Source organism: Halobacillus seohaensis, assembly GCF_042663045.1.
In the GTDB taxonomy this organism is placed as follows: Bacteria; Bacillota; Bacilli; order Bacillales; family Halobacillaceae; genus Halobacillus_A; species Halobacillus_A seohaensis.
Genome location: NZ_JBHSZV010000062.1, coordinates 112,082 through 216,557 on the forward strand (window position 1 = coordinate 112,082; position 104,476 = coordinate 216,557).

A 104,476-nucleotide genomic window follows, 5' to 3' on the forward strand; every position below is an offset into this window, starting at 1 on the left:
AACTTCCTTATATGGTACAATAGTAAGAAGCCTGGTCCAAACTTGGGCCAGGCTTCTTCACCTATATTATTAACCAACAGGTTCATAACCTTGAGCTTCAATTGCTTCCTTCATCATATCTTTTGAAACGTAAGCCTCATCATAAGTGACATCTACTTTACCACTTGCTAAATCCACCTCGACACCATGGACGCCTTCTAATGTATTCAAGGAATCCTTTACTGATTTCTCACAATGACCACAAGTCATTCCGTTTACTTCTAAAGTTAATTGCATGCTTTTTCATCCTTTCCATCGTAATTTCATTCTTTTTAATCTTAATGAGTTTACTGAACTAAAGGCCATGGCTGGCTACCCAAGGGGCTAGTAATCCTATAGAATCTATAGGTGTTTTAGCTATATTATAGGCATTTCGACGGTTATTCTTCATTTTTTCACTTAATAACTTTTTCTTCAGGCAACACTTCTGCTATGATTTTGTCAATTCCTGCTTCATTCGCAATATGGCGAGCAGTTCTTTTATTATCTCCCATTAACATCACAAGTTCGATACCTTCTTACTTCAATTGTGCTAAGGCTTGTTTAGCTGTTTGCTTTATGATATCCATAACAGCAACAATTCCTCGTGTCTGACCATTAATTCCTATAAGCATCACTGTTTTCCTTGGTTCTCTAATTCAGTCATTTTGGCCTCATATGTTTTGTATTCCACATTATGATCTTCAAATAACTTCCTTGTTCCAAATAATATAGAATTCCCTTGAACTTTTGCGGTTATTCCATGTCCTAACACTTGCTGTAAAGTTCTAGCATCAAATGTTGATAATTTTTTTCAGCACTACCTACTAATCCTAATGGTTCTTGAGCTGTAAAGTCAGTTGCTTCAGGGGGCATCTTTTGTAATTGTTCCTGTTTCATCGAATACAATCGTATTGATTACCTCATGACTTTAATTAACTCATCCATTGCTTCGGCTTCGCTTCCATTTCCTAAACGTACAGCATCACTACGCAATGTTTAGTGATCTCTTCATTAAAGAATAACCCACGTTTTTCATGGCAGAATCGATAGCAGAAATTCGGACGAGAATATCTACACAGTATCGACCATTTTCAACCATATTTTGAACCCCTCTCACTTGTCCTTCAATTGGTTTGAAACGATTAATAACTTGTTGTGACCGCTTGAAAGAGTTGACACAGTTTTTGCTTATTAAAATACAACACTTTTTTCCAGTTAAGGACTGCCCTTATATTTGTAAGAGTATGTATGATCGTCTTAACAATCATACAACCATTGTTACTCTTATCAATATCGATGCTCACGAAAAGTGTATACATACGAATAGTTATGCACATTGACCGAAGTTGTGCTTGTTGCGCTAACTTAGCAGGATTGTTGAAGACTCGATTCCGAGATGATTGTGTGGAGAAATCGTGCCGTCCTACCGTCCCTGTTAAAGCATGAGATATCTGATATAACACCAATTGAAGCCTGATACAGATCAGGGGATATGGCCACATCCACAGATGATAAGTTAAAAATCGGGTGTGATAGCGTGTTTATATGAAGGGTAGGAGATTACCTGTTGTGTATGCCTGCCCTTCCCCCATGCTCCGATGAAAAGCAACGGAACCACGATTCTTTTATTGAATAATCCGAAGCTTTAAGCGATATGCAAGAAGGCACCTTCCAGCACAATTCTCACTCGTAAGGAAGGCTTTTCACTTGAAGCACCACATCTGATACTTCCGTTCTCCTCACGAAAGCAAGGAGGTCCGGGAAATTGCGAGACTCCACCTTTAAAAGCGGAGGCGCCTTGGTCAGCGGCGTATGGACTGGACTGAGCTGTCGGAGATAAAGGAAACACGAAGAACATCGTGATTCGATGTTGACTTATCGTACAGAAGCGAGGGAAGTCTCACTAGCCGCTAGGCGCTGGAGCTGGATAACGCCGATGTGATTGATGAACTAGATTTAGCCTTCGTCCTTATAAAACGTAAGAGCTGGGATGAACATGATTGGTGAGATCCCGCAAGGCGTAGCCTGAGTAAGCTCACCACATGCCCACGGAAAGCGAGTGATTTCCCGGACCTTCTAAACGCCATCCTTTGTAACGGAAACCACCGTATTCTTCATAGGTACGTTTATTAACAGGTTCTTTCCCACTATTTTTGGTAGTGAATTATCCATGGTTACCACTCCTATCTTTTATTAATCACAATACGCTATACCTCTGTTAGGTAAACAATATAATTACTCAAGATAAAAAGGGGGGGAGTCGGTATTATTAAGTAGTCCACCATTGATATATAAAGGGAAAATAAGAGACCAAATCATATGCGATTTGGTCTGCTAATTAGTATGCTATTTCATATGTTTCTTCATCTAAGCCTTTACAACATCTTTAATAACGTGGTGTTCTTCATGATCCAATAAGTTTTTGTTAACAAAATCATCGACTGGCTTATTCATATTATCTTCCAAGTCCTTCAGTTCCTCTTTATCACCAACCATATAAATGCGCTCCCATTCATATTCCTTAGCAAGCTTATCAAGTTTAGGAGCTACACTCTTATACCATCGGTATCGATTTGCTTCAAAACGCTCTTGAAATTCGTCTTGCTTGGAGCTTTTTGCCCCACCTTTACCCATAGATGCATCAGCCTGATGAGGACCTTGATGTTGTCTCCAATCTTCTGTGTTTAAATCCAATTCAAAAAGCTGAGTGTCATTTACCATTCCTAGATTTGCATCTATACACTTAATTTGATTTTTTTGTGTAAGAATAAGACCTGTTTTTGGAAAATCCTCACGCATTTCTTTTAATTGATCTAATACCGGAGACTCTTCCCAAAAGAATTCACTTTTAACCGGCATTTGGAACCGCTCAGCAAACCATACCGTGTCGTCTCCTGAAGCAATCACGACAACACTTTTTGCAAACTGTTGTTCATTGTTCTCGATGAATCTTTCGACTTTATCTTTGACGGCCCAGAAATTACGTTTTTCATCTGAATCCCCACCTTCTTTTAGATAGGATTCAAAATTATTCAAACCATTTTTCAGGTGAATCTTCCATTCTCGACCTTGCTGTTCTGGATCAGAAGGGTCTGTATTTAAATACATCGTAAAAATGCGCTGTGGCTTCTCTAAATGTACATTTTCTAATTTATTAATTTCTTTATTTAAATCCATAGAATTCATCTACTCCTTTATCAGAATAATGTTTATCCTAGTAAGTATGTTTCCGAGAGATTTACTTATTAAACTATCAATCATAAATAACTAAAAATTTCCTAGAATAAATCTACTATTAAATTCAGATTTTAGGTACATACAACTTACAAGCAGTGATGTTTGTCAGGATGGGGAACGATGAGACTTCTATGGAAAAACGGACAAGGGACTCTTGATTCTGTACCTAAGACTTTCAATCCACCTCAAAAATTTTGGAGTACAAAAACCAACTTGTACCTTTAACTGAACTACTTTTTCATATGAATTTACGGCTCTATTCTAATGTGGGGTATCCTCAGTCATATCAATGTGTCAAAGCAGAAAAAATACACTCATTCCCCTCTCTTTTGTTAACCTAAAATTGTCGAGACAAAAGGTCAAGGTAGAGGGAAAAAGTGAAAAGTAACTTAGGACTAAAGACAAACATGTAGATGCTTGGGATATGAGTAGTATCGAATAAACCAGTGGAAATTTGTTTAAGAAAGAGTTATCAAAGAATATGTGCAAGTTCTATTCAAACGACTATATTAACTTATACAACTGGTAGGTTCTTTTATTACTGCTACAACAGTTAACAGGTATGAGTTTTAGTCGTTTATAGTACATACATATTTAATCAACGTAAAAGATACCAAAAAGGTTCTTTCGCGTACGATTGTGACCGTCATTTAAAATGAAACAGTTTCTGCTAAAATAACTGACACACTTTACTGGAAATTATCATCCCCATTTCATAGTGAATTGCAGCCTCTCATAACAAAACATTTGTTAATCATTGTCCTGATTTATACGGTGGTTTCCGTTACAAAGGATGGCGTTAGAAGGTTTGGTGCTTCAAGTGAAAAGCATTCCTTACGAGTGAGAATCGCGCTGGAAGGTGCCTTCTTGCATATCGCTTAAAGCTTCGGATTATTCAATAAAAGAATCGTGGTTCCGTTGCTTTTCATCGGAACATGGGGATGGGAACCCTTTTTATGAAAATCTGGGGTTCTGTGTGCATAATGATCTACTTATGCCTTGAAATTGATCCACATCTGCCATTAATAGATCCTGTACTATTGATCTGTACTATAAATTCAGAAACGGTTTTCACAAGGAGAGATAGTGATGGTGGGTATACATACCGGGTAAGCCCCTACCCTTCATATAAACACGCTATCACACCCGATTTTTAACTTATCTAATGGCTCAATCTGTGATGGCCATATCACCTGATCTGTATCAGGCTACAATTGGCGTTATATCAGATATCTCATGCTTTAACAGGGACGGTAGAACGGCACGATTTCGATAGAAACATACGGAAAGGGGCGACTCCTTCCCCACCGCCCCTTTCTCCACACAATCATCTCGGAATCGAGTCTTCAACAATCCTGCTAAGTTAGCGCAACAAGCACAACTTCGTCAATGTGCATAACTAGTAGTATGTATACACTTTTCGTGAGCATCGATATTGATAAGAGTAACAATGGTTGTATGATTGTTAAGACGATCATACAACCATTGTTACAAATAAAAGGGCAGTCCTTAACTGGAAAAAAGTGTTGTATTTTAATAAGCAAAAACTGTGTCAACTCTTTCAAGCGGTCACAACGATAGTTATTGAAGCATTTCACGGTGAAGACATGTAAACGTTGGAAGCAGTAGATTTTGCAGTCATTTATCTACCCGTTCAATAACAGAGGTTAGAAAGGCTTTAGTTTAAATAAATTGAGGATAGATTATGATCAGAGGAAATATGCGAGACTCTTGCAGAAAAATGTGATCCGACACCCACAGCCAGTTTTGAGTCCGCTTAAAAATCTTCACACATAAAAAACACAAGGAGACCACACCTACTATTTATCGGTGATCCCCTTGTGTTTTTCTATATATTGATTGATTTAATTCTTGTTCTCTTATATTATCAGTTTTTCAGTTGCCCTCCCATTTTTGCGAGGAATTCGGCGGTCGTCCGCAGAAAGTGGGGATATTTCCAGTCTATGCATAATCACTATTTTATACAAAAGAGTTGGTGTAGTGGAAAATACATCAACTCTTTTGACAGAGAACCGAATCTACTGAAATTTTAATGTATCAGAAACTGTGTGAAGCAAAGGGAATTTGACATATTTATAAAATTTTTCAACTGTGAAACTACTTAATACTTGACAGCGGTTTGCTATTTCTATCTTTTATTGGATCCACTCATCGACAACATCCTGATTTTCGTCTACCCAGGCTTGGGCTCCTTCTTCTTCAGTGTCAGCTTCATTAATAGAAGACATTAAATTACCAAGTTGTTGATCATTTAACTTAAATTTATCAAACATCTCCACTACTTCTGGACTATCCTCTTCTAATCCTAAACGCGCAGCGTAAGAGATGTCTTCTGATTCTCCATAAACACCTTTAGTGTCTTCTAAGAATTTAAGATCCATTTCTGAAAATGCCCAATGTGGAGTCCATAGAGTAACAACAATAGGTTCTTCATCCTCAATTGCGCCCTTTAATTCAGTCATCATTGATCCTTCAGAAGAAGCAGCTAGAGAAAAGTCTAGGTCATATTCAGAAATTGCATCTTCTGTTAAAGACATAATACTAGCTCCTGAATCAATCCCGAAAATTTGATTATCTTCAAACTGATCAGCGTTTTTATTTAAATCTTCTATAGTATTAATATCTTCCATGTATGATGGTACGACAAGTCCGAGTTCCGTGCCTTCATACCATGTCTCACGCCAGTCAATTTCTTCCTCATATTGGTCATAGAAGGAACCATCAGTATTTGGCAACCAAATTTCCATACCAATATCTATATCGCCTCCTGCAAGAGCCTCATACAATACACCTTTTTCTACATTCTTAAGTTCCACATCATAACCTTCTTCTTCAAGAATAACTTTCCACATATTGGATACTGCTATGTTTTCAGCCCAGTTATTCATTCCGATACTAACCTCTTTGGTAGCAGTTTCAGAGTCGTCTCCACCTTCATCGCCCGAAGAATCAGATTCTGAATCTGAATTGCCACCACAAGCAGCTAATAAAAGTAAAGAACTTAAGAAAACAGCGGGAAACCAACTACGCAAACTTTTCATACTTATTCCTCCTAATAGTTATAATTGATTACAAATTTTTCTTATGACACTTAATTGCAAACTTTATCACAAAATGTCACATTTTAAAACATTTTAAACTGTACAGAAAATAAATACAGAACAAAAATTCAAAAGACACCTAAGTGCATCCTCAAGGAATTACACTTAGGTGGTTTAATAAGTTATCTCTTTCTTTTATTCTCATTATTTGCTCTTCGATCTGCTGCTTCACTTCTTTTTATAGCTTCAAAATCGTCGTGGTCCGCCATATCTTGAGAGAACTCAACATCTATACCATCAAATTTTTCGTGTTCGGGTGTTTGGGATAATCTTCGTTTCTTCTTTGCATTTGAATTGTTATTGTGTTCATCTCTTCCCATTTTTGTTCCTCCTTTAGATAAGGTTAACTATAGGGTTTGCTACAATTTTGTTCTTATTCTATACTGATTGTAATTTCATACATTGTTTTCTAGGGTTCTGCGTATTGATCGGTCTGGTCCAAGAGAAAACTCATAGTACCAATTGACATTGCTATGTCACGGAAGGACAAAAACTTGGGGAGATATCTTAATCTAAAGAAGTGTTAAATGTTGTTGTTGATTTTTTTAGTTATTCGTTAAATACCCATTATCTGGAATAAGGGTTTCGCTGCTTTTTGTTTAGGTGAATGGGGGATGAGAAACGACTGAAACCACTAAAAAAGTCTTTACAAGATCCCCTTCCTTTATTTTGCTCTATTTTTATTGATTTGGTTCTTATTCTCTTAAATTGTCAGTACTTCAGTGGCCTCAAACGATTCGCTTTCTGCGGGGAAGATGGCAACCCTCGTCGATCTGAAGTTCAGTGGTGTCTTCTCGCCAGTCTTTTCTTTCCCGCTATAGTCTCATTATTTCCCATCCCTCATTAAGATCATAAGAAGAACGAAACCTCCATTGAAATACTCAGAACGAATAGAATGGGTTGATAATAGGAACGCAAAAATAAAATATGTGATCACTTCCATCAGCAAACGGTGATATATATTACTTTTTATTCAATCATACAGCTCGATGGTTAAATAAACTTCTCCTCAACTCGGGCAAGATTAACATAACCTAGGGATATCTCTTAATTAATGAGGAGGAAAACAGATGAATAAAGAATGGTTAAAATTAATAATTGCTGCTTTTTTTGAAGTGTGCTGGGTTATTGGTTTAAAGCATGCTGGAACTTTCGTGGAATGGGGAGCCACAGCGTTATCTATCTACATAAGTTTCTACTTACTCATTGATTCAAGTAGGAATTTACCAGTAGGCACGGCGTATGCAGTATTTACTGGCTTAGGAACAGTGGGAACCGTTTTATCAGAAATGTTATTATTTGGCGTACTATTTCAATGGACAAAAATACTCCTCATCCTTCTTTTACTAAGTGGAGTGATCGGTTTAAAGGTGCTCACTCATACGAATGTTGACGAGGTGACAAGCTCATGAGTTGGGTTTTCTTAATTATAGCTGGGTTATTCGAAATGTCAGGTGTACTAATGATTAATGTCTATCACCATACTCGAACTTTTATATCCTTATCAATACTTATAATAGCGTTCGCCCTAAGTTTTCTTTTCCTTTCGTTATCAATGAATGAACTCCCAATGGGTATAGCATACGCAGTATGGACAGGAACAGGGGCATCTGGGGGAGCGATATTAGGGATGATATTTTTTAAAGAATCCGCAGAGTGGCGTAGGTTATTTTGCATTTTTTTGATTATAGTAGCAGCAACAGGCTTAAAATTGATTTAATAAAGAGGATGAAAGCGTCACAATACGAAAAATTCAAGCTAATCAATTATCATTTCTAACCAGAAGCTATGTTAAATCTTGCTGTTGATATTATGAAAGTGTTAATGAACTCGCGAAGTGTTTGACTTGACTGTTCACTAGCCGAATCGAATCGTTCCGCTGATCCCTTTCTCTGTTTCTAACGACGGAACCATAATTCTGTTCTTAATGGAAATCTAACCCAAAAAAGCATCGCCACCTTATGAGGTCAGCGATGCTTTTTTTAGTTTCTAATAAACAATTCAAAAATGTGCCCGAAATCTTTTATGTGATATTGATCTTTTGTTTCTAATAACCAATGGAAAGCCGCTTCATTAATGTCTCTAAACTCATGAGATAAACGCATTTCATTCGTCCGGCTATGCTGCAGAGTAGAAGAAGCTGTATGCAGACTTTGGTTAGCATAATCTGTAAAAACTTTATTTTCTTCTGTTATTTCGGAAATTTTTAACAAGGACTTATATAGATCCTTTATTTCCTCCATGAATTTCTTATGAACATCAATGTCAAACTCTTCATTTCCTAATTGAAACTTAATTTCTACATCTAAGTCGATTGTACCTGCCGTTTCTAATTCTATATTAGAAAATGAATATTTATGGTAAGAATAACGGCGAAGGGTACGCTTTTTACTCGTCGCACTTGTTCCATCTACGTGGATCAAAGCTTTGTTCGTAAAGCAGTATTCATCAGCCTTTGACTTAATGAGAAAGTAAATTTTTTCATTATCTTCATGCATTACATAATCATCGGCATCTACCTTATCATAATCTTCTGGTTGAATAACGCTTCCTATATCACTTAAGCCTAAGGCATCTGTAGCCATTTTTTTGAACATGTACAACCTCCTCTTATTTGTGATGATCCCTTCTATTTTATCATTTAAGAGGAGTTCAAGCTATTTTACATATTAATACTTTACTATGAGGATGGCACAGTATTTTTCAGACCTGTGACCCTCCGACTCCTAGTAATAGAGAAGTAAGCAGATCCTAAGGCTAATAATACGAATATTCCACCAACCGAAGCATTGTGTATGACAGAAGATTGTTCAATAACAAAAGCTCCAACAGTAGAGCCTAAAGCAATGCCAAAATGCAAGGCTGAATTGTTGAGGCTTTGTTGTATATCAGATGATTCAGGTGCTGACTTTATCAAGTAACTTTGTTGAGCTGGTGTAATGGCCCAGCTTAACATGCTCCAAACTACCATTACGATTAAGAAAACAGGTAACGAGAAGGTTACAAATGGAATAAGGAAAATAGCAACGGCAAAGGAACCAATGATCGCGATAATACTTCGTTCCGTGCCCCATTTATCCGATAGGAATCCCCCAAGTCCTCCTCCTAACACAGCAGCAAGTCCGAAAATAAAATAGACAACACTTACCAATGTCCCATTCAACCCCATCGCACTTTTTAAAAATGGTGTCAAATAAGCATATAGCGTTAAATGACCTGTAAGAAATAAAAAGGAAGTCAATTGAGCAGATAAGATTTTATTATTTTTTAGTGTACGTAACTGTTCTTTGATTGGCAGTACAGGTTTTGGCTCGATTTTTTCTAAGAAAAAGGTTACTCCTATCATAGAAATAAGTGTAAGAATCGCAATCAATAAAAAAGGAGCACGCCAACCAAATGCATTTCCTAGTGTTAGTCCAATTGGAACTCCGAGTACTAAAGAAGCACTGATACCCATGTAAATTATACCAATCGCCCGGGCTTGAAACTCCTTTTTTACAATAGTTGAGGCAATAGTAATCCCTAAGACAACAAGCAAAGATCCACTAGCTGCGGAAATAATCCTCGCTATTAAAATTATTGTGTAATTGGGACTCCAGAAAGCTAACATATTTCCTAAGAAAAAGATTGATAAAGAAACTAATGTTAGACTTTTTCTTTCATATTTTGCCGTTGCCGTTAATAATACCGGTGATGCGATGGCAAATACTAAAGAAAAAATTGTAATCAATAATCCCGCTTGTCCTAATGTTACTTCTAAATCCGCTGCAATTAAATCAAGTGTGCCGCCTATAATTAATTCCACAGTTCCAACAACAAATGAAACAATCGCAAGCATATATACTTTTTTATTCATGAAAACGACTCCTTTAATTATGGTTACCACTGTAATGGTAACCATAATTAAAGGAGATTACAAGAAGTTTTACGAATGAGTAAGTTACGTGTATTCTAAAATCACAAACTACGTGAGAGAGGACGTATATTAAATGTTACAAAAATTTGGATTCACCCAATATGAAAGTCAGGTTTTTGAAGTACTTACAAGTAGTAGTGACGCCTTAGATGCTACATCTATTGTAAAGTACTCTCATGTTCCTAAATCAAAAGTATATGAAGTTCTTAACCGTCTTGTCACCAAAGGGTTGTTACTTACATCTTTTCAGGAACGAAAAAAACTTTACTACGCTCTTCCTTTAGAAACGACCATAGAAAGACTTACCAGTGAATTTAAAGCAAATATTCAAGAGTTAAAAGAACAAGATTACTCTCTAACTCCTGTAGATGATCGAGTATGGACTATACAAAATAAACAAAGCATAAATTCACTTCTAACCAATAAAATTCAAACCGCTCAAAATTCAATATACATTTCTGGATGGAATGAAGATATTGAATCGGTTCTTCCCTTATTAGAAAACCAAAAGGATAAAGGAATCGAAGTTGAAATTTTATCCGTTGGGGTTGTGGAAACTATAATGGAGAATCTTCATATCCTTCTCCCTGATGAAAAGCACGAAGCGTTAGAACAACATCAACTCGTGATCATTGATGAAAAGGACATACTTTTTGCGGGGGTAGAACAACAAATATGGCAAGGAATCACTACAAAGTCCCGCCCACTCGTAAAGTTTTTCACAGAATTTTTCCATCATGATGTTGCCTTAACTGAAATCACAAAAAAATATGAAACTACACTCATGCAGGATGAAGACATTAAGGAAATTCTCATGAAATTAAGGTACTAAAATAAAAATTCCACTTTAATAGTAGTAAAGTGGAGTTTTCATTAAAAATCAGGCTTCTTTTTTAATTTTTCATAGGTAATAAATGTCTACGATATAAGAGAATAATTAGTTCAATAAATAACGGAGTATACCTCTTCGGGAAATATTTCTTTTGATAATAGGAATAGTAAGCTTTCTTTAGATCTGACCAATGAGGACCAAAAAACAGTTGGTTTGGTTACTTCCACTATGTAATTCAATTTTTCTAACGATTCCCCAAATCTTCTATCCTTTATTAATTAAAATTGCTTTATTTTATAAATAAAGCCGCCAAGAAATCTTAGCGGCTAAACATTTATCACCCCACGTTATTGATTTGTAAGAACACTGTCCCAAACGTAGTGAACGTTTCGTTTATAGATCATGGGAAGTTTTTTGCTTTTGTCTACTGTGGTTAGCTGTTTTTACTTTATGCGATCCACTTAACTTTTCACCATATCCTTGCTTAGGACTGAGTGGTAAATTGGGTTGGTCATTTTGTTTCGGTCCTTTTTTTCTGGGCATATTTATCGCCTCCTTTAATAGCTCTTGAAATTCTTAATTAACCATCTTCCGCTTATTTATCCTAAAAGATAACAAAGAACGCTCCCTCATTTAAGGTTGCGCTCCTTAGTCTTTCCAAATAATCGTGAGAACTTCACCAGATACCGCATGAATTTGAACTTCCGCTTCAATATTGCTTTTCCCTAATCCAACATCATCAATTTCTCCATTAATTCCTGCAGTTCTCTTCCAGCAGACTAACCGATTTTGATCAGTTATTGTGGATTTATGAAACAGAATAAAAGTCACAATGCCAATTGACAATGGGGTACTCGTTTTATTTACGCATTTCCTTTTTGGTGATTTCCTCTCCATCGTGACTAATTAAGTTTCCATCTTTATCTACTTTATCAATTTTCGCGTCATAAGTTCCTTCAGTAAGTGTATCAGAAACTTGTTCATGTGTAGTAGCCAACCCTTCGGATGTGTCATCATTCCGATTATAGTCAGCTGGGCTATACTGACGATCTCCAATGGTTTTGTCTTTGTTTTTGCTCATAATACTAACCTCCTTATATAGTTTTATCATTTACAAATCAATGATGAATAAACATGATCGTTAAAGAAAACAATACGTTCATGTTTCGATTATAGGAGGCGCATAATGAGAGCAGTTACTTACCAAGGAATTAAGGATGTACAAGTTAAAGAAGTACCAAATGCGTCATTAAAAGAAAAAGATGATATCTTAGTAAGGATTACAAGTACGGCCATTTGTGGTTCTGATCTACATTTAGTTCACGGAATGATCCCCAACCTCGAAGAAGATTATATTATAGGCCACGAACCAATGGGAATTGTTGAAGAAATCGGTCCAGACGTAACACGTGTTAAGAAAGGAGACCGAGTCATTGTCCCCTTTAATATTGCCTGCGGAGAATGTATGTATTGCAAAATGGAGTTGGAAAGTCAATGTGATAATTCGAATGCGAATGGCCAAGCTGGTGCTTATTTTGGATATACCGATACCTTTGGAGGGTATCCAGGAGGACAAGCAGAATTACTTCGAGTACCTTATGGCAACTTTACACCGTTCGTCGTTCCTGAAGATTGTGAACTAGAGGATGAGAAAATTCTATTTCTTTCTGATATCATCCCAACTGCTTACTGGGGTATTGAACAAGCAGAAGTAAAAGATGGAGATACCGTTATTATACTAGGTTGTGGACCTGTTGGATTGTTAGCCCAAAAGTTTGCATGGATGAAGGGCGCAAAACGTGTAATTGCCGTTGATTACATTCAGTATCGCTTAGAACACGCGAAAAGAGTAAACAATGTGGAAGTTTTTGATTTCACCAAATTTGACGACCTTGGCACACACCTAAAAGAAATAACAGGTGGTGGGGCAGACTCTGTTGTTGATTGTGTAGGCATGGACGGAAAAAAGAATATTGTTGAGGAAATTGAGTCAGCCGTAAAGCTGCAAGGGGGCACGTTAAGTGCTATTCAAATTGCCAGTCAATCGGTTAGAAAAGGTGGAATTGTAAGTATTGTTGGCGTATACGGTACACGTTATAATGCTTTCCCGCTAGGAGATTTCTTTGCACGAAACATCACACTAAAAATGGGACAAGCTCCTGTCATTCATTATATCCCTGAACTATATAAAAAAATTGTCAACGAAGAATTTGACCCTACTGACATGATTACTCACCGACTACCGCTAGATCAAGCACAACACGCATATTGAATATTTGACGAAAAAAAAGATGATTGCATAAAGGTTATATTAAAACCTTAATAATTTTTTTAGGTCTCCTAAGAATTGTGAAGTTAACCTGACGGAGATCTTGCTAACTTATACCTAAAATGTTCAAAGTCAAAAAGACAATTGTCGTTCCCGAATAAGCAGGGCACCAAGAAAGCCATACTACGAAAAGGAGGTGAAGTTAGTGAGTAAGAAGAGCAATTCAGATAAAAGTAAAAACCCTAAAACAGTTAACCCTCAAGGTCTTACCGAAGATATTCCCGATCAACAACCAGATTCACAATTAGAACAGCGTTCAAAAAAGACAAACAGGAAATAAGCTGACTATTCACGTCAGCTTATTTTTTTCAATCATCTCATTAACAAATGCCACAGGTTGATCCAAATCATAAGACTGATAAATAATTTGAGATAATCTTACAGGATCACCAAAAAAGAAGCGTTCGTATAATGTTTGCCTTGATCCGAACCCACTCATGCAGAGATCGAAAGCAAGACTAAAAAGCTGGACTCGATCCCTTCCATTCATTTCAAACCCCTGTAAATAATGCTCTAGTTGTTGACCTATCGCTGATGTAAATTGCTCTTCCTCAGGAAGCAATACCATTCCACTAGCTCCGAGGATTTGAATAATCTCGGTAAACCTTGGATAAGCTTCTTGAAATTGATTAACTGCGACATATAATGGTGTGCGATCAGGAACCATGACCCCTTGGTCATTTTGTTCAGCCTGAATTTCTGAGACCAAAAGTAATGCTTTGGACGTTTCTAGTCCTTTTATAATTTCTGTTACTTTGCTTTGCACATGTTGATACTCTCTTATATTTATCGTGTCTACAATCAATTCTGCTATTCCCAAAATAAATTCAAGTTTAACTACTTGCCTTGAAACAATCTGATGGAGAGCAAAAGGAACAAAATTTCCATCTTTATAAAATTCATTAGCCGTTTTGACGTTATCATAGAAAAACACTCGATCCCAGGGTATGAGAACATCATCAAAAATCACAATCGAATCCATTTCTTCAAACCTTGAGCTTAAAGGAGAATTATACTTTGAATCATCTTGAATAAACGATTTTCTACAAACAAATTTTAACCCTTCTGTATTACTAGGAATGGAAAAAGCAAATGCATGAGAAGGATCTTGTATCCCCGGAGCAGAAAAGACGATGATTTCGTCAGTTATACCACCTTGCGTAGCTAACAGCTTCGCTCCCTTAATAACAATTCCTTCTTCAATTCTCTTGACCACTCGTGCATTGGTTGAATTTTCTTCAATAAAAGCTAAGAGGGAACGGTTATTTTGAGGATTTATAAATGTATGAGTAAACGATAAATCGTGAGCTATCGCATATTCATAGAAATTTTTCAGATTATCAGGAAAGCAGTTAGGCTGATCCGTTAAGATAGTTGTTGAGCTTGCAAAAGCAGCCAGAGCTGTATTCATATAGTCCGGGCTTCTCCCCATGAGCCCCGCTGTGTGGCGTGCCCACACTTGAATCATCTTCCTCCTGTCCCTAAGCTCAGCCCGTGATTTGGGTATTAAATAAGACATTCCAACCTTCTCACCAGTAGGTAAATCATCATAAAACATCTTATCTTTTAAGTTTATCTCATGCTGCAAATCATAAAGTTCGGCCTGGCTTTTCATGACTCCTTTAAAGACGGGATGTTCAGAAATAGGACCTTTAACTCTCTCACCACCTACCCAAACTTCAGACTCTAGTCTATTAATTCTGTCTAAGTATTCCGATCCAGTAACCATGACCATCAGGAACACTCCTATTCTGTAAAAATAATTTAATATTATAGTTTATGGTTAGTCAGCTAATAGGTGTCTAAAGAGATCCAAAATAAAAAGCCCGCCATTTTGGCGAGCTTTCCACTTTAAGATTTCACGGTTTCACTGTTAAATTGATCGGTTTCAGTTGATCCTTTAAGTGCAGTTGTAGAGGAATTACCTCCTGAAACAACTTGAGCCACTTCGTCAAAATATCCTGTACCCACTTCACGCTGGTGTCGAGTAGCCGAATATCCATACCGCTCACTTTCAAACTCATCTTGTTGAAGCTCCGAGTAAGCTTCCATCCCTCGTTCTTTATACTGCCGAGCTAGCTCAAACATTCCGTGGTTTAGTGAATGGAACCCAGCTAATGTAACAAATTGGAATTTGTACCCCATCTCCCCTAGCTTTTGCTGGAAATGTGCGATCGTTTCGTTATTTAGCTTACTCTTCCAATTAAATGAAGGGGAACAATTATATGCTAACAATTTCCCAGGAAATTCTTCATGAATCGCGTCAGCAAACTTTTGAGCTTCCTCTAAATTCGGCTCAGATGTCTCACACCAAACTAGGTCGGCGTACGGTGCATAAGCGAGTCCACGGGCAATCGCTTGATCGATCCCAGCATTTGTCTTATAAAAACCTTCAGTTGTTCTTTCTCCTGTAATAAATTCATGGTCTGCTGGATCTACATCACTTGTTATCAAACTTGCAGCATTAGCGTCTGTACGTGCTATGATTATCGTAGGAACTCCCATTGTATCTGCTGCGAACCTTGCAGATATTAAATTCCCTACGGCTGTTTGGGTAGGTAGTAATACTTTTCCTCCTAAGTGACCACATTTTTTCTCAGAAGACAACTGATCTTCGAAATGTACGGCTGCAGCCCCTGACTCAATCATTCCCTTCATTAATTCGAAAACGTTCAACTGTCCGCCAAAACCGGCTTCAGCATCAGCTACAATCGGAGCAAACCAATCCGTCCCATCATCTCCTTCCATATGATGAATTTGATCCGCTCTTTGTAAAGCCTGATTAATCCTTTTCACTACTTGCGGCACACTATTTGCTGGGTATAAACTTTGATCAGGATACATGTGTCCGGAAAGGTTAGCATCAGCAGCTACTTGCCAACCACTCAAATAAATAGCCTTGAGTCCTGCTTTCACTTGTTGCATAGCCTGGTTTCCAGTAAGTGCTCCTAACGCGTGTACGTAATCCTCCTTATGTAGAAGGTCCCAAAGCTTTTCTGCACCTTTTTCAGCCAATGTATACTGAATATCTATTGAGCCTCGAAGTCTAATAACCTCCTCCGCTTCATAAGGTCGAGTAACCCCTCCCCATCTTTCACTATCTTCCCACTGCTGACGTAGTGTTTCTACACGTTCATTTTTCAATTTTATTCCCCCTTAAAGATATTTATAAGCTTTTAGTGTTAGAAAATCAGCAAACTCATCTTCTTCTATTAATTCTGTGAAAATTTCGGCTGCCTGTTCGTAATGACCTCCTTCATAATTCGCTTCTCCAAGTTGTCGTTTCAATATTTCCAACTCTTCTTCTAGAAAGTGATGAACAAGTTCTATCGTAATATCACGGTTTCCTATTTTCCCTTTGGGATGACGAATCCACTGCCAAACCTGTGCACGAGAAATTTCAGCAGTAGCAGCATCTTCCATTAAATTGTGGATGGGTGCTGCTCCCTTCCCACTAAGCCAAGATGCAGTATACAAAATTCCGACATTGATATTCGTCCTTAAACCCTTTTCAGTAATGTCCCCTTCTGGTACTTCTACTAAGTCTGAGGCGGAAACACGAACATCTTCTCGCTTATTGCCAATTTGATTTGGTTCAGGCATGCCTGCATTAAAAACCTCCATCGCGGTGCCAACCATGCCAGGGTGGGCGACCCATGTCCCGTCGTGGCCATTTTTAACCTCACGATATTTATCAGCCATTACTTTTTCAAAAGCTGCTTCATTCTTAGCAGGATCATTTTTCACTGGAATTTGAGCGGCCATGCCACCTATGGCGTGAATGTTACGTTTATGACAAGTTCTAATAACCAACTGGGAGTAAGCATACATGAATGGAACTTCCATCGTCACTTGCGCCCTGTCCGGAAGTATGACGTTTGGGTCTTGATGAAATTTTTTTAAGTAACTGAAAATGTAATCCCAACGTCCACAATTTAATCCTGCTGAATGATCTTTTAATTCATACAAAATCTCATCCATTTCAAAAGCAGCTGTTATCGTCTCAAGTAATACAGTTGCTTTGATCGTTCCGTTTGGTATGTTCATATAATGCTGGGCTTCAACAAAAACTTCATTCCACAATTTAGCTTCCTCATGGTGCTCTAATTTTGGTAAATAAAAGTAAGGACCAGACCCATTTTGAATAAGATTTTTAGCATTATGATAAAGATAAAGCCCAAAATCAACGAGACTAGCTGAAATCGGTTCACCATTTGAAGTCAAATACTTTTCATCTAAATGCCAACCTCGGGGACGAACTTTAAGTACTGCTGTTTCATTGTTTAATTGATACAGTTTACCGTTAGCATTTTTAAATTGTATGGTTTTATTTATGGCATCCCTTAAGTTAACTTGACCGTTAATATTATTCTCCCAACTTGGAGAATTGGCGTCTTCAAAGTCTGCCATAAAGACTTTCGCTCCTGAATTTAAACCATTGATGACCATTTTCCGATCAACCGGTCCAGTAATTTCTACTCTTCGATCCTTTAAATCATCAGGAATTGGTGATACCGTCCATTCACTTTCTCGTATATGCTTCGTCTCTTTAATAAAATCAAGCTTTTTTCCATTGTTTAATTGCTCCTGGAACTTCTGACGACTTGAAAGAAGCTCTTTTCTTTGTGTATCAAATTTTGTATGAAGATGCTCTATAAAAGCTAGAGCATCTTCCGTCAAAATTGTTTCAAATTCCTTATTTCTAGAGTTTTCAACATGAATTCCTTTTGCTTTTGTTCTCATTCAGAAATCACCTCGTTGTTATATGATAGAAAAAATAAAAACCAATGTTATATAACAGTAACAGCAAAACTATTCATCCTTTTTCGCAAGACAGCGATTACATTCCATCATATACGTATAATAACTACCTTCCACCTCAGTTCCGCACTGTGGACAAGAAACATTTCTTGTTGGTTTTGTTTTCATTTGTATTCCTCCTTTGATATAACAGATCATATTTTGTTTATCTGTTATAAAACAGTCTACGATTATTAACTTGGAAATGCAACCATTATTTTGGAATTTTCTAAATTTTTTAACGGCATGACCGTACAGAGAGGCTTGGAACCCCGCTAAATTCATAAACCTTTAAAATTAAAACTATATTTTGATCCTTCTATTTCCTTAAAATGTTTTAACAGGATTGTGATTGACTGTATGAATCATTCATTTTAGTACACTTCTGTGCTAATACAGGTGAAGTTATTTTAAAAGGGAGGTGTTCTTTTATTCCTCGTATCACTTCTACTAGCAAACCCTTTCTTAACCAACAAAAATTCCTCCACAAATAAATGATAATGGGTTTGTAGCGAGAAATCTTGACCGTTCATCCGCGGAAAGCGAATCGTTCCACTGAGCTTCTTTTCTATCGAGGAACCATTTATTCTAGATAACTGCGTTAAGTATAATCGTTTAATATCTCTCTATATTTAGTTTATATAAATTTGCTGAACATTCTATTATAACTTGATATAACAATAAAAATACACACGCTAATTTTAATGTAAAATAACGTGTGCATGGATATGTTATTTGATTGTTTTGCATGCACCTCAGAAGTAAACCCATTAATAAAATTGATGAACTTCTAACTAAAAAGTATCATCGCACATGTCCGATATCGTTAAACGAATCAATTTTCCACCGACCATCTTCATAACTAAGTATGGTTAATGATGTATTAGCTAATGTTCCATCAACCTTTTCATCAGGCAAGATTTCGGTTATGAGTTGTTTAAGAAATGCCCCGTGGCTAACAACTAAAACATTATTATTAGCAGCAGTATGAGTTTCAATTATGTCATTTAAGAAGCCGAGCGCTCTAGTTATAACAAATTCACGTTTTTCGATACCTAGTTCTAATTCTCGCCAACCCATTCCCCATTTAGTTACTCGTTCCTCTTCTGTTGTTCCTTCAATCTGACCTCCGCCAACTTCACGTAAGCGAGCGTCAATTTCCAAACCGACGGAACATGCCTTATTAACAATGATTTCTGCGGTTTCACGCGCTCTTTTTAAATCGCTACTATAAATATGTGACCAACCCTTACCAACTAATCTTTTAGCAAGAGCTAATGCATCATTATTCCCTCTTTCATCTAGAGGAATATCGGAACTTCCCTGAGCCCTCCCTTCTAAATTCCAAGCTGTTGTTCCATGTCGAATGAAACCAATTTTCATAACTTTGCTCCTCTCTATTGTTTATCCGTCTCTAAAAGAAAATCTATAAGTGAAAGTCTCGAGATTAAAAGATAAGAGATGTATCGTCATAATAATGATTGATTAGATAGAATTTTTCTAGACCCATATCTTTCGAAAATTGTTCATGGAGGCAAGATTTGTCTTCTTTTATCAGGGATGGTGCGCTGATTGGTTGGATCATCCACTTTAATACTTGATGGTAACTTATATATCTTCAAGACCATTTTTTCGATGAAGTGAACCCCAACATTTTTGTTTAACATAGCCAAAAGAAAAAGACCACCGAAGTGGCCTTCCTTAATAATTAATCTAAATCATAATCTGTAACTGCACCCCTAGCTGATGATGAAACAAGACGAGCATATTTCGCTAACATGCCTCGCTTATGCCTTGGTTCAGGCTGCACCCATTCCTTTTTGCGGCGTTCAATTTCATTTTCGGTCACATCAAAGTTAATTTGTTGTGTTTCACTATCGATCGTAATGGTATCGTCTTCTTGAAGCAATCCAATTGGTCCACCGACAAAAGCTTCCGGCGCCACGTGACCAATGACAAAACCATGCGAACCGCCAGAAAAACGTCCATCCGTAATGAGGGCAACTTTCCCACCTAATCCTTTACCTACGATCATCGCCGTAATGGAAAGCATTTCAGGCATACCTGGCCCGCCTTTTGGACCTAAGTTACGAAGAACAACTACGTCGCCTTCTTTTACTTTGTCATTAACGATTGCAGTGGTTGCTTCCGCTTCACTATCAAACACGCGAGCTGGTCCTTCAAAACGACTTGATTTTTGGCCAGACATTTTTGCTACGGCTCCCTCTGGTGCCAAGTTTCCACGAAGTAATACAAGTGGACCATTCGGCTTGATGGGCTCATCAAATGGCACAATAACTTTCTGACCTTCTTGTAACGGATCTGCTTCTTCAAGATTTTCCGCTATCGTTTTTCCTGTAACTGTTAAGCAGTCACCATGAAGCAGGCCTTGTTCATGTAAAAGTTTCATTACAGCAGGAACACCACCGATTTCATATAGATCCTGCATAACGTATTTACCACTTGGTTTCATATTAGCGATATGAGGAACATTAAGTCTAACGCGTTCGAAATCATCCAGTGATAAGTCGACATCAGCGGAGTGGGCCATCGCAGTTAAGTGTAAGAAAGCATTTGTAGACCCACCTAAGGCCATAACAACGGTGATTGCATTTTCAAATGCTTTTTTCGTCATAATGTCACGTGGGTAGATACCTTTTTCTAACAGATCTACAACCATTTCCCCTGCCTGTTGACACTCTTGCTCTTTATAATCATTAATAGCTGGAGTAGAAGAAGAACCTGGAATGCTCATACCGAGTGCTTCAACAGCAGATGCCATAGTATTTGCGGTATACATACCACCACAAGCTCCAGCCCCCGGACAAGCATTACACTCAACCTGATGCAACTCTTCATCGTTTATATTTCCTTCATGATACTGTCCAACAGCTTCAAAAGAGGAAACGATATCAATATCTTTTCCATTAAGTTTTCCAGGTTGGATCGTACCTCCGTAAACATAAACTGAAGGTACATTCAAACGACCGATCGCCATTATACAACCTGGAGTCGTCTTATCACAGCCTCCGATTGCCACAACACCATCTAAACGTTCAGCATTGGTTACAGTTTCGATGGAATCAGCAATAACTTCACGACTTGGCAGTGAGTAGTGCATCCCTTCATGCCCCATTGCAATGCCATCAGCAACAGTTATTGTATTGAAAATCATTGGTGAGCCACCGTTGTTCTTAGCTCCTGATTTCGCCTCTTTTGCCAATTCATCAATATGTACATTACACGGTGTGACCTCACTCCACGTACTTGCAATACCAATCATCGGCTTTTTAAAATCTTCGTCTTCAAAACCGATAGCGCGCAGCATTGAACGATTCGGCACTCGATTTACTCCCTCACTAATTACCTTACTTCTAATTCTTAAGTCTTTTTTCTCGTCCACTTGTCTCATCCTTTCCTATATCACAATCAATTACATTAATTAAATAAAAAATTCTACCTAACATGATAATACAGATTCCCGACAGAATTCGCAATAAATATTCAGAATATAGGAAACTTTCCTTAAATAAATCCCTATAAGCTTATGGGTGTTACTTTTTTAAGGAAACCCATATAATAAAGAGAATAACTGTTAGCACACTTTTTTAGTGTCACAAATTTTGTGAAATTGCTTTGAATTGATAAATTTTTGTTATACACTTCAATAATGACGATAACTATAAATTAGGAATGGTGTTTCATGGACAATAAACAATACATTCATGATAAATTGCTGGATCTTGTTAAAAAGGATAATGTGAAAGTAGATGAAGTTTTAAAAAATCACTTGTACACAAAGCTTGGAGGAAAAGCAGATTTTTTCGTTACCCCTACTACTTTTGAAGAAATCCAAAATGTCGTAACGTTCTCCAACGAAGAAAGTATTCCCTTTACACTACTAGGAAACGGTTCCAATTTAATTATTAAGGATGGGGGGATTAGGGGAATTGTCATTAACCTTAAACGGTTGGATGATATTTCAACTGACGGTAATACGATTGTTGCTCAAAGTGGAGCAAGAATTATTGATGCCTCCCGACATGCCTTAAAGGAACACTTATCAGGACTAGAATTTGCATGCGGAATTCCTGGCACTGTTGGTGGTGCTTTATATATGAACGCAGGCGCTTATGGTGGTGAAATTAAAGATGTTCTTGATTATGCCTATGTCATTGATCGACATGGTAAATTAGTCAAACGCTCAGCTTCTGACTTAGAATTGGATTATAGAACGAGTAACATTGACAAAAACAAGGATATCGTCATTGAAGCTACTTTCAGTTTAAAATCGGGAAAATTTGAAGATATCAAAGAAGTAATGGATGATCTCACTTATAAAAGAGAATCAAAACAGCCTCTAGAATACCCATCGTGCGGCAGCGTCTTTAAAAGACCACCAGGATACTTTGCAGGGAAGCTCATCCAAGACAGTCATTTACAAGGAACAAATATTGGTGGTGCTGAAGTCTCTACCAAACATGCTGGTTTCATAATTAATAAAGATAATGCGACAACCACCGACTATATTTCACTTATCGAACACGTTCAAAAAACTGTTAAAGAAAAATTTGGAGTGAAATTAGAAAGGGAAGTCCGTATTATTGGTGACGACTTATCATAGCAGAAAGACTGCACATTTCTAAAACCCTTAGTGATGTGCAGTCTTTTTTATAGTTTTTTTCATTAAGGCGAATACCCACCCCATCCACAAATGCTTACATAAGATAGCTAATAAAAGTGAAAAGGGGGTTTTCCTATGTCAGCTTATGATAATTATAAAAAGATTTATGAATTAGAAGATGAAATAAGAGAACTCAAAGATAAGCTAAAGAACAGAGGTTCAACCACCGAACAAGATGAAGAAGAAAGAGAGAATGACGACTTTCTGTTCCTAATCGTTCTATTTTGTATGTTAGAGTTTGATGTTAGTACAGTTACTAATATGTTTAAAAATCGAGAGTTTTTAAGTCCAGCTATAGACATTTTGAAAGGATTTAAAAAAACGGAGTAAACCAATTCTTTCATAATCTTCTCATTGAATTTATTCTTCCTATGTAAAAAAGAGTAGCCAAGAGCTACTCTTTTCTACTTTATTTAAATTCGCGCGTAGCATGTACAGCCTTTTTCCAACCATTGTATAGCTTTTCCTGATCCTTTTGTTCCATGTCGTTCGTAAATGTCTTTTCATTCTTCCACTGTTTAGCTATTTCTTGTTTATCTTTCCAGTAGCCAACAGCTAACCCAGCTAAGTATGCAGCCCCAAGTGCTGTTGTCTCTTGAACAACAGGACGCTCAACAGGAACGCCTAGAATATCACTCTGGAACTGCATGAGGAAGTTATTTTTCACAGCACCACCATCAACCCTCAGAGTTTTTAAGTCAATCTCTGAATCTACAATCATTGCGTCTAACACATCTTTCGTTTGATAGGCTAACGATTCAAGAGTAGCACGGATGACGTGGTCCTTTGATGTACCCCTCGTTAATCCAAACATCGCTCCCCGGGCATCACTATCCCAATAAGGTGTACCTAACCCCACGAAAGCTGGCACAAGATAGACACCATCTGTTGACTCGACATTTAAAGCATGCTGTTCACTATCGGGAGCACTTTCAATCAACTTTAGACCATCTCTTAACCATTGAATCGCTGAACCTGCTACAAAAATACTACCTTCGAGTGCATATTCTACTTTTCCATCTACCCCCCAAGCGAGTGTGGTTAAGAGGCCATGTTCTGATTTAATACCTTCATCACCTGTATTCATTAACATGAAACAGCCTGTACCATAAGTATTTTTCGCCATTCCCTTCTCAAAGCAGGCTTGTCCAAATAAGGCGGCTTGTTGATCACCTGCAATACCTGCAATCGGTACTTCATGTCCGAAGAAATGATAATCTACTGTATTTGCATAAACTTCAGAAGACTGTTTGACTTCTGGTAGCATACTCTTAGGAACGGTCAAGATGTCAAGTAACTCATCATCCCATTTTAAATCATAGATATTAAACATTAAGGTGCGAGATGCGTTTGAATAATCCGTAATATGCGCTTGCCCACCAGACAACTTATAAACAATCCAACTATCGATCGTCCCAAAAAGCAGTTCACCATTATCCGCTTTTTCACGAGCTCCTTCTACATAATCAAGAATCCATTTAACTTTTGTACCAGAAAAATAAGGATCAAGAAGTAGTCCAGTTTTTTCGTTGAATAGATTGTTGTAACCTTTCGCTCTTAGATCCTTGCAAATATCTTCTGTCTGCCGAGATTGCCAAACAATTGCTTTATATATTGGCTTGCCCGTTTTTTTATCCCATACGACAGCTGTTTCCCTTTGGTTGGTAATTCCAATTCCTTCAATTTGATTAGGTTCAATATTTGCTTTTCTTAAAACATCAGCAATACAAGCAAGGACAGATGTCCATATTTCATTCGCATCATGTTCTACCCAACCTGGTTTAGGGAAAAACTGTTCAAACTCTTTTTGCCCCGTTTCCACGATTTCACCAGCTTGATTGAATAGAATAGCTCTTGAACTAGTGGTTCCTTGGTCTAAAGATAGAATAAATTTTTCACTCATAATTAATCTCCTCCTAATGTATAATTATACTGCTTTTTCTTCGATTTGATCAGCTGTTGTTTCACCTTTTCTAAGTTCAGAAGAAGTAGCGCCTATTAAAATTACAGCCATTAAAGCACTTAAAAACCAAAATAACACGGTCAATTCTCCTAAGAATAAGCCTTTATAAAATACAGCACCATAAATTCCGCCTAGAATTGGACCCACTATCGGTATCCAAGCATATCCCCAGTCCGAACTTCCTTTCAGGGGAATTGGTAATAAAGCATGGGCAATTCGAGGTCCTAAATCTCGAGCTGGGTTAATCGCGTATCCCGTAGTTCCGCCTAAAGACATGCCAATAGCTACAATCAGTGCCCCAACAATTAGTGGATTCAAACCATCAGTAAAATCATTGGCCCCAATGAACATAAGTCCCATTAATAAAACGAAAGTACCGACCATCTCACTAACTAAGTTAGAAAATGGACTTCTTACTGCAGGATCCGTTGAAAACACAGCAAGTTTAGCTCCTTGGTCTTTCGTTTTTTTCCAATGAGGTAAGTAATTCAAGAATACAATGACACCACCTATAAATGCTCCAATAAGCTGGGCAGAAATATACAACGGTACTTTTGCCCATTCAAACTCTCCAACAACCGCGAAACCTAGAGTTACCGCTGGATTGACATGAGCACCTGAAAAATTCCCAACTGCATAGACAGCCATTGCAACTGCTAGCCCCCAACCAATCGTAACGACAACCCATCCAGCACCTTCAGCTTTAGAGTCTTTTAAAACAACACCAGCGACGACGCCCCCACCAAAAATAATGAGAACCATTGTTCCAATCAGTTCTGCAGCAAATTCTGACATAATTATCCTCCCTTTTCCAATAACTAAAAATGTACGAAAAAGAGACCCACACAAAATCCACAGTACTCTGCTCGTAAGCAGTACTAGATCTCGTGTGAGTCTCCAAATCTCCGTCACATAGTTAACTTGTTGTTAACAACTTAACCTATAGTGAAAACGCTGTCAACTATTAATCTTTATTTTTAGCATTCATTTTCTCTATGAATTTCCCCAGACATGCTTGGAAGAGGATAGGAGAGGGGCTCTCATGCACTTTCCTGTGAAATGATCTGGTTATGCTAAGAAAAGCATAAATAAATGATTCATGCTTTTCTTAGATAGGGCACTTCTATGATTAAGAGTTGTTATTTTAAAAGCTTCATCATATTTGTATATTGCTCTCGGACTTCTTTCATTTGTTTTTTCAATTCTTGTACCTGGTTATTTAACTTATACATTTCTTGGAATAATTCTCCGGAATTTATCGGTTCAACTTCACTCAGACTAAGGTCCCCTAATATATCTGTTAATGATGTTTCCGATTCTTCTGAGGATTCTTTATTTAAACTTCCTAATACATCTGAAATTTGATTATTCTTCATAAGATTGGATGCCATCTTCATAATTCCGTCCAAATCTAAACTTTCCTGCTTATTCTCATTCTTTTCTTGTTCCATATCAATATTCACCTCTTTTTAGATTATGAGACATCTTTTTTAATGAAAGGACCCTTTGAAGTCCTTTGAAAAACTTCTTTAGGGTCCTTTAGAGGATACTTAGCAAGTTTTATGATTGTTGCCGATTGTATCAAGAATTCTTTGAATACAATCGATGATAATTTGCTTTTGTCGTTTATTTCCAAACAATACAGCAACAAGCAGAGCAAGTAAAAATAGCAACACAATAACAATCGCTGCTAGAAAAGTTAAAACCATATTTCTCTTCCTCCTCCACTATTAAAGAATATATGAGACGTCTCTTAATTACATTATGCGGAAGGCTTTAAGATGCATGGCCAAATGCCCTGAGTGCTTTAAAATAGGCAATCTACTATATATATATCTTTATGTAAGTACACTTTTTCATACAAAAAGGGGCCTTTCTAATAGAAAGGCCCTTTTTCGTTGTTCATTCATCTTCTTGTATGGGTTCAAATCCACTGTCCCGAATGGCTTGCATAAAGTCTACTAATGACCCTGCTTCTTCATTGTATGAGAATGTAACTTTATTAAATTTAGAACTTATATCAGCTTCCCTAATGCCCCAAACATCATACAAAGCTTCGTTCACCTTCTCTACATCAGATGAACTGGTCATTCCATTGATCTGTATAGTAACTTCCTTCAAGGAACCTCACCTTCTTCTATTTTGTTTTTATTCCTTGTCCCATGCCTTGTAAGAAATGAACCATGGTAGTGATGGATCGATTTACATCGGGGTCACGTATAGATTTTGCAAGTCCCCACAATCCTAATTTCTCATCTTTTTGGCTTTGTTCAGATGAATTCTTAAGACCTTCACTTGCCCCATTTAATAAGGTATTTAGTTGGTCAGGATCAACCTTAGTAAAGAAATTAAAAGTACTAATTCCACTTCTAACTAAATCGTGCACTGTAGGTTTGTCCAACTCCTCCATGGCTAAAATACCAAGTTCATGTCGTGTTCTTAACATGCCTTTTGTAATATCAAGAATCCCGAACTTATGAAGTTCCTCAATAATCTCTAAAAGGATCAGAAGGGACTCTTTATTTGCAGTTAATTGCTCTAGTATTTCATTTAGATCGGCTGCTTGCTGTTGATCAGGAGTAAGAATGGATTCATCAATTTGCTTGATCGCTTTCGCCATGTTCAACTCCCTTTCTCTTAATAAATTCCGGAATCGGTGTAAAGTTTTCCCGTTCCCATTTCCTTTCAACCTCAACGCCCTCTTGTGGTTGAGGATTACCGAATCGGTGGTTTATTTCAGGTATAGGTGATGGACCGCTTGGCTCAATCACTTCCATTTTGACATCCATTTCTTTGTAGTTAGGAGTATGAGTGTCTTTGTCATGATAGCTACTCGTCAGATTGTTTACTGCACTTTTTTCCTCCATCGAATGCATAGGAAAGTACAATTGTTTACCCTTCACTTGTTCTGTTACCCAAACTCGAATTTCAGTTTCCCCGTACGGAGATTTCAATCTCACAAGGGCACCTGTTTTTATTCCACGTTTACTTGCTAATTCAGGTGATACTTCAAGCCACGGCTCAGGTACTTTATGACTGATTCCTTCTGAACGATACGTCATATTCCCTTCATGGAAATGTTCCAAAATCCGCCCATTATTCAAGTGTAAGTCATACTCCTCGCCTGGTTCATATGGAGGAGTCCATTCAACAGGGAATAAGCGAGCTTTTCCATCTTCGAAACCAAACTCTTCCTCATAAAGCAGAGGAGTATCTGTACCATCTTTATTCACAGGCCATAACTGACTGTCCCATCCTTCTAGCCTACTATAACTGACTCCTGCAAAAATTGGAGATAGTTTTGCAACCTCATCCATGATTTCTCCTGGATGTTCGTACTTCCAGTTTGCACCTAGTTTATTAGCAAAATCCTGAAAAATTCTCCAATCAGGTTTGGAGTCACCTAGAGGTTCAAGTGCTTTGTGGAAACGTTGAATTCTTCTTTCTGTATTTGTAAATGTTCCATCCTTCTCTAGGCTTGGTGCTGCAGGCAAAACGACATCTGCAAACTGAGCAGTCTTAGAAAAGAAGATATCCTGTACAACGAAGAAATCAAGCTTTTCAAAAGCTGTATGAACATAATTAATATTAGAATCAACAAGACCCATTTCTTCTCCAAATAGATACATTGCTTTTACTTTTCCATCTTGGATGGCTTCAACAACCTCGTGGTTATTGTAACCAGGTTCCTTAGGTAAAGTAGTTCCCCATGCTTCCTCATACTTAGCACGAATTTTATCATCCTCGATCGACTCATATCCTGGTAACCACTCTGGCATTGTGCCAAAATCACTTGCTCCTTGAACGTTGTTATGTCCGCGTAACGGATAACCTCCCGTACCAGGCTTACCATAATTTCCTGTAACGAGAAGTAAGTTTGAGATAGCCGTACTCGTATCCGTCCCGCCCATATGTTGTGTAACGCCCATAGCCCACAGTGCACACATACTTTTTGCTTCATGAATGATGGTAGCTACTTTAATTAAAAGTTCTTTGCTTAAACCAGTTTTTTCTTCCGCATAATCCAAAGTATACGTATCCAAAGAGTCTACGAAATCCTGAAAGTTATTTACACGCTTTTCAATAAAGTCAGCATCATGCCAATCTTGTTCGATAATATATTTGGCGATGGCATTTAACCAAACCAAGTCTGTTCCAGGTTTTGGACTAATAAATAAGTCGGCTCTCTGGGCAAGTTCATTCTCTCGCAAATCGAAAACAATTAACTTTTGATTAAATAATTTATTCGCTCGTTTCACTCTAGTTGCCAATACCGGATGAGATTCTGCAGGATTGGCTCCCACAACTAGCACAAGTTCTGAACTTTCGATGTCTTCAATTGTTCCTGCGTCACCACCGATTCCTACGGTTCTCATTAAACCAGTAGATGCAGGGGTTTGACAGTATCGTGAACAATTATCTATATTATTTGTTCCAAACACACTACGCGCCAACTTTTGAAATAAATAATTTTCCTCATTCGAACATTTTGATGATGCGATGAATCCGATAGAATCGTTACCATGAGTTTCTTTAATATCCGTCATTTTTGAAGCCATTAAAGAAAGAGCTTCTTCCCAAGTAGCTTCAACGAATCTTTCACCTTTACGTATTAATGGTGTAGTTAATCGATCCTCACTGTTCACAAAGTCCCATCCAAATTTACCTTTAACACAAGTTGAAATTCCATTAGCAGGAGCTGCTGGATCTGGTTGTATTTTTAAAATTTCACGGTCTTTTGTCCACACTTCAAAGCTACATCCAACACCACAATAAGTACATACCGTTTTCGTTCGTTCGATACGATCTTTACGCATCGTTGCTTCTACATTTGAAATCGTTAATATTTCTCGATATCCCGGCTCGACTTCTTTAGTTAGATTAATCATTGGTTCTAGTACATCATTTGGTATACCTGTCATGTATCCCGCTTCTCCGAGCATAGACTTTTCCATCAGTGCGTTACAAGGACAAACTGACACACAATGACCACAAGAAACACAGGATGATTCATCAATTGGAACATCATTATCCCAAATTACTCGAGGGGCGTTTCGCTCCCAATCAATGGTTAACACTTCACTAACTTGGAGATCCTGACATGCCTCTACACAAAGTCCACACAATATACACTGGTCCGGTTCATAGCGATAAAAAGGATGAGAATTATCAGCAGGGTATGGTTTAGCTTTAAATGCATACTCCTGATGTTCAACCTCTAAATATTCCGCCGCATTATGAACCTCGCAATTTCCATTATTATTATCGCAAACAGTACAATAAAGTTCATGGTTCTCCAGTATTCGCGACATAGCCTCGTGTTGAGCTTCTTTTACATTGTTGGACTGGGTTTTAATATCCATTCCATCTTCAACTTTAGTGGCACATGCCCGTTTCAGTTCTCCATTAATTTCTATAAAACATGTATCACATGTCTGTATAACACCAATTCCGAGGTCGGGTTGCGTCGAGCAGATACCTGGTACGTAAACTTCTTGATTTCTAACGGCTTCAAACACTGTTTCACCATTATTAACAGAATACTGCTCTTCATTAATTGTAATGTTCAGTTGCTTTTCTGCTGCCACTTAAAGTCACCTACCTAATAGAATTCCTTTATGCCTAAGTGTTTACCATTATTGGTAGATCTATACAACTCATGTTGGATTTGGCTCAGCTTCTGCTTTGCTCTTACGATAACGAACAATTAGGATCTTCATAGCAATAGCTGTAAGAAAAGCTGTAGCAATTAAGATACCAAAGATTATAAAGGTGGCATCATAACTATTAGTCGTCTCGCGAATATAAGATACAACCATTGGTCCTACTACTCCAGCAGCTGCCCATGCAGTAAGCAAATATCCATGTATGGCACTTAGTTGTTTTGTACCAAATAAATCTCCAATAAACGCTGGTAAATTAGAGAACCCTCCACCGTAGATCGAAACAATGAGAAACATAGACGCTTGAAAAAGTAGAGAGTCTGTTATGTTTATGAGAGAGAAAAACAGCACGAGCTGAATTGTGAAAAAGATGATATACGTGTAGGCTCTCGTAATATAATCTGACAGAAAAGCCCAAACCAACCGTCCTCCACCATTGAATAAACCCATAATCCCAACCATCGTTGCCGCAGCTGCTTCGGTCATCCCTGCTTTTTCTTGGGCCATCGGGGAAGCAACAGAAATTAACATAATCCCTGCGGAAATATTGATAAACATCATCCACCACAACATCCAAAAGCGAGCAGTTTTGACTGCTTCTCCACGAGTCATCTGGTCTAAATCACCGGTATTCTTGTCATCCTCCTCATCAGGATTATATCCCTCAGGTTTCCAGTCTTTAGGTGGAGGAGTGATGTAGGAAGCACCTAGAGCCATTAAAACTAAATAGCACGCCCCTAGAATATAAAAAGACCAATGAATACCTAACGTATTATTTAGAAATTCAGCAGTAGGTCCAGCAATTAAAGCCCCTGCCCCAAAACCAAAAACCGCCATCCCTGTAGCTAAACCGCGACGATCCGGAAACCATTTAACTAGCGTGGATACAGGAGCAATATAACCAATTCCTAATCCGATCCCACCAATAACCCCGTATGTGATATAAAATCCCCAAAGCCATTCAAATTGAACCATTAATCCTGTTAGTAACATACCACCACTAAATAATACGGCTGCGATCAATCCAGATGTACGCGGGCCTCGTTTTTCTACAAACTTCCCCATGAAAGCTGCCGTTAGCCCCAAAAAGAAAATTGCAATGGTAAAGGCAAGAGCAACATCTGTTCCACTCCAACCTAACTCCTCAGTCATCGGTGTTTTGTAAACACTATAGGCATAGACCGATCCAATTGATAAGTGCATAGCAACAGCAGATAAGGCAATCAGCCATCTATTCTTTTTTGTTTCCACAATGATTCTCCTTTCCAATTTATTGTTTTATTGTGTCCTTTATGTGAAATATCACTCAAAAAACCCGCACACTTTTTAATAAGTGCACGGGTTCCTTGTTATGTTCTATATGCTATTGAACTGATTTGGTTTTTAATAGCCGAAATTTAATAAATTAATTAGTATTTATCGGTCACTTGAGTAGGTTTATCGACAAATCAACATTTAAATTTGCCCATAAAAAAACCACCAATTATGTATTGGTGGAGACGGTGGGAGTCGAACCCACGTCCGGAGATATCGGCACTCGGGCTTCTACAAGCTTAGTTGATATATTATATTTCGCTTACTCTTCAGCCTATCAACAGGCTTCCGAGTAGCTAACCTGATTAGTCTCTTCGTCCTTCCTCAGGTGGTGGAAGAACGCGTAGCTCGCTTCAGTTTGAGACCCTTCGATCTAGCACACGAGCGATGCCAGGAAGGATCAGCTATAGACTACTTACGCAGCTACAGCTAGGTTATCGTTAGATTCGCCAGTTATTTTAGGCAAATGACGTTTACGAGCCGTCGCCTCGACCTGCAACCCGAGCTCGACCTATCCCCGTCGAATCCGTAACGTCCCCGTTAGGATTAGGAATAGAGCATTGAGCTCATTCATATGTCACTTGTTAGCGACATAATTCATTATATCACAAACATAACAAAATTCAACCCGTCATTACTTGAAACTTTCTTTAATCGCACGATCGATTTCCCGATTGACTTGCTTACGTTTTAGGTCTTCGCGTTTATCATATTTCTTTTTACCGCGCCCTAATCCGATCAAAAGCTTAGCTACTCCATTTTTAATATACATTTTCAAAGGAACAAGTGCATATCCTTTTTGTTGAGTTGCTCCAATTAGTTGGTTAATTTGTTTTCTGTGAAGCAGCAACTTCCGGCTTCTCGTTGGATCATGGTTATAGATGTTCCCCTGTTCATAATGGGAAATGTGCATGTTGTGAATAAAAACTTCAGCGTTACTTATACGTGCAAAGCTTTCTTTTAAGTTTACTCTACCCGCACGAATTGCTTTAATTTCAGTTCCCTGCAAAACAATACCTGCTTCGAAGGTTTCTTCAATAAAATAATCATGACCAGCTTTTCTATTTTGTGCTATAGATTTCCCGTGTCCTCTTGGCATTACGTTATCCTCCTATTTTAGCTCCTATTAATTGTACCAAAAACATAGATTTAATCCAATTTTGAAGGAATCGATATAATGGACAATTTTACAAACAATGTGAGAATATATTTTTGGTATAGAATTTTAAAAAGGAGCTCAATTACATGGAACAGCAACTACTTCAAGTTCGCCCATTAACCATAGATGATTTACCTGCTCTAGAGCAAATGGATACTGGAATTGAAGATGATTATGTCGTTCAAATTTTTGACCGATTAATAGATTCAAAAACACAAGAACTCTTTGGTTTATTTCAAAACAATCAACTTCTCTCCATTGCTGGTTATAGCTTGTTTGGGCAAAACCGTTTTGCAATGATCGGCCGATTGAGAAGTGATCGTCGTTATCGAGCAAAAGGTTACGCAACTGAACTTCTTAAGCCTGTGATTGAACAATTGAAAGAAAAACCTGAAATCAAATGGATAGGTGCAAATACACATGTTCATAATCTTTCAGCCCGTCGATTACTAGAAAAAACCGGCCTTCACAGTGGTGCAGTTTCTCACTATCTGACCCTTAACGCTCCCGACAAGTTAAGAGGTTACACTCCAGGAGAAAGATGGTCAGAAGTACATACTATAAGCGATAAACGTGATTTACTTCTGAACAATAAGGATAATGAGTTGGGCTTATTTCCATATGAGTGTTATTATCCTCTCCCATATGATGAAGCTTTTTTTACTGATGATTACCTAATAGACTCTAATCTATATATTAATTCTGATAATTCTCGATTTGTTCTGATTAAAAATGACCAAAAAAAATACGACTATGCTCATGTTAAATATTTTTGGAACGATCATTATCGTCAGCCCGGTTTTTTCGAAACATTACTTTACCACTGGAATGAGAATCCACAAAACGTTGGTTGTTGGATCGATTTTTCCGAAAAAGGTTTTGACAAAATCCCAGATCCTTCTCCCTATGACGTCCAAGATCCTTGGATTTTATACGGGTTATGGACATAAGGAAACGCGCTGAGATCAATTCAGCGCGTTTTTTCACTTCAACGATCGAAATATTCGTTTACTTTTTATTCTTTTTCCCTTTTTTTGCGACGCCTTTATTTTTATAAAAAGGTTTGTTTCCTTTTTGCTTATTCTTTTTCTTCTTATCAGGCGTTTTGGCGTCGATTTGCTTTGGTTGTACCGGACGCTCTCTTTTTTTCCTTGGCTTCATACCAACGATTTCAAAATCGACTACGCGTTCATCTAAATTCACGTTGGAAACCCGTATCGTAGTTTCGTCACCAATGCGATAAACATTCCCTGTTCGCTCACCAATCATAGCGAATTGTTTTTCTTGGAAATTGTAGTAATCATCAGTTAATGTGCTTACATGAACAAGACCTTCTACTGTATTCGGTAACTCCACAAATAATCCAAAGCTTGTTACAGAGCTAATCACACCATCGTACTCTTCACCAATCTTATCTTGCATGAATTCAGCTTTTTTCAAATCATCGGTTTCTCGTTCTGCTTCGACAGCTGCTCGCTCCATCTCTGAGGAGTGCTTAGCAATTTCAGGTAGCTGATCCTTCCAATGTTTACGTGTTTTATAATCTAGCTGATCGTTGACCAGATAAGTGCGAATCAGACGGTGTACGATCAAGTCAGGGTAACGTCGGATAGGTGATGTGAAATGCGTGTAGAACTCCGTTGACAACCCAAAGTGACCTACACTCTGTGGATCATATTTTGCCTGTTGCATAGAACGAAGCATCAATTTAGAAATAATCATTTCTTCCTGCGTATCCTTCACCGTTTCTAAAATTCTTTGTAAGGCTTGAGGGTGAACGTTGTCTGCAGTTCCTTTAACGGAATACCCAAGACTACCAACAAACTCAAAGAAATTGAATAGTTTTGATTCATCCGGATCTTCGTGGATGCGGTGGATAAACGGCACGTCCATCCAATGGAAATGTTCGGCTATCGTTTCGTTCGCTGCTAACATGAACTCTTCAATTAATCGCTCAGCTACGGAACGTTCACGTATCTTCACATCTACCGCTTTTCCTTCATCGTCAACAATAACTCCCGCTTCCTTGAAATCAAAGTCGATCGCTCCTCGACCAAAGCGCTTACCTCTAAGGGTAGCAGCCAATCCCTCCATCTCACGGAACATCGGAACTAACTCTTTATATTTTTCAATCAATTCTTCATCATTATTTTCCAGAATGGCATTTACATCGCTATAAGTCATTCGCTCATTGGTTTTTATTACACTTTGGAATATTTCATGCCCTACAACCGCTCCGTGAGAATCAATTTCCATTTCACACGACAAGGTTAAGCGATCCACCTGAGGATTCAATGAACAAATGCCATTAGACAATCGGTGAGGAATCATAGGTATTACTCGATCCACTAAGTACACACTTGTCGCTCGTTCTCTAGCTTCTTTATCAATTGGAGAGTTCTCTTGAACGTAATACGTGACATCAGCGATATGAACACCTAGTTTATAGTTTCCATTATCTAATTTTTTAACGGTGACGGCATCATCCAAATCTTTGGCATCTGCCCCATCAATCGTTACAATGGTTTCGTCACGTAAGTCTCGTCGATTCTCTATTTCACTTTCCGAAATCTCATCAGGTGTGTCTCCCGCTTGGTCTAACACCTCTTGTGGAAATTCTGTTTTTATTCCATTTTTATGAATAATGGAAATAATATCAATTCCGGGGTCATTTTTGTGACCTAAAATTTCTACAATTTCTCCTTCTGCACTCATACGATCTTCTGGGAATTTGGTGATTTCCACGATAACTTTGTGTCCATCAGTTGCCCCATTCACCTGAGCCTTAGGGATGAAAATGTCATGAGGAATTCGTTTGTCATCAGCCACAACAAAACCAAAGTTTCGACTTGATTCATACGTACCTACCACTCTGTTGGTTGCTCTTTCCAAAATACGTATAACTGTTCCTTCTGGTCGTTGTCCTTGATCATCGCGCTTTTCAATACGAACGAGGACTTTATCGTTATTCATTGCAGAATTGAGATCGGAATGGTGCAAATACACATCATCCTTATCTTCCTCATCGGGAATTAAAAAAGCGAATCCTTTCGCGTGCATTTGGATTTTGCCTCGAAGTAGGTTCATTTTCTCTGGTAGACCGAATCTGTTTTTCCTTGTCCGAACTAACTCTCCCTCTTCTTCCAACGCATTTAAAACTTTCATTAAATCTTGAACTTCTTCAGAACCTTCTAATTTAAGTGCTTCTTCTACCTCTTGTACAGATAAAGGCTTAGAAGCTGATTCTTTAAAGTATTGTAAAATTTGCTGCTTAAATTCTGTATCCATTACTTTTCCTCCTTATAATAAGGAACAACACTCTCACCGTTTACGACCAATCTAAAGATTCAAGAAAATTAAGTACATCTTCATGGAGCTGTTCCTTTTCTTTATCCATTGTGATCACGTGGCCAGAGTTTTTGTACCATTTGATATCTTTTTGATCCGTTTCAACATTCTCATAAATATAATTTGCGCTTTCCTTGTTAATCATTTCATCTTGCTCAGCTTGTACGACAAAAGCAGGTGTATAAATTTGGTCTACTTCGTCATGAACACTCGTGATGAAATCACCAAGTTGTTTGAACATGTTTTTAGATGCGTTCATTAATTCTTCAACTTCTACATTAATTGATTCTTGATCTTTTCCTTCAAGTTGCTTATATTGTTTTGCTTTAAACCGAAAGCCCTGGGTTAACTGTTCTTCATTGTCGAAAAACATAGGTGAACACATCGTGACAATACCCTTAATTGGTTCTGAATATGCAATTTTTAATCCAAGAACTCCACCCAATGAAAGTCCTGCAACGGCAATTTTTTGATATCCAAGTTCACGCAAATGGTTTAAAGCTTCTACTACATCCTCCCACCACTGTTCAGGAGTAGCATCTACAAGAGCTTCTGGTTCTCTTCCATGACCCCGATAAATTGGAGCATGAGAAGTATAACCATTTTTTTGTAGGAATCGGCCAAGCATTCTTACATCAGCAGAATGTCCTGTGAATCCGTGTAATAATAGAACAGCTCGTTCTCCTTCTTCAAATGTGAAAGGTTCTGGTTGTTTTATATTCATGTCGAAATCTCGCTCCTTACTTCATCTATTTCCATATTTAGAAATTTCATTCCTTTTTTACAATGTTTCTATTTTACCAAAAACTAGTCAATTAAACACAATTTAAGCATAAGAAAAACCGTGCTCGATAAAAAGCACGGTTTTAACCAGTTTGAGGTTATCCTAAAATATAAGCTGACAAGAAGGCAAGAACAAAAAATAAAACTCCGGTTACAACCGTAGCACGGTGTAAAACTGCGTCAATTCCGCGAGCTTTTTGCTTGCCGAACATTTGTTCAGCTCCCCCAGATATAGCTCCTGAAAGCCCCGCACTCTTTCCTGATTGCAGTAGCACAAGAACAATTAATGTAATGGTATCAATAGTTAGTAAAGTAATCGCAAGTGTTTCCATGATGTGCCAACACCTCCTAAGACGCACAATTAACTATTTTAAATGTAGCATAAAAATACCTAATCATCAATAGGATTTGTATCCAGAGCTCATTTCCACTAATTGTGAATGATTTCGACACATTTGTCGAACGTTTTTGATAGATTATGATTGTTTGTGATTGATTTTTGTAAGGGCTTACTTTACAATAGCGTTAAAGGATCAAAAAGGAGGATCTTAATTGTTAACTCCAGAGCGGCACAGAAGCATTTTAGAGTTACTCCACCTCCATCACACGATAAAGTTAAAAGATCTTGTACACCACACCGGAGCATCAGATTCTACAATTCGTCGTGATCTGGATCAACTTGAACAATTAGGAAAGCTCCAAAGAGTACATGGGGGGGCTTCACTCAGACATCCTGCCAGCGAAGAGCCTAGTATGGGTGAAAAATCATCAATGTTTCAATCTGAGAAATTAAACATTGCACAAACAGCAGCTAATTTAGTTCAGAATGGGGAGTCTGTATTTATTGATGCAGGTACGACAACCTATGAAATGATTCCCTATTTATCAGGAAAGGATATAACAGTAGTGACCAATGGTCTTCATCATTTAGACGCACTTACTAATCATCATATCCAAACTTATGTACTAGGTGGTTTTGTTAAAGAGAGAACGAGAGCTGTCGTCGGTACGAGTGCTCTTGACAGTTTAAATCAATATCGCTTTGATCAGTGTTTTATAGGAACGAATGGTATTAGTCTAGAAGATGGTTACACTACTCCTGACCCTGAAGAGGCGGCTATTAAGCGAACAACCCTTACTCTTTCACAAAAAAGATATGTAGTTGCGGATGAATCTAAGTTTAATGAAGTTACCTTTTCTCAAATATCTCCAATTGAGGAAGCCAATATTATTACCAATTATAATGGTCCACTTCTAGATCAATTTAAAGGAAAAACTAACATAAAGGTTGTGTCAACATGATTTACACTTGTACACTTAATCCTTCTATCGATTACATCATGCATCTTGAGGACTTTCAGATCGGCGCCCTCAATCGGGCAAATCAAACGATGTATTATCCTGGGGGAAAAGGAATTAATGTTTCTAGAGTTATGGAACGACTAGGCGTCTCCACAACAGCATTGGGGTATGTTGGGGATTTTACGGGACAATTTATTACGAACTTCCTTGATAAAGAGGGAATTAAGCATAGCTTTATTGATACGAAAGATTACACGCGTATTAATGTGAAGCTAAAAGGAACACAGGAATCAGAAATAAATGGTCCCGGTCCAACGGTTACTGAAGAACAGCTGAAAAGGTTATTAGAACAAATACGTTCTTTGCAACCGCAAGACATTTTGATTCTAGCCGGTAGCGTTCCTTCCTCATTACCAAAGGATTTCTACACGCAAATCGCTAATATTTGTACAGAAAAACAAGTATTACTTGTTGCTGATACATCAGGCGATGCTCTTAAACAGCTTATTGGAAAACCTGTTTTCTTCTTAAAACCAAATGATCATGAACTCGGTGAACTGTTTGAAACAACTATAGAAACAAAAGAAGACGCTGCCCATTACGCAAGTAAACTTGTAGATCAAGGTACTCAACACGTAATCGTTTCTATGGGGGGAAAAGGAGCTGTGTATGTAAACAACACTCAGAAATTGTTTGCCACTGTCCCTAAAGGGGAAGTGAAGAATTCAGTGGGAGCTGGTGATTCTGTTGTCTCTGGATTTATCTCAGCGCTAAGTCAAGGTCTAGAGATAGAAGACGCTTTTAGAAATGGAGTGGCAACAGGAAGTGCTACTGCCTTTCAGGATGACTTATGCCATAAGGAAGATGCCGATCAACTCAAAGATGAAATTAAAATTTCAACTATCAATTAGGGAGGGAAAATAATGAAAATTACAGATTTATTAACAAAAGATACGATGTTGTTAAATATGACTGCTGCTTCTAAGCCTGAAGCCATTGACGAACTGATTGGAAAACTTGATCAAGCTGGAAAGCTTAATGATCGTGATGACTTCAAAAATGCCATTGAAGAACGAGAACAGCAGAGCACAACAGGAATTGGTGAAGGAATTGCTATTCCTCACGCAAAATCAGCTTCCGTTAAAGAACCCGCAATTGCATTTGGCCGTTCTCAAGAAGGATTGGATTACGAGTCCCTTGATGGAGAGCCAACTAACCTATTTTTCATGATTGCTGCCTCAGAAGGAGCTAATCAAACACACTTAGAAACACTTTCCCGCTTGTCTTCTTTTCTAATGGACAAAAATTTCCGCCATCAGTTAGAGACAGCGAAGACAGAAGAAGACGTTTTCGAGGCAATTAATGCAAAAGAAGCTGAAGAAGACGAAGATGAGGTAGAAGAAACGACTTCTCAAGGTAAACTTTTAGCTGTAACTGCTTGTCCTACAGGAATTGCCCACACGTTTATGGCTGCCGACAAGTTAAAAGAAACGGCTAAGGAAATGGGCATTGAGATTAAAGTTCAAACAAACGGTTCCGGTGGTGTTAAAAATAAATTAACAGCTGAAGATATTGAACAGGCAACGGCAATTATCGTTGCAGCCGATACGAAAGTTGATATGAGCGTTTTCGACGGAAAACATGTTGTCGAAGTGCCAGTTGCGAAAGCTATTCACGAACCTAAAAACTTAATTAATAAAGCAACGAACCAGGATGCTCCTGTTTATAGACACGAAGGCGGATCCGATGATTCATCAGAAAACAGCGGCAATAATCGAGTTGGAATTTATAAACACTTAATGAATGGTGTTTCCAACATGCTTCCTTTTGTTGTCGGGGGCGGAATTTTAATTGCTTTTTCATTTTTCTTTGGAATCAATGCAGCAAACCCAGATAGTGACCAATACAACCGATTTGCTGAAATGCTTAGTACGATCGGCGGTGGCAATGCATTCTTCTTACTAGTACCTGTATTAGCTGGTTTCATCGCTTCTAGTATCGCGGATCGTCCAGGCTTTGCTCCAGGTATGGTTGGTGGTTTGATTGCAACAACTTCAGGAGTCGCAGGCGCTGATGGCGGTTCAGGTTTCCTTGGAGGACTCATCGCTGGTTTTCTAGCCGGTTATTTAACTTTAGCTATTAAAAAAGGATTAGAGGGATTACCTCAAGTTCTAGACGGATTAAAAACTGTTTTATTCTATCCAGTACTTGCGATTTTCGGTACAGGAATGATCATGTTACTAATTAACCCTCCATTGACTAGCATTTATACTGGACTGTTAAGCTGGTTGGAAGGATTAAGCGGAGCGAACGTTGCCCTGCTCGGAATTATAATTGGTGGAATGATGGCTGTAGACATGGGTGGACCTATCAACAAAGCTGCCTATACTTTCGGTATTGCAACACTTGACGCTGGAAACTATTCGATTATTGCTGCCGCTATGGCAGGAGGAATGGTACCACCACTAGCGATGGCATTTTCAACAACGATCTTTAAAAATAAATATTCCAAACAAGAACGTGAATCTGGAAAAACAGCCTATGCCCTTGGTGCATTCTTTATTACAGAAGGAGCCATTCCATTTGCTGCAGCCGATCCTGGTAGGGTTATCCCATCCATGGTTGTAGGTTCAGCCTTAACAGGGGCTCTCACGATGATGTTTAGTATTGGATTAACGGCTCCACACGGTGGTATCGTTGTAATCGGACTTGTAGAAGGTGGATTTTTACAAGCTATCCTTTATATCCTTGCCATCCTAATTGGTTCAATAGTTGCTGCAATTATGGTAGGATTCTTGAAAAAGGACCTAAGAAAAGCTTAAAATGAGAGAGTTAGGGTATTCTTTTTTAGAGACCTATTTTTGAGGAGGAATTAATGTGGTAGAAAAAACCTTTAAGATCACGTCATCAGACGGTGTACATGCTCGTCCGGCAACAGTACTTGTACAAAATGCAGGGAAGTACGCGTCTGATAGTAACCTTCATTACAAAGAGAAGGCTGTAAATCTAAAATCCATTATGGGAATTATGAGTTTAGGAATTCCTTCAGGTGCTGAAGTAAAGATCACTGCTGAAGGAAGCGATGAGCAAGAAGCGATTGAACATCTTGCAACAACTATGAAGAACGAAGGGTTGGGGGAATAACTTCATGACACATCTTCAAGGAATTGCAGCTTCCAGTGGTATAGCTATTGCTAAAGTATACCGTCTGGAAGCTCCAGACCTTTCTTACAACAAGACAGACGTTGAACAACCGGAACAAGAAGTCAAAAGACTACACGATGCTCTAAATGTCTCAAAAAGCGAGTTAGAAAAAATTAAAGAGCATACAAAAAAATCACTAGGTGACGAACATGCTGAAATTTTTTCTGCCCACCTACTCGTTCTTAGTGACCCTGAACTCATTCAGCCGATTGAGGACAAAATTAAAACAGATAACGTGAATGCTGAAGCGGCGTTAGATGAAACAGCGAATATGTTCATTGACATGTTTAAAGGAATGGATAATGAATATATGCGTGAACGCGCAGCTGATATACAAGATGTTACAAAGCGTGTTATGGCACACTTACTTAACGTAACGTTTCCTGATCCTGCGCTTATTAATGAAGAGGTTGTAATCGTTGCAGATGATTTAACACCTTCAGATACAGCACAGCTTAACAAACAATATGTAAGAGGCTTCACAACAGACATCGGCGGACGTACATCACATTCTGCAATCATGGCTCGCTCTCTTGAGATTCCAGCTGTCGTTGGTACAAAAGACATCACTAGCCGTGCAAAAAAGGATATTATGATTATTGTCGATGGCATTGATGGTAATGTAATTGTTGATCCTACACCTGAACAAATCAGTGAATATGAACAGAAACAAGTTGAATTTGAGAAGAAGAAAAAAGAATGGGCTAAGCTTAAAGATGAACCTACAAAAACTTCAGAAGGTGAACATGTTGAACTCGCAGCAAACATCGGAACTCCTGAAGACGTTGAAGGTGTACTTAATAACGGCGGAGAAGGTGTAGGACTTTACCGTACAGAATTCCTATACATGGGTAAAACACAGCTCCCTACAGAAGAAGAACAATATGACGCATACTCTTCTGTACTAAAACAAATGGGAGACAAGCCGGTTGTCGTTCGTACATTAGATATTGGTGGAGATAAAGAGCTTAGCTATTTAGATCTACCAGAAGAAATGAACCCATTTTTAGGTTATCGCGCGATCCGCTTATGCCTAGAGCGTGACGATATCTTCCGTGTTCAACTTCGTGCACTATTACGTGCAAGTATTCACGGAAACTTAAAAATTATGTTCCCAATGATTGCAACTCTTGATGAGTTTCGTCAGGCAAAAGCTATCTTAAATGAAGAGCAACAAAAGCTTATCGATGAAGGACAAGATGTTGTGGATTCATTGGAAGTCGGCATGATGGTCGAGATTCCGGCGACAGCTGTCATTGCTAAGCAATTTGCTAAGGAAGTTGATTTCTTTAGTATTGGAACTAATGACTTAATTCAATATACTATGGCGGCAGACCGTATGAACGAACGTGTATCTTACCTGTATCAGCCTTATAACCCCGCTATTTTAAATTTAGTCAGCAATGTAATTGATGCTGCTCATGCAGAAGGTAAATGGGCAGGGATGTGTGGCGAAATGGCTGGAGATGAAATTGCCATTCCAATTCTACTTGGCTTAGGTCTAGATGAATTTAGCATGAGTGCTACCTCTATTCTCCCAGCTCGTACGCAACTTAGTAGCCTTTCTAAAAAGGAATTAGCATCTTATAAAGATGAAATTCTTTCAATGGGCACTTCTGATGAAGTTGTAGAATTTGTTAAACAAAAAACCAACCAATCTTAAGTAACCATAAATATTTATGTTATAATGATTGTATAAAAAGAAGGGGGTTCCGTACCTCCTTCTTTTACATTGCCTGAAGAAAGAAGTGACTTCATGACATTCACAATTGTTATGCTCGTTTGTATTACGATCGTAATTGGAATAGCTGGAGCCTTTTGGCTAGCCATTTCAAAAGGGTACGAATATAAACACACTGTCGATCCTCATCCTGATGATGTGAAAGAAGATCATAAAGATCAACAAAAAGAGTAACGCTTTCAGTTTAGAGAGAAAAATGCTAATATCAAAGAAATTAACAGCATAAATATCCGTATTTAGAAGGCAAAATACAACAGAATTATCGAACCAATTAACACACTAGATAAATTACAATTGATAAAGACAAACGCTTGGATATTAAATGATCCAAGCGTTTGTCTTTATATTTTCTTATTAAACTAAAGCCCTGATTATGGAAGGCTCATCTTTGAGACATTCCAGTGGTTTCCGTTACAAAGGATGGCGTTTGAATAAAGCTACTTCACATGAGCAGAACGCCTCATGGGTGAGAATCGTGTGGGGAGAAACTTTGTACGGCACGACTCCGATAGAAATTCCTCATAAAAGATTACTCAAGGGCACGTTTCACAAAATGAATGGGAACGGAAGACCTGGCTTTTGAGCGAGGTATAGTTTTTGGATATCCCATCTGTAACACACCAATAATTTTATGGTCTCTAGGATTCAGCCCAATTCCTTCTATGAAACTGTGATCGTGAATATAAGGGCTCGTTGTCCATAAAACACCAATCTGATAAGACCAGGCAATCAATTGCACATTCTGAATGAAAGCACAAACTGCAGCATAATCTTCTTCATACCTAAGTAAATCTTTATCTTTTTCCATATATATAAGCGCATGATGAGGAATATTCAAGAGGAATTGCTTAATCCCCTCCATCATTTTTTCTTGTTTATCTTCTTCATATCCCTCTGTTAAGCCATTATTGATATAGCTTTGAATAACTAAGTTTGCGTACTTTTCAGTTCCTTTTTCTTGAAAGAGCATGACTTTCCACGGTTCTTTCAAACGATGGTTAGGTGCCCAAGAAGCTATATTAAATATTTCCGTAAGCTTTTCTTCTTCTATTCGCTTTCTATTAAAATCATGAATCGATCTCCGCTCTTTCACTGCTTCAAAAAGTTCCAATTCAAACACTCCTAAAATTCAAGAAATGTATTTATATCAATTGATCCCCTAAGTAATAGGCCCATTCCTGAAGAAAAAATGGTAGTTTCGTCTCCATTGACTGATAAGCTGAATACTGAGTAGCCACCGCTTTGACATCCATTTTTAGTTCTTCAGCTATAGATACAGCACGTTTTAAATGAAAAGCGTCACTAACTAGTAAAAAGGATTCGATACTTCGACCTTTAACTAATGATTCTGTATTTGCTAGATTTTCATATGTAGCCAAGGACTGATCCTCTACAATAATATCTTTTTCAGGGATCCCTTTTTGAACGGCGTATTTCTTTCCTACTTCACCTTCAGAAGATTTTGATCCATCGCCTGATCCGCCTGTAACAATTAATTGGTCTACTTGTCCATTTTTATATAATTCAATTCCTTGTTTCAACCGACCTTCAAATACTGGACTTGGAGATCCGTTCCACTGTGCTGCCCCTAAAACGATAGCTGCATCAGCAACAGAATTGTTATTATTTTCTCCATACGTCCATACCGAGTACCCAGTATAGGCGGTATAAAGTAAGAAAGTTAATATAATAAAGCGTAAAATTCTTTTCATCATGATGATTTCCCCTAGTAATTTTCTTCTCTTACCTATAATACAAGAAAACATAAAAAAAAGCCTCCCTCGAAAGTACGAGAGAGGCTTAAAATTATTATTTATTCAAGTTATAGAAGGCATCGTTGCCTGCGTATGTTGCTGTACCAAGCAGTTGATCTTCAATACGAAGTAACTGGTTGTACTTCGCTACACGGTCTGTACGGGACGGTGCACCTGTTTTAATTTGCCCGGCATTTGTAGCCACTGCGATATCAGCAATCGTAGCGTCTTCAGTTTCACCTGAACGGTGTGAAATAACGGCTGTATAACCAGCACGTTTAGCCATTTCAATCGCTTCAAAGGTTTCAGTAAGCGTACCAATTTGGTTCACTTTAATTAGAATAGAGTTTCCTACGCCTTCTTTAATTGCACGACTAAGCTTGTTTGTGTTTGTAACGAACAAGTCATCACCAACAAGCTGTACACGATCTCCAATACGATCTGTAAGTAACTTAGTACCTTCCCAGTCGTTTTCGTCAAGTCCATCTTCAATAGAAATGATTGGATATTTGTTCACAAGTTCCTCGTACCAGTCGACCATTTCTGCAGACGTACGGACAACACCTTCACCTTTAAGATTATACTTACCATCTTCATAAATTTCAGAAGAAGCTACATCCATTGCAAGTTTCACTTCTTCATTAGGCTTATAACCAGCTTCTTCGATCGCTTCAATGATCGTTGAAAGAGCTTCTTCGTTAGATCCTAGGCTTGGAGCGAATCCACCTTCGTCACCCACACCTGTATTATAGCCTTTAGATTTAAGTACTTTTTTCAAGGAGTGGAAAATTTCTGCACCCATGCGCAATGCTTCTTTAAAGGTTGGGGCACCTACAGGCATAACCATGAATTCTTGAATATCCACGTTGTTATCTGCGTGCTCGCCACCGTTAAGAATGTTCATCATTGGTGTTGGAAGCGTACCTGCTGTGAATCCTCCAAGATATTTGTAAAGTGGAAGATCTAGGACGTCAGCTGCTGCGTGAGCTACTGCCATTGAAACACCTAGAATGGCGTTTGCACCTAGTGTACCTTTGTTTTCTGTACCATCAAGTTCTATCATCATTTGGTCGATGATTACTTGTTGAGTTACATCCATGCCTAAAAGGTTTGGGCCAATCTTCTCGTTGACGTTATCTACAGCATTTTGTACTCCTTTTCCAAGATAACGGTCTTTATCCCCATCACGAAGTTCTACGGCTTCATATTCACCAGTAGAAGCACCACTTGGAACGAGTGCCGTACCAAAGGCACCTGATTCTGTGTAAACTTCTACTTCAACGGTTGGATTTCCACGGGAGTCTAAGACTTCGCGTGCGTATACGTCAGTAATATATGGCATTATTTAATCTCTCCTCTTTTATTTAATTAATGTTTTACCAGTCATGTCTGCTGGTTGTTCAACTTCAAGCAATTGTAAAAGGGTTGGTGACAAATCACCTAGGACTCCATCTTCACGGAGTTCAACTCCATCTTTTGTAACGATTACTGGAACGGGATTTGTCGTGTGGGCTGTCATAGGGTTTCCTTCAGGGGTCGTCACCTCATCAGAATTACCATGATCAGCTGTAATAATCGCATGTCCGCCTTTTTCATGAATTTTATCGACAATCTTACCTAAACATTCATCAACGGTTTCAATAGCTTTTATTGTTGGTTCTAGCATTCCAGAATGTCCTACCATATCCGGATTGGCAAAGTTTAGTATAATCGCATTATGCTTTTCTGCGTCGAGTGCTTCTAAAAGTGCATCCGTTACTTGATATGCACTCATCTCTGGTTGCAAATCATATGTGGCTACTTTTGGAGAATCAATGAGGATGCGCTCTTCCCCATCGAACTTCTCTTCGCGGCCTCCACTCATAAAGAAAGTAACGTGTGGGTATTTCTCAGTTTCTGCGATTCGCAATTGCTTCATACCATTATGAGCCAAAACTTCGCCTAACGTATTTTTTAAATGATTAGGTGGAAAAGCTATTTTACTATTCACTTCTTCACTATATTGTGTCATGCCAACGAAGTGTAATCCTTTAGGAGGGGTCTCTCCGCGATCAAAATCAGTAAAGTCATCATTAGCAAAAGTTCGTGATAATTGAATGGCTCGGTCGGGACGGAAATTATAGAAGAATACAGAATCTCCATCATTCATTGACCCAACAGGTTGTCCATCTTCATCTGTTACAACAAATGGTTCAACAAACTCATCATAAATTCCCTCGTCATAAGACTTCTGCACAGCTTCTATTGGATCGCTGTATGAAGGTCCCTTTCCATAAGCAATTGGATTGTATGACTTTTGCACACGTTCCCAGCGGTTATCACGATCCATTGCATAGTAACGTCCACCAATTGTTGCGAATTGTCCGACTCCAAGTTCATCCATTTTTTCTTGAGCTTCTTTAATATACTTCTTAGCTGATTGTTGACCGACATCGCGTCCATCTAAAAAGCCATGAACATACACCTTATCTAGGCTATGCTTAGCAGCCAATTCAAGCACTGCATACATATGCTCAATATGACTATGGATTCCTCCATCAGACAACAACCCAAAAATATGAAATGCCTTATGATTTTCTTTTGCATGCTGCATAGCTTGAACTAATTCACCATTTTCAAGAAATTCTTTTTCCCTAATAGACAGGTTTATGCGCGTTAAGCTTTGATAAACGACGCGTCCTGCTCCGATATTCAAATGACCAACTTCGGAGTTGCCCATTTGGCCGTCTGGTAACCCTACAGCCTCTCCGCAAGCTTGTAGTTGATTATGAGGAAACTGATTCCAATACTTATCAAAGTTAGGTGTATTCGCTTGCTTAACAGCATTACCCATTTCTTGATCACGAATCGCATAACCATCAAGAATGATTAAAGCAGCTAAGTTTTGATTACTCATGCTTGCCTGCCTCCACAAGTTTTAGGAATGAAGCGGCTTCTAAGCTAGCTCCTCCAACTAGTGCACCATCAATATCTGATTGAGATAGAAGTTCATCTACGTTGGCTGGTTTAACACTTCCACCGTACTGAATGCGTACAGCTTCGGCTACATCAGAGCCATAAAAATCAATGACTACTCGACGAATATGTGTACATACTTCATTTGCTTGTTCAGAAGTTGCTGTACGGCCAGTTCCAATAGCCCAAATTGGTTCATATGCAATGATGACTTTAGCAGCCTGTTCGTCTGTTAAACCATCAAGAGCTTTTTTCACTTGGGCCTCAACATGATCCATCGTTTGATCAGCTTCACGTTGTTCAAGTGATTCACCTACACAAACAATCGGCGTCAAGTTGTGGTTAAACGCTGCATGTACTTTTTTATTAATATCTTCGTCTGTTTCTTTAAAAATTTCACGGCGTTCGGAGTGTCCAAGGACTACATAAGTTACGCCAAGTTCGTTTAGCATAACTGGACTTACCTCTCCGGTAAATGCACCATTTTCCTCAAAATGCATATTTTGTGCAGCAATTTCAAGGGAAGTACCTTTCGTTTCTTCTACTAGCTTTTGAAGAAATGGAAAAGGTGCACAAACTACTGATTCAACTTCATCAGGAGAAGGGACCTCGTTCTTTGTAGCCTGAATAAAATCTTCAGCCTCTGTGTGTGTTTTATTCATTTTCCAGTTTCCTGCAATGACTTGTTTACGCATCTTCTCATCACCTCTCCTATTTATTTATCATTTAGTAACGCAACACCTGGAAGGTCTTTTCCTTCCATAAACTCAAGAGATGCTCCGCCACCTGTTGATACGTGGTCCATATCATCTGCATAACCAAATTTCTCAACAGCTGCTGCAGAGTCACCACCACCAATTACAGTATAACCTTTTGTATTGGCAAGTGCTTTAGATACGGCTTTTGTTCCGTTTGCAAATGTTTCTAATTCGAAAACACCCATTGGTCCATTCCATATAACAAGTTTAGAATCTTTTATGATTTTTTCATACTTTTCACGTGTTTTAGGGCCAATATCAAGAGCTTCCCAATCGGATGGAATGCTATCAATACTAACTACTTCTGTATTCGCGGAATCAGAGAAGTCGTCAGCAACAACTACATCTTCAGGCATAACAAAGTCTACACCTTTTTCCTCTGCTTTTTTCATATATTGCTTAGCTAAGTCAATCTTATCTTCTTCTAAGAGTGACTTCCCAATTTCATGGCCTTGAGCTTTTACAAACGTGTAAGCCAAGCCTCCACCGATAATTAAGTGGTCAACTTTATCGATAAGATTGTCGATGACCCCAATTTTATCTTTTACCTTTGCACCACCGATGATAGCTGTAAATGGACGTTCAGGATTAGATAGAGCTTTTCCTAGCACATTAAGCTCTTTTTCCATAAGAAATCCAGCAACTGCGGGGATATGCTCGGCAATGCCGGCTGTAGATGCATGTGCGCGATGTGCGGCACCAAAGGCATCATTTACATAAAGATCAGCCATGTCAGCAAATGATTTAGCTAATTCTGCATCATTTTTTTCTTCACCTGGATGAAAACGAACATTTTCAATTAATAGAATATCTCCATTTCCCATCTCAGATATCGCCTTATTAACTTCTTCACCGTATACTTCGTCTGTCTTCATTACGGTTTTTGCAAGTAAGTCACTTAGACGTTTGGCCACAGGGTCTAGTCTTAGGTCCTCGACTACTTCACCTTTAGGTCGTCCGAGGTGACTAGCAAGAATGACTTTAGCACCGTTACCTGTTAAATGTTTAATAGTCGGTAGCGCTGCTTTAATTCTTGTATCGTCAGTTACCTCTTCTCCGTTCATTGGTACATTAAAATCCACGCGGCAAAAAACAGTTTTTCCTTGTACCTCAACATCACGAATTGTTTGTTTATTCATGAATAGACAACCTCCTTCAATTTGGTCAGGATACTGCCCTGTCCATTATGTACATTTCCACCATACCATAGTGTAGAAACGCCCGAACAAGGAATTCATTTTAGACATGGATAAAGGAGGAGGACATGAGACCCCCTCCTTTCCATTCTTTGTTTATTATGACCTTAAATTTAATTTGTTATTATAGGCCTTGTTTTTTAAGGAAAGCTGCAAGATCTACACAACGGTTGGAATATCCAAATTCGTTGTCATACCAAGAAACAACTTTAACCATGTTGTCACCTAGAGTAAGTGTAGAAAGACCATCGATAATAGAAGAGTTTGTATTGCCATTATAGTCAGAAGATACTAACGGCTCATCACTATAAGCAAGAATACCTTTAAGATTTCCTTCAGCTTCTGATTTCAACGCTGCGTTAACTTCATCTACTGTTACATCTTTATCAAGTTCTGCAACGAAGTCGACGATAGAAACGTTTTTCGTAGGAACACGCATAGCCATACCGCTAAGTTTACCCTCTAGTTCAGGTAGTACTTTAGCTACGGCTTGAGCAGCACCTGTTGTAGTAGGAATGATGTTTTCAGCAGCTGCACGTGCACGACGATAGTCTTTATGAGGAAGGTCTAAGATTTGCTGATCATTCGTGTAAGAGTGAACAGTTGTCATCATTCCACGTTTAAGACCGAACTTGTCGTTAAGAACTTTTGCATATGGTGCAAGGCAGTTTGTAGTACAAGAAGCATTGGAAATAACATCGTGCTCGTCTTTGTTATAGTCTGTTTCGTTAACTCCCATAACAACACTGAAGTCTTCACCTTTAGCTGGAGCAGAGATAACAACTTTCTTAGCTCCTGCTTCAATGTGTTTTCTCGCATCTTCACCTTGAGTAAAGCGACCAGTAGATTCAATAACAACTTCTACACCTAGGCTTCCCCAGCCAAGTTGTGCTGGATCTTTTTCGGAAAGTACTTTAATTTCGTTTCCTCCGATTACTAAGTTATCACCATTCACAGTTACTTCTTGATCAAGAGTACCGTGAACTGTGTCATATTGAAGCAAATGTGCAAGCATATTCGCATCTGTTAAGTCGTTTACTGCAACTACTTCTACTTCATCATTGTTAAGTGACGCGCGGAATACGTTACGTCCAATACGTCCAAAACCATTAATACCTACTTTTACAGTCATTAAAATTCCTCCTTGGATTATAAACAAAAAATTTATTTAAAGGGACGAATCCCTTAATAGCTCTAGCGCAGCACCTTCGTCTGTAATCAATACATTACTCTGGCCTGGTTGAAAATAAGAAGCAATCGCTTGTGCTTTCGTATGGCCGCCTGCAACAGCAATAACATCATCAGCAAACTTTAAATCCTCCAACTGGAGTCCCACGGTTCTCACTTTATGCACAATCTCACCTTTACGGTTGAAATAATAGCCAAAAGCTTCACCAACAGCTTGTCTTTCCTTAATAATGTCAAGCTGACTCTTTGAAGTTTTTCTTCGTTCTGCCATTGTGATTGCATCACCAACGCCATGAATAACGATAGAAGCATTTCGGATCATATTTAGTATTTCCTTAATTGAAGGTTCTTGAATAATCGTTTGATAAGAACCTTCACTTAGCGGATCCGGTACATAGAGGAGTCGATAATCTCCTCTCGCCTTTTTAGCCATTTCAGCACAAATCGTATTGGCCTGATTCTCCACCCGTTCACCCAAACCACCACGTGCAGGAACAAACATACAACGTTTTGCCCCTTGCAAAGGAGTCATCATGTTAGCTACAGCTGCCACTGTTGTACCGCCTGTTATCGCAACTGTGTTATTTGGGCTTAACTGCTTTTGAAGATATTCCACACAAGCTTTTCCCATCTCATGTTTTACCCAGTCAAGCTCATCACTATCTCCAGGAACTACTACTACATAATCTAACTTTAATTTTTCCCTGAGTTGTTCTTCTAACACTTTTATGCCCGTTACCTCTTTTATAAACTCAGCAAGTTGTTCTAGAATGTTTTGCCCTTCATAGGTCAAATGCATACCTCTTGATGTAATCTCAATAGCCCCAATTTTATTTAAGAAATCAACCTCACTACGAACGGTACGCTCAGCAAGCTCAATATTATCAGACAATGTCCGTCGGCCTACTGGTTGCATCAATTGTATGTAATGAAGCAGTTGATAACGTCGCTGCATGATTTCCAGAACATCCGGGAATAATCTTTTTTGTAGATCAATTAAAGTTCTCATGGAATAGCTCCTTTAAAATGATTCCGGGGTAAATGTGTCCCAGGTAGTCATAATCTGTCCCACTAGGAGCAAAAAAATATCCTTTTCAACTAATATATTAACAGTGTGAATTAGACCGCGCAAGTTTTTTAAATGCTTCATAATCAATGTAAGCGGTCTCTTATGGAAAATATATCGATCTGCCGATACTCTAACTCTTCTCCATTCACTAACAACACAGGGAGTTCTAAGAGATATTTCTGCTCTAGTTCATTATTACCCAAAATATTAACTTCTTTAACTAAAATTTCATAATCCATTTCCAAAATTTCAACTAAAGCTTTAACTTCTTCACATAATTTGCAATTTTCTTTTAAATAAATCGTTACCTCATTCATTGACGACATCCTTTTACGGACTTGCTTATTATTATGTACGGTCCATTACATTTTATTAAAGACGTTATTAAATCCTATTAAAAATCGAAAGGACACGTTATGAAACGAGCCCTTTCTCATCATCACTATCATAGAAGCCACGTTCAATTTTAGCTTTTTTCGTATCAAGAAATAGAGTTAACGCTTGTTGTCCTTCATACCTTTGAGGTGAACGCTTAATCGATTCAAAATTGAAAGATAAGTGTCGCTGATTAAGCATATCAAAAACATGTATTCTACGATCGTCTGGAATTTTTTCAGTTGACAAAATCTTGAATCTTATAATGCTTGTCATAAAAAAACTCCTTTTCTTTTAAATCTACCTTATCTATATAATAACATAGATCAATCCTTTTCATAATTCTTATACCTTGAGTAAGCTTCAAAAAAATTCACGATAAATACTACTAAATACACAGCAAAATTTAGGGTTGTTTCCGTTACAAAGGATGGCGTTAGAAGGTCCGGGAAATCACTCGCTTCCCCACCGCCCCTTTCACCACACCATTACCTCGGAATCGAGTCCAATTTATTAGTGAATTGATGTATGCCAAATTTGCAGACGAATTTGTAGGTCAAAACGTAGTCATACAGTGGCTATAGTCATCTAACAAATAGAAGATACAAATCAAACTACAATTTTAATTTAAATTATAAATAAAATACTGTTACAACAACAAACGACCAACAAATTAGCATACAATTTGTTGGTCGTTTTATATTACATCTTTAATGTTTGCAATAGATTATAAGTTAACAGTGACATCTGCATCTTCGCGAAGTTGTTCAACTAGCGTTTGAGTTGCCTGTCCTTTTTTCTGACGCTTCACTTGTTCGATGAGATCAGGTTTTGCTTCTTCAAAAGATGGGATTTCTGCACTTTCACCATTTCCCTCACTCATTTGCTCTTGCTGGGCTTTAACCTGTTCATAAGCTTGTTCTAATTCTTCTTCCGTTGGCTCAATATCTCCAGCTTCACTAGCAATAACCTGATCTAATTTCACTTGCATTTCAACCTGAGACATGACTTCTTCTTGTCCCATGCCTTGTTCTTCCAGAGCAGCCAAAAATTCATCCTTGGATTCTACCCCATTTTGTTCAGCTAATCCCGTTAGTGTTTCATCAATTTCTTCTTCTGAAACCTCTATATCACGGCTGTTTGCTTCTTGTATAAGAAGCTCCTGTCCAACCATACTTTCAGCAATCTGTTTCTTTAATTGATCCTGATCAACTTCTTGTCCGGTCATCTGTGACTGCATAGCCATTTGCTGAAACTGTCCTTCATACGTTGTCTTAAACTCTTCTGCCGCTATTTCTTCGCCGTTTACTTCGGCAACAACTTCAGGGATACCTTCTAAGTCTGGTTCAGGCATTTGAGGTTGTTCTGTGTTTCCTTCACTTCCTTCGCCATCCTCTTCTTGCGTTTCAGTTTCCTCATTATTATCTTCAGCCGATTCATCTGTATCATTGCATGCAACGGTTACGGATAAAAGAAAGGCTAGTGATAAACTTAATAACCATTTTCTATTCAAAATCATTCTCCTTTCAGATAATCATTACTGACGGTCATTTTAACATATACCTACTGGTTAGTTACAAATAAAAAGATGCATTTTCTCCATTTCACCTATCTCAATTAGATTGTAAGGGGGATATTCTTAGGAATAGACGTTTAATTCACCTATTATGTGGAGATTAATTTTTTGTGGAACTATCGATATCAATAGATGTATTGTCTGAAATGGGATGGTTGATAGCCGATGAGTCTTCAAGATTCCCAGACAATTCAACGCAATGAGAAAAGGATAAACAACAGAAAGGTTAATGATTGGAAGTTTACTGAAGTCCAATAATAAACAATTGCAACAACTATAGATATTTTAAAGTGCTAATTTATGATTCTTCTCGTGACTTCCGTCGCATGAATGATAACGCTAGGTGTCTTTTGAGGATGTCCTATATGATTTATGGTCTAATAGTCTGGATTGGAACTCCGTTGCCCAACCTTTGATTTACATTTTCACTATTAACAAGAGATGAGACTCCTACATGCATCGAACCATTCGCGCTCGGAAAGAGAATTATCTCCTATCCCAAAACTCGAAATCCCCCTATCCCTTATACGGTAACGAACCCCCATGATATGATTGTGTAATAAGGGGTAATGGTTGATGAGAAACGACTGAGGCAACTGAAAAAGGCTTTACAAAGCAAAAATAACCTCCCAAAATCTATAATAAGAAATTGAGAGGTTCGTAAACATTGTTACATTCTAGCGCATACCAACATTATTTATATAGCGCGCCCGAGAGGATTCGAACCTCCGACTGACGTAGAACCGGAATCTACCGCTCTATCCATCTGAGCTACGGGCGCATATTAAAACGCAAAATCTATTATACTTTTTCCAGCCATAAAATGCAAGATATCAGTAAAATAACTTATTAAATTGTACGTTTATACAATAAAAATTAGGGAATGATGGTAAAGGTAAATGGTTAGATGTTTTTGTTTGACCTTATCTGACCTTAATTGTATGATATAAATACATTCCATCATATAGGTATGATAATAAGGAGGAATTAATAATGAACTTAATCCCAACAGTTATTGAACAAACCAACAGGGGAGAGCGTGCTTATGATATTTATTCACGCCTGCTTAAAGACCGCATCATCATGCTAGGTAGTCCCATTGACGATAACATTTCAAACTCCGTTGTCGCTCAGCTACTATTCTTAGCTGCAGATGATCCAGATAAGGATATTTCAATTTATATTAACTCACCAGGTGGTTCCATAACAGCTGGAATGGCTATCTATGATACGATTCAGTTCATTAAACCTGACGTATCTACGATCTGCACAGGTATGGCTGCTTCCATGGGTGCTTTCCTATTAAATGCTGGTACGGAAGGCAAGCGTTATGCTCTTCCTAATAGTGAAGTAATGATTCACCAACCATTAGGCGGCACACAAGGTCAAGCTACTGATATCGAAATTCATGCAAAACGCATTATTAAAATGCGTGAAAAGCTGAACCAAATACTTTCTGAACGTACAGGTCAACCAATTGAAGTGATCGAGCGTGATACAGACCGCGATAACTTCATGTCAGCTTCAGAAGCTGTAGAATATGGCCTAATTGACAAAGTTATGGAAAAACCAAGCAAATAAAGTACAAAAGTAAAAACCCGTTGTAATTACAACGGGTTTTTACTTTTCGTTGAACCATTCTCGCTTATGTACCTTTATGAGAACGTTCCCCTAATCGTCCTGCTCATCCCTTCACATAGTAAGGTTTAAGATTCCTTTACAAACTCACTTAACTCATCAATAACTCTCTCTTCGTCATGACCGTCAGCAATTAACTTTATTTCTTCACCTTGACCTACTGCTAAGCTCATTAGTCCCATGATGCTTTTGGCATTAATACGCTTACTGTCTTTTTCTATAAATACATCTGAAGAAAAACGGTTGGCAAGTTGAACAAATTGAGCTGCCGGTCTAGCTTGCAACCCCGTGTTTAAATCAATAGTAATAGTTTGTTCCTTCATCTATCATTCTCCTTCCTAACATTCCAAATAAAAATTTAGAAAGCGCATTCAACTCTTTGAAATAAAGAACGCTCTCCATAGAGAGGCGTTCTTTTTGTTGAAATCATTATAGCATGAATATTTCATTAATGACATTATTTTAACTACTTTCTTGAATTTCACCACTTCTTACTTTATCAGCAAATTCATCAATTTTTCTTAAGCGATGGTTGATACCTGACTTACTAATAGCTGCTCCGGAAACTAATTCTCCTAGCTCTTTAAGTGACACTTCCTGATGCTCAACGCGCAATCTGGCTATTTCATGAAGTTTATCGGGCAATGCATCCAATCCAACGGTACGTTTGATAAAATTAATATTTTCAACTTGGCGAAAAGCAGCACCGATTGTTTTGTTTAAATTGGCCGTTTCACAGTTAACCAGTCGATTCACAGAATTCCTCATGTCCCTCACAATCCGAACATCTTCAAATTTAAAGAGTGCCTGATGGGCTCCAATATTACTAATAAGTTCAGTGATTTTTTCAGCCTCTTTTAAATACGTAATATAACCCTTCTTCCGCTCAAGTGTGCGAGCGTGAAGACCAAAACTGTTCATAAGTTCACATAGAGATTCATTATGCTCTTTATCAGAAGAGTATATTTCCAGATGGTAAGATGATGTTTCCGGATTATTTACAGACCCACCCGCAAGAAAGGCTCCTCGTAAATAGGCTCTTTTGCAACATGTAGTTTGTAAATACTTTTTTGGAATATTAGGATTGGTTGATAAAGGTCCACTTAGTATCTCAAGATCTGCGAGCAACTTCTCAGCATTTTTATTCATTCGAACAATATATACATTATTCTTCTTTAACCGCATCTTTTTTCGAACGAGCAATTCAACTGGATAAGGGTAAAGTTTTTTCATTAATGTATAAATTCTTCTAGCAATGGCTGCATTTTCTGTTTGCACATCTAATATATACCTTTGATTAGAGAGAGAAAACGTTCCATTCATTCGGACAAGAGAAGCTAGTTCCGATTCATTACAACATTCATCTGCCTCTACATTAGTTAATTCTTTTTTTATTTCTGAAGCAAATGACATGGCTGTTCACCCCCAACCCTTTGTTAAAGCATGGAATATAATATGTGAGCCAACTTGTTCGTGTCATGACGAATCGTTGACTTATTTCGATCAAGAATGTCCTCTTCTATAATTTCAAGGCCCATAGATTTTATTCGTTCGATATCATAGACAACAGGCTCCGCATTTTCCTCAGCATAAATCTTTTTCACGCTTGGAGCAATCGTCTGGTTGTGGACAATGATCGATTGAATAGTTCCTTTTCCTACATGATCATGTAAAGCTTGCACATGATCTGCTGCCGTATAATTCGAAGTCTCGCCTTGCTGTGTCATTACATTACAAACATAAGTTACCTTTGCCTTTGTATTCTGTAGTGCCTCACGTATTTCAGGAACAATTATATTCGGCATTATACTCGTATACAAACTTCCTGGCGCAATAACAACAAGATCTGCTTCCTCTATAGAACTCATAGCTTCCGGTAACGGCAGGATGGGCAGGGGACTAACAAAAACCCGTTTTATTTTTTTATTCTGTTTAGGTATATTAGATTCACCAGATACGATTGAGCCATCCTCCATCTCTGCATGCAAATTCATGGAGTGGTTAGCAGTAGGATAAATGTTGCCACGAACGTTAAGGACCCTTGAGATTTCTTTTATCCCGTGGTAAAAATTACCTGTCATTGAAGTCATAGCAGCTAGGAGCAAATTACCCATGGAATGGCCAGATAGTCCATTACCATTTACAAATCGATGCTGAAATAAATCTAGCAACATCGGTTCCGCATCAGATAATGCTGCAACAACATTTCGAATATCACCAGGAGCAGGAATAGCTAGTTCGTTCCGCAGCCTACCAGAGCTACCACCATCATCTGCAACTGTCACAATGGCAGAGAGATCTATTGGGAAATATTTAAGCCCTCTTAATAAAACAGGCATTCCTGTGCCTCCACCAATGACAACCACACGTGGCTTCGTTGAACGATTCATGAATTACAGTCCCTTTCTTTTATCAATATCTCGGTGTGTTACATGTGTCGTAAAATCTGCAGAAAAATAATTCGAAAGATGCTCAGCCAGTGCGACCGAACGATGCTGGCCTCCTGTACACCCAATAGCGATAACGAGTTGACTTTTTCCTTCTCTTCGGTATTGTGGTAGCATAAACTGCAGCAAGTCTTTCAACTTTTCTAAGAACTTTTGTGTATCTGTCCATTTAAACACGTAAGAAGAAACTTCAGAATTTAACCCTGTCAGTGGCCGCATTTGTTCCACGTAATGTGGATTTGGTAGAAAACGAACGTCGAATACCAGATCCGAATCAATCGGAACACCGTATTTATATCCAAAAGAGACCATCTGTACAGAAAACACTTGTTGTTCTTTAGCTTTGTACTGATCGAGAATACGGTCACGAAGGTCACGAGGCTTAAAACTGGTTGTATGAATGATGGTTTGCGCTCTGCCGCGTAGTTCATCCAAAAGATGACGTTCCTGTTGGATGCCTTGAAGAGGAAGACCATCTTGAGCCAACGGATGGGATCTTCTCGTTTCCTTGTACCGAGAGACAAGAGCCTGGTCTTCTGCGTCTAAAAATAGCACTTGTGCTTGTAGCCAATGTTCATTTCCAACTTGGTCCAAAGCATCAAATAAAGCATCGAAAAATTCTCTTCCGCGTAAATCCATAACTAAAGCTACATTACGAATATCGTTCGTTGAATCTTTCATTAGTTCAAGAAATTTCGGTAAAAGAGCGGGTGGCAAATTATCTACACAAAAATAGCCTAGATCTTCAAAACTTTGAATCGCTACTGTTTTTCCCGCACCAGACATTCCTGTAATAATGACTAGCTGAGTATTTTGCTCTTTTTCTGCCATAAACTTATCGCTCCTTTACGTAGATCGAGACGGATCCATATCTTGATCAATCAATTCGAAATCAGTCGTATAAACGAAAGTTCCATAAAGTTGGTCTTCACTATTTAAAATATGTTTAAAAATATAACGATCACCTTCAGCCATTGGCTTTGTTAACACTTCATCTACATCTACCCATTCAAGCTCGCCTTCTTCACTTAATTCAAGTAGCTTCCCTTCACAAACAGTGGTCTGAAAGGTAAACATCATCCATTCCTGCACCGTTTCATCCTGTTCTTTCATTATAAAAGTAAAAGAACCCATTAACTCTGGTGCTTGAATTTCCAGTCCCGTTTCCTCTCTGAACTCACGAATCACGGAATCTTTTATGTTCTCCCCAGCTTCCATTTTCCCACCAGGAACAACATACCAGCCTCTTCTTGGTTTTTTTAACATTAATATTTGATTATTCACACGTAAAATACAATTTGCTACTCGTTGCATGTTCGTTTCACCTCATATTTATATCTAGAGGACATCTATGTCTATTATACAATGAATACGCAGGTCCCCACAATGTTATAACAATTGGTATATCCATGCATTAAAAAGTGCACAGGTGATAAACACCTGTGCCTAATAGAGATCTATCTATTAAAAGGGGGTCAATTAATCACCTTAATTTTAACCCAAAAATGTTTCGTACGTGTTACAAGAGAGTTAAGATGTAGTTACTTTTTTATTAACAGCTTTTAATTCTTCTTCCAAGTTTTCGATATAGTGTTGAGCTGATTGAGCAGCGATACTGCCATCGCCTGTTGCTGTAACAATTTGACGCAATTCTTTTTCACGAATATCTCCAGCTGCAAAGACACCTGGAAGTTTCGTTTCCATACGTTCATCTGTTTCAATATATCCTTGACCATTGGTAACTCCTAGGCTTTCAAAAGGCCCACTCAATGGATTCATACCGATATAGATAAATGAACCGTCTGCATCAAATTGAGACTCTTCACCTGTTTTATTGTTATAAAGTGTCACACTTCCCACTTTGCCATCTTTATCATTGATTGTTTTCACTTCAGTATTCCAAATGAAATTAATCTTTTCATTGTCAAACGCTCGATCCTGGAGAATCTTTTGTGCACGAAGTTCTTCACGACGGTGGACAATTGTAACCTTGCTTGCGAAGCGAGTTAAATAAACCCCCTCTTCTACGGCAGAGTCTCCCCCACCTACTACTACAAGTTCTTTATCCCGGAAAAAGGCTCCATCACACACGGCACAATAAGATACACCACGGCCTCCAAGCTCTTTTTCACCAGGTACGCCGAGTTCTTTATATTGAGCCCCTGTTGTAATAATAACACTACGAGCTTTGTATTCTTTTGAACCAGCAATAACTGTTTTGTATTCTTTACCATCTATGATCTCTTTAATATCGCCATATGCATACTTTGCACCGAATTTTTTCGCATGTTCAAACATTTTATTAGATAAATCCGGACCTAGAATACTCTCGAATCCTGGATAGTTTTCAACATCTTCTGTATTCGCTACTTGACCTCCTGGTATACCACGTTCAAGCATTAAAGTATCTAAATTAGCGCGTGACGTGTATACAGCAGCCGTCATACCTGCGGGTCCTGCACCTGCAATAATGACATCATAAATAACTTCTTCTGTCATTGTAGATCAACTCCTCATTTCACTCTAACTTTACTATACTTATCATAATAAATTGTCGAAAAGTCGTCCATAAATATGCTTATTGGTATTCCCAAGGACCGACTTCCTCACTGAGATGAGGAAACTGTTTACAACCTTTTTCCCACAAGTTTAAAGCTCGGGATGGTTTTCCAGTTTGATAAGAAGCTATACTAAACCATTTATAGTATCCTTTTCTTCCTACCACCAATTTATTTTTCAATCCTCGAAAACGATCAACGGATTCTTGGTAATAACCGGCACGAGCTAACGTTTCAGCTATCGCTAGCTTTTGTTGATCATGCATTGGGTAAACGTTTCTTAACGGATCAATGTGTTCAAATGCTAACTCTTTCTGACCATTAGCCAAATAAAAAGCAGCTAAATTAACATAACTATGAATATCTTTTGCGTCAGCTACAATCCATTGTTTTTCAAGTTCTATCGCTTCATCCTGGTTTCCACTGTGGAAAAGAGCGTAAGCATACTGGTGCTTGGCTAAGGTAAACTCTGGGAATAATTGCATCATTTCATGCAAAATAGTCAGGGCTTTCTCCCATTCCTCATTCTCTAAGTGATAAAATGCTGTCTCTTGATGGATGATTAATTCGTCCTCATCATCAAAAGCATATTCATCTTCAGGCTCTTCCTCTTCTAGAGAATTTAACATTTCTATAAGTTGGGATGCTGCTTCTTCAAAGTCACCATCACCTGCTTGTTCCATATATATATCTGCATATTTTTTGGCATCACTTAATAACCCTAAGTGAGCGTAATTGTTTGCCATCAAATAATAGCAATCGGAATACTCTTCTCCGTAGCTATCAACTACTTCGCTTAGCAGCTGATTGGCTGCATGATAAGAACCAACTTCCGTATAAATAATAGAAAGCTGGCATGGGTAAAGTGGTTCATCAGGTGACAATTCTATTGCTTTCTTCAACCATTTAACAGCTGCATCAAACCGGCGCTTTTTAAATGCTTGAATACCATAGGAAAAGTAAAAGTTCCCTGTAGGTAAAAACGGCAGAATGTTAGACTGTTTGTTTGCAATGGTTGGATTAAGTGATGTCGTCATGACTGTCCTCCTACTTCCGTGTCCATTTCTCACTAATTATGCAGTATAACATAGAATATTGCGTTTGAAATAGGAGTTTTAAGTAATTTTCTTACAAACTTATCTGTGACGAGATTCTAAAACGGAAAGTACTTGGTCAAAACTGACTCCCCGATCGGTTATTAACAGAAGCAAGTGAAATAGTAAATCCGCAGATTCCATAGCTAATTCTTCTTTATCATCATTTTTAGCAGCAATAATAACTTCTCCAGCTTCTTCTCCGATTTTCTTAGCAATCCGGTCGACACCCTCTTGGAAAAGCTGTGATGTGTAAGAGCCTTCAGGTAAAGTCGTCTTCCGCTCAGATAAAACTTGACGAAGCTCATCTAGTATTTCATAAGGTTTTTCTGTCACTGGTTCTCCTGTTTTAATTAACGATTCACCAAAACAGCTATAATCTCCTTTATGACACGCGGGACCTTCAGGGACCACTTGGACTAAAATGGCATCCTGATCACAGTCATAATGAAGGCTTTCGACAGTTTGCGTATTGCCAGAGGTAGCCCCTTTATGCCAAAGCTCTTCACGAGAACGGCTGTAGAAAACTGTTTCTCTTTTTTCCAGTGTCATTTTTAACGATTCTTTATTCATGTACGCTAGCGTTAATACAGATTTAGAACGAGCATCCTGGACAATTGCTGGAACTAACCCTTTTTCATCAAAAACAACCTCATCAATATTCATCGTACAACGACCCCTTTCGAACGTAAATGTTCTTTCACATTTTTTATGGATGTTTCTTTATAGTGAAAAATGGATGCAGCTAAAGCAGCGTCTGCATTTACTTCATTAAATACTTCATAAAAATGTTCCGCAGACCCAGCTCCACCTGAAGCAATAACGGGTACTGTAACGACTTCCTGAACAGCATGAAGAAGAGCTAAATCAAATCCCGATTTCTCCCCATCCTGGTTCATCGACGTTAATAAAATTTCTCCTGCACCAAGACGGACAGCTTCTTTAGCCCAATCCGTGACGAGCCATTCTGTAGGGGTACGTCCTCCATGAGTATAAACACGCCAAGTATTAGCTTCTTCATCAAATCGTGCGTCAATGGCGACAACAATGCACTGCGCGCCAAAATAGTCTGCGCCTTCTTTGATCACTTCCGGACGTTTAACTGCTGCAGAATTTAGTGACACCTTATCCGCTCCATTTCGAAGCGTTTCTTTCATATCTTCAAGTGTCCGGATTCCACCACCTACTGTAAAAGGAATAGCTAACTCTGAAGCGACAGAGCGAACGACATCGATCATTGTCTTTTTACCTTCATGAGTTGCTGAAATATCTAAAAAGACAAGCTCATCTGCCCCTTGTTCATCATAGACTTTTGCTAGTTCCACAGGGTCTCCAGCATCTCTGATGTCAACGAACTGAACACCTTTTACTACACGACCTTCTTTAACATCTAGACAAGGAATGATCCGTTTAGATAACATTAGCGAACCTCCTCATTAAGCGCTTCAGTGAGTTGGATTCGATTCGTATAAAGTGCTTTACCAACAATCGAACCTATTACGTTTCGACTTTGATACTTTTTAAGTTCTTGAAGATCATCCACACCTTGAATACCTCCTGAAGCAATCACATCCACACCCGTTTGTTCTGCTAACCGAACAATCTCTTTTGTATTAGGTCCTTGGAGCATTCCGTCTTTTGCAATATCCGTATATACAAAAGTTTGGGCACCGGCTTCCGCTAATTCTTTTCCAAGATCAACAGCCTGCACTTCTGACTTCTCAAGCCATCCTTCTGTGGCGACATATCCGTCTCGTGCATCAAGACCTATGACAATTTGTTCACCATATTTACGAAGTAACCGTTTCGTAAGAGAAAGATCACGCACGGCTAGCGAACCGATGATGACACGATCAATACCTCGGCTTAGATAATAATCAACATCTTCTTCAGAACGAATGCCACCACCAATTTGCACTCGAGCTTCTAACTGTTGGGCAACTTTTATAACGTGCTCTGCATTCTGCTTTGATCCTTCTTTTGCTCCGTCTAAATCAACCATATGAATCCAGGAAGCTCCCGCCTCAACAAAGCCTTTTGCGACTTCAAAGGGGTTATCTCCATAGACTGTCTGCTTATTAAAATCGCCTTGCTCCAGGCGAACACATTGGCCATTTCGCATATCAATGGCCGGAAAGATTGTAAAGCTCATATTATAGGCTCCTCACTGTTTAACGATTCGTTTACAAAAGTTTTCTAGCAGCTGAATTCCTGCACGACCACTTTTTTCAGGGTGAAACTGGCTGGCTACAAGATTACCTTTTCCAACGATCGCTGGTACCTCTTTATGGTAATCCGCCGTTGCATATAAAATTTCATCTTCATCTGTTTGAACAACATAAGAATGGACAAAATACACATATTCTTCGCCAACATTCTCCATAATAGGACTATCCAATTTCCGTAAATTCAGCTGATTCCATCCCATGTGAGGTACTTTATAGGAATTTCCTTGCTCGTTCACTCCAGGAAACTTAGTTATTTTCCCAGGAAATAAACCGAGTCCTTTTGTATGTCCACCTTCTTCACTTTCTTCAAAAAGCAGCTGCATACCCAAGCAAATACCGTAAATGGGAACCCCGCTCTCTACTTTTTGTTGAATGAAGTGTATAAACCCATGTTCAGCTAAAGCCTTCATTGCATCAGGAAATGCGCCGACACCTGGTAAAATATAACCATCGCAATGATCAATTTGGTCAGGGCGATCCCCAATTATATAAGGAACGTTCATCCGTTCTAAGGCTTTAGAAACGCTAAATAGATTCCCCATTCCATAATCGATAATTCCAATCATTTATAAACTCCCTTTCGTACTCGGCACCCCTTTAATTCTTGGATCAACCGTAGTGGCCTCATCTAATGCTCTTGCTAGTGCTTTAAACATTGCCTCGATAATATGATGAGTATTGTGACCATGGTGAAGTACGATATGTAGGTTCATACGAGCTTCTACCGCTAATTTCCAAAAAAATTCATGAACATTCTCTGTATCAAAAGTTCCTACTCTATCTTTAGGAAGCTCAGCCCGCCATTCCAAATGAGGCCGGTCGCTTAAGTCAACAGCTACCGTAACTAATGTTTCATCCATCGGCAATGTCATAGATCCATAACGCTTAATTCCATATTTATCACCTAGGGCTTCCCTTAGCGCCTGACCGAGAACAATTCCGATATCTTCTGTTAAGTGGTGATCATCCACCTCGACATCACCCTTGCCAATAACAGATAAATCAAACATTCCATGCTTTGTAAATAATTCGAGCATATGTGCCATGAAAGGGACTTGCACCTCAAGGTCGGACTTACCCTCGCCATCAATGGCAAATTGAAGGTTAATGTCTGTCTCTCTTGTCTTACGAGTTAGCGTCGCGTTTCGATTTGACATTATTTCCATCGCTCCTTCCGAGTTTCTACAGCTCTTGCGTGAGCTTCTAATCCTTCAAGTCTAGCGAATTGAGCTATTTTATTAGCGTTGTTCTTCAAAGCTTGTTCACTGTATGAAATGATACTCGACTTTTTCACAAAATCATCAACAGACAAAGGACTGGAAAAACGAGCCGTTCCACTAGTAGGCAATACGTGATTAGGTCCAGCAAAGTAATCACCTACAGGTTCACTACTGTAAGGTCCTATAAAAATAGCACCAGCATGCTTAACTTTCGCCATATCTTGAAAAGGATCCTTCGTAATGATTTCTAAGTGTTCTGCTGCAATCTCATTGACCGTATCAATTGCTTCCTGAATGTTCACACATACAATAATTGCACCATAATCTTCAATACTCGCTTTTGCGATATCATAACGAGGTAAGGATTTAAGCTGTTCAGCAACAAATTGCTGGACTTGCTTCGCTAATTGTTCGCTTGTCGTAACTAAAACACTGGACGAACGGGCATCGTGTTCAGCTTGCGATAGCAAATCAGCTGCCACCTCGTTAGGGCGTGCCGTCTCATCAGCCAAGACCGCGATTTCGCTTGGTCCAGCAATCATATCAATATCAACATCCCCGAAAACTTCACGTTTGGCCAAAGCAACATATACGTTACCTGGACCGGTTATTTTATCAACAGGATCAAGCGTTTCCGTTCCATAAGCGAGTGCCGCAATCGCTTGGGCTCCGCCCGCTTTATAAACTTCTTGTACGCCTAATAACTTAGCCGCTACTAATACACCTGCAGGAACCTTACCGTCTTTGCCGGGTGGTGTCATCATAACAATACGGTCTACACCTGCAACTTGAGCAGGAATAACATTCATAAATACAGACGAAGGATAAGCCGCTGTCCCTCCAGGAACATAAATGCCTACAGCATCAATAGGAGTAACTTTCTGTCCTAATATTGAGCCGTCTGCAGAAGGTTCAAACCATGAATTTGTTGTTTGATGTTCGTGAAATTGACGGATGTTTTGAGACGCTTCTTTTAGGATCTCTACAAACTCACCATCTATCGACTCATAAGCTTCATCGACTTCCTCTTCCGTCACTCGCCATTCATTAAGGGACACTTGATCAAAAGTTTGCGTAAAAGAATTAACGGCATTATCGCCGCCTTGTCTTACATCCTTAATGATTCTTTTTACAGATTCACGCTGTTCTTCAGTTCCTTGATCAACACTTCTTTTTAATGAAGTTAGTTCGTGTTTTTGGATCACCTTCACGGTTGCTCTCCCTCCACAACTTTACTTAAACCATTCACCATTTGATCAATTTCTTCACTCTTCAGTCGATAACTGACAGGATTTACAATTAAGCGAGACGTTATATCAGTAATTTTCTCATATTCTACCAATCCGTTTTCCTTTAACGTTCTACCTGTAGAAACAATATCAACAATTCGATCGGTTAAGCCGATAATTGGAGCGAGTTCAATGGATCCGTTCAAAGGTATAATCTCGATTTGCTCCCCTTGCTCACGAAAATAATCGGAAGCTATTTTCGGATACTTGGTTGCTATCTTTGGGGCTATCCGACTGAGCGGTTGATTAGGTAAACCCGCGACGGCGACATAACAAGGGCTTATTTTTAAATCAAGAACTTCATACACATCTCGGTCTTGTTCCAATAGCACATCTTTCCCGGCGATACCAATATCAGCAGCTCCATACTCCACATAGGTGACGACGTCCATAGGTTTCGCCATCATAATTTGTATATTTTGCTCAGGGAATTCTAAGATAAGCTTGCGCGATTCTTCCCCATCGGCTGATAAGTCATAGCCTGCCTGTTGCATTAATTCAGCGGCCTCTTCATAAATACGCCCTTTTGGCATGGCTATTGTTAAAGGTTTATTCATTACGATCTCCCTCCTTTTGAGGTAAAATCCACAGATTCTTTTAATTGCTTTTTAAACTCTTCCAAGTCTGGAATTTGATCAACGTGCTGTAAGAGTACTTGAAAACCTTCCTGGCGTAGTTCTTTTGCTTTTTCTATTCCTGATGCGTGGGTGTCGTCATCAACAATTACGGACACTCGTTGGTCTCCATTTTCCTGATCATCTAATGCTTCAACCAAACGTTCTAAGTGAACCGCAAATCCAGTCGCTGATGCATTTAGTTGAAAGGACGGAAGTAACGTATCATAGCGGCCTCCGTTGCATAGCAGGGCACCTAGGTTCGGAGCATAGCCCTCAAAGAGAATACCCGTGTAATAATTCATATGACTAATCAAGTTAAAGTCAAAGCGGACGTGTTCTTCCACACCATAATTGCTTAATAACTTATGAAGCTGCTTCAATTCGTTGACAGCTTGCATACAAATTTGATTTCGAGCCAATGATTTACTAGCTGAAAAAACTTCAGATCCACCACGTAGATTAAGGAGTTCTAACAAAGCATTTTTCTTTTCTTCTGCTAGGGTTAACATCTTCACTTGTTCACGAAATCCGACATAATTTTTTCGATATAAATGTTCCAGGAGAATGCCCTTTGTTTCTTCATCTTCGCCTAATAAGTCCTTGAAGAATGCTTTGACATAGCCTATATGTCCGATTGTAATGACAAAATCATTTAATCCTGTTTGTTTCAATGATTCTGCTAAGAGAGCGATCACCTCTGCATCTCCATAGGAAGAGTGGTCACCAATTAGTTCTGTCCCCACTTGCTCAAACTGTGCTGGCTTCCCACCTTCTGCTTGCTGAGCTCGAAATACAGGGCCATCATAAGCGAGGCGCAAAGGATACTCTGCGTCCTTAAGTTGTGAAGCAGCTACACGTGCAATAGGGGCTGTCATATCTGGACGTAAAACAAGTGTATGTCCTTGTTGGTCCAATAACTTAAACAATCTCTGCTCTTTTGTGGCACTCACTTTACCTACCGTTTCGTGATATTCAAGAAAGGGAGTATCCATAAAAGAATAGCCATAAGATAAGATCGAAGACTTTAATTGTTCTCTCACCTTTGATTTTTGGTTATAAAAAAAAGGAAGCGTGTCGCGCATTCCTAATGGTTTTTCAAACATAAGCCGTCTCGCCATTTCGAATTCCGTCCTTTCAAAATCCTTTAGTATGCTAATATGCTAACACGATGAAGTTAAGCCGTCAAATGTTCCTATCAGTACCTCATATCATAACATTTTCTGACTAAATGTAGCGGTTCACAGTTATTAATTAAGTCGTTTTTTTGATAATTGAGCCGATTTTTAAATAATTAGCCCGAATGAACACGCAATCTGTCCAAACAAAAAAACTGATGTGTGCAATCACACATCAGCTGGAACAGGCAAAGATACTTGTAAAATTTCCTCCACATATTTCAACGTTAACGGATTCGAAACGTCCCGCTCATCTTGAAAAACTTGCTCAATAAATACTTCCGCTACTTTACGTTTACGCTCACTCTCATGAGCTCGCTTCAATGCATGAACGGCTTCATATAAATCCGATAGTTTTTTCGCAATCGTCTTGCTATGAAAGGTTTGCAAGTGACCGGGCAATTGAAGCACTTCCTCCACCCAGATCTTTGCTTTCTCTAGCTCAACTCTCAGTACATCACTTTTATCAGAAAGGATCGATAGTTGGTTCAATTCGCTATCCAGCTCTGCAAATAACATTTTGTGGGCGTTATACTTCGTTAGCAACCGAATAACTTCTAGCCCCAGAATGTTCCCTGTTCCTTCCCAAACCGTTAATACTTGTGCATCACGAAGTAACCGCGGCGTAACAAAATCCTCAATAAATCCATTTCCACCATGCATTTCAATCGCTTCGTGAGCAAAATGAATTGATTGTTCAGCCGTTTCCTTTTTCAAAATGGCAATCAACAACCTGTTGAAAATTTGCTCCTTTTCACTCGCTTGTCCAGGATAACGTGCCATTTGATCAAATCGTTCGATCATTTGAAAGACAGCACTCGTTTCCACTTCTTGCTTTACTCGCATGTTCACAAGTGTATCCTGAATCATTGGGTACTGAATCAGCGACTGACCAAAGGCTTTTCTATCGATCGCATAATGACTTGCCTCTGTGTAAGCACGGCGCATAATGCCTACAGATGCAATCGCATTACAAACTCTAGATAAATTTAATGCCTCCATCATATAATAGAATCCACGATCCGCCTCACCCACTAAGTAAGCTTCGGCTCCTTCAAATTCAACTTCAGCAGATGGCACAGCACGTACACCAAGTTTATCCTTTAATCTCCGAATCGACAGACCATTCAATGTCCCATCATCATTACGCCATGGCACGAGGAAAAGACTCAATCCTTTTGATCCAGACGGTGCACCTTCGATACGTGCAAGCACCATAGTTACACCGCACATGCCCGCATTACTTGCAAAATATTTTTCACCATAAATTTGGTAATGATCATTCTCGGTGACAGCCTTTACTTCATTGGCTCCCACGTCAGAACCTCCTTGGCGCTCTGTTAAGAAAGTCGCTCCTTCATAAAGTTCTGTATCTCCAGTCGCCAGTACATGAGGCAGATAACGCTTTTTCAAATCATCGCTAGCATAGTGATCGATTAAATAGGCAGTAGCCATCGTTAAGGTGACGGGACAATAAAATCCCGGTTCAGCTTGAGACAACAAGTAACCTTGAGCATACGAATATAAATAATTACCTTTATGGCCAAGTCCAGGAATTTCTTTATGAACATATCCAACGATACCCTCATTATATGTTTCCTTAACCGTTTTCCGATAACCCTCGTTCACCCATACTTCGGAAATGTCCTCACCCATTTTATTGTATTTTATTAATTGCGGCTGGCCTTCTCGGTCGGTATGAATGGCTCGTCGGTCAATTTCTTCTGCACAAAGTCCACCAAATGCCGTCAATTGCTCATCCGCCCAATTATAGAAAGTCTTATCAAGTTTACTTTGAAGTATAGCTTGCAAGTCTTCATCTTGTTTGTAAAAATTCATGCGATCACCTCCTATGCTCGCTGATTTTGTTCACGAAGCTGATTTTTTAAAAGCTTGCCTGTTGCATTTCTTGGTAATTCATTTAATACTTCATATAATTTCGGAATTTTATAAGTTGCTAATTGATCTGCTAAAAGTTGCTTGCACTCTTCTGCTACGTCGTCTAATTGTCCATCTTGTACGACAAACGCTTTAACCGTCTCACCCCAATCTGGATGCGGCACACCAACAACGGAAACATCTTGAACGTGAGGATGAGAGAGTAATACTTCTTCAATTTCTTTCGGATAGATATTTACGCCACCTGATAATATGATGTCTTTTTTACGATCAACAACCCATATAAACCCGTCTTCATCCAGTTGCGCCATGTCACCTGTAAATAGCCAGCCATCTCTTAAGGATTCGTTCGTTTTTTCCTCATCCTTATAATACCCCTTCATATTTCCATCACCTCTAAGAACGATCTCGCCAACTTCACCTTGAGGAACGGGATCCCCTTGTTCATCAACTAGTGACATTTCACAATTTAATGCCGCCCGTTTGCCAATACTTCCAGCTTTGTCATCATGATCTTCCGGCAGCAGCAAGGTGCCATTGGGTCCGGCTTCTGTTAGTCCATATACACAACAAAGCTGGTCAGTTTGAAAAGCTTGCTTCACAAACTCAACATCGGACCTATCGAGTGGCGCTCCGCCATAAACCCAGTACTCCATAGAAGATAAATCCGCTGATCGGACCTCTGGATGTTTCGCTGTCAGCTGATAAGCTACCGGCGCACCGAAGAAGTGAGTCACCCGCTCTTTCTCCACCATTTCTAACAGTAGATCAGGAGTGAATGTCGGAGCCAAGACATGTGTAGCACCCACGTACGTCCCTGCTGCTAAAAACAAATGAAGCGGAGCGGAATGACTCAGTGGCATCATGTGCAGCAATCGACTACTTTGCCCCATTTTCATCTCGATCGCCATCATGGTGGCGACCGTTAAAATGTTTTTATTGGTGAAAACGACACCTTTAGGATAACCCGTCGTTCCAGATGTATATAAAATGGAAGCCTCGTCCTCATCATATGAAGCGCTTACAATTTCAGGGTCACTATTTTCTTGTAGAAGTTGGTCAAACGCCAGCCAACCCTCGCTAGCTTCACCAGTTTTTATGAAGATTCCTTCGTGACCCTGATCCATCGCCTTTACTTGCTGAAAAAGCATATCATGGGTAATAAAAACTTTGGCATCACTATGTTTGTAAATATAAGAAATCTCATTGGCTATTAATTTCGCGTTAATTGGAACAGCTAGCGCTCCTAATCTATGAATGGCAAAGTAACTGAATAAAAACTCTTTGGTATTAGGCATGCGAATCATCACTTTATCGCCTTGCTCAACTCCAAGCCTCTGTAATCCCTTGGCGCATCGGGTAACAAGATGATTCCATTCACGATAAGTGATTGTTTCATGAGGTGTAACGATTCCTTGCTTATGAGGATATTTTCTTGACTGATAGGCTAATAATTCGGAAAGATTCATTAGGATTCCCCTTTTCGTTTAATTAATTCATCATTAAACTTCACAAGCCAACCATTCATTTCCGATCGAAGGAGCTGCAGTTCTTCAATTCGTTCTTCCACTTCCTCAACCTTGTGATTTCCGTATTGAATCGTTGCTTCTAACTGCCTTACTCCAGATGGGTCCTGATCAAAAAGCTGGATCATTTCTTTGATTTCATGAAGCTGAAAGCCATACTTTTTACCTCGTAAAATTAAGCTTAATCTCGTTTTCTCTTTAGAAGAAAAAACACGTTGTCCTTTACTACGATTCGGTATAATCAAACCTAATTCCTCGTAATAACGAATCGTTCTCGTACTAACATTAAACTGGCGCGCTACAGAAGTTATTGATTCATGATTCATGTACCTCCTCCCCTTCTTTCGTTTTTATAATTCTAATAAACTAATAATACCATTGACGTTAACGTAAAGATCAAGACACTTTTACAAATAAATCAAAAGATCAAAAGTATGTTCCAATTTAGATTTGTTCCCTGATTGAAATGACGAGGTTGATTGGTTAGGAACGATTTCTCTGTTTCCAACAACGAAATGATGCTGTTCCTACAGATAACAAAGAAGCCGTCCAATTTATATGCAAATTGGACGGCTTCTTTTATTTAATGTTATGTAATCCAAACTGACCAAACCATGATTTCATTTAAACTCCTGTATTTGTTTGCAGTAAAAAGAGAAAAGCAATAAGGGAATGAGGAACCTGTTTACGAATCTTCCATTCTACTAAATATCCAGGTGTTTTTTCAAAACGATCAACAGCTTCCCGTGGTATTGCATCGCGTTTGATCATGGCCCATAGTCGACCTTCTTCATCTTTTACTTGAAGATGACCAATCACTGCATCGCCTTCCGCCTGCCAGCGACAATCGTCTCCTTCTATATAACGGTATATACTACGCCCTGATTTTTTTTGCTTTTCGTGAGTCGTATAGGCGATAAATACGCCTTCAGGATGCTGTACGTAACCCTTGTAATGGAAGCCACCTTTTTTATCAATTGAATAGGAAGGCTGCCCATTTTCTCCATACATTTGATAGCTAGCCGGCATCATTGAACTACCGGAAAACCACAAAATAAATGGACGAAAAAATTTAAGATCAAATTGCTGAGATTGCTTAATCTCGCTGTATAATTTGCCATCCATATCATACAAACAAGCATGGAAAATCGTGGAGAATTCATGCCCTATATACATACGAGCCGGTAACTGGTCAAACACGTCATGTGTAGAATCTTTTATAAAACCCTCGGAATTGTTCGCTTGTAAATAATCCCTCCAACCACTCCTGAACACTGCAATACCCATTATCCCAAATACAATACTATATATCGAACTTAATAAAAGACTACTAAAACCCGTAAGAAAAATTGCCACTATAAAAAAGATCATCAGGGCGATCAATATTCCCCCTGTGACTAATTGTCTTATTCCATCTCGACGAATCAATTGTTGTACATTACTCATGTATCTACACATCCATTCTTTGAAAAAATTGGATAACCTTATTGTACTATTCTCACAAATTTTTTTCTATGATTATTGTAGTTAATACTATATTGTATGGGAAGATAAAAAGAATAAACGAATCGGAAAATGGGGGATTATTTCATGTGGGATATTATGTTGATATTTTTCATTCAAATTGTGTTTGTACCTATACTCACACTTCGAACAGTATTTATGGTGAAAAATCAAAAGGAAAGAGCCTCTTTTGTAGGGGCCTTAGAAGCATTGGTCTATATTTTTGGTGTTTCTTTAGTACTGAGTGGCGAACAAAGTATAGGTGCGATGGTGGCATACTCGCTCGGTTTTGGAATAGGAATCTATTTAGGCGGGATTATTGAAAATAAATTAGCTATAGGTTACACAGCTTACAATGTTAATCTCCAATCCAAAAATGAAGCGTTAATTGAAAAGTTACGAATGGAAGGATATGGAGTAACCTTGTATGCCGGGGAAGGCCGGGATAGTGAAAGATATAAACTAGAAATTTTGACGAAAAGAAGCCGGGAACCTAAACTAGAGGTACTTATTGAAGAATACGAACCGAAAGCTTTTATTATTTCTTATGAACCGAGGAAATTTAAAGGTGGTTTCCTTGTGAAAGCTATGAAGAGAAGACTTAATTTGAAAAGGCAGAAAAAGGAAAAAGTAACAGAAGTTTAAATTCATCGTTACTACGATATTCGAGAGTGATGGCTCCTAAGAGGGTCATCACTCTCTTATTTATAAGCTATGTTAAACATTAATATAGTATTTTGACTGAGTTGAGGAAGAAGTTTATTCAACCATCGGGCAGGATTATTGCAGACTCGATGTGGAGAAAGGGGAGGTAGGAAGGAGTTGCTTTCCGTGGGCGTGCGCTGAGCCGCCTTCTGGGGTCTCATCTAACGCGTGTGTCCCACAGGAGATTCCTATGGGATTTAGAAAAGGGACCTTGAATAAATAAAAGCCCTCCGTTATGATGCATTTGTAAAACCAAATACAAACATCAAAAGGAGGACTCCTCTTGAATCATAATAGGAATAGCAAAATAAATCAAATGACTGAAGACTCACTATGCATGCGCTTAAATTGTGTGGTACCAGGTACCACACAATTCACCAAATGATTGAGATTCCTATCTATTCAACCATAGTCTACATAGAAAAAACGAACCCCTCAATTTATATTGGGATTCGTTTCTAATAATTTAACGTACTTCAACAGGTTCAACTGCTTCTCTTAGCAGTTCATCTAATTCATCGCTATATTCCTTCTTTTGTTGTTCGGACCAATTCAGTTCCTTTGCCATAAATTCTATAACTGGCTTTTTATGCTCATGTACCCAGGAGATATTAAAAAATAGAGCTGACGTGCGACGAACGAAAAAATCAACAGGTTTATAGGCTAATTCATATTGCATTGCCATTTGCAGCTGAGCGAAGACAGTTGGATCGATTCCAGCCTCAAGAGCTTCCTCTTTTTTGTTTTTAAACAGTTGAAAGACAGTATCTACATTGGCTCCGTAAAGGTTAACAAGCTCTGCAGACTTTTCTGCTGATAAACCTAGTGATCCACCGATTTTAACTCGTTCTTCTTTAAAAGTTTTAAATCCTTCTGCTCCATTCACTTCCCCGCCAGAGATAGGCATTCGAAGCGTTTCCGAATCAGAATAACGGATGCCATACTCTTCAGCCAGCTGGTCACGAACGAGGTCAATAGCCGTTTGTGACATTTTGCGGTACCCCGTTAATTTACCTCCAGCCATAGAAATCAAACCTGAATCAGAAACGAAAATTTCATCTTTTCTAGAGATTTCTGACGGGTCCTTACCTTCTTCATGAATGAGTGGTCGAACGCCCACCCAGCTTGACTCTACATCTTCAGCCGTCACTTTCACCGAAGGAAACATCGTATGAATGGCCTCTAAAATATAGGCGCGGTCAGCTGTTGTAAGTTTTGGATGAGCAATTTTCTCCTTATAGGGTGTATCTGTTGTACCTACATACGTTTTGCCATCTCTTGGTATAGCAAAAATCATTCGTTTATCTGGAGTATCAAAATAAACCGCTTGTTGTAAAGGAAAGTCTGACTGATCAAACACAAGGTGAGCTCCTTTTGTTAATTGGAGAGTTTTCCCTTGCTTTGAACCATCCATTTCACGAAGTTCATCTACCCAAGGTCCACCTGCATTAACTACACGCTTAGCGTTGACTTGATAGGTTTCACCACTTACCGTATCCTCAACGAGAACTCCTGCTATTTTCCCGGAATTATTATAAATGAAGTCTGTCACTTTTGTATAATTCACTGAATTAGCTCCATGTTCTACAGCTTTCTTCATCACTTCTAAAGTAAGCCGGGCGTCATCCGTTTTATATTCCACATAAAAACCCGCTCCTTTAAGTCCTTCTTTTTTAACTAAAGGTTCACGTTCCATCGTTTCATCTATATTAAACATCGTGCGCCTTTCTTTCTTCTTCACACCAGCTAAGTAATCATAGACTCTTAAACCTAGACTAGTCGTGAAAGGTCCAAAGTTTCCGCCTTCGTGGAACGGAAGCATCATCCATTCTGGTGTGGTAACGTGCGGGCCATTTTCATAAACAATCTTACGTTCTTTCCCTACTTCTGCGACCATTTTCACTTCAAATTGTTTTAAATAGCGCAAGCCACCGTGCACTAGTTTTGTAGAACGACTTGATGTACCAGCTGCAAAGTCTTGCATTTCTATTACTGCTGTTTTCATGCCTCGGCTTGCAGCATCAAGAGCGATCCCTGATCCAGTTATACCTCCACCTATGACGAGTATATCCCAATCTTCCTGACTTAGTTCACTGAATTGTTTATTACGATGATAACTAGAAAATGATTTCATAATACCTCTCCTTTTATCGATATGTTTCATTTAGATCGTCTGATAACCTTTTCCCTAATCAAGATCTCGTTATGTATAGGAACTGATTTTATTGAATAAAAAAAGAGACCACGAACTGCTTTATAACGTTTGTTACAAAGCATCGTGGTCTCTCCATATCTCCGACCTATACATATTAACTTATTTGCAGTGTACCAGAGATCTTACTAAAAATCTACTCCGAAGTTTACATTTTAAAGAACTCTAACTATGTACATCAATTTGTTAAAAATTCCACAACTCCGAACGTGAAGTAGATACCGCAGAAGCCCCTGCTTGAATCGCTGCTACCGCTTCTTCTTCCGTACGAATTAGTCCACCAGCAATGACCGGAACACCTGTCCGATCTTTAATTTCTTTAATCATTCCAGGTACAATCCCTGGTAAAACTTCGACATAATCAGGCTGCACTTTATTAATAATCGATACGTTATGGTCGACGGCTTGACTATCGATTAGGAACAACCGTTGTACAGACACTAATTTATACTTTTTGGCTTGCTGAATAACGTGAGATCTTGTGGTAATCACACCATCAGGTTTGACCATTCGCCCAATAAATTCCATTCCATAGTTATCAGCTTTTAAGCCCTGTATCAAGTCAACATGGATCCAAACCTTTTTGCCCGCCTTTTGTCCTGCTCTTACAACGTTTTGTAGTAAACCTAACCGGCTTTCAAGAATAATGATATATTCACTAGACGTTTTCAAAAGCTTCTCGAAATCCTTCATACTTTTGACTGCAGGTAAAACGGTCTGGTTTATACTCATTCCTCTACCACACCTCCTTTTTCCATATGTTCGTCCATCTGGTCTTTTGTATAGATTAGCCGCATCGGGTTGCCCCCAACGAAAGCTCCAGACGGAACATCCTTATGAACAAGAGTTCCGGCAGATATAATTGCTCCATCACCAATTCTCACACCAGGAAGAATCGTAGAATTTGCACCAATCATCACTTCACTACCAATTTCAACTTCCCCTAAACGATATTCGCTAATTAAGTATTCATGGGCCAGAATCGTCGTATTATACCCAATCACAGAATTCCGTCCCACTGAAATTTTTTCAGGAAACATAACATCCACCATCACCATCAGAGCAAAAGCGGTCTCATCCCCCACTCTCATCTTTAAAAAACGGCGGTACAGACCATTTTTCACGTTTAAAAATGGAGTGTACCTCGCCAATTGAATAATAATGAAGTTTTTAACTACTTTTGTGAAAGGAACCGTTCGATAAATATGCCAGAGTGAATTTGCTCCACGAACCTGATACCGTTTCGTCCGACGCATCGTTTATCCTCCTACAATTTCGAGTAGGTCGTTCATCTTTTCCAGCATATAGTCTGGGTTCAGTTCATCAAGGACATGACGACCTTTTACCGTCCAAGCTACGCCCGCAGTTAGAGTCCCTGCATTTTTACCAGCTTCCACGTCGTGTGTATTATCCCCAACCATAAGCGTCTCTGATGGATTACCACCAAGATCTTTCAGTGCTTTTATTATAGGTTCAGGGTGAGGTTTAGCATGTTGCACATCATCTAATGTAACAACCGTTTCAAATAGACCATCAAGCCCTGTTAGATCAAGTCCCATCTGTACAGTATGACGCATTTTAGTTGTCACAATACCAAGTCGATAACCTTGAGATTTTAGTGACTTGATCGTGTCTACTACTCCTTCGTATGCTGTCACATAGCGATCATGATTAGCAACGTTATGCTCACGATACGTTGCAATCATCTCTTCTACTTTTTCGGGATTGACCGTTTGTAGACTCTCTCGTAATGGAGGGCCTATAAACTCTAAAATTTCTCCGCGACTATAGGAACGATTAGCATATTGTTTAATGGTATGAGTAAATGAAGCGATGATCAACTCATTAGTATCGATTAACGTACCATCTAAATCAAATAGGATTGTATTAATATTCATGACTCAAACTTCTCCTTCTCTTCTCACGTTTCATCCTGTTCCACACAAAGCCAACAGCCGCTGTTAAAAGAATAGCTGTTAGTAAACGAATGGCCAGAAGCGGCCAAATTGGGATTCCGAGCGGAATAAAGATTAATGTATCTTCCACAACCGCATGACAGGAAACTAGAAAAATCATAGCTAAAAACATATCTTTTTTTGAAACGCCATCTTCTTCAACAGCTTGAATCATCAATCCTGCTCCATAAGCAAGCCCGATCGTTAATCCAGCAGCTAGCGTCATCGATGTATTTCGTTCCATTCCAAGAAAACCAGTGGCTGGTGCCAACCATTCAGAAAAGCGTTCCAACCACCCTTTTTCTCTTAAATACTGCATAACGACCATTAAGGGAATGACGATTAACGCAAGCTGAACAATTCCCATCGCCGCCGTTTGAAACCCCTGCAAAATGATCTCCATCCAACCTTCAGGAACTACTTGATTATCAGGTGCAAATCCATATTTCGCCTGCTCCTGACCGCCGTTCCACGTCACATTGATCAACACGGCTGAGATAAAGGCTAACCCAAGTCTAACTCCGATAACGAGCCACCAACTCACCCCTACTTTTTTAGCAACGGTCGACTCAATTATCAAGTTATGAGAGAACGATAACATCACAGCCAAAATAAATACTTCTTTCACAGTAAAATCAAACGAAATAATCGCGGCTATCCCTGCGTATAAGTTTAGAAAATTACCGAGCACAAGAGGAACGGCAGCTTCTCCAGAAAGGCCTAATAATCCCATGATTGGCTCTAGCTGTTTCATAATCCAAGGAAGTACAGGCGTGAACTGTAGAATGGTCACAATTAACGTGACAGGAAAAATAACTTTTCCTAACGTCCACGTTAACTGCAAGCCTTTTTTAAGCCCTTCTTTTAAAATGCTTAGCATGCTTCGCTCCTCCTTACTTAACCTTTTTACCATTATAATATTTATTCGCTAACCCTACTTTTCTACGATAAATCATTACGACAATCGCAAAGATAATAAGCAAGACTGATATAACTTGAGCGGTTCGCAATTCACCGAATAAATATAGACTATCTGTACGCAGACCTTCTACGTAAAAACGACCGATAGAGTACCAGATGATATAGCTAATAAATACTTCTCCACGGCGTGGATTAAACTTATGTCTTAATACAAGTAATAATATAAAACCTGAAATATTCCATAATGATTCATATAGGAACGTCGGGTGATAGATCGTTCCATCAATACACATTTGCTGATTAATAAAATTAGGCAAATACTGCATATAGTTGTTATAAAATGACTCTGAAACAGGACCTCCGTGCGCCTCTTGGTTCATAAAATTACCCCAGCGACCGATCGCCTGTCCTAAGATAATACTTGGAGCGACGATATCCGCAATCATCCAAAAAGACAACCCTTTTATTTTAGTATATAAATAGGCTGTCGCAAACGCTCCAATTAACGCACCGTGAATCGCGATTCCGCCTTCCCAAATCGCAAACATACTCCACCAGGGGCCACCTACATAGCGCTCCCATTCAAAAATGACGTAATAAATTCTGGCACATATAATGGCTGCTGGAATCGCATAAACCACAATGTCTACCATATAATCTTTTTTTATGCCTAATCGCTCGGTCTCTCGTGTCGCTATTAATAATCCAAGAAAAGCTCCTGTCGCAATAATGACCCCATACCAATATATGGACAATGGGCCAAGCTGTATTAATACTCGGTCTAACGCTTCAGGTGTACAAGCCACTTGCTATTCACTCCTTTACTCTTCTGTTGGTGAATGATCTTCATCAATTACCTTGGTTAATCGCTCTGAAAATTCTTCAGCCGCATTAACACCCATCCGCTTCAATCGGAAGTTCATCGCAGCTACTTCAATAATAACCGCTAAGTTACGTCCAGGACGAACAGGTATCGTTGCTTTTGGAATTTCTGCATCGATAATTTTTAATGTTTCTTCTTCTAAGCCTAAACGGTCATATTGTTTATTTTTATCCCATATTTCCAAGTTAATAGCAAGAGTAATGCGTTTAAAGCTACGTACAGCACCTGCACCAAAGAGGGTCATGACATTAATAATCCCTAACCCACGTATTTCCAGCAAATGTTCAATTAGAGGAGGGCTATTTCCTATTAATGTATCATAATCTTCTTGACGAATCTCTACACTGTCATCTGCAACAAGTCGGTGACCACGTTTCACAAGTTCAAGAGCTGTCTCACTTTTACCTACACCACTCTGACCTGTGATTAATACACCAATACCATAAATATCAACAAGAACTCCATGGATTGCCGTAAACGGAGCAAATTTTGATTCAAGAAAATTAGTTAACCGACTAATTACACGAGTGGTCTTGTGAGGAGAACGCATTAACGGGACACCCGCTTCTTTAGCGGCTACTACTAATTCCTCAGGGATATCCATTCCTCTTGTAATAACGATTCCAGGTGTAATATCCGTACACAAATGCTCGGCACGATGTACACGTTGTTCATGAGTGAGTTCATTGAAATAGGAAAGCTCCGTCTTCCCTAGTAACTGTAAACGATCTTGCGGATAAAATTTAAAATAACCTGTCATCTCTACACCCGGACGGGAAATATCACTCATATGTATTTCGCGATGGACACCATCCTCACCTGCAACAAGCTCGATCTCAAACTGTTCCAGTAAATGCTCCGTTCTAACTTTACTCATCTATATACCTCCTTGGTTCGTATCGTCACTGTCCCTTATTGTAGCATGTTTTAGTACAATCTTGGACAGAAAAAAATCCCTGTAAGCTTGATTACTTACAGGAGAAAGGAGAATGACTTTTTAAGCTAATCTTTAATTATGCTATTTAATACAAGATTGAGTAAGGAAATGACTAGGGCTGCTACTAATGTCATGCCAAATCCACTAATTTCGAACATCGTCCCTAATAATCCATCTGTCATGGCTAAAGTTATTGCATTAATGACTAATAAAAAGAGCCCTAGGGTTAGAACGGTAATTGGCAAAGTCAGAAGCACAAGGATGGGTCTAACGATCGCGTTGAGAATGGATAGAATGAAAGCTGCAATCAACGCACCGACAAATCCATCAATTTCAACTGAGGTAAATATAAAACTTACAATTACTATCGCCACCGCGTTCACCAATATATGCAAGAACCAATTTTTCACTACATTCACCTTCTTTTAACTTAGGCTGTGTTAAGTTTTGTGGTTGATTTTTTTACAACAAAATAATGATTTCTTTATTAGGCAAGTTGCTTATCTTATTCCGTTAAAGCCCCAGATTGTGTAAGACTCAGCTTCTTTATTCTATAGCATAGGTAAGACGCATTCTCCTATGCCGGGGGTTCGTTCATTTCCATGTCGAATGGGGTGGCTTTGAAACGACGAGACCCCACAGGGAGTGACAACGACCGAGGAGGCTCAACGCACGCCCACGGAAAGCGACTCCTTCCCCACCTCCCCTTTCTCCACACAATCTCGGAATCAAGTCTGCAACAAATCCTAACCGATAATTGAATAAACTTCTTCCTCAACTTGGCAACTATCAACATTAACATTGCCTTAACTTAAAGAATTATAAAGAAGAACCTTTGGCCGTAACAGACCCTGTCTTAGTATCCGCTTCAAAATGATAAACATTTTCAAATTCCTCAAAGGCTTCAAATACTAATTCTTTGCTCATAATTTCCTTTTTATTATTAAGAATCTTATAATTGTCTAATTTACAAGTTACACTACCCATACTGGAACTTAACTTTCCATCAATTCTTTTATTTTCTGGTAAGTGAACAACGATTTGTCCTGTTGTCGTTTTGAAGAAACCAGTATGAGCTTGTTCCCCGTAATTATTTACGGTAATACTTCCTGACACAGCAGACACATCATTTTTTCCAAATTGACCATCAACCTTTACAGAACCATTAATGGTGTCTGTCTCAGAGGAATCAAATTCACTCTCTAGAATCGTAATTGAGCCATTTCCTGTTTCTAATTTACACTTTTCTCCTTTAGAACCTTTTAACCTCAGAGAGCCATTGCTCGTTTTCAAATTAAAATGATCAGCTTGAATATCATGTGAGGTTATCGAGCCGTTAGAGAGCTTAGATTTAATAAACGTATAGCGTCGCTCAGGTAAATACAGTTTCACAAATGTTTTTATTTTTCTTGAAGGATTAGCTAACCGAAGAACGCCGCTATTAACCTCAAATTGCCCCTCAGATAGGAATTGCTCTTGTGCTTCCTTCTCGTCAGATGCTTGATATACCTTGACACGACATTCCGCTCGCGCATACGGTTCTTGCCATGGTTCCATGTGCAAGGAGCCGTTAGCAATAGAAATATCTACATCGTGAAACAATTCCTCACTCGTTTCATGATGATACTCGAACTCTACCGCTTCACCAAATGAGAGATCAAAGTCAGCATTTTTAATTTTTTCAAAGGCTTCTCCTACAAAGTCTTTGACTCCATATTTTTTTCCAGATGCTTTAGTTTGATCTTCCTCTTTAGAATATTCAACTGCTTTAAGGAGTTTCTCGCCCTCTTCAGCAGAAATTGTTCCATTTTCAACCATTTTTAAAATTTTTATACGTTCTTCGCTCATAAATAGATCGCTCCTTTTTTATATTTATTCCCTTAAACCCTAGCAAGAAAACTAAAAAAGACACCCCCAAAAAAACAATATGTCTCATCAAGGGTGTCTCGTTACGTTTAGCTATTAAGAAAATGTCCAACGATAAAACCGTTCTCTTTTTAATCGCTGCACCTGTTCGGATTGTTGTTCATGATTTTCTATTAAATTCATCATTCCATCGACCTGGGATAGATGAGCACGAATAGCCGCTTCCTTTTGTTCCCAATAAGGTTCAATATCAAAAATGAAATCTGGCTCTCCTAAATCTTTCTCATGGTCGTTGCTTATCGCATGCATCCACACTTCTGGACGGTCCCCAGGCTTAATTGATTGTACTGCCTTGACGACAGCCGCCGCTAACGCATCATGGTCTGGGTGAACCGCGTAGCCTGGATAATGAGTGATAATCGTGGTGGCACCGTGTGATAGTATACGTTCCTTTAAATGATCCGCTACTTCTTCGATCGGTTCAAATTCGAGCGTTTTATCGCGGTAACCTAGATGTTCAACGTCAATGTCCAGCTGTTTGGCAGCTTCAGTCAGTTCTTCTTTACGGAAAGTATGAAGCGTTTCCCTATTAGCAAATACTGGGTTACCCATATTTCTGCCCATTTCACCTAAAGTTCCACACAAGTAGGTGACGGGAACCCCTTCGCCACGGAATTTAGATATTGTTCCAGACGCTCCAAAGGATTCATCATCTGGATGCGGGAATATGACGAGTACATGTTTCTTACTCATCTTCTTCAGCCTCATGACTAAACGGATTTTCACTAATCTCAAGAGCTACCATGAGCCGTCCTTCACGATCATGACCCGCCATCAGTAGACGACCTTGTTCATCAATTTCAAAATCACTGACTCCTTCCGCATATATCCAGCCAAGATCTAACTTTAAGCCTACACGATAAGAGCCTCCCGTACTTACAATTTTTCCATGCTGGTAGTTAACATGGGCGTTACGAATAAAAGCACCAACATTATAGGCCTTCTCATCAAAGTGACTCGCGTAAGCTCCGTTAGTTGTTTCTAAATGAATATATACATCTTTATTGGCAAGTTGATCTATTTTTTCTTGAACAACAGATGATTCGATTGCTTTCATTTCTATTCCTCCCGTTAAACGTCTCTTGTTTAACGATACTCAATTCTTAGCACAGCGTCAAAGCATCTACTTACTAGAGACCTTTTCTTTGGACCTTATTTTATCAGACATACGTTTCTGATCACGTTCTAAGATCGGTTTTAAATAGTTACCTGTATATGAATCTTTCTCCTCAGCTACTTGTTCCGGTGTACCTGTCGCAATTATATATCCGCCTTTTTCTCCGCCTTCAGGACCTAAGTCAATAATATAATCGGCTTCTTTGATTACATCGAGACTATGTTCAATAATGAGAACGGAATCTCCGTTATCAACGAGCCTTTGCAATACTTTTAATAAGCGGGAAATATCATCAACATGCAGCCCAGTAGTTGGCTCATCTAAAATGTAAAAGGATTTACCATTTGAACGACGGTGCAGCTCACTTGCCAGTTTCACACGCTGAGCTTCCCCACCTGAAAGTGTCGTCGCAGGCTGACCTAGTTTGACGTATTCCAGTCCAACGTCAGCCACAGTTTGCATCTTACGTTTGATCTTCGGAATGTTTGAAAAGAATTCCAACGCTTCTTCTATTGTCATCCCAAGAACCTCTGAAATGCTCTTACCTTTATATTTCACTTCAAGTGTTTCACGATTATATCTCTTACCATCACAAACTTCACAAGGCACATACACATCAGGTAAAAAGTGCATCTCTATCTTAATGATGCCGTCTCCTCGACAAGCTTCACAACGCCCGCCTTTTACGTTAAAACTAAAACGGCCTTTTTTATATCCGCGGATTTTCGCTTCATTTGTTTGTGCAAAAACATCGCGAATATCATCAAATACTCCTGTATAGGTAGCAGGATTTGAACGTGGCGTCCTCCCTATTGGGGACTGATCGATATCAATCACTTTCTCAAGCTGGTCAATCCCTTTAATCTCTTTATGCTTCCCTGGTTTCTGTTTACCATTATGAAGCTTCATAGATAGTGTTTTAAAAAGAATATCGTTAATTAGAGTACTTTTTCCAGAACCTGATACACCTGTAACAGCCGTCAAGATGCCTAATGGAATGCTTGCATCAACTTTCTTTAAGTTGTTCTCTTCCGCATGTTTGATTGTCAAGTAACGTCCATCTGGTTTGCGGCGCTCCGCAGGTAATGGGATAAACTTTTTCCCTGATAAATATTGTCCCGTTAATGATTTACTGCTTTTCATGACTTGCTTCGGTGTTCCTTGGGTAACAATTTCTCCACCGTGTGCGCCTGCACCAGGGCCTATATCTATCAAATAATCTGCGGCAAGCATCGTGTCTTCATCATGCTCAACTACGATCAGTGTATTATCCAAGTCTCTCATTCGTTTTAGTGTGTTAATAAGTCGATTGTTATCCCGTTGGTGAAGACCAATTGAAGGTTCGTCCAATACATATAGTACACCTGTCAGTGCTGAACCAATTTGTGTGGCTAATCGAATACGCTGAGCTTCCCCACCCGATAATGTGCCTGCAGATCTTGAAAGAGTTAAATAATCAAGTCCGACATTTGCCAAGAAACTTAACCGCTCACAGATTTCTTTTAATATCATCTTAGCGATGGTTTCTTCTTTTTCAGTCAGTTCTAATCCTTCAAAAAATTCCTTCGCATCTGTTACCGAATAGTCTGTCGTAATTCCAATATGCTGACCGCCAATCTTTACGGCTAACGCTTCGTCGTTCAGACGGTTTCCATTACATTTAGGGCAGGATGTTTGAGCCATGTATTTTTCCATCTGTTCACGTATATAATCCGATCCTGTTTCTCGATATCTTCTCGAGATGTTAGGAATGACTCCTTCAAAGAAAATATCATTTTCACGTACTTTTCCAAAGTCATTTTCATATCGAAAATGAACTTTTTCATTACCACTTCCATATAAAATATGATCCAATTGCTCTTTTGGTAAATCTTTTATCGGCTTGTTCATATCAATATTATAATGTTTCGCTACACTCTTCATTAGCTGGGGATAATACTGAGAACTTGTCGGTTCCCAAGCTGCAATGGCATGATTTTTTAAAGATTTCCCCCAGTCTGGTATAACAAGATCCAGATCAACTTCAAGTTGAGTACCTAGACCACCACATTGATTACAAGCTCCGAATGGACTGTTAAATGAAAACTTTCGAGGCTCTAATTCACTTACTGAAAACCCACAAATAGGGCAGGCATGGTGTTCGCTGAACAATAGCTCATCCCCGTCAATAATGTCCACAATTACATGACCGGAGCCAAGGTTTAACGCTGTCTCTAAAGAATCGGATAATCGACCTTCCACTCCATCTTTTACGACAATTCGATCAACAACGACTTCAATCGAGTGTTTTTTATTTTTTTCTAAGTTTATTTCCTCGGAAATTTCACGCATTTCCCCATCGACTCGCAGGCGAATATATCCTTCTTTTTGAAGTTGTTCAAACACCTTCGCATGCTCACCTTTACGACCAGAAACAACAGGTGATAGGATTTGTAATTTCGTACGTTCCGGTTGTTCCATTACCTGATCCGTCATTTGCTGAACCGTCTGTGAACTTATTTCAATTCCGTGATTTGGACAAGTGGGACGTCCTACCCGTGCATAGAGCAGGCGTAAATAGTCATAAATTTCTGTGACTGTTCCTACTGTAGAACGTGGATTTTTACTCGTTGTCTTTTGATCGATCGAAATGGCCGGAGAAAGACCTTCAATAGAATCAACATCCGGCTTATCCATTTGACCAAGAAACTGACGAGCATAGGCACTTAACGATTCAACATAACGACGCTGTCCTTCTGCATAAATGGTATCAAAGGCTAGAGAGGATTTCCCTGAGCCAGAAAGACCGGTCATCACGACGAGTTTATTCTTAGGAATATCAATATCGATATTCTTTAAATTATGGGCTCTTGCTCCTTTAACACTAATATTCTTACTGGCCATGAGGTCATCATCCTTCCGCTTTTAATTCCATTACAACATCACGCAGTTCTGCTGCTCTCTCGAAGTCTAAGTCTTTGGCTGCTTGTTTCATTTCTGTTTCTAAATCATCTACTAATTCAAGACGCTCTTTTTTCGTCATTTCCGAAGGTTTCTTCTCTGTTGTATACGTTTCGTCTCCTTCTGCTACGGTAGTTGCTTTGATGAGATCGCGAACTCCTTTCTTAATCGTTGTAGGTGTAATTCCGTGCTCTTCGTTATAAGCGATCTGCTTTTCACGACGTCGATAGGTTTCATCAATTGCATATTGCATAGAGGCTGTTGTCTTATCTGCATACATAATCACTCGTCCGTTTTCATTACGGGCTGCACGTCCTATTGTTTGAATCAGTGATCGATTGGATCTTAAGAACCCTTCTTTATCAGCATCTAATATCGTTACTAAGGAAACCTCGGGAATATCAATGCCTTCCCGCAGCAAGTTAATACCTACGAGAACGTCATATTTTCCTAAACGTAAATCGCGAATGATTTCGATTCGCTCAAACGTTTTGATTTCAGAGTGAAGATAAGCTACCTTCATACCGATTTCTTTTAAATAATCGGTAAGATCCTCAGACATTTTTTTCGTAAGTGTCGTGACAAGCACTCGTTCATTCTGTTCTTTTCGTTTATTAATTTCACCAATTAAGTCATCTATTTGACCATGAATCGGACGAATTTCAATTTCAGGATCAAGGAGACCTGTTGGACGAATAATTTGCTCGGTCATTTCTGGAGTATGCTCCAACTCATAAGGCCCTGGAGTAGCGGATACGTAAGTGATAAAGTTAATTTTCTTTTCGAATTCTTCAAAACGCAATGGTCTGTTATCCAACGCAGATGGTAACCTGAATCCATGATCAACTAACACTTGCTTCCTTGCCTGGTCTCCATTAAACATTCCACGAATTTGCGGAAGTGTAACATGGGATTCATCAGCAATGATTAAGGAATCCTCCGGGAAGTAGTCCATTAGTGTGTAAGGAGTAGCGCCTTTTTCACGAAAAGTTAAATGTCGTGAGTAGTTTTCAATCCCTGAACAGAAACCCATCTCATTCATCATTTCCAGATCATAATTCGTCCGCTGTTCAAGTCGTTGGGCTTCTAAAAGTTTGTTCTGATCTTTAAGTTCTTTGACTCGTGCCTTCATTTCTATTTCAATATTTGCAATTGCTTTTTGTAATTTTTCCTCACGAGTTACGAAGTGGGAAGCTGGGAAAATGGCAACATGCTCTCGTTCTCCCACAATTTCTCCTGTTAATACATCAATCTCGCGAATCCTTTCAATTTCGTCTCCAAAAAACTCCACACGCAAGGCTTGCTCTTCCCTTGATGCTGTGATGATTTCTACTGAATCGCCGCGAACACGGAAAGTCCCGCGCTGAAAGTCGATGTCGTTTCGCGCATATTGTATATCCACTAAGGAACGCAGCAGTTCGTCACGGTCTTTTTCCATACCGGGTCTAAGCGACAACACTTGACTGCTATATTCTTCTGGAGAACCTAAGCCATAAATACAAGAAACACTAGCAACAATAATCACATCATTTCTCTCGAATAATGATGTGGTTGCCGAGTGACGAAGTTTATCAATTTCATCGTTTATATTTGAATCTTTTTCAATGAATGTATCTGTTTGTGGAACATAAGCTTCTGGCTGATAATAATCATAAAAGCTTACAAAATATTCAACAGCATTATTAGGAAAGAACTCTTTGAATTCACTGTACAATTGTCCCGCTAATGTCTTGTTGTGTGCAATGATTAAAGTCGGTTTGTTCACTTGTTGGATCACGTTGGACATCGTAAATGTTTTACCTGTACCCGTGGCACCAAGCAGTGTTTGGTGTCTTTGACCATTATTTATACCTTTTACAAGCTCTTCTATAGCTTTAGGCTGATCACCCTGAGGTGTATATTCTGAAACTAATTCAAATTGATTGTTCATAGCACAATCCTCCGTTCAAACATTAGTTCATAATAGTTTACCACAATATTTTACCATTCTAACATAGAACGAACAAACATTCGGTCTAATTAAAAAGGCTATTACAGATGACCCAACATTTCTTGAACAGCCTTGCTTCCTTATTCTTTGGCTATCTTAAGCGTTATTGTTGATAGTTGCCCGAATTTAGGGGCGAAGTTTAATCAACAAACAAGCAGGATTGTTGAAGGTTCAATTCCGAGATGCGGTATGAGGAGAATGTGGTTGGGGAAATAACTCAGAAACAAATCAAGCAATATATAGAAAAATAAAGCAAGGGGATCACCAATATATAAATAGGTGACCCCCCTTGCTTTGTAAAGGATTTTTCAGTGGCCTCAGTCGTTTCCCACTCCCCTGTGACCGCTTGAAAGAGTTGACACAGTTTTTGCTTATTAAAATACAACACTTTTTCCAGTTTTGTGTGAATTTAGGGGCTGCGGGAAACGGCTCGCTTTCCATGGGGCGGGCGCTGAGCCTCCTCGGACTTCGTCCTGTGGGGTCTCAGCTGTCCCGCACATCCCATAGGATTCTCACCGTTTCCCTCCGCCCCTTTACCATATAAGTGTCTCGATACCACTTCAAGAAAAGGCAGCCATTCCTAAGTTTGCATGCAAATCTTGATAGCGGGCGATCCTATTAAAATCCTTGATATAGAGAGATTTATTGCAATAGAACACGGATAGTGGAAGATAGTCCTTCTGGTAAAGGGATTCATTTCTCACACATCGAATGGGGGCTTGGAAATCTCCCCGTTTCCTAGCCACCCATCCTTTGCTTTTAATGAACGGTCCTACTGCCATAAGTCGTCTTCTGTGTTCGCTACACCATATGGAACAAGTGTGCAGTTGGAAACTCTCTTCTATGAATAGCCTACAATTTGAAGAACCAGTTACTGAGGTTTCCGTTTGCCTCACAATGGCAAGAAGGACCGGGAAATTGCGAGACTCCAGTGGGATGAACATGATTGGTGAGATCCCGCAAGGCGTAGCCTGAGGAAGCTCGCCACATGCCCATGGAAAGCGAGTGATTTCCCGGACCTTCTAACGCCATCCTTTGTAACGGAAACCATAACATAACCTATTCTTTTGAAATAGTAACGATATCTCCATTATGGCGATGATGCAGTAAGGTATGCATTAAAATCGTGGATAATTTACTAGGGGGATATGGTTTTACTAAATATCCTTCAACTTCCACCGGCTGAATAGATTTATCTAAGGCACTTGAAATAATAACCGGTACGTTCTTTAAATGATCTACCGTTTTAATATGTTCAATGACTTCCCACCCACTAATTTGATCAGCTAATGCGATATCAATGACAAAAGCATCAGGTTTTATTGTAGATAAATGTTCGATCACATGCCCGCCTTCATTATAATGTTGAACAAGCATTCCTGAGTCCTCAATTTCATCCTTTAACAATTTGGCTAGGTTTTTATCATCTTCCAATAAAATAATCGTTTTAATCGTTTCATCATAATTTTGGTCGATCTGACTTTTTTTATAAAGAGGCAGAGTAATCGTGAAGACACTGCCCACTCCTTGTTCGGATAATACCGAGATTTTACCGTTGTGAGCTTCTATGATTTCTTTACTAATAGCTAAACCTAATCCTGTACCGCCAATTTTTCGCTGACTCGTATTATCAATTCTATGGAATTTAGAAAACAATTTTGAAATCTCGTATTCAGGGATCCCTATACCTTCATCGGAGACGTGGATATACAGCTGCTCCTGATCATTGGTTAAAGAGACCGCTACTTCTCCCCCACTTGGAGAGAATTTAAATGCGTTACCAAGGATATTGTTTAGTAATTGAATGATTTTTTCTCGATCAATATAAGATTGGCTCATAACCGCTTCGTTGATCCACCTTACGTTATGAGAAGGATAATTCACCTCAAATCCTTCTAAAACGATCTCGATGACTTCTTCCAAATTGACGACTTCTTTCCGAAACGTTTCATTACCCGATTCCATTCTTTGTAGATCTAAGAAGTCATTAATTAAATTGGTTAACCGTTTGGCCTCACTATGAATCGTCTGTAAATACTTCTTTTGTCGGTCAGGCTTTAATTCTCTGTGGATCATTAGCTCTGTATACCCTAATACACTGGCTAGAGGCGTACGGAGTTCATGACTCACTGTGCTAACTAAGTTTGTTTTCATCTGATCTATTTCATGCTGTGCGGTTATGTCTCTAAATACAAACAAAGTCCCAGCTTTTTGGTTTTCACGAATGATTGTTTCTGCATACACTTGAACGATTCTCGATTGCTCTTGATAATCCACTTCAAAAATATATTCACACTCTTCATTTGTTTCTCTAAAAATCATCCGATAACAGTATTCAGAAAATCCTTCACTATCAACTACTCGTTCATTCGTTTGCCCCATCCAATCAGCAAATGATAGATCAAGATTGGCGTAATCCATTTCCAGGCTTATCCCGAGAAAATCAAGCCAGTTTTTATTGTATTGAATAATTCCACCATCTTCGTCAACAAAGAGTATTCCTTCATTGATATTATCAATAATATCCTGATTTAATTGACGGCCAACCTCTGTTTGTTCATAAGAATCCAAACGTTCAATATATAAAGAAATTCGGTTTAATTGGGCATGGAGTCCTTCCATTTCATAGGACTCGAAATCCCTTCCAATTCGAGTAACCACTAAGATTGCAAGTAACTCACCATTGGAATCCAGTATAGGTGAATGTAGGTCATAGCTTATAAGTTTACTAGTGTAATAAAGCGTTTCTTCTTGTCCACTTTCACGCTGAATGACATACGGTTCCTTAGTACTTTTCAAACGTTCGATTACATGATCAAATGAGCTATCTGTTTTATTTTCTATCCAATTTTCATTTAATCCTAGTGTCGTATACTCACATGAATTTACTAATAAAAAGAGTCCATAATCAAAGGCGTACAAAAGGGAAAGTCCCTGTAATGACTTTTCTAATAACTCTTGTTTATTCATCGTAGTAGATAGTGTTTGATTCATCATGTTAAGCTTTTCCACCGTACTTCTCGTTTCTTCGGTTTCTTTTAATGATTGTCGCAACTGCTCTTCAGTTTCTTTAATTGCTGTAATATCTTGTTGGACAACAATGATCTGTTCTACGTTTTCATTTTGATCGATATAAGGGACAACCGTCGTATCCGCGTAATAAATCATTTTATTTTTGGCAGCATAAGAAAGTTCCCCTTTCCAGACACGTCCGTGTTCAATTCCAGGAAAGGCTTCGTTAATACCAACCGATGAGTCAGTAATGTTAAATAGCTTTAGAAAATGGTGATCTTTTAATTCATTATGGGAATAACCGGATCGTTGTTGAAGCTGATCATTTGATGAAATGATTAAACCTTTTTTATTTAAAATAGCTACGATAGAAGATTGGTTTAGAGCTAGTTTTAAGTTTTTCAACTCTGCTATATACGACTCAAGTGTACTTTGTTGAGCCGAAAGTTCATCATTTTGAGCTGATAAATAATCTTCACGATCATTGATTTGAAAGGCCATATTTTTAAAAGAATTCGCAAGGGTCCCAATCTCATCTTTTCTGGAGGAATGAGCCAACTCATACCGTTTTCCTTGAGCAATCGCTTGTGTCGCTATCGATAATTCTTTCAGAGGGGTTCCTATGCCCTGACTTAATTTCCTTAAAACGATAGCAAGGATCACTAAGACAATAAATACTAATCCTATGAGCATATACGATAACTGCTTTTGTTGCGCTGCATACGATTCATTTACCTCTGTTAATGAATTTTGAACCTGATCAGAAACAGGTGCTAAATCTTCTATAAAATCATTAACATTTTCTGTTACGCCTGATACACTAATCTCTCTAATACTGGCATAGTTCTCTGCTTCTACAAGTTCAATAGTGGTCGGTGCTGTCTCCTCCCAAAAGTCAGAAACGAATAACTCTAGTTCCTTGATCAGTTCATATTCATGGCTCGTCCAACGGTCACGCTCAACCTCTTCAATATTTTGCAATAACAATTCCCCGTAAGTTTCGGCGCGTTCGAATTCTGCTTTACTTCCAGTAGCAATGAATCCGCGCATTCTTAAAATCATTTGATTATAGTTATCCTGAAGGGTATGTATCCTATCTCTTTTCTCTGTCAATTCATCTCTTGTTTCGGTGTACTCGGTTTGATTCATTTGTAGTAAACTAAATAAAGTTCCCGTAGCTACGAGAATAATTACAAACACCGTTAGCATTAAAAGAAAGAATTTTCGTTGGATCGACTGTTGAAAAAAATTTCTCATGACAATATTTCCTCTACAAACATTGCTAGCTCTATCGGGCTAAACGGTTTCCCCATAAAATAATGGATCCCTGCCTCTATCGATTGTTCCACATCGGTGCCTTGCGTCTTCGCTGTAAGCATAAGCAGTGGCGTGTTTTCTTTATAATTGTCAGACATCTCTTTCGCCACATCTACACCTGTTCTGCCAGGCATCATATAATCTAAAATAACGAGGTCGAAATCATTATTGATCATAAGTTCATACGCATGATCTCCATCTTCAGCCTCTGTTATTTGATACCCTTCATCCTCCAGCGTATCCGTGATCAGCATTCGCAACACTTCTTCATCATCTGCAACCAAAATTTGTTTCATCTATGTTTTCCTCCTAGTTGACGTTCGATGATTCGTTGAATGCGCGCGACCATTTCAGCTGAACTGAATGGCTTAGTCACATAATCATCCGCCCCGGCATTTAAAGCATTAATAACATCTTGGTCTTTTTGTCGACCCGTTACCATAATAACAGCAGTCTTCTGATCTGTTTTTCTAATCTTATGTAATACTTCTAAACCGTCCATATCTCCTAACACACCATCAAGCAGGACAACATGGTAACCATTAGTCTTAGGTTTAGCTAAGAACTTTTCACCACTTTCATAAGAAGTAATTGTAACCTCTAAATCTCCAAAAGTAGAGGACATTAAATTTTCTTGTAACATGGCTCTTATAATAGGATCATCATCCACGATAGAGATTTGAAGGTGGTTGGAAGAATTAGTTTCAAAAATATCCTCGTCGTCTGGTTGATAGATTTGGATATTTCCCTTGCCTTTCTTTTTCCCTTTGTATAAGGCTAGGTCTGCGTGATTTATTAAATCTTGCACATGACTAACTTGATCACTCATCTGTGCTATCCCAGCCGTAAAGCTTATTTGAAAAGTTGAGTTTCCTGAGGAATGTTCAATCAAGCGAAAATGAGCAAGAATATCATCCATACGTTTTTTTGCTTGATAACTACGGATGCCAGAAAAGAAAATAATAAATTCTTCTCCACCATACCGAATGACTGCATCTTCCGCTCTCGTTAATTTTTTTAATAAATCCGTAAGACTCACAAGAACTTGATCCCCTACAACATGACCATATGTATCATTCACATATTTAAAATCATCCAAATCGATGATGGTAAAACAAAAGGAAATGGCCTCACGTGTATATTCACGCTGTTTGACTTCCATTAATTCTTCTAAATAGGTTCGGTTATAAACTTTCGTTAATTTATCTGTAGTAATTTGTTTCTTAAGTGCACGCCCATGATTTAAACGATTCTGGATCATAGCATCTAACACTTGAAAATTAAGTGGCTTAGTCAGAAAGTCATTGGCTTCCGTTGCATAAACTTTTTTCGCTAATTGATTCGTAGACTCTCCACTTATAATCATAATCGGTGTCAATAAGCTGCTTGCTTGTTTACTAAAAAGCTTCATCGCTTCTAACCCATTTAAGTTGTTCAAATAATAATCGATAAGTATAACGTCTGGCTGTTCATCATAAAAAATACGTAGAGCTCGTTTCTCTTGAGAAGCTACTAAAATATGATACCCTTTATCCTCCATGTTTTCCCTGAAAAAATTCAAAAACTCAACATCATCTTCTAAGATTAATAAGGTTGTATGGCTTTTTTCGATTCGTCCCGTCGTTTCCTCGAGCCCATCCTCATTCTCAAATTCAATGAATAATATTAATGGCTGAATCCACTTTGACCAAACTGATTGATCCCACACCTTTTCAGAATCTGAGTGCAGATCCTTTAACATTAGATCTGCAACATCTGAAAGCTCTGTTAACTCGATCGAGGCTGCCGTTCCTTTGATTGAGTGAAGAAGAGTAAAGATCTCTTGTTCTTTAATAGCTGAAAAATTTCTCCAGCCATTGATCTTTTTTATAATGTTGTTAAAAAATCGCTGCTGGTACTTTTTCAAAAGTTATCCTCCTGACACATGACAATACTCCTATGTTTATTATAATAGTTTTGACTCATTTTTTGGGGTGTAAATAAAAATTAGTTTTAAATTAAGTAGTCTAAAGAGTATAGGGGTTCACAAACATTAAATATGTAATGAAAAAGGACCATTGATTTTACAAGGTAGTCTCTAAAATAATTGCAGAGATAGTGTGGCTTTTCCGTCAACGGTAGGACGGAAAGGTGGTCGGGGAAATAACTGAGGCCACTGAAAAACTGATAATTTAAGAGAATAAGAACAATATCAATCAAAATATAGAAAAATTAAGTGATCTATCTAGATATAGTAGCTGGTCCCCTTGTTTATTTCTTTTTAAAGTCTTTTTCAGTGGCCTCATTCATTTCCCCACCATTCGCATTCTTGAAAACACGGAACTACAGTGGGAGATTCTATACTCTACACCGGCTAAGATTGTGGACATCATCTTGTTTGGCGTTGATGGGGAGGAAATTGGCGAGACTCCCTCCCTCCTGCGGAAAAACGTACGCGTCAAGACCCCCTAGCGTAGCGAGGAGGAGGCTCGAGGGTTCGTCCGCGGAAAGCGAGCTAATTTCCTCCCCATCAACCATTATCCCTTATTACCAAATCTGGGGCTTTAGTTGAAGAAAGGTTGATAATAAATAAAAAAATCTCAGTTTAATGAACTGAGATTTTTTTAATAATTATAGAAATTTACCTGCAATTTCGTATTGTGAAGAAAAATCCTTACTAAAGTAATGAGTACACTTTAAGTCTTCATGTAATTAATAAGATTGATCATATTTATTAACTTCAAACAGATCGATTAATTCAATATCCTTATATTTATCCTGGAACCAGCGCAGGGAGAAGTCATTTTTAAAGAGAACTAATGGCTTCTGTTCACGGTCAAGAACTAACATATTACGATCATCAAACATCGATTGATCCACCTGTTCTTCAGGTATCCATCGTGGGATTCTTTCCCCAATCGATGTCAATTCTATATCTACATTGTATTCATTCTTCATCCGGTAATCGAATACTTCATATTGAAGTTCGCCAACTGCACCAATAATGTAATCCTCAAAGTGGTAATGCTTAAATAGTTGGATTGCTCCTTCTTGCACGAGCTGTTCTAATCCTTTTTTAAACTGCTTGGATTTCATTACGTTTTTCGCCGTTACTTTTTTGAAAAGTTCTGGCGGGAACTGTGGCAACTCATCATATTCAAAATTATTTTTACCTGTAACGAGCGTATCCCCAATTCGGTACACGTTTGGGTCATAGATCCCTATGATATCTCCAGCATAGCCCTCCTCTACCGTACTACTGGAGGAAGCAACAAACTGCTGAGATTGGGCAAGTTTAAATGTCTTTCCTGTCCTAGAAAGATTGACGTTCATGCCACGTTCAAATTTTCCTGAACAGATACGCACGAAAGCCACTCGATCTCGGTGCTGTGGATTCATATTGGCCTGAATTTTGAAAATGAATCCTGAAAACTCTTCATTGTCTGGAGTAACAACACCTTCTGTTGAATGTCGCGGTGCAGGCTCTGGCGCATAATTGATAAAGGTGTTAAAAAATGTTTCTACACCAAAAGGAGCTAACGCACTACCGAAGAACACCGGTGTTTGATCACCTTTCATTACCTTATCAAGGTCAAAACCATCTCCTGCCTCATCAACAAGCATCAATTCATCGAGTGACTCCTGATAAGTCGGATGGTTGGTCAGCTCAGGATGCTGATCAAGTTCGGAAAAGGGAATATACGTTTCTTCTTCATTGCCTGTATATTGAACAAATTGCTCATTTTCGCGATCAAATACACCCATAAACCGTTTGCCCATACCAACAGGCCATGTCATTGGATAAGTCTCAATATTCAAAGTGGACTCAATTTCTTCCATAAGGTCTAACGACTCACGGCCTTCACGGTCCATTTTATTAATAAAAGTAAAAATTGGGATGCCTCGCATTTTACAAACTTTGAATAATTTCAGCGTTTGAGCTTCAATCCCTTTCGTTCCATCAATGACCATGACCACACTATCAACCGCAGTCAACGTCCGATAGGTGTCCTCACTGAAGTCTTCGTGACCAGGTGTATCCAAAATATTGATTTGATAGCCTTTGTAAGGAAAATTCATAACACTTGAAGTGACGGATATGCCACGTTGCTTTTCAATTTCCATCCAGTCAGATGTCGCAAATTTCCCAGACTTTTTCCCTTTTACGGTTCCTGCTGAGCGAATCATATTTCCGAACAACAACATTTTCTCTGTCATTGTCGTTTTCCCAGCATCCGGGTGAGAAATAATTGCGAACGTCCGACGCCTTTTCATTTCATCTTTTATCGTCATCGTTATATCCTCCAGTCCTATTCTTAAATCGATTCATTCGAGGGTAGGATATACGTATCACATCGGCATGTTCACTCCATAACAAAAGCCACTCACTCACCGAGTGGCTCCTCAAATTTAAAACTCTCTATCTTGAAAGTTAGCATAATGAGCCACTAAAATCAATATTAGTAATGTATTGTCTAACCATTAAATAAGCGCGTTTGTATGCCCTTTTAGAAATTTGGAGAAAATAGCAGGGTATAAAGGAAGAAAAATACCCCCATCTCCTGTTATAATGAAAAAAAAGACTAGTTAGGATGCAAGCTATGCAGTCATACCTGTTACAACCTAAAGATATCATGAAAATAACGGGCCAAACGTTCTATGAGCGCGGTCTAGAGTATTATAAAAAAGGAAAAGTATACGGTCTTACCCAGAACAGTGCCATCCGTTCATGGCGTGCAGTCGTAACCGGCACTCATGACTATGAAGTACGTGTTTTCTTTTTTGAAGATGAGGACCTTGAAGCACGATGTGAGTGTCCCGCTTATGAGACCTATTATAGTTGTAAGCACATAGCAGCCGTATTATGCGCTATTCGTGGTCAGGCAATTGCTCAAACAACACCTAAACTCAATCCCAAAAAAGAGATAACCGAGCAAAGCCATGACAATCAAATGGACCGTGTATTTGCTATGCGATTATTTGAAACGTTCCGTGATCAGCAAGAAAATCGATACACCAATTCCCATAAGAAAACGTTAAATATTCAATATTATTTACACGTCCAATCGCTTCTTGGCAGTAAAAGCCTTGGCATTGAAGTGAAGTTTGGGGAGGATTATGCTTATGTCATTAAAGATATAAGAAGTCTGCTTCAACATCTTCAAAAAGAAGAGCCCTATCGTATATCGAAAAAATTCACCTACGATCCTGCCGATCATATGCTTGATGAACAGGATCAAAAAATTATTGAAAAACTTTATGGCGCTTATGAGCAAGAACTTTTTTATGACCGTCACTGGAATGCTGGTGAACAGCGTATCCTGACGATACCGCCATCCCTTGCTCCAGAACTATTGCGAGAATTAACACCCCAGTTTTGTGAAGTGGTTGAACGAGGCGAGGTTATAGGTCAAATGGAGCTGATCGAAGACTTTCCAGAGCTTGATTTTTATATAAAAGAAGAGCGCGGAAGGTATCACATGCACATGAATCAGCTTAAAAACTATGAATACTTAAAAGAATACCACCTACTTTATCATGAAGGGCGCTTTTATCCGTTAGATCGCCAAAAAGAAGATGTAATTCGAACACTTCATTCCTTGCTTCCTTATAATTCAAATGGCAACCATACAGTCAGTCAAGTTGATATGGAAGGGATCGTGTCCTATGTTCTACCCGAACTGGAATCGATCGCCAATGTGAATTTAAATGAAACAGCACAATCTAAAATAGTCCAAGAAAAATTAAAGCCCAAAGTGTACCTGGACTTTGAACAATGGGCGTTAACGATCGATGTAAAATTCCATTATGGAGAACACGTCATTCAGCCGTTTAACAACGAGGACGATCATCAGCTTATTATTCAACGCGACCGTGAGACTGAACAAGCGATTATCCATATCATTGAACAAGCTGAATTTAAGTTCGATGGAGAAGCCGTTTATTTGGAGGAAGATGATGCTCTGGATCGCTTTTTAGCAGACTACCTTCCCGAGCTTAATAAACTGGCCGAAGTATACACGTCTTCTTCCATTCGATCACTATTAGAAAACCAAGACCATGAACTCGTTCCGTCTGTAGATATCGAAAGTGATGGAAGTTGGCTTGATGTTCGCTTCGGTATTGATGGAATCTCTGACGAAGATATTACGAATGCATTAAAAGCATCAATCGAACGTAAGCGATACTATCGCCTCTCTGATGGCTCTTTGCTTTCGCTCACATCGGATTCCTTTGAACGATTTCAAACACTGGCAGATGAGCTCGACTTAACTGCTGGTGATATTCATGATTCATCGTTGCAAGTTTCCAAAGCTCGCAGCTTGCAAGTAGATGATGCTTTATCGTTGGAAAAGGAGCAGCGTAACGAACAATTCACTCAACTTGTTCAACGTTTGAAGTCACCACACTCTTTTGATATAGAACCTCCAGCTACCTTAGATGCTGAATTACGTTCCTATCAGCTGACCGGTTTTCGCTGGTTAAAAACCTTATCGACGTATGGACTTGGAGGCGTATTGGCAGACGATATGGGACTCGGAAAAACGGTCCAAAGCATTGCCTTTTTGTTATATGAAAAACAAGAAAATTTAATGGAGTCGCCTGCTCTTATTATTACTCCCGCCTCTCTTGTCTACAATTGGAAAAAAGAAATCGAGAAATTCGCTCCCTCTCTTTCCGTACAGGTAATCACAGGAGAACCTTTAACACGCGGGGAACGAATTCAAAATTCAGATGTTGACATTTTAATTACTTCTTATCCGTTATTGCGTCAGGATATTCCTTTCTATGAGGGGAGAACTTTTCATGCCATGATCTTAGACGAGGCGCAAGCAATTAAGAATGAATCAACCAAAACATCTCAGGCTGTACGCTCTGTTAAAGCCAAGCACCGTTTTGCGTTAAGCGGCACGCCAATTGAAAACTCATTAAACGAACTTTGGTCATTATTCCGAACGATTATGCCGGGCTTTTATACGAGTAAGAAGAAGTTTCTACAAATGAAACCCGAAAAAATCGCTCGAATGACTAGACCCTTTATATTACGACGTATGAAAACAGAAGTCTTAGAAGAACTGCCCGATAAAATTGAAACCGTACAATATTCTGAACTCAAACGTCCTCAAAAAGAAGTGTATTTAGCTTATTTAGAAAAGATTCAATCAGAAGTTCAAGAAACGATTGCGACAAAAGGAATCCAGCGAGGAAAACTTGAAATACTCGCCGGCTTAACCCGACTACGTCAAATCTGCTGTCACCCGAGTCTATTTTTAGAAAACTATGAAGGTGAATCAGGCAAACTTGAGCAGTTAAAAGAACTGGTCTCTGAGCTCAAATCGGGCGGACACCGTGTGCTTATTTTCTCCCAATTCTCAAGCATGCTAAAACTAATGCATGATGAATTAACAGCTACTGGATTGGAAGCCTTCTATCTTGACGGTGGCACGAAAAGTGAACAACGCCTAGAGATGGTAGAACGATTCAATGAAGGAGAAAGAGACGCTTTCTTTATTTCATTAAAAGCTGGTGGAACGGGATTAAACTTAACCGGTGCTGACACTGTCATTCTTTACGATTTATGGTGGAATCCAGCAATTGAAGAGCAAGCGGCCGGCCGGGCTCACCGGATTGGTCAAGAAAAAGTAGTTCAAGTTATTCGGATGATTTCTGAAGGTACAATCGAAGAGCGAATTTTCCAGCTTCAGCAGAAAAAGCGTGATCTTGTTGACCAGATTATCCAACCTGGTGAATCGATGCTTACCTCATTAAGTGAAAATGAAATTCGCGAACTGTTTCAATAATTGAAAAGGCTGCTCCATTGACTGAAAGGGTCATGGGAGCAGCCTTTTTGCTTGGTTTGTGCAGCCTCTAATAACAAAACATTTGTTAATCATTGTCCTGATTTATACGGTGATTTCCGTTACAAAGGATGGCGTTAGAAGGTCCGGGAAATCACTCGCTTTCCGTGGGCATGAGGTGAGCTTCCTCAGGCTACGCCTTGCGGGATCTCACCAATCATGTTCATCCCACTGGAGTCTCGCAATTTCCCGGACCTTCTTGCTTTCGTGAGGAGAACGGAAGCATCAGATGTGGTGCTTCAAGTGAAAAGCATTCCTTACGAGTGAGAATTGTGCTGGAAGGTGCCTTCTTGCATATCGCTTAAAGCTTCGGATTATTCAATAAAAGAATCGTGGTTCCGTTGCTTTTCATCGGAGCATGGGGGATGGGTAGGCATACACATATTTAGAGGGAAAAATAGCAACAGAATTATCGAACCAAATAACATGACAATTGGTAAAGAAAAACGCTTGGACATTTTAATATCCAAGCGTTTTTCTTTATATTTTCTTCTTCAACTAAAGCATCATTTACTTGAAGACTCAGCACGAGAAATGTTGTTTCCGTTATGGTTGAAAGCGTTTGGAGGCAGACGGAAACCTCAGTAATTGGTTCTTCAAATTGTAGGCTATTCATAGATGGAGTTTGCAACTGCACACTTGTACCATATGGTGTAGCTAACACAGAAGACGACTCATGGCAGTAGGGCCGTTCATTAAGGATGGGTGCCTAGGAAACGGGGAGATTCCCAAGCCCACCCCATTCGATGTGTGAGAAACGAATCCCTTTCCCAGAAGGACTATCTTCCACTATCCGTGTTCTATTGCAATGAACCTCTCTATATCAAGGATTTTAATAGGACCGCCCGCTATCAAGATTTGCATGGAAACTTAGGAATGGATGCCTTTTCTTGAAGAGGTATCGAGACACTTATATGGTAAAGGGGCGGAGGGAAACGGTGAGACTCCTATGGGATGTGCGGGACAGCTTAGACCCCACAGGACGAAGTCCGAGGAGGCTCAGCGCCCGCCCCATGGAAAGCGAGCCGTTTCCCGCAGCCCCAAAATTCACACAAACATATCGAATTCAAGTCTTCAACAATCCTGCTAAGTTAGCGCAACAAGCACAACTTCGTCAATGTGCATAACTAGTAGTATGTATACCCTTTTCGTGAGCACCGATATTGATAAGAGTAACAATGGTTGTATGATTGTTAAGACGATCATACAACCATAAAGTGTTGTATTTTAATAAGCAAAAACTGTGTCAACTCTTTCAAGCGGTCACAACCCCTTTACCATTAACGGAACCGTCACTACTGTAAATGGTATAACAGCTAAGAACTTTATTCGTATTAATCAAACCACTCTTTTCTGCAGCTTAAACCAGTAGCCACCTAAAATCATGCCACCGATCACCATCGTTACTGTTGAAATAATCATATGAATAGATGAAGCCAATACAACATTTCCTGTTACAACGATTACAAAGCCAACGACGGCATTCAGTAAAATCGTTACCAAATAAGCCCAGGCTAGCAACTTATGATACTTAAACTTCGTTGCATAAATGACATACCACCAGGCAGCGACAAAGATCACAACCGTTGCCACCCAGTGAAGAGAATAGATCATATTGGCAATCGATTCACTTGTAATTAGATATTCAGCGGCCGGAATATCAAGCAACACGTTACTTGCTCGGCTATGCTTAAAGAAAGCGCCGAGAATGACTTGAGCTACATAGGCAGTAAATCCAAGTAAAAAAGCACGATAGCTCATACTTACAGTTGACCAACTCACATGGTCCAGCTTAATTTTTGTTTCATGAAGGCTATAACTCAACAATACAAGAATGAGCAACAAGACTTGGCTAAAGGTTACGTCAAGTGTCGTAAACCCTGGAGGTGTTCCGAGCAATACATTCAATCCCCCAATAGCTGATTGGAAGATAAGCATGCCTATACTCAATAACGCCAAAATCATAACAGAACGTCTCTTCCGATGGTTTCTTATAGCCCCAACTGCATTAATAAAAGTTAAAACAGCAAGCAAAGGTACCATGAGTCGGTGAGAATATTCTATAAGGATGTGATAATTTGTTAGGTCAGGAAAAATTTGTCCATTACAGACTGGCCACGTCTCCCCGCACGCATCCCCTGAATTAGTAGCAACTACTAAATTCCCGAGTATAAGAGCAAGGAACGTAACCACTGTCGTTACTATTGAAAATTTCTTCATCGTCTTACCTTCCTATCCTATATCTAAAATCATTATTAAAAGAATCTGTCTAACAAATCATATCACGAAATGGAGAATACATAAGGTGAAACCCTCATGAATTTTTTGTGAACATATTCTATACCCTTTACGATCAGCATTATCCTACAGAACCAATGATATGCCATGGTATTTATTTTAAACGATTATGTATATGATTTTCCCATCTGTTATTGTACCGATTGTTTATCAATAGATGCATTAGGGAATTATTTAAACGTTGGAGGAGGAATCAATCAATGAATTATAAAGCTTATGTATTTGACGCATATGGAACCTTGTTTAATGTCCACTCTGTAATCGAAGCCATTCATGAATTTTTCCCAGAGAAGGGTCCACAAATCAGTGAAAAATGGCGAAGCAGTCAAGTCCACTATTTCTTAATTCGTCAGCTCATTGATGATTATGTCCCCTTTGAGACCATTACTCGTTCGGCTCTTCAAGATGCACTTGCCTATTATAACGCAAAAGGCAACGATGAGACCATTGATTATTTAATGAAGCAATATGAAAAATTAAAGCCGTATGAGGAAGTACACTTTCTTAAGAAGCAGCACCCTGATAAGGAGCTAACCATCTTTTCAAACGGAACACGTTCGATGTTAGAACCATTGCTAGAAAACAATCAGTTAACTTCTTCATTTTCCCTGTTAACTGCTGATGACGTGAACGTGTATAAACCTCATCCAAAAGCTTACAAATATGCTCAAGAAAAATTGCAAATTGATCAAGATGATATTCTTTTCTTTTCAAGCAACCCATGGGATATTGCCGGTGCGACTCAGTATGGTTTCCATACCGCATGGGTCAATCGTCAAAATCTCAAATGGCCAGAGTTAGGAGTTAAACCTACTCACACAATTCCGGATCTTTCTGAAATTCCGTCTAAACCATAAAAAACTGCCTCTGAACGTCTAATTAAAATGGACCCTGTAAAACAGACACTGATAAAAAACTACCTATCAGTTTCTCTGTTTTGCA

At 38.9% G+C, this 104,476-nt stretch carries 97 protein-coding genes, 1 tRNA gene, 1 other RNA gene and 1 pseudogene (1 of these 100 only partly in view); 21 read left to right on the forward strand and 79 right to left on the reverse strand.

The window, feature by feature from the left end; genetic code table 11:
- A protein-coding gene (locus ACFQIC_RS19895; RefSeq protein ID WP_204708348.1) for a spore coat protein crosses the window boundary here: on the forward strand, window positions 1-23 show its final stretch. It extends 319 nt beyond the left edge of the window; only the last 23 of its 342 coding nucleotides appear in the window; its start codon lies off the left edge, out of view; the stop codon is at window positions 21-23.
- Between the two features lie 46 nt (window positions 24-69).
- Here ACFQIC_RS19895 and copZ read toward each other — a convergent pair whose 3' ends face one another.
- The 6 genes and pseudogenes from copZ to ACFQIC_RS19925 form a co-directional block, all read right to left on the reverse strand.
- Window positions 70-276: a copper chaperone CopZ gene (copZ, locus tag ACFQIC_RS19900; RefSeq protein ID WP_204708347.1), complete on the reverse strand. Its 207-nt coding sequence runs from the start codon at window positions 274-276 to the stop codon at window positions 70-72.
- Window positions 277-786: 510 nt separating this feature from the next.
- Entirely contained in the window at window positions 787-918 is a 132-nt protein-coding gene (locus ACFQIC_RS19905; RefSeq protein ID WP_390217756.1) for a hypothetical protein, read from the reverse strand.
- Window positions 919-936: 18 nt separating this feature from the next.
- Window positions 937-1,219: pseudogene (locus ACFQIC_RS19910) on the reverse strand (metal-sensing transcriptional repressor).
- A gap of 1,169 nt (window positions 1,220-2,388) precedes the next feature.
- Entirely contained in the window at window positions 2,389-3,198 is an 810-nt protein-coding gene (locus ACFQIC_RS19915) for a VLRF1 family aeRF1-type release factor (RefSeq protein WP_204708344.1), read from the reverse strand.
- A gap of 2,216 nt (window positions 3,199-5,414) precedes the next feature.
- Window positions 5,415-6,320 (reverse strand): glycine betaine ABC transporter substrate-binding protein, encoded by a 906-nt coding sequence (locus ACFQIC_RS19920; protein WP_204708343.1) that lies wholly within the window; start codon window positions 6,318-6,320, stop codon window positions 5,415-5,417.
- 182 nt (window positions 6,321-6,502) lie between these two features.
- Complete coding sequence (locus tag ACFQIC_RS19925; RefSeq protein WP_204708342.1) at window positions 6,503-6,700, reverse strand: YfhD family protein; 198 nt, start codon at window positions 6,698-6,700, stop codon at window positions 6,503-6,505.
- Window positions 6,701-7,450: 750 nt separating this feature from the next.
- Here ACFQIC_RS19925 and ACFQIC_RS19930 point away from each other — a divergent pair.
- Both ACFQIC_RS19930 and ACFQIC_RS19935 read left to right on the forward strand, forming a co-directional pair.
- Window positions 7,451-7,792, forward strand: a complete 342-nt coding sequence (locus ACFQIC_RS19930) for a DMT family transporter (protein ID WP_204708341.1) — start codon at window positions 7,451-7,453, stop codon at window positions 7,790-7,792.
- A complete protein-coding gene (locus ACFQIC_RS19935) occupies window positions 7,789-8,100 on the forward strand; it encodes a DMT family transporter (RefSeq protein ID WP_204708340.1) in 312 nt (103 codons plus the stop codon). Before ACFQIC_RS19930 ends, ACFQIC_RS19935 begins: the two co-directional genes overlap by 4 nt.
- 262 nt (window positions 8,101-8,362) lie before the next feature.
- Here the strand turns inward: ACFQIC_RS19935 and ACFQIC_RS19940 are convergent, their stop codons facing one another.
- Window positions 8,363-8,977 carry a PH domain-containing protein gene (locus ACFQIC_RS19940; RefSeq protein WP_204708339.1) on the reverse strand — a complete coding sequence of 205 codons (615 nt, stop codon included), beginning with the start codon at window positions 8,975-8,977 and terminating at the stop codon, window positions 8,363-8,365.
- Between the two features lie 83 nt (window positions 8,978-9,060).
- Entirely contained in the window at window positions 9,061-10,236 is a 1,176-nt protein-coding gene (locus ACFQIC_RS19945; protein ID WP_204708338.1) for an MFS transporter, read from the reverse strand.
- A gap of 133 nt (window positions 10,237-10,369) precedes the next feature.
- Between ACFQIC_RS19945 and ACFQIC_RS19950 the strand changes: the two genes are divergently transcribed.
- Complete coding sequence (locus ACFQIC_RS19950) at window positions 10,370-11,128, forward strand: TrmB family transcriptional regulator (protein WP_204708337.1); 759 nt, start codon at window positions 10,370-10,372, stop codon at window positions 11,126-11,128.
- A gap of 393 nt (window positions 11,129-11,521) precedes the next feature.
- On the opposite strand, the gene ACFQIC_RS19955 is transcribed toward ACFQIC_RS19950, so the two are convergent.
- The 3 genes from ACFQIC_RS19955 to ACFQIC_RS19965 form a co-directional block, all read right to left on the reverse strand.
- Window positions 11,522-11,671 carry a small acid-soluble spore protein P gene (locus tag ACFQIC_RS19955; protein ID WP_204708336.1) on the reverse strand — a complete coding sequence of 50 codons (150 nt, stop codon included), beginning with the start codon at window positions 11,669-11,671 and terminating at the stop codon, window positions 11,522-11,524.
- 105 nt (window positions 11,672-11,776) lie between these two features.
- Window positions 11,777-11,974 (reverse strand): hypothetical protein, encoded by a 198-nt coding sequence (locus tag ACFQIC_RS19960; protein WP_204708335.1) that lies wholly within the window; start codon window positions 11,972-11,974, stop codon window positions 11,777-11,779.
- Window positions 11,975-11,987: 13 nt separating this feature from the next.
- Window positions 11,988-12,209, reverse strand: a complete 222-nt coding sequence (locus ACFQIC_RS19965; protein WP_204708334.1) for a YozQ family protein — start codon at window positions 12,207-12,209, stop codon at window positions 11,988-11,990.
- Window positions 12,210-12,314: 105 nt separating this feature from the next.
- Here ACFQIC_RS19965 and ACFQIC_RS19970 point away from each other — a divergent pair, with 105 nt between their 5' ends.
- A complete protein-coding gene (locus ACFQIC_RS19970; RefSeq protein WP_204708333.1) occupies window positions 12,315-13,400 on the forward strand; it encodes a zinc-dependent alcohol dehydrogenase in 1,086 nt (361 codons plus the stop codon).
- 202 nt (window positions 13,401-13,602) lie between these two features.
- Window positions 13,603-13,737 (forward strand): hypothetical protein, encoded by a 135-nt coding sequence (locus ACFQIC_RS19975; protein WP_390217761.1) that lies wholly within the window; start codon window positions 13,603-13,605, stop codon window positions 13,735-13,737.
- A gap of 9 nt (window positions 13,738-13,746) precedes the next feature.
- Here ACFQIC_RS19975 and hpaB read toward each other — a convergent pair whose 3' ends face one another.
- From hpaB to ilvD, 6 genes are all read right to left on the reverse strand, one after another.
- On the reverse strand, window positions 13,747-15,192 hold the full coding sequence (hpaB, locus tag ACFQIC_RS19980) for a 4-hydroxyphenylacetate 3-monooxygenase, oxygenase component (protein ID WP_204708332.1): 1,446 nt from the start codon (window positions 15,190-15,192) through the stop codon (window positions 13,747-13,749).
- A 116-nt stretch (window positions 15,193-15,308) separates the two neighbouring features.
- The gene (gene aceA / locus ACFQIC_RS19985) at window positions 15,309-16,601 is read right to left on the reverse strand and encodes an isocitrate lyase (RefSeq protein ID WP_204708331.1); all 1,293 of its coding nucleotides are present in this window, start codon (window positions 16,599-16,601) and stop codon (window positions 15,309-15,311) included.
- Window positions 16,602-16,613: 12 nt separating this feature from the next.
- Window positions 16,614-18,200: a malate synthase A gene (gene aceB / locus ACFQIC_RS19990; RefSeq protein ID WP_204708330.1), complete on the reverse strand. Its 1,587-nt coding sequence runs from the start codon at window positions 18,198-18,200 to the stop codon at window positions 16,614-16,616.
- Window positions 18,201-18,269: 69 nt separating this feature from the next.
- Window positions 18,270-18,386, reverse strand: coding sequence for a YhfH family protein (locus ACFQIC_RS19995; protein WP_204708329.1), 117 nt, complete (start codon window positions 18,384-18,386; stop codon window positions 18,270-18,272).
- Window positions 18,387-19,061: 675 nt separating this feature from the next.
- Window positions 19,062-19,640 (reverse strand): histidine phosphatase family protein, encoded by a 579-nt coding sequence (locus ACFQIC_RS20000; protein WP_204708328.1) that lies wholly within the window; start codon window positions 19,638-19,640, stop codon window positions 19,062-19,064.
- A gap of 325 nt (window positions 19,641-19,965) precedes the next feature.
- Window positions 19,966-21,660, reverse strand: a complete 1,695-nt coding sequence (ilvD, locus tag ACFQIC_RS20005) for a dihydroxy-acid dehydratase (RefSeq protein WP_390217765.1) — start codon at window positions 21,658-21,660, stop codon at window positions 19,966-19,968.
- Between the two features lie 300 nt (window positions 21,661-21,960).
- On the opposite strand from ilvD, the gene murB reads away from it, so the two are divergent.
- Together murB and ACFQIC_RS20015 are read left to right on the forward strand one after the other, a co-directional pair.
- Window positions 21,961-22,881, forward strand: coding sequence for a UDP-N-acetylmuramate dehydrogenase (gene murB / locus ACFQIC_RS20010; RefSeq protein ID WP_204708326.1), 921 nt, complete (start codon window positions 21,961-21,963; stop codon window positions 22,879-22,881).
- Window positions 22,882-23,016: 135 nt separating this feature from the next.
- Window positions 23,017-23,271, forward strand: a complete 255-nt coding sequence (locus ACFQIC_RS20015) for a hypothetical protein (RefSeq protein ID WP_204708325.1) — start codon at window positions 23,017-23,019, stop codon at window positions 23,269-23,271.
- Between the two features lie 79 nt (window positions 23,272-23,350).
- Here ACFQIC_RS20015 and glpK read toward each other — a convergent pair whose 3' ends face one another.
- From glpK to smpB, 10 genes are all read right to left on the reverse strand, one after another.
- Window positions 23,351-24,844, reverse strand: coding sequence for a glycerol kinase GlpK (glpK, locus tag ACFQIC_RS20020; protein ID WP_204708324.1), 1,494 nt, complete (start codon window positions 24,842-24,844; stop codon window positions 23,351-23,353).
- A gap of 24 nt (window positions 24,845-24,868) precedes the next feature.
- Window positions 24,869-25,699 (reverse strand): MIP/aquaporin family protein, encoded by an 831-nt coding sequence (locus tag ACFQIC_RS20025; protein WP_204708323.1) that lies wholly within the window; start codon window positions 25,697-25,699, stop codon window positions 24,869-24,871.
- A 344-nt stretch (window positions 25,700-26,043) separates the two neighbouring features.
- Window positions 26,044-26,355 carry a hypothetical protein gene (locus ACFQIC_RS20030; RefSeq protein ID WP_204708322.1) on the reverse strand — a complete coding sequence of 104 codons (312 nt, stop codon included), beginning with the start codon at window positions 26,353-26,355 and terminating at the stop codon, window positions 26,044-26,046.
- A gap of 99 nt (window positions 26,356-26,454) precedes the next feature.
- Window positions 26,455-26,613: a hypothetical protein gene (locus ACFQIC_RS20035; protein ID WP_204708321.1), complete on the reverse strand. Its 159-nt coding sequence runs from the start codon at window positions 26,611-26,613 to the stop codon at window positions 26,455-26,457.
- 193 nt (window positions 26,614-26,806) lie between these two features.
- Window positions 26,807-27,025 carry a heavy-metal-associated domain-containing protein gene (locus ACFQIC_RS20040; protein ID WP_204708320.1) on the reverse strand — a complete coding sequence of 73 codons (219 nt, stop codon included), beginning with the start codon at window positions 27,023-27,025 and terminating at the stop codon, window positions 26,807-26,809.
- A gap of 16 nt (window positions 27,026-27,041) precedes the next feature.
- Window positions 27,042-27,524 carry a helical membrane plugin domain-containing protein gene (locus ACFQIC_RS20045; RefSeq protein WP_204708319.1) on the reverse strand — a complete coding sequence of 161 codons (483 nt, stop codon included), beginning with the start codon at window positions 27,522-27,524 and terminating at the stop codon, window positions 27,042-27,044.
- Window positions 27,499-30,492 (reverse strand): formate dehydrogenase subunit alpha, encoded by a 2,994-nt coding sequence (fdhF, locus tag ACFQIC_RS20050; RefSeq protein WP_204708318.1) that lies wholly within the window; start codon window positions 30,490-30,492, stop codon window positions 27,499-27,501. Before fdhF ends, ACFQIC_RS20045 begins: the two co-directional genes overlap by 26 nt.
- Window positions 30,493-30,561: 69 nt before the next feature.
- On the reverse strand, window positions 30,562-31,818 hold the full coding sequence (locus ACFQIC_RS20055; protein ID WP_390217769.1) for an L-lactate MFS transporter: 1,257 nt from the start codon (window positions 31,816-31,818) through the stop codon (window positions 30,562-30,564).
- Window positions 31,819-32,058: 240 nt separating this feature from the next.
- Window positions 32,059-32,420, reverse strand: a transfer-messenger RNA (tmRNA) gene (gene ssrA / locus ACFQIC_RS20060).
- Between the two features lie 95 nt (window positions 32,421-32,515).
- Window positions 32,516-32,980 (reverse strand): SsrA-binding protein SmpB, encoded by a 465-nt coding sequence (gene smpB / locus ACFQIC_RS20065; RefSeq protein ID WP_204708317.1) that lies wholly within the window; start codon window positions 32,978-32,980, stop codon window positions 32,516-32,518.
- A gap of 146 nt (window positions 32,981-33,126) precedes the next feature.
- Between smpB and ACFQIC_RS20070 the strand changes: the two genes are divergently transcribed.
- On the forward strand, window positions 33,127-33,990 hold the full coding sequence (locus ACFQIC_RS20070) for a GNAT family N-acetyltransferase (RefSeq protein WP_204708316.1): 864 nt from the start codon (window positions 33,127-33,129) through the stop codon (window positions 33,988-33,990).
- 58 nt (window positions 33,991-34,048) lie between these two features.
- Here ACFQIC_RS20070 and rnr read toward each other — a convergent pair whose 3' ends face one another.
- The 3 genes from rnr to secG all read right to left on the reverse strand — a co-directional run bounded on the left by rnr (window position 34,049) and on the right by secG (window position 37,503).
- Window positions 34,049-36,328 carry a ribonuclease R gene (gene rnr / locus ACFQIC_RS20075; protein ID WP_204708315.1) on the reverse strand — a complete coding sequence of 760 codons (2,280 nt, stop codon included), beginning with the start codon at window positions 36,326-36,328 and terminating at the stop codon, window positions 34,049-34,051.
- Between the two features lie 40 nt (window positions 36,329-36,368).
- Window positions 36,369-37,112 carry an alpha/beta hydrolase gene (locus tag ACFQIC_RS20080; RefSeq protein WP_204708314.1) on the reverse strand — a complete coding sequence of 248 codons (744 nt, stop codon included), beginning with the start codon at window positions 37,110-37,112 and terminating at the stop codon, window positions 36,369-36,371.
- 157 nt (window positions 37,113-37,269) lie between these two features.
- A complete protein-coding gene (gene secG / locus ACFQIC_RS20085) occupies window positions 37,270-37,503 on the reverse strand; it encodes a preprotein translocase subunit SecG (protein WP_204708313.1) in 234 nt (77 codons plus the stop codon).
- A gap of 220 nt (window positions 37,504-37,723) precedes the next feature.
- On the opposite strand from secG, the gene ACFQIC_RS20090 reads away from it, so the two are divergent.
- The 6 genes from ACFQIC_RS20090 to ytzI all read left to right on the forward strand — a co-directional run bounded on the left by ACFQIC_RS20090 (window position 37,724) and on the right by ytzI (window position 43,592).
- On the forward strand, window positions 37,724-38,473 hold the full coding sequence (locus tag ACFQIC_RS20090; RefSeq protein ID WP_204708312.1) for a DeoR/GlpR family DNA-binding transcription regulator: 750 nt from the start codon (window positions 37,724-37,726) through the stop codon (window positions 38,471-38,473).
- Window positions 38,470-39,384: a 1-phosphofructokinase gene (gene pfkB / locus ACFQIC_RS20095; RefSeq protein WP_204708311.1), complete on the forward strand. Its 915-nt coding sequence runs from the start codon at window positions 38,470-38,472 to the stop codon at window positions 39,382-39,384. The genes ACFQIC_RS20090 and pfkB overlap by 4 nt, the downstream gene beginning before the upstream one ends.
- Before the next feature lie 12 nt (window positions 39,385-39,396).
- Window positions 39,397-41,295, forward strand: a complete 1,899-nt coding sequence (locus ACFQIC_RS20100; RefSeq protein WP_204708310.1) for a PTS fructose transporter subunit IIABC — start codon at window positions 39,397-39,399, stop codon at window positions 41,293-41,295.
- Window positions 41,296-41,350: 55 nt separating this feature from the next.
- Entirely contained in the window at window positions 41,351-41,617 is a 267-nt protein-coding gene (locus ACFQIC_RS20105) for a phosphocarrier protein HPr (RefSeq protein ID WP_204708309.1), read from the forward strand.
- Window positions 41,618-41,621: 4 nt separating this feature from the next.
- Window positions 41,622-43,340 (forward strand): phosphoenolpyruvate--protein phosphotransferase, encoded by a 1,719-nt coding sequence (ptsP, locus tag ACFQIC_RS20110; RefSeq protein WP_204708308.1) that lies wholly within the window; start codon window positions 41,622-41,624, stop codon window positions 43,338-43,340.
- Between the two features lie 69 nt (window positions 43,341-43,409).
- Window positions 43,410-43,592, forward strand: a complete 183-nt coding sequence (gene ytzI, locus ACFQIC_RS20115; protein ID WP_390217774.1) for a YtzI protein — start codon at window positions 43,410-43,412, stop codon at window positions 43,590-43,592.
- A 355-nt stretch (window positions 43,593-43,947) separates the two neighbouring features.
- On the opposite strand, the gene ACFQIC_RS20120 is transcribed toward ytzI, so the two are convergent.
- From ACFQIC_RS20120 to ACFQIC_RS20175, 12 genes are all read right to left on the reverse strand, one after another.
- Window positions 43,948-44,529: a nitroreductase family protein gene (locus ACFQIC_RS20120; RefSeq protein WP_204708306.1), complete on the reverse strand. Its 582-nt coding sequence runs from the start codon at window positions 44,527-44,529 to the stop codon at window positions 43,948-43,950.
- Between the two features lie 31 nt (window positions 44,530-44,560).
- Window positions 44,561-45,133 carry a YdcF family protein gene (locus ACFQIC_RS20125; RefSeq protein WP_390217776.1) on the reverse strand — a complete coding sequence of 191 codons (573 nt, stop codon included), beginning with the start codon at window positions 45,131-45,133 and terminating at the stop codon, window positions 44,561-44,563.
- A gap of 94 nt (window positions 45,134-45,227) precedes the next feature.
- On the reverse strand, window positions 45,228-46,514 hold the full coding sequence (gene eno / locus ACFQIC_RS20130) for a phosphopyruvate hydratase (protein WP_204708305.1): 1,287 nt from the start codon (window positions 46,512-46,514) through the stop codon (window positions 45,228-45,230).
- Between the two features lie 18 nt (window positions 46,515-46,532).
- Entirely contained in the window at window positions 46,533-48,068 is a 1,536-nt protein-coding gene (gpmI, locus tag ACFQIC_RS20135) for a 2,3-bisphosphoglycerate-independent phosphoglycerate mutase (protein WP_204708304.1), read from the reverse strand.
- Window positions 48,061-48,822: a triose-phosphate isomerase gene (tpiA, locus tag ACFQIC_RS20140; RefSeq protein WP_204708303.1), complete on the reverse strand. Its 762-nt coding sequence runs from the start codon at window positions 48,820-48,822 to the stop codon at window positions 48,061-48,063. Before tpiA ends, gpmI begins: the two co-directional genes overlap by 8 nt.
- 20 nt (window positions 48,823-48,842) lie before the next feature.
- Window positions 48,843-50,024: a phosphoglycerate kinase gene (locus ACFQIC_RS20145; RefSeq protein ID WP_204708302.1), complete on the reverse strand. Its 1,182-nt coding sequence runs from the start codon at window positions 50,022-50,024 to the stop codon at window positions 48,843-48,845.
- Window positions 50,025-50,205: 181 nt separating this feature from the next.
- A complete protein-coding gene (gap, locus tag ACFQIC_RS20150) occupies window positions 50,206-51,213 on the reverse strand; it encodes a type I glyceraldehyde-3-phosphate dehydrogenase (protein ID WP_204708301.1) in 1,008 nt (335 codons plus the stop codon).
- Between the two features lie 36 nt (window positions 51,214-51,249).
- A complete protein-coding gene (locus ACFQIC_RS20155) occupies window positions 51,250-52,278 on the reverse strand; it encodes a sugar-binding transcriptional regulator (RefSeq protein WP_204708300.1) in 1,029 nt (342 codons plus the stop codon).
- 143 nt (window positions 52,279-52,421) lie between these two features.
- Window positions 52,422-52,655 (reverse strand): glutaredoxin family protein, encoded by a 234-nt coding sequence (locus ACFQIC_RS20160; protein ID WP_204708299.1) that lies wholly within the window; start codon window positions 52,653-52,655, stop codon window positions 52,422-52,424.
- 97 nt (window positions 52,656-52,752) lie between these two features.
- Window positions 52,753-52,989, reverse strand: coding sequence for a hypothetical protein (locus ACFQIC_RS20165; protein ID WP_204708298.1), 237 nt, complete (start codon window positions 52,987-52,989; stop codon window positions 52,753-52,755).
- A 451-nt stretch (window positions 52,990-53,440) separates the two neighbouring features.
- Window positions 53,441-54,232, reverse strand: coding sequence for a SurA N-terminal domain-containing protein (locus tag ACFQIC_RS20170; protein ID WP_204708297.1), 792 nt, complete (start codon window positions 54,230-54,232; stop codon window positions 53,441-53,443).
- A 762-nt stretch (window positions 54,233-54,994) separates the two neighbouring features.
- Window positions 54,995-55,070 (reverse strand) — tRNA-Arg (locus ACFQIC_RS20175).
- Window positions 55,071-55,282: 212 nt separating this feature from the next.
- On the opposite strand from ACFQIC_RS20175, the gene clpP reads away from it, so the two are divergent.
- On the forward strand, window positions 55,283-55,870 hold the full coding sequence (gene clpP, locus ACFQIC_RS20180) for an ATP-dependent Clp endopeptidase proteolytic subunit ClpP (protein ID WP_204708296.1): 588 nt from the start codon (window positions 55,283-55,285) through the stop codon (window positions 55,868-55,870).
- Window positions 55,871-55,995: 125 nt separating this feature from the next.
- On the opposite strand, the gene ACFQIC_RS20185 is transcribed toward clpP, so the two are convergent.
- From ACFQIC_RS20185 to ACFQIC_RS20275, 19 genes are all read right to left on the reverse strand, one after another.
- A complete protein-coding gene (locus ACFQIC_RS20185) occupies window positions 55,996-56,250 on the reverse strand; it encodes an HPr family phosphocarrier protein (RefSeq protein ID WP_204708295.1) in 255 nt (84 codons plus the stop codon).
- A gap of 139 nt (window positions 56,251-56,389) precedes the next feature.
- Window positions 56,390-57,340 carry a DNA-binding protein WhiA gene (whiA, locus tag ACFQIC_RS20190; RefSeq protein ID WP_204708294.1) on the reverse strand — a complete coding sequence of 317 codons (951 nt, stop codon included), beginning with the start codon at window positions 57,338-57,340 and terminating at the stop codon, window positions 56,390-56,392.
- A gap of 23 nt (window positions 57,341-57,363) precedes the next feature.
- The gene (locus ACFQIC_RS20195) at window positions 57,364-58,317 is read right to left on the reverse strand and encodes a gluconeogenesis factor YvcK family protein (RefSeq protein WP_204708293.1); all 954 of its coding nucleotides are present in this window, start codon (window positions 58,315-58,317) and stop codon (window positions 57,364-57,366) included.
- Between the two features lie 3 nt (window positions 58,318-58,320).
- Window positions 58,321-59,205 (reverse strand): RNase adapter RapZ, encoded by an 885-nt coding sequence (gene rapZ, locus ACFQIC_RS20200; RefSeq protein ID WP_204708292.1) that lies wholly within the window; start codon window positions 59,203-59,205, stop codon window positions 58,321-58,323.
- A gap of 15 nt (window positions 59,206-59,220) precedes the next feature.
- Complete coding sequence (locus tag ACFQIC_RS20205) at window positions 59,221-59,688, reverse strand: NUDIX hydrolase (protein WP_204708291.1); 468 nt, start codon at window positions 59,686-59,688, stop codon at window positions 59,221-59,223.
- A gap of 216 nt (window positions 59,689-59,904) precedes the next feature.
- Window positions 59,905-60,873, reverse strand: a complete 969-nt coding sequence (gene trxB / locus ACFQIC_RS20210; RefSeq protein WP_204708290.1) for a thioredoxin-disulfide reductase — start codon at window positions 60,871-60,873, stop codon at window positions 59,905-59,907.
- A gap of 79 nt (window positions 60,874-60,952) precedes the next feature.
- Entirely contained in the window at window positions 60,953-61,969 is a 1,017-nt protein-coding gene (locus tag ACFQIC_RS20215; protein WP_204708289.1) for a tetratricopeptide repeat protein, read from the reverse strand.
- A 99-nt stretch (window positions 61,970-62,068) separates the two neighbouring features.
- Entirely contained in the window at window positions 62,069-62,692 is a 624-nt protein-coding gene (gene hisIE / locus ACFQIC_RS20220) for a bifunctional phosphoribosyl-AMP cyclohydrolase/phosphoribosyl-ATP diphosphatase HisIE (RefSeq protein WP_204708288.1), read from the reverse strand.
- Window positions 62,689-63,447: an imidazole glycerol phosphate synthase subunit HisF gene (hisF, locus tag ACFQIC_RS20225; protein WP_204708287.1), complete on the reverse strand. Its 759-nt coding sequence runs from the start codon at window positions 63,445-63,447 to the stop codon at window positions 62,689-62,691. The genes hisIE and hisF overlap by 4 nt, the downstream gene beginning before the upstream one ends.
- Window positions 63,447-64,178 (reverse strand): 1-(5-phosphoribosyl)-5-[(5-phosphoribosylamino)methylideneamino]imidazole-4-carboxamide isomerase, encoded by a 732-nt coding sequence (gene hisA / locus ACFQIC_RS20230; RefSeq protein WP_204708286.1) that lies wholly within the window; start codon window positions 64,176-64,178, stop codon window positions 63,447-63,449. Before hisA ends, hisF begins: the two co-directional genes overlap by 1 nt.
- Window positions 64,179-64,190: 12 nt before the next feature.
- Window positions 64,191-64,820: an imidazole glycerol phosphate synthase subunit HisH gene (gene hisH / locus ACFQIC_RS20235; RefSeq protein ID WP_204708285.1), complete on the reverse strand. Its 630-nt coding sequence runs from the start codon at window positions 64,818-64,820 to the stop codon at window positions 64,191-64,193.
- Window positions 64,821-65,411: an imidazoleglycerol-phosphate dehydratase HisB gene (hisB, locus tag ACFQIC_RS20240; RefSeq protein WP_204708284.1), complete on the reverse strand. Its 591-nt coding sequence runs from the start codon at window positions 65,409-65,411 to the stop codon at window positions 64,821-64,823. It lies immediately after the preceding gene.
- A complete protein-coding gene (hisD, locus tag ACFQIC_RS20245) occupies window positions 65,411-66,685 on the reverse strand; it encodes a histidinol dehydrogenase (RefSeq protein WP_204708283.1) in 1,275 nt (424 codons plus the stop codon). The genes hisB and hisD overlap by 1 nt, the downstream gene beginning before the upstream one ends.
- Complete coding sequence (gene hisG, locus ACFQIC_RS20250; protein ID WP_204708282.1) at window positions 66,682-67,320, reverse strand: ATP phosphoribosyltransferase; 639 nt, start codon at window positions 67,318-67,320, stop codon at window positions 66,682-66,684. Before hisG ends, hisD begins: the two co-directional genes overlap by 4 nt.
- Window positions 67,320-68,498, reverse strand: a complete 1,179-nt coding sequence (locus tag ACFQIC_RS20255; RefSeq protein WP_204708281.1) for an ATP phosphoribosyltransferase regulatory subunit — start codon at window positions 68,496-68,498, stop codon at window positions 67,320-67,322. Before ACFQIC_RS20255 ends, hisG begins: the two co-directional genes overlap by 1 nt.
- A 225-nt stretch (window positions 68,499-68,723) precedes the next feature.
- Window positions 68,724-70,394, reverse strand: a complete 1,671-nt coding sequence (locus tag ACFQIC_RS20260) for an acyl-CoA dehydrogenase family protein (protein ID WP_204708280.1) — start codon at window positions 70,392-70,394, stop codon at window positions 68,724-68,726.
- An 11-nt stretch (window positions 70,395-70,405) separates the two neighbouring features.
- Window positions 70,406-71,923, reverse strand: a complete 1,518-nt coding sequence (locus ACFQIC_RS20265; protein WP_204708279.1) for a class I adenylate-forming enzyme family protein — start codon at window positions 71,921-71,923, stop codon at window positions 70,406-70,408.
- Entirely contained in the window at window positions 71,923-72,306 is a 384-nt protein-coding gene (locus ACFQIC_RS20270; RefSeq protein ID WP_204708278.1) for a MerR family transcriptional regulator, read from the reverse strand. The genes ACFQIC_RS20265 and ACFQIC_RS20270 overlap by 1 nt, the downstream gene beginning before the upstream one ends.
- Window positions 72,307-72,604: 298 nt before the next feature.
- On the reverse strand, window positions 72,605-73,426 hold the full coding sequence (locus tag ACFQIC_RS20275) for a hypothetical protein (RefSeq protein ID WP_204708277.1): 822 nt from the start codon (window positions 73,424-73,426) through the stop codon (window positions 72,605-72,607).
- Between the two features lie 144 nt (window positions 73,427-73,570).
- On the opposite strand from ACFQIC_RS20275, the gene ACFQIC_RS20280 reads away from it, so the two are divergent.
- Window positions 73,571-74,128, forward strand: a complete 558-nt coding sequence (locus ACFQIC_RS20280) for a DUF2179 domain-containing protein (protein WP_204708276.1) — start codon at window positions 73,571-73,573, stop codon at window positions 74,126-74,128.
- A gap of 526 nt (window positions 74,129-74,654) precedes the next feature.
- Here the strand turns inward: ACFQIC_RS20280 and ACFQIC_RS20285 are convergent.
- The 13 genes from ACFQIC_RS20285 to uvrB form a co-directional block, all read right to left on the reverse strand.
- Window positions 74,655-76,322 carry a glycerol-3-phosphate dehydrogenase/oxidase gene (locus ACFQIC_RS20285; protein ID WP_204708275.1) on the reverse strand — a complete coding sequence of 556 codons (1,668 nt, stop codon included), beginning with the start codon at window positions 76,320-76,322 and terminating at the stop codon, window positions 74,655-74,657.
- 264 nt (window positions 76,323-76,586) lie between these two features.
- Window positions 76,587-77,132 carry a glycerol-3-phosphate responsive antiterminator gene (locus ACFQIC_RS20290; RefSeq protein ID WP_204708274.1) on the reverse strand — a complete coding sequence of 182 codons (546 nt, stop codon included), beginning with the start codon at window positions 77,130-77,132 and terminating at the stop codon, window positions 76,587-76,589.
- Window positions 77,129-77,656 (reverse strand): acyltransferase, encoded by a 528-nt coding sequence (locus ACFQIC_RS20295; RefSeq protein WP_204708273.1) that lies wholly within the window; start codon window positions 77,654-77,656, stop codon window positions 77,129-77,131. The genes ACFQIC_RS20290 and ACFQIC_RS20295 overlap by 4 nt, the downstream gene beginning before the upstream one ends.
- Before the next feature lie 3 nt (window positions 77,657-77,659).
- Complete coding sequence (gene ppaX, locus ACFQIC_RS20300) at window positions 77,660-78,298, reverse strand: pyrophosphatase PpaX (RefSeq protein WP_204708272.1); 639 nt, start codon at window positions 78,296-78,298, stop codon at window positions 77,660-77,662.
- Entirely contained in the window at window positions 78,288-79,235 is a 948-nt protein-coding gene (locus ACFQIC_RS20305) for a nucleoside recognition domain-containing protein (protein WP_204708271.1), read from the reverse strand. The genes ppaX and ACFQIC_RS20305 overlap by 11 nt, the downstream gene beginning before the upstream one ends.
- A 13-nt stretch (window positions 79,236-79,248) precedes the next feature.
- Window positions 79,249-80,082, reverse strand: coding sequence for a prolipoprotein diacylglyceryl transferase (lgt, locus tag ACFQIC_RS20310; RefSeq protein WP_204708270.1), 834 nt, complete (start codon window positions 80,080-80,082; stop codon window positions 79,249-79,251).
- 15 nt (window positions 80,083-80,097) lie between these two features.
- Window positions 80,098-81,036: an HPr(Ser) kinase/phosphatase gene (gene hprK / locus ACFQIC_RS20315; protein WP_204708269.1), complete on the reverse strand. Its 939-nt coding sequence runs from the start codon at window positions 81,034-81,036 to the stop codon at window positions 80,098-80,100.
- A 125-nt stretch (window positions 81,037-81,161) separates the two neighbouring features.
- Window positions 81,162-81,506 carry a phage holin family protein gene (locus tag ACFQIC_RS20320; protein ID WP_204708268.1) on the reverse strand — a complete coding sequence of 115 codons (345 nt, stop codon included), beginning with the start codon at window positions 81,504-81,506 and terminating at the stop codon, window positions 81,162-81,164.
- A 409-nt stretch (window positions 81,507-81,915) separates the two neighbouring features.
- Window positions 81,916-82,944 (reverse strand): DUF4097 family beta strand repeat-containing protein, encoded by a 1,029-nt coding sequence (locus ACFQIC_RS20325; protein ID WP_204708267.1) that lies wholly within the window; start codon window positions 82,942-82,944, stop codon window positions 81,916-81,918.
- 114 nt (window positions 82,945-83,058) lie between these two features.
- Window positions 83,059-83,715: a bacillithiol biosynthesis deacetylase BshB2 gene (gene bshB2, locus ACFQIC_RS20330; protein WP_204708266.1), complete on the reverse strand. Its 657-nt coding sequence runs from the start codon at window positions 83,713-83,715 to the stop codon at window positions 83,059-83,061.
- Entirely contained in the window at window positions 83,708-84,079 is a 372-nt protein-coding gene (locus ACFQIC_RS20335; RefSeq protein ID WP_204708265.1) for a YojF family protein, read from the reverse strand. The genes bshB2 and ACFQIC_RS20335 overlap by 8 nt, the downstream gene beginning before the upstream one ends.
- A 66-nt stretch (window positions 84,080-84,145) precedes the next feature.
- Window positions 84,146-87,022, reverse strand: a complete 2,877-nt coding sequence (gene uvrA / locus ACFQIC_RS20340) for an excinuclease ABC subunit UvrA (RefSeq protein WP_204708264.1) — start codon at window positions 87,020-87,022, stop codon at window positions 84,146-84,148.
- Between the two features lie 7 nt (window positions 87,023-87,029).
- Window positions 87,030-89,009 carry an excinuclease ABC subunit UvrB gene (gene uvrB / locus ACFQIC_RS20345; RefSeq protein ID WP_204708263.1) on the reverse strand — a complete coding sequence of 660 codons (1,980 nt, stop codon included), beginning with the start codon at window positions 89,007-89,009 and terminating at the stop codon, window positions 87,030-87,032.
- Between the two features lie 903 nt (window positions 89,010-89,912).
- Between uvrB and ACFQIC_RS20350 the strand changes: the two genes are divergently transcribed.
- Window positions 89,913-90,044, forward strand: coding sequence for a hypothetical protein (locus ACFQIC_RS20350; protein ID WP_390217789.1), 132 nt, complete (start codon window positions 89,913-89,915; stop codon window positions 90,042-90,044).
- A gap of 84 nt (window positions 90,045-90,128) precedes the next feature.
- Here the strand turns inward: ACFQIC_RS20350 and ACFQIC_RS20355 are convergent, their stop codons facing one another.
- From ACFQIC_RS20355 to ACFQIC_RS20370, 4 genes are all read right to left on the reverse strand, one after another.
- Window positions 90,129-93,338 carry an ATP-binding protein gene (locus tag ACFQIC_RS20355; RefSeq protein WP_204708262.1) on the reverse strand — a complete coding sequence of 1,070 codons (3,210 nt, stop codon included), beginning with the start codon at window positions 93,336-93,338 and terminating at the stop codon, window positions 90,129-90,131.
- Window positions 93,335-93,694, reverse strand: a complete 360-nt coding sequence (locus ACFQIC_RS20360; RefSeq protein ID WP_204708261.1) for a response regulator transcription factor — start codon at window positions 93,692-93,694, stop codon at window positions 93,335-93,337. Before ACFQIC_RS20360 ends, ACFQIC_RS20355 begins: the two co-directional genes overlap by 4 nt.
- On the reverse strand, window positions 93,691-95,304 hold the full coding sequence (locus tag ACFQIC_RS20365) for a response regulator (protein ID WP_204708260.1): 1,614 nt from the start codon (window positions 95,302-95,304) through the stop codon (window positions 93,691-93,693). The genes ACFQIC_RS20360 and ACFQIC_RS20365 overlap by 4 nt, the downstream gene beginning before the upstream one ends.
- A gap of 785 nt (window positions 95,305-96,089) precedes the next feature.
- Window positions 96,090-97,670 carry a peptide chain release factor 3 gene (locus ACFQIC_RS20370; protein ID WP_204708259.1) on the reverse strand — a complete coding sequence of 527 codons (1,581 nt, stop codon included), beginning with the start codon at window positions 97,668-97,670 and terminating at the stop codon, window positions 96,090-96,092.
- 308 nt (window positions 97,671-97,978) lie between these two features.
- Between ACFQIC_RS20370 and ACFQIC_RS20375 the strand changes: the two genes are divergently transcribed.
- Entirely contained in the window at window positions 97,979-101,179 is a 3,201-nt protein-coding gene (locus ACFQIC_RS20375) for a DEAD/DEAH box helicase (RefSeq protein WP_204708258.1), read from the forward strand.
- A 483-nt stretch (window positions 101,180-101,662) separates the two neighbouring features.
- Window positions 101,663-101,824, forward strand: coding sequence for a hypothetical protein (locus ACFQIC_RS20380; protein ID WP_390217792.1), 162 nt, complete (start codon window positions 101,663-101,665; stop codon window positions 101,822-101,824).
- A 750-nt stretch (window positions 101,825-102,574) separates the two neighbouring features.
- Here the strand turns inward: ACFQIC_RS20380 and ACFQIC_RS20385 are convergent.
- Complete coding sequence (locus tag ACFQIC_RS20385) at window positions 102,575-103,456, reverse strand: COX15/CtaA family protein (RefSeq protein ID WP_204708257.1); 882 nt, start codon at window positions 103,454-103,456, stop codon at window positions 102,575-102,577.
- Window positions 103,457-103,734: 278 nt separating this feature from the next.
- On the opposite strand from ACFQIC_RS20385, the gene ACFQIC_RS20390 reads away from it, so the two are divergent.
- Window positions 103,735-104,391 carry a haloacid dehalogenase type II gene (locus ACFQIC_RS20390; RefSeq protein WP_204708256.1) on the forward strand — a complete coding sequence of 219 codons (657 nt, stop codon included), beginning with the start codon at window positions 103,735-103,737 and terminating at the stop codon, window positions 104,389-104,391.
- Window positions 104,392-104,476: the final 85 nt, after the last annotated feature.

What these genes read in the sequence shown, in the direction of transcription:
- ACFQIC_RS19965 (WP_204708334.1), bottom strand. Translation starts at nt 12,209, where the DNA reads ATGAGCAAAAACAAAGACAAAACCATTGGAGATCGTCAGTATAGCCCA.
- ACFQIC_RS19930 (WP_204708341.1), top strand. Translation starts at nt 7,451, where the DNA reads ATGAATAAAGAATGGTTAAAATTAATAATTGCTGCTTTTTTTGAAGTG.
- ACFQIC_RS20275 (WP_204708277.1), bottom strand. Translation starts at nt 73,426, where the DNA reads ATGAGTAATGTACAACAATTGATTCGTCGAGATGGAATAAGACAATTA.
- smpB (WP_204708317.1), bottom strand. Translation starts at nt 32,980, where the DNA reads ATGCCAAGAGGACACGGGAAATCTATAGCACAAAATAGAAAAGCTGGT.
- ACFQIC_RS20355 (WP_204708262.1), bottom strand. Translation starts at nt 93,338, where the DNA reads ATGAGAAATTTTTTTCAACAGTCGATCCAACGAAAATTCTTTCTTTTA.
- ACFQIC_RS20265 (WP_204708279.1), bottom strand. Translation starts at nt 71,923, where the DNA reads ATGAATCTTTCCGAATTATTAGCCTATCAGTCAAGAAAATATCCTCAT.
- pfkB (WP_204708311.1), top strand. Translation starts at nt 38,470, where the DNA reads ATGATTTACACTTGTACACTTAATCCTTCTATCGATTACATCATGCAT.
- ACFQIC_RS20255 (WP_204708281.1), bottom strand. Translation starts at nt 68,498, where the DNA reads ATGGCGAGACGGCTTATGTTTGAAAAACCATTAGGAATGCGCGACACG.
- ACFQIC_RS20385 (WP_204708257.1), bottom strand. Translation starts at nt 103,456, where the DNA reads ATGAAGAAATTTTCAATAGTAACGACAGTGGTTACGTTCCTTGCTCTT.
- uvrA (WP_204708264.1), bottom strand. Translation starts at nt 87,022, where the DNA reads ATGGCCAGTAAGAATATTAGTGTTAAAGGAGCAAGAGCCCATAATTTA.
- ACFQIC_RS20295 (WP_204708273.1), bottom strand. Translation starts at nt 77,656, where the DNA reads ATGCGTCGGACGAAACGGTATCAGGTTCGTGGAGCAAATTCACTCTGG.
- hisB (WP_204708284.1), bottom strand. Translation starts at nt 65,411, where the DNA reads ATGTCAAATCGAAACGCGACGCTAACTCGTAAGACAAGAGAGACAGAC.
- ACFQIC_RS20335 (WP_204708265.1), bottom strand. Translation starts at nt 84,079, where the DNA reads ATGAAAGCAATCGAATCATCTGTTGTTCAAGAAAAAATAGATCAACTT.
- ACFQIC_RS20015 (WP_204708325.1), top strand. Translation starts at nt 23,017, where the DNA reads ATGTCAGCTTATGATAATTATAAAAAGATTTATGAATTAGAAGATGAA.
- ACFQIC_RS19945 (WP_204708338.1), bottom strand. Translation starts at nt 10,236, where the DNA reads ATGAATAAAAAAGTATATATGCTTGCGATTGTTTCATTTGTTGTTGGA.
- ACFQIC_RS20270 (WP_204708278.1), bottom strand. Translation starts at nt 72,306, where the DNA reads ATGAATCATGAATCAATAACTTCTGTAGCGCGCCAGTTTAATGTTAGT.
- ACFQIC_RS20205 (WP_204708291.1), bottom strand. Translation starts at nt 59,688, where the DNA reads ATGCAACGAGTAGCAAATTGTATTTTACGTGTGAATAATCAAATATTA.
- ACFQIC_RS20170 (WP_204708297.1), bottom strand. Translation starts at nt 54,232, where the DNA reads ATGATTTTGAATAGAAAATGGTTATTAAGTTTATCACTAGCCTTTCTT.
- hisH (WP_204708285.1), bottom strand. Translation starts at nt 64,820, where the DNA reads ATGATTGGAATTATCGATTATGGAATGGGGAATCTATTTAGCGTTTCT.
- clpP (WP_204708296.1), top strand. Translation starts at nt 55,283, where the DNA reads ATGAACTTAATCCCAACAGTTATTGAACAAACCAACAGGGGAGAGCGT.
- ACFQIC_RS20260 (WP_204708280.1), bottom strand. Translation starts at nt 70,394, where the DNA reads ATGAATTTTTACAAACAAGATGAAGACTTGCAAGCTATACTTCAAAGT.
- ACFQIC_RS19995 (WP_204708329.1), bottom strand. Translation starts at nt 18,386, where the DNA reads ATGAAAACAAAACCAACAAGAAATGTTTCTTGTCCACAGTGCGGAACT.
- ACFQIC_RS20025 (WP_204708323.1), bottom strand. Translation starts at nt 25,699, where the DNA reads ATGTCAGAATTTGCTGCAGAACTGATTGGAACAATGGTTCTCATTATT.
- ACFQIC_RS19905 (WP_390217756.1), bottom strand. Translation starts at nt 918, where the DNA reads ATGAAACAGGAACAATTACAAAAGATGCCCCCTGAAGCAACTGACTTT.
- ACFQIC_RS20000 (WP_204708328.1), bottom strand. Translation starts at nt 19,640, where the DNA reads ATGAAAATTGGTTTCATTCGACATGGAACAACAGCTTGGAATTTAGAA.
- uvrB (WP_204708263.1), bottom strand. Translation starts at nt 89,009, where the DNA reads ATGAACAATCAATTTGAATTAGTTTCAGAATATACACCTCAGGGTGAT.
- eno (WP_204708305.1), bottom strand. Translation starts at nt 46,514, where the DNA reads ATGCCATATATTACTGACGTATACGCACGCGAAGTCTTAGACTCCCGT.
- ACFQIC_RS20375 (WP_204708258.1), top strand. Translation starts at nt 97,979, where the DNA reads ATGCAGTCATACCTGTTACAACCTAAAGATATCATGAAAATAACGGGC.
- ACFQIC_RS20290 (WP_204708274.1), bottom strand. Translation starts at nt 77,132, where the DNA reads ATGAGTATAAACCAGACCGTTTTACCTGCAGTCAAAAGTATGAAGGAT.
- bshB2 (WP_204708266.1), bottom strand. Translation starts at nt 83,715, where the DNA reads ATGAGTAAGAAACATGTACTCGTCATATTCCCGCATCCAGATGATGAA.
- tpiA (WP_204708303.1), bottom strand. Translation starts at nt 48,822, where the DNA reads ATGCGTAAACAAGTCATTGCAGGAAACTGGAAAATGAATAAAACACAC.
- ACFQIC_RS20030 (WP_204708322.1), bottom strand. Translation starts at nt 26,355, where the DNA reads ATGGAACAAGAAAAGAATGAGAATAAGCAGGAAAGTTTAGATTTGGAC.
- trxB (WP_204708290.1), bottom strand. Translation starts at nt 60,873, where the DNA reads ATGACAGAAGAAGTTATTTATGATGTCATTATTGCAGGTGCAGGACCC.
- ACFQIC_RS20145 (WP_204708302.1), bottom strand. Translation starts at nt 50,024, where the DNA reads ATGAATAAACAAACAATTCGTGATGTTGAGGTACAAGGAAAAACTGTT.
- whiA (WP_204708294.1), bottom strand. Translation starts at nt 57,340, where the DNA reads ATGTCATTTGCTTCAGAAATAAAAAAAGAATTAACTAATGTAGAGGCA.
- ACFQIC_RS19950 (WP_204708337.1), top strand. Translation starts at nt 10,370, where the DNA reads ATGTTACAAAAATTTGGATTCACCCAATATGAAAGTCAGGTTTTTGAA.
- ACFQIC_RS19940 (WP_204708339.1), bottom strand. Translation starts at nt 8,977, where the DNA reads ATGTTCAAAAAAATGGCTACAGATGCCTTAGGCTTAAGTGATATAGGA.
- gpmI (WP_204708304.1), bottom strand. Translation starts at nt 48,068, where the DNA reads ATGAGTAATCAAAACTTAGCTGCTTTAATCATTCTTGATGGTTATGCG.
- ACFQIC_RS20100 (WP_204708310.1), top strand. Translation starts at nt 39,397, where the DNA reads ATGAAAATTACAGATTTATTAACAAAAGATACGATGTTGTTAAATATG.
- ACFQIC_RS20305 (WP_204708271.1), bottom strand. Translation starts at nt 79,235, where the DNA reads ATGCTAAGCATTTTAAAAGAAGGGCTTAAAAAAGGCTTGCAGTTAACG.
- rapZ (WP_204708292.1), bottom strand. Translation starts at nt 59,205, where the DNA reads ATGGCAGAAAAAGAGCAAAATACTCAGCTAGTCATTATTACAGGAATG.
- ACFQIC_RS20215 (WP_204708289.1), bottom strand. Translation starts at nt 61,969, where the DNA reads ATGACGACATCACTTAATCCAACCATTGCAAACAAACAGTCTAACATT.
- ACFQIC_RS20165 (WP_204708298.1), bottom strand. Translation starts at nt 52,989, where the DNA reads ATGACAAGCATTATAAGATTCAAGATTTTGTCAACTGAAAAAATTCCA.
- ACFQIC_RS20360 (WP_204708261.1), bottom strand. Translation starts at nt 93,694, where the DNA reads ATGAAACAAATTTTGGTTGCAGATGATGAAGAAGTGTTGCGAATGCTG.
- ACFQIC_RS20035 (WP_204708321.1), bottom strand. Translation starts at nt 26,613, where the DNA reads ATGGTTTTAACTTTTCTAGCAGCGATTGTTATTGTGTTGCTATTTTTA.
- ACFQIC_RS20380 (WP_390217792.1), top strand. Translation starts at nt 101,663, where the DNA reads ATGACAATTGGTAAAGAAAAACGCTTGGACATTTTAATATCCAAGCGT.
- ACFQIC_RS19925 (WP_204708342.1), bottom strand. Translation starts at nt 6,700, where the DNA reads ATGGGAAGAGATGAACACAATAACAATTCAAATGCAAAGAAGAAACGA.
- ACFQIC_RS20080 (WP_204708314.1), bottom strand. Translation starts at nt 37,112, where the DNA reads ATGAATATAAAACAACCAGAACCTTTCACATTTGAAGAAGGAGAACGA.
- ACFQIC_RS20370 (WP_204708259.1), bottom strand. Translation starts at nt 97,670, where the DNA reads ATGACGATAAAAGATGAAATGAAAAGGCGTCGGACGTTCGCAATTATT.
- ACFQIC_RS20280 (WP_204708276.1), top strand. Translation starts at nt 73,571, where the DNA reads ATGTGGGATATTATGTTGATATTTTTCATTCAAATTGTGTTTGTACCT.
- ACFQIC_RS20045 (WP_204708319.1), bottom strand. Translation starts at nt 27,524, where the DNA reads ATGGCGAAAGCGATCAAGCAAATTGATGAATCCATTCTTACTCCTGAT.
- ppaX (WP_204708272.1), bottom strand. Translation starts at nt 78,298, where the DNA reads ATGAATATTAATACAATCCTATTTGATTTAGATGGTACGTTAATCGAT.
- ACFQIC_RS20285 (WP_204708275.1), bottom strand. Translation starts at nt 76,322, where the DNA reads ATGAAATCATTTTCTAGTTATCATCGTAATAAACAATTCAGTGAACTA.
- ACFQIC_RS20350 (WP_390217789.1), top strand. Translation starts at nt 89,913, where the DNA reads ATGAATAGCCTACAATTTGAAGAACCAGTTACTGAGGTTTCCGTTTGC.
- ACFQIC_RS20390 (WP_204708256.1), top strand. Translation starts at nt 103,735, where the DNA reads ATGAATTATAAAGCTTATGTATTTGACGCATATGGAACCTTGTTTAAT.
- ACFQIC_RS20325 (WP_204708267.1), bottom strand. Translation starts at nt 82,944, where the DNA reads ATGAGCGAAGAACGTATAAAAATTTTAAAAATGGTTGAAAATGGAACA.
- aceB (WP_204708330.1), bottom strand. Translation starts at nt 18,200, where the DNA reads ATGAGAACAAAAGCAAAAGGAATTCATGTTGAAAACTCTAGAAATAAG.
- ACFQIC_RS19915 (WP_204708344.1), bottom strand. Translation starts at nt 3,198, where the DNA reads ATGGATTTAAATAAAGAAATTAATAAATTAGAAAATGTACATTTAGAG.
- ACFQIC_RS19955 (WP_204708336.1), bottom strand. Translation starts at nt 11,671, where the DNA reads ATGCCCAGAAAAAAAGGACCGAAACAAAATGACCAACCCAATTTACCA.
- secG (WP_204708313.1), bottom strand. Translation starts at nt 37,503, where the DNA reads ATGGAAACACTTGCGATTACTTTACTAACTATTGATACCATTACATTA.
- ACFQIC_RS19935 (WP_204708340.1), top strand. Translation starts at nt 7,789, where the DNA reads ATGAGTTGGGTTTTCTTAATTATAGCTGGGTTATTCGAAATGTCAGGT.
- ACFQIC_RS19920 (WP_204708343.1), bottom strand. Translation starts at nt 6,320, where the DNA reads ATGAAAAGTTTGCGTAGTTGGTTTCCCGCTGTTTTCTTAAGTTCTTTA.
- ACFQIC_RS20155 (WP_204708300.1), bottom strand. Translation starts at nt 52,278, where the DNA reads ATGAGAACTTTAATTGATCTACAAAAAAGATTATTCCCGGATGTTCTG.
- glpK (WP_204708324.1), bottom strand. Translation starts at nt 24,844, where the DNA reads ATGAGTGAAAAATTTATTCTATCTTTAGACCAAGGAACCACTAGTTCA.
- ACFQIC_RS20070 (WP_204708316.1), top strand. Translation starts at nt 33,127, where the DNA reads ATGGAACAGCAACTACTTCAAGTTCGCCCATTAACCATAGATGATTTA.
- gap (WP_204708301.1), bottom strand. Translation starts at nt 51,213, where the DNA reads ATGACTGTAAAAGTAGGTATTAATGGTTTTGGACGTATTGGACGTAAC.
- ACFQIC_RS20160 (WP_204708299.1), bottom strand. Translation starts at nt 52,655, where the DNA reads ATGAATGAGGTAACGATTTATTTAAAAGAAAATTGCAAATTATGTGAA.
- ACFQIC_RS20195 (WP_204708293.1), bottom strand. Translation starts at nt 58,317, where the DNA reads ATGAATCGTTCAACGAAGCCACGTGTGGTTGTCATTGGTGGAGGCACA.
- ACFQIC_RS19970 (WP_204708333.1), top strand. Translation starts at nt 12,315, where the DNA reads ATGAGAGCAGTTACTTACCAAGGAATTAAGGATGTACAAGTTAAAGAA.
- hprK (WP_204708269.1), bottom strand. Translation starts at nt 81,036, where the DNA reads ATGAGTAAAGTTAGAACGGAGCATTTACTGGAACAGTTTGAGATCGAG.
- hisG (WP_204708282.1), bottom strand. Translation starts at nt 67,320, where the DNA reads ATGAATAAACCTTTAACAATAGCCATGCCAAAAGGGCGTATTTATGAA.
- hisA (WP_204708286.1), bottom strand. Translation starts at nt 64,178, where the DNA reads ATGAGCTTTACAATCTTTCCGGCCATTGATATGCGAAATGGCCAATGT.
- hisF (WP_204708287.1), bottom strand. Translation starts at nt 63,447, where the DNA reads ATGTTATCTAAACGGATCATTCCTTGTCTAGATGTTAAAGAAGGTCGT.
- copZ (WP_204708347.1), bottom strand. Translation starts at nt 276, where the DNA reads ATGCAATTAACTTTAGAAGTAAACGGAATGACTTGTGGTCATTGTGAG.
- murB (WP_204708326.1), top strand. Translation starts at nt 21,961, where the DNA reads ATGGACAATAAACAATACATTCATGATAAATTGCTGGATCTTGTTAAA.
- rnr (WP_204708315.1), bottom strand. Translation starts at nt 36,328, where the DNA reads ATGGATACAGAATTTAAGCAGCAAATTTTACAATACTTTAAAGAATCA.
- ACFQIC_RS20185 (WP_204708295.1), bottom strand. Translation starts at nt 56,250, where the DNA reads ATGAAGGAACAAACTATTACTATTGATTTAAACACGGGGTTGCAAGCT.
- hisIE (WP_204708288.1), bottom strand. Translation starts at nt 62,692, where the DNA reads ATGAATATTGATGAGGTTGTTTTTGATGAAAAAGGGTTAGTTCCAGCA.
- hpaB (WP_204708332.1), bottom strand. Translation starts at nt 15,192, where the DNA reads ATGGTCATGGTTACTGGATCGGAATACTTAGACAGAATTAATAGACTA.
- ptsP (WP_204708308.1), top strand. Translation starts at nt 41,622, where the DNA reads ATGACACATCTTCAAGGAATTGCAGCTTCCAGTGGTATAGCTATTGCT.
- ACFQIC_RS20125 (WP_390217776.1), bottom strand. Translation starts at nt 45,133, where the DNA reads ATGATGAAAAGAATTTTACGCTTTATTATATTAACTTTCTTACTTTAT.